The sequence below is a fragment of the Thermosynechococcus sp. PKX95 genome, from assembly GCF_031583295.1.
GTDB lineage: Bacteria > Cyanobacteriota > Cyanobacteriia > Thermosynechococcales > Thermosynechococcaceae > Thermosynechococcus.
On sequence record NZ_CP134171.1, the window covers coordinates 919,879 to 1,035,221 of the forward strand.

Sequence of the window (115,343 nt, forward strand, 5' to 3'; positions counted from 1 at the left end):
ATTTGCCCTTGGGGCACAAAGTCATGGGCATGGGCTTTGAGGAAATCGTTTGGCTCTGTGCCGTAGAAATAAGTGTCTCCTTGAAAGCGAGTGTCCCACATCAATTATGAGTTCTTTCCCAAAACGCCAGCAATTAAGTAAAGGGAGCCACAGACCACACAGCGATCGCCTGCCCTATCGAGTGCCTCAGTCACCTCCTTAAAAAGACGGCATTCCCCTAACTCAGGGCAACAGGTGTAGGCAAGTGCCTTCAAGTCCTCTAAGTCAGCGCTAGCGTGATCCGGTACGGGTACCAACCACAGGCGATCGCCCCCTCGCAGGAGATGTTTGAGAATCCCCTCATGATCCTTATTGGCGAGCATCCCCACCACCCATGTCACCTCTGTCCAGCCCAGTTGATCCACGTATTGCCGTAGGTAGGCGGCGGCAGGAGCATTGTGGGCACCATCAATGAGCAGTTTGCGCCCTTGCCACTGTAACCATTGCAGTCGTCCCGGCCAGCGGGTTTGTGCCATTCCCTGTTGAATCGCTTCTCGGGAAATCTGCCAGCCTTGAGATTGTAACTGTTGTAGCGTGGCGATCGCGATCGCTGAATTGACCAACTGCATTTCTCCAGCCAAGGGCAAGGGGTACTCCATCCCCCTCCAAATCGCCCATCCCGGCCGCTTTGCACACCACTGGGCTGGTTCTGGCCAGATCGCTGGGCACCCCAAAGCTTCCAAACGCTGCGCAATCACCGCCTCTGCCTCGGGGGGAACAGGGCCAATGACGGCTGGCACGCCCGGCTTGAGAATACCTGCTTTTTCGCCAGCGATCGCCCCCAAGGTATTGCCCAACCGCTGCCAATGATCCCAACCGATGGAGGTAATCACACTCACCAAAGGGGGCTGACATACATTGGTGGCGTCCAAGCGCCCCCCCAAGCCCACCTCTATCACCGCCACATCCACCCGCTGCTGGGCAAAATACAACCATGCCGCCGCCGTGATCACTTCAAACTGACTGGGGGGATAAGCCACCTGTGGCAGTACCGCTTCAATGTGTTGAATCAAGGTCAAAAAGACCTCAGGGGCAATGGGTTCACCATCGACACAAATGCGCTCACACCAACTCAACAGATGGGGTGAAGTATAACGCCCCGTGCGATAGCCCGCCGCCCGCAAAACACTATCCAAATAGGCACACACCGACCCTTTGCCATTTGTCCCCGCAACGTGGATCAAGGGCACCTGTAACTGGGGAGACCCCAAAGCACTCAGCAGCGCTTGGATGGGTTCAAGGCCAAGGCGCACCCCAAAGCGGGCGTAGGGACTTAGCGCCGCCGTCAGCGGATCACTCACAGCCTGATTGAAGCAGATTAGCGGGGTTCGCGGCGACCATTGCGCCATGTGGCCACAATGCGGGAGCCATCCGGTAGCGTAAAGACCCCCTGTCCTTCAAATAAGCCATTGCGAAACTGTCCGGCATAGCTTGTGCCATCTCCGAAGGAGAGCGTTCCAGTTCCATGATACTTGCCCGCTAGAAACTGCCCCTCATAGCGGGTACCGTCGGGAAAGGTGAGCACCCCCTCCCCATGGTATTGACCATTGAGAAACGTGCCCTCGTAGCGTTGACCATTGGCCAGTTGGAGAGTGCCCTTGCCATTGAAGATGCCATCCACAAACCCCCCTTCGTAGCGTCCCCCATCGGCATAGGTGAGCACCCCCTGACCGTGGTAGCGGCCATTGCGAAATTCCCCTTCATAGCGGTTGCCATTGGCCATTGTAAGGATACCTTGGCCATTAAAACGACCATTGAGCAATTCCCCTTTGTAGGTGCTGCCGTCGGGAAGTGTCATGGTAACATCCCCGGTGACACGCCGCCCTTCATAGACGGCAATTTGGGCAGTTACAGGAGCTAAGTGCAGGGTTGCACATCCTAAACCAACAAGGCAAGAACTCATCACCCAGCGGTAAATAACAGCAGGATTTGGGTTGTACAGATGAGTCATTACTGGACACTCCACAAGGGTGGACAATTGCAACTTCTCTAACTGGCACAGCTTGTCTCCTATGCAAACTTGGGGAGGAAACTCAAAGCTTTGTCTTGGAATCGGTCTCTGTGCCTGCAGCACTTTGAATAAGCAAGTCCTCAGGAGGGTGGTCAAACACTCTCTTGCGAGACGCAAAGGGTGGTATAGTGCTCCCTTGATAGCGTCTTGAGCAAAATCTTGATTGCAAGGATGTCCTCAAGCGCCCTCCCAACCCCCTGAGTGGGGCAGATCAATCTCTATGAAAGGGGGAAGGAGAATGTACCTCACTGGCAGTTAAAGCAGGGATGAGGGAGAATTGGACATGCAGCTCTCGCCAAGAGGCTGGCTTTCCGAAGGGCGCAGGGTTTTGTTTGGGGAGCGGAAGGTTGTGGATGGGCTGAAACGGCTCTTGGGCAGGGGTCACTCCTTGGGGTTGACCCTAGTATTGACACTGGGGGCGTTGCTGGTTCTCAGCCCCCTACTGGTGGTGCTCTGTACGTCGGGCTGGCCACCGGGAACCCTACCTACCCAATTGTTGCCACCCCAAGGCTGGACATGGCAGAGCTATCAGGCAGCATGGCAGCAGGGACACTTTATCTTGGCCTTTGCCAACTCAACGTTTGTGGCTTTGGCGGTAACGGCGCTCCAGTTGGTGACCTCAGCCCTAGCGGGTTACGCCCTTGCGCGACTTTCGTTTCCGGGGCAACAGACGATTTTGCTGCTGATGCTGGCAACCCTAGTGATCCCATTTCAACTTTTGGTGATCCCAATTTTCCTCATCCTCAAGGCGGGTCATCTGATCAATACCTATGGCGCCTTGATCTTGCCGACGGCGGCCAATGGCTTTGGCGTCTTTTTGATGCGGCAGTTTTTTCTCACATTGCCCGTTGCCCTTGAGGAGGCAGCCCTCTTGGATGGGGCAAATCGCTGGCAAGTCCTCTGGCATATTCTCTTGCCCCTGAGCCGACCGGCCTTGGTCACACTCTTTATCTTTACCTTTATTGGGGAGTGGAATGACCTCTTTAAGCCCTTGGTCTTTACCACTAAGCCAGAACTGATCACAGTGCAGCTTTCCTTGGCCAGTTTTCAGGAGCAGTTCACCAATGATTGGCCGTTGATGATGGCGGCGGCGGTGATTGCCACTGTGCCGGTGATGATTTTGTTTATTTTGGGTCAGCGGCAACTGATTCGCGGCATTGCCACGACGGGACTAAAGAGCTAAAGTTCCGTTCGGAAAACCGTACTGCAACAGGAGTTGCGATCGCCAACCGTCTCTCGCTACATTAGCACTCGAAGGGTGAGAGTGCTAAACAACTGTAAGTGATGCTCTTGCCCCCCAAAAACTGCGCGATGAGCCGTGCAGTGAGTGCTATCAATCCATACTCTTACAATTGGGAGAACAGTACGCTATGGCAGCCGTATCTCTAAGCGTTTCAACTGTGAAGCCGTTGGGCGATCGCATTTTTGTCAAAGTCAGCGAAAGTGAAGAACGTACCGCAGGGGGCATCCTCCTGCCCGACAACGCCCGTGAAAAACCCCAAGTGGGCGAAGTGACCGCCGTCGGTCCTGGCAAACTCACTGAAGACGGCAAGCGTCAGCCCATGGATGTGAAAGTGGGGGACAAAGTGCTGTACTCCAAATATGCCGGTACTGAAGTGAAACTGGCGGGCGAAGACTACGTTCTCCTCTCGGAAAAAGACATCTTGGCCATTGTTGGCTAAGTCGCTGACACTCCTTACATTTCTGTGCGATTTTTCATCACTGTTGAACGATTGAGGTAGGAAACACCTATGGCGAAGCGCATTATCTACAACGAAAATGCTCGTCGTGCCCTCGAAAAAGGGATGGACATCTTGGCTGAATCCGTGGCCGTGACCCTTGGTCCTAAAGGACGGAACGTAGTTCTGGAGAAAAAATTTGGCGCCCCCCAAATTGTCAACGACGGGGTGACGATCGCCAAAGAAATTGAACTGGAAGATCACATTGAAAATACCGGTGTGGCGCTGATCCGCCAAGCCGCCTCGAAAACCAATGATGCTGCCGGTGACGGTACGACTACGGCAACGGTTCTTGCCCATGCCATGGTGAAAGAGGGGCTGCGCAACGTGGCTGCCGGTGCTAACCCCATTGCCCTGAAACGCGGGATTGACAAAGCCACCCACTTCCTTGTGGAAAAAATTGCTGAACATGCCCGTCCGGTGGAAGATTCCAAAGCCATTGCCCAAGTGGCAGCGATCTCTGCCGGTAACGATGAAGAAGTGGGTCGGATGATTGCCGATGCCATGGACAAGGTGGGCAAAGAAGGCGTGATCTCCCTCGAAGAAGGCAAATCCATGACCACCGAACTCGAGGTCACTGAGGGGATGCGCTTTGACAAGGGCTACATCTCCCCCTACTTTGCCACCGACACCGAGCGCATGGAAGCGGTGCTTGATGAACCCTTCGTGCTGATCACCGACAAGAAAATTACCTTAGTGCAAGATCTGGTGCCGATCCTCGAACAAGTGGCTCGCGCCGGTAAACCGCTGGTGATCATTGCTGAAGACATCGAGAAAGAAGCCTTGGCGACCCTCGTGGTCAACCGTCTGCGCGGTGTCTTGAATGTGGCTGCGGTGAAAGCTCCCGGCTTTGGCGATCGCCGTAAAGCAATGCTCGAAGATATTGCCGTCCTCACAGCGGGTCAAGTGATCACCGAAGATGCCGGTCTGAAGCTGGAAAATACCAAGCTGGATATGCTCGGTAAAGCTCGCCGCATCACCATCACCAAAGATCACACCACGATTGTGGCCGAAGGCAATGAAAAAGCCGTCAAAGCTCGCTGCGAGCAAATCCGTCGCCAAATCGAAGAAACCGACTCCAGCTATGACAAAGAAAAACTGCAGGAGCGGTTGGCCAAACTGGCCGGTGGTGTGGCAGTGATTAAAGTCGGTGCTGCCACTGAAACCGAAATGAAAGATCGCAAACTCCGTCTGGAAGATGCGATTAACGCCACCAAAGCCGCTGTTGAAGAGGGGATCGTTCCCGGTGGCGGTACCACCTTGGTGCACTTGGCGCCTGAGTTGAGCAACTGGGCGGCTGAGCACCTGACGGGTGAAGAACTGATTGGTGCCAACATTGTTGAGCGTGCCCTTAGCGCTCCCCTGCGTCGCATCGCTGAAAACGCGGGTCAAAACGGTGCCATCATTGTCGAACGGGTCAAAGAAAAACCCTTCGATGTGGGTTATGATGCCGCCAAAGATGAATATGTCAACATGTTCGATGCTGGTATCGTTGACCCTGCCAAAGTCACCCGCTCGGCTCTGCAAAATGCGGCCTCTATTGCCGGTATGGTGCTGACCACCGAGTGCATCATCGTTGACAAACCCGAACCCAAGGACAACAATCCTGCGGGTGCCAGTGCCGGCATGGGCGGTGACTTCGACTACTAAGCCCAACCCGTCGGTGAATCCCTCAAACTCACTGGGTTCAGCGCAAGTAACCTAAGTCACACTCACAGCGGGGAAACCACACCCCGCTTTTTTATTGGATGGTGCCAAACGGGTCTGGCCGCGTTGCTATAATAACCCTCAATGTAACGTTTTTTAACATTCGCAGTTTGCAGCATGGGCGATCCAGTGCCTACGGGTGAAATTCGGGTTCGGGGTGCACGGCAGCATAATCTGAAAAACATTGACCTCGATCTGCCCCGCGATCGCCTGATTGTGATGACAGGGGTTTCTGGTTCCGGTAAGTCCTCTCTGGCCTTTGACACGATTTTTGCTGAAGGGCAACGCCGCTATGTGGAGTCGCTGAGTGCCTATGCACGGCAATTCCTCGGTCAGTTGGATAAGCCGGATGTGGATGCCATTGAGGGGCTGAGTCCAGCGATTTCCATTGATCAAAAGTCCACTTCCCACAATCCTCGCTCGACGGTGGGCACGGTGACGGAAATCTATGATTACCTGCGGCTGCTCTATGGCCGTGCGGGTGAACCCCATTGCCCCCATTGCGATCGCTCGATTCGCCCCCAAACCATTGATGAAATGGTGGATCAGGTGATGCAGTTGCCCCCTCAGACGCGCTTTCAAGTTCTAGCTCCTATTGTCAAGGGGAAAAAGGGCACGCATAAAAAACTGCTGTCGAGTCTTGCTAGTGAAGGCTTTGTGCGGGTTCGCATTAATGGCGAGGTGCGCGACCTCAGTGATGCCATTGAACTGGATAAAAACCATGCCCACACGATTGAAATTGTTGTCGATCGCCTTGTGCTGAAGCCGGGGATTGAGGAACGCTTAGCGGACTCGCTGCGAACGGCGTTGCACCATGCCAACGGCACAGCAATGGTCAGTGTGGTACCCCGCGAGGGTGAGACTGAGGGTCAAACGCTCCTATTTTCCGAAAATTTTGCCTGTCCGGAGCATGGGGCAGTGATGGATGAGCTATCGCCGCGGCTCTTTTCCTTTAACTCCCCCTACGGTGCCTGTCCAGAGTGCCATGGCTTGGGCTATTTGCGCAAATTTAGCCCGGAGTTGATTGTCCCCAATCCTGAACTACCGGTCTATCTGGCGATCGCCCCCTGGGCCGAGAAAGAACACGACTACTACCTTGCTCTCCTCTGTGGTATTGCTGAGGCCTTTGGCTTTGACATCAATACACCGTGGTACCGCCTCACGGAGTTGCAACGGGAAATTATCCTCTACGGCACCGATACCCCAATTCTCGTTCCTGCCGATTCCCGCTATCGCAAACGGGACTATTACCGCCAATTCCAAGGGGTGATCCCAATTCTAGAGCGGCAGTACCGCGAGACCACCTCCGAGGCCTACAAGCAAAAATTGGAAGAGTACCAAGTCAATCAAACCTGCCCCGCCTGTGGTGGTCAACGCCTAAAACCCGCCGCCCTAGCAGTGCGCTTGGGGCAATATCGCCTCACGGATCTCACCAGTGTCTCGATTCGTGAGTGTTTAGCACGGCTGCGATCGCTCCAACTGAGTGCCCGCCAACAGCAGATTGCGGAGCTGGCTCTGCGGGAAGTGACCGCGCGATTACAGTTTCTCGTGGATGTGGGGCTAGATTACCTGACGCTGGATCGCAGTGCGGCCACCCTCTCTGGTGGTGAAGCCCAACGCATTCGCTTGGCCACTCAAATTGGCTCTGGCCTGACGGGAGTGCTCTATGTCCTCGATGAACCCAGTATTGGCTTGCATCAGCGGGATAATGATCGCCTCCTGCAAACACTGTTTCGCCTGCGGGACTTGGGGAATACGCTGATTGTGGTTGAACACGATGAGGACACGATCCGCGCTGCCGATCACATTGTTGATATTGGCCCAGGGGCGGGGATCTACGGCGGCCAGATTGTGGCTCAAGGCAGCCTAGAGGCGATTCTCAATCATCCCGACTCCCTGACGGGGGCTTATCTGTCGGGGCGCAAGCGCATTGAAACCCCCAGCGATCGCCGGCCGGGGAATGGTCAATCCCTGATTCTCAAACAGGTATCTCGCAATAATCTCAAGAACATCACCGTAGAAATTCCCCTCGGTAAGCTGGTGTGTCTGACGGGGGTATCGGGGTCGGGAAAATCCACCCTCATGCACGAAGTCCTCTATCCTGCCCTGCAGCACCATCTTGGTCACAGTGTGCCGCTCCCCAAGGGACTTGGCGAGATTGAAGGCTTAAATGCCATTGACAAGGTGATTGTCATTGACCAGTCTCCCATTGGTCGTACCCCCCGCTCGAACCCTGCCACCTACATTGGGGTGTTTGATGTTATCCGTGAGGTCTTTAGCCAAACCGTGGAGGCCAAGGCACGGGGCTATAAACCAGGGCAATTTTCCTTCAATATCAAGGGCGGACGCTGTGAAGCCTGCGCTGGCCAAGGGGTCAATGTGATTGAGATGAACTTTTTGCCCGATGTCTATGTGCAGTGTGAAGTGTGCAAGGGGGCACGCTACAATCGCGATACCCTGCAAGTGAAGTACAAAGGCTGCTCGATCGCTGACGTTTTGGATATGACCGCCGAGACGGCACTGGCCTTTTTTGAAAATATCCCCAAGGCAGTGAGCAAGCTGCAAACCCTCGTGGATGTGGGCTTGGGCTATCTCAAACTAGGGCAAACGGCACCGACCCTCTCTGGGGGCGAAGCCCAACGCCTCAAATTGGCGGCTGAACTGTCGCGGCGTGCCACGGGCAAAACGCTCTACTTGATTGATGAACCCACCACGGGGCTGTCTTTTTACGATGTGCATAAACTCCTCGATGTATTGCAGCGTCTCGTGGACAAGGGCAACTCGATTTTGGTGATTGAGCACAATCTGGATGTGATTCGCTGTGCCGATTGGATTATTGACCTTGGACCAGAGGGGGGCGATCGCGGCGGAGAGGTGGTTGCCGTCGGCACCCCTGAAGCGGTGGCACTGGTGCCCCAATCCTACACAGGGCAGTACCTCGCCAAGGTGTTAAATCGCGCCGCCAGTCCTCAGCAGTAGTAGAATACAGGTTGCTCTGCCTTGCTTTATTCCCTTTATTCCTATGTCCATGCCCACCATGACCCTCTGCATTTCCTGTCCTGATCAGCGGGGGTTAGTGGCCAAGTTGGCGCAGTTTGTCTATCGCTACAACGGTAACATTGTTCATGCTGATCACCACACGGATGCTGTCGCGGGCATTTTTCTCTCCCGCCTCGAGTGGGAACTAGAGGGCTTTGAAATCCCCCGCGATCAGATTGCTGCCACATTTATCAACTATGCACAGCGGGAAAAAGTCTTTGCCAGTTGGCAAGGGGTGCGCTGGCAGTTGCGGGCGTCGGATATTCCCTATCGCTTGGCCATTTGGGTGAGCCGCCAAGATCATTGCCTGTGGGATTTGCTGCTGCGGCAGCGAGCGGGGGATCTCTTTGCGGAAATTCCCCTGATTATCAGTAACCATGAGCATTTACGTCCCATTGCCGAACAGTTTGGCATTGACTTTCACTATATCCCCGTGACACCAGAGACCAAGCCCCTTGCCGAAGCCAAGCAGCTGCAACTGCTCAAGGACTACAACATCGATCTGGTGGTGCTGGCCAAGTATATGCAGGTACTCAGTCCAGAATTTATTGAGGCCTTTCCCCAAGTGATCAACATTCACCATTCATTTTTGCCTGCCTTTGCGGGGGCGAATCCCTACCACCGTGCCTATGAGCGGGGGGTAAAAATCATTGGTGCCACGGCCCACTATGCTACAGCGGATTTGGATGAAGGACCGATTATTGAGCAGGCAGTTGTGCACATTAGCCATCGCGATACGGTGGCAGATCTGATTCGCAAGGGCAAGGATTTAGAACGGGTGGTCTTGGCACGGGCAGTACGGCTGCATTTGCAGAACCGCATTCTCGTGTATGGCAATCGCACGGCAGTCTTTGCCTAGGCGCTAATCAGGGGGCAGTTGCCTTTTTGCTGAGGAGCTTGAACTTTGGAAGCTGTTGGACAATCTGGAGCGTTTCGACGCTCACTCGCACCACGCGCTTCAGTAAGTCAATAATGTAGCGGGGATCTGCTGACCAGTCGTTGGGGTCATTGCGAATTTGGCTGTCTTTATCCACAGTGACTTGATAGCGATCCATCACCCACTCGATGGCAGGCTTGCCATTCACCACATATAGCTATTCCAATAAAAAATGAGATATCATCCAGCACAATACTTGCGAATCACTTCATCAATCGAACTGTTTGACCCTGCATACATCCGCGCTCGCTTCAGCGCACTGAAGTCGTGCTCAATCACATTCAAATCAGGAGAGTATTTCGGTAAAAATAACACCTCGTGACCCGCCGCTTTCACCACTGCCTGAATCGCCCCTTTTGGATGAATCGGTGCATTATCCATCATCAACAACGACGGTCTCTTTAACGCCGGCAAACAGTACTGACTCAGCCAGCTCACAAACCCTAACGCATTCAAGTATCCGCAAAACAGCATTGGGGCGATGAAGTCTTTCTGGTGTCTATACCGTCCTGCGACTCAACTCTCTCTTTTCTGACGCTTCCCCGCTCGCTCTCCATCAATCGGGATGGGCAGCAACATCGGCTGCTAAGGCCGCCCAATCCAGTTTCCAAGGACGACGGGGGACAACCGTGGGGGCTGAGTCCTCTCGCTTCAGCCAGCGATGGATAGTGGCGCGGCTCACCTGGAAGATTTGAGTTGCTTCACTGATTTTGCCACCTTGCTGGATGTAGGAGACAACCCGCTCTCGTCAGTCCAAGCCATAGCTCATATTCTTGAGTAACATTCATGACGCTTTGAGTATAGCCTATCCCTCTTGAAAATATCTCACTCCTTTTCGAAATAGCTATAAATCTTCAATTGACAAGGCAGGGATGTATATCTTTGATCGCAAGGTGAATTTTTATGCACGTCACCCCCAACGCCAAATTGACCGTAAAATCGTGATTTCGCCAATGGTAGAGGATCGGGCACGACCAGTTGCCGCAGCATTGGGAATAGAAATTTATCGCTATGCCGATGCCGTAGAGGGTCGATAGGCTCTCCCGGACACTAACAAGGGGAAGAGGGGGGCACAGAGTCATCGTGGGGATCGGGTACAGGGTCATAGCCGCCGGCGGCAAAGGGGTGGCAGCGCAAAATACGACGAATAGCTAAATAGGTTCCCTTGACTGCTCCAAATCGGGCGATCGCCTCAATCGCATAGACAGAACAAGTGGGCGTATAGCGACAGGTGGGCAAAAATAACGGCGAAACCCAATGCTGATAAGCGCGAATCAAAAAGATCAGTGCTTTGCTTAGCCAGTTGTCCACAGCCTTTGCCTACAAGGTATCCCAATTATACGCAGGTTAATGGGGGCGAAATAGATGGTGATGTTCTGGACTATAGAGGCAGGAGCGCAATGAACCATGGCCTTGATGTTGTACTGCCAGTGCTGGACTGATCAGGTAAAGGGTGGTGCGCGTCAAGCGCTGCTGCTGACTAAACGCCGCCATTTCAGCCAAGGGAACGAGCCACAACTGCTCATCGGGCCATCCCAAGCGGTAGCCCACAGCAACTGGGGTTTCGGGTGGATAGTGCTGAAGCAAATCTCGCTGGGCACGGTGGACACAATTCGCACTCAGGTAGAGGCAAAGGCTGGCTTTGTGGGCGGCTAGACTGGCCAATTCTTCTGTTGGTGGGACGCGTGTACGGCCACTGACACGGGTGAGGATAATTGTCTGTACCAATTCGGGTAGGGTGAGTTCGGCATTGAGGCGGGCGGCGGCCAATTGATAGGCACTGATGCCGGGGACAACTTCAACGGTAATGCCTGCTTCGGTGAGGCGGGCAATCTGCTCGTGAATGGCACTGTAGAGGCTCGGATCTCCCGATTGCAACCGTACCACTTTTTTACCCGCTTGGACTGCCTCAACCATCAGCGGAATCATTTCTTCAAGAGTCATTGCGGCTGTGGGAATACAGGTGGCACTCGGCGGTGCAAACTGCAAAATCCCCGTCGGCACAAGAGAATCGGCATAGAAAATCACATCGGCCTCTTGGATCAGCCGTTGTCCCTTGAGGGTGAGTAATTCTGGATCACCGGGGCCAGCACCCACAAAGTAAACCCCAGCCGAGGTCTGTCTTTTTAGCACTACACTGCACCTGATTATTCCCCTTACTAAGATTAACTTTTGCCGGTAACACAAGTTATGTCAGGATCAAGACAGGTCAGTTTAAGAGGCAGCGAATCATGAGCGGCAAACGGATTCTCATGCTTGTGGGTGACTATGTAGAAGATTACGAAGTGATGGTGCCGTTCCAAGCCCTCCAAATGGTGGGTCATACCGTGCATGCTGTCTGCCCTGATAAAGTCGCTGGGGACATTGTTCGCACGGCAGTTCACGATTTTGAGGGGGATCAAACCTATAGTGAAAAGCGGGGACATAACTTTACCCTCAATGCCACTTTTGCAGAGATTGACCCCGTTACCTACGATGCACTAGTGGTGCCGGGGGGTCGTGCCCCAGAGTATTTGCGCCTCAATCCACGGGTCTTGGAAATCACCAAGCACTTCGGCGAGACCCAAAAACCGATTGCAGCTATTTGTCACGGCCTCCAACTGTTGGCGGCAGCAGGCGTTCTTGCGGGCAAAACCTGTACGGCCTATCCGGCCTGTGGCCCTGAGGTCGTGAGTGCTGGGGGTAACTTTACCAGTGTGGCAGTGGATGCAGTCGTAGTGGATGGCAATCTGGTCACGGCGCCCGCTTGGCCTGCCCATCCCCAGTGGTTGGCGGCATTTTTAGAGATTTTGGGAACAACGATTAGCCACCGACCCTTGGCAGCAGTGTAGGATCACCGTGGCATGGCGATCGCCCTCAGCCAAATTGCCCAATATCTCCAACGGCACCAACTGAACTATCGGTTGAATGCGGCCAACCACCAAATTATTACGGGCGTCAACGGTGATCACCTTGAGCGATTTATCGTCGTCATTGAGCTAGATGAGGGAGGCGAGTTTTTTAAGCTTTATGCCCCCAATCTTTTGCCGGGGATTAAAACCCACCAGTTTCGTGATGCCATTTTGCAAACGCTACTGTGCATTTCGTGGCAGACAAAAATGTTGCAGTGGGAGTACGACCCCAATGAGGGTGAAGTGCGTGCCATGATTGAATTCCCCATTGAGGACAGCACCCTCACCGAACGGCAATTTTTTCGCTGCTTGGGGGCACTCGTGGAAATCGTTGACAATACAGTGCCGCGACTGCGAGAGTTGGTTGAACAGGAGCCTCCGCCGCTCGACGCGGATCTGGCCATGGGCGAACGCCTATTGCTGACGATTCAGGAAGAAGCACCGGGGCTATTGGATCTCATTGCCCAAGCTCTTGAAGCCCGTCGCCAACGGGGTCGGGTTAGTTTGAATTTAGAGAATTTAGACACCTAAGTCAGACATCTAGAGTTCTGTTTAGATTCAGATTCAAGACGAGGGGGGTGCAGGGGGCGTTTGCCGCGCGTAGAAGCGGCCATTCTTCATTTCAATCAACCCTTGACACTTTTCACAACTAAAGCGCCACAGCTTACCGACCGGAACTTTCAGCGGGTGATGACAATGGGGACACTCGCCACTCCATACCTCCTCATCCCCAAGCATCCACATACTGCCCACGACCATCGGCAGACCGATGATGGTTCCTAATCCCGTGGCACAAAAGCCCAGACCCATGACTATGCCGGCAAGACCTGCCACCTTTGATTGATGATCGCGGGGGACTTTTTCAATGGTGGGAATGGTGTAAATCTCGGATTCAGAGGGGGGCTGGGGGGGTTCTGTGGCGGTTTCAGGGGGTGGTGGGGGTTCTTGTGTCTTATCTGCCTGAACCTGTGGCCCAGGCTCGGCCTCTAACCAAGGATCCCGTAGGGGAGGATAGTTGGCGGCTTCTTGGTGTTGGGGAAGGGCAGAAGATTCTGAAGGAACTGGGGGTGCAGTGGGCAACATGTCTGAGACTGCCCAAGGATCCTCAACAACAGAGGCAGCGTCTGGGGCGATCGCCCCCTCAGGCGAGGATTCAGCTTCAGCCGTCATCTCAGCAGTCATGGCGGGCTGGGGGTCGATCTCCGCCTCTAAGGCTTCTAGGGCGGCAATGTCCTCAGTCGTCGGTTCAGGGAAGTCGTATGCTTCAAGGGTCGGTTGCTCTAGGGTAGCTTCAGAGAGTTCGGGTGCTGGTTCAGGGATCTCAGCAATACTGTCTTGGGCTTCTGGTGTTGCAATGCTCTCTTCTATGGACTCAGAAGCTTCTGGAGGTGGTTCAGCAGCGACCTCGAAGACTGGCAATTCTCCTGAGAACCCATCAAGGGTGTCGGATTCAATACGCTCTTCTTGAAGGGGGGGCGACTCAGATGGAGATTCTTCACGATCAGTATTGGGTTCTGGTGAGGGTGGGTTGGGGTCAAAGGCGGCAGCTAAATCTGCCAAACTAATGTCCTCATCAGGATCGATTTCTGGAATCTCATCTAGGAAACGCTCTTGCGGCTCACTGATGGGTTCTGCCCCTGTTCCATTCTCAGTGACTTGCTCTAGGGGAGGAGCTACATCCCCATATTCAGGTATGCTCTCTACTGGAATTGGCTGTTCTTTCTCTTCGGGCGATCGCGCCACAGCATCCTGACTTTCAGATGTGGCAGGTACCTCGGAGGTCATAAAAGCAGACATTAAATCCAGCAGCGTGGGTTCAGGGGAGGGTGGCTCAGTCGCTGCCGTTTCGGTGCCCCATGGATCCTCGACCACGTCTCGATGGGGTTGGGTGGGTGGCAGGACTTGGAGCTGAAAATGACTTTCCCAGAGAGGGACGCCCAACACCCGTGACTCAATGAAAACCCGTTGAATCTCTGGCAAGTGCAATTTTTCTAAGGCAGTGCGGATCAAGGTTACGGCTGCCCCCTGATTGAGTATTTTTTCTGAATGCAGCGTGATCATTAACTCCTCGGCCTGACGTACCACAGTGGCCTTTACCCGCTTTGGCAGGAGGACAGCATTCAGCAGCGTACCAATGGCACGGGGGTCGCCCTGCCGCGCAATATCCAGCAAACGGGAATCACTCATAAACCGATCAATAGAATGGAACGGGGTGCCGCTAGTTCTAGCCTACTGCGATTTCAAAAGAGTGATAGGAAGCGGGTGGCGATCGCTTGACTATCCTACGTATCAACGACCAAGCTAACCTACACCCTAAGTTTAGAGCGGTTGAGAAGCTTGGAAAAAATCCCTTCGGCATCAAGGACGTCCATACCATTTTCTGAAGCGGCGGCTACAGGATCCTTGATTTGTGCGTTACCCTTTCGGCGTAACTTACCTTTTCGGGGATTTCAGTGGGGCTATGCGGGGGATTAATAGCCCGAACTACCTTTAGTGTAGCTAAGGGATGGCCAGATGACAACTCCCTAAAGCGTGTAAATTGTTACAAACAATTACAAGCACCCACTAGACTGGGAAAAAGGATGTTCACAAATTTCAGCAGGGCATGACAGCGGCAACACGCTCCACGGATTGGCAACTTTTGCAACGACTGATTCCTTACCTCAAGCCCTATCGCTGGGGACTGGTGGGAAGTGGCTTGCTCTTGATTCCCTTGGCGGCAGCAGCAGCATTACAACCGATCATCATTGGTCAGGCGATCGCCTTCCTCAAAGGCGAAGAGAGTACCTATAGCTTTTTGAAACCTTTGACCCTGACCCAAGGGATTGATCTACTGAGCATTGCACTGCTGATGACTGTGGTGCTGCGCTTTGGGGTGCAGGCGGTGCAGGGGTACTGGATTCAAAAAATTGGCCAAAACATTACTGCCGATATTCGCCATGACTTATTTGACCACGTGCTCCGGTTATCGTCGCGCTTTTTTGACCGCACCCCCGTCGGTAAGCTCATTACCCGCTTGACCAGTGATGTGGATGCTCTGGGGGATGTGTTTGCCACTGGCGCCGTGGGGGTTCTCAGCGATGTCTTCTCAATGCTGGTGGTCATCCTGACAATGTTTTTCATTGACCGCCTCTTGGCAACGCTGCTGCTGGCCTTGGTACTGCCGATCACTGCCCTGATTATCTATTTTCAACATCGCTACCGCGTGGCCAACTACAAATCCCGCGAGGAGCTGTCGCTACTGAATGCCGATCTTCAGGAAAACATTGTTGGCATTACCGTGGTGCAACTGTTTCGCCGTGAGGCCTTTAATAGCCAACTGTTTCGGCGGCGCAATCAACGCTACATCAAAGAGGTGGATCGGACGATTTTCTACGATTCGGCAGTATCAGCAACGTTGGAGTGGATTGCCTTTGTGGCGATCGCGGGGGTTCTCTGGCTGGGCGGTGCCTTGGTGGAGCAGCGCACGATTGACTTTGGCACTTTGGCCACGTTTATTCTCTTTTCCCAGCGCGTTTTTGATCCGCTGCGGCAGTTGGCGGAGAAATTTACCACGGTGCAAGCGGGCTTAACCGCCATTGAGCGCATCCATGATCTGCTCTCAGAACCGATTGAAATTCAGGATCCCGATCGCACCTTTTTGCGTTTGCCCAAGCCAGAAAATACAGCCGCTGCCGTTGAGTTTCGCGATGTCTGGCTGGCCTACAAAGACGATGACTACGTCCTCAAGCAACTTTCCTTTCAGATCCATGCTGGCGAAAAGGTGGCGATTGTTGGTCCTACGGGTGCAGGTAAAAGTTCAATTATTCGCTTGCTTTGTCGCCTCTATGATCCAACGCGCGGTGAAGTCCTTGTTAGTGGTCGCAATGTCCGCGACTTTACCCAAGCAGAACTGCGGCAGCACATTGGCGTGATTTTGCAGGATAGCTTTCTCTTTTCAGGGGATGTGAAAAGCAACATTGCCCTCGGTGACAACTACACCCTTGCCGAAATTCAGCGGGTGGCCGCCGAAATGAACATTGCCGACTTCATTGAGCAGTTGCCCCAAGGCTATGACACTCCCCTGCGGCAGCGGGGCACGAATCTATCAGCGGGGCAGCGACAACTTTTAGCCTTTGCGCGGGTAGCGATTCGCAATCCAGAAATCCTTGTCCTTGATGAGGCAACCGCCAATTTGGATGTGGGTACAGAGGTAATGATTCAGGAGGCCTTGAACCGCCTGTTGGTGAATCGAACCGCCATTATGATTGCCCACCGCCTAGCCACGATTCGCCATGTGGATCGCATTTTTGTGCTCAAACGGGGACAACTGGTGGAGCAGGGCACCCACAGTGAACTCTTGGCCCGCAATGGGGTGTATGCCCATCTCTACCGGTTGCAAGCACTCGCTGAAGAAGCAGCCCCTAAGCAGGATGCCTCGCCCCTTGCCTAATCCACAATAACAGTGGCAGCCCTAGCAGTTGTAGCCCTACCGACACCAATACTAACAGCCCCAAGGAGCGATCGTAGAGCACTCCCATGAGGAAACTGCCGAGAAACCACGCTAAGCCATAGCCAGTGCTAAAGATGCCATAGGCTGACCCCCGCCGCTCTGGGGGGACGAGGTTGGCGACGATCGCCCGCACAATGGATTCTTGGGCACCCATGCCAATACCCCACAGCACCATGCCCCAAATCACCGCAGAACTGAGGAAGACCAAGGGAGCAAAGCCTACCGACAGCACAACCGCAAGGATCAAGGCCATGATGCCAATGCGATCCAGTAAGTACCCAAAGAGCAGCGCAGCCACGGCATCAACCCCCATCGCCAAGGCGTAGAGCAGCGGGATTTGGCTCGTTTGCAGACTGTCTCCCTGCTGTAAATGAAAAGCAATCAAGGGGAAATCCACATAACCGGCGCCCAGAAAGGCCACGGCCAATAGATAAATCCAAAACAGTGTTGGTAGTCTTTTGGTATTCAGATCCTGCACCACCGTTTCAAAGTCCCGTGGCTCTGGGTACCGCCGCTGCGTCACCAATAAAACGACCAGCCCCATCAGGGCAGGGATGGCGAGGACGGCAAAACTCCATTGATAGTGCTGGGTGAGGGCAAAGACGCCGGCCACCATCAGCGGCCCAACAACGGCACCAATTTGATCCATCGCCTCATGGAGACCAAAGCCAAAGCCGCGACCCACTTGGCGAGCACCGTAGGAGAGCAACACATCGCGGGGGGGTGTACGAATCGCTTTACCGGTGCGCTCAGCAATCATGAATCCCGCTAGGACTTCCCAACGATGGGTCAAGGCCATGAGGGGCACAGCTAAGGTATTGATGGCATAACCAAGGGTGGTAATGCGCCAATAGGCACGGGTACGATCGCTGAGATAGCCAATCCCAAGGCGTAGACCATAGCCGATGAATTCCCCCAAACCCGCTACGAGGCCGACAACGGTACCACTGGCACCCAATACTCCTAAATAGACCCCCGTAAGACTGCGGGCGCCTTCATAGGTGGCGTCGGCACAGAGGGAAACCACCCCTAGGAGCACGACAAACCTGAGGGCGGAGCCTTTTTGGCAAACCATGACTCAACTCCTGTATTTAGGAATTTAGGAATGTCCACAGTATATTGAGTGGAGAATCGTTAAGGGCGATCGCGATGGTGGGTGCACTCAGCGCAGCTAGTCCCTTAGTCATTTGGACAAGTCTGGGGTTCATCTGTGGCCGTTGGTTGCCAGCAGTGATTCCCCAATGGTTGGGGCGCAGCCTCTATTGGGTCGGGGTACCCATTCAAATTTTTGCTTTGGTGCGGCAAACCAACTTCGCGGGGTTAATTTGGTTGGCACCGCTGCTGGCCTTTGTGGCGCTCATTGTCGGCTATACCCTTGCCCAAGGCCTTTACTATTGGCAGCAACGCTACTTTCAGCCCCAATGGCTCCACTATACTCCTCCCTTCCTGACAAGTACAGTTCCCGAAGGAGAAAGTCGCCGCTTTCAGGGGAGCTATCTGATTGCCAGCATTCTCGGCAATACGGGCTTTGTCGGTTTGGGGGTCACGATTCCTCTCCTGAGTGCCACGGCATTGCCCTGGGCGGCCTTCTATGCCATTACCCAAAATGCCCTCGGCACCTATGGATTGGGTTCATTTCTCGGTCAGTACTACGGTAAGGGCAATGATCAACCTTGGTGGCGCGCCTTGGCGGTGATTCCAACCGTGCCGACCCTTTGGGCCTCCATGGCCGGCTTTGCGACCCATGATCTTTCCTTTCCCGAGGCGATTGAAAAGTTGTGTGAGATGGATATTCACTTGGTGATTCCCTTTGCCTTTGTCCTCACTGGAATTCGTTTGAGTCGGCTCCCCGGCTGGCAAAGTTTTCGTATGGGGTTGCTGCCTATGTTAGTGAAGACGTTGTTGCTGCCATTGACGATGATGGCGATCGCCTATGGTTTGGGCTTGCGGGGCGATACGTTGCTGGCGATCGCGATTATGACTGGTACGCCCACCGCCTTTGCCGCGCTAATTTTGGCAGAGGAATACGAACTCAATACCGAACTGCCACCGGCGGTGATTGCTCTGAGTACCCTGAGCTTTGTGGCGGTGTTACCGCTGTGGGTGTTCCTGTGCCGCCAAGTTTTAACATAACGCTAACGACTGCTCTCCTTTTCCAAGAACAGTGGCACACTGAAAATACCTGATCCATTGCTAGCCCTCTCACGAGTTTCCCTATGACGAATCCCCAAAGTCCTCCTCCTCCACCGCCACGTGTTCCCAATTCACCCCCGATGCCACCGCCCCGGCCGCCAATGGGGGCGGGTGTTCCGCCGCTGCCTCCCCAACCGGGAATGGCGCCTCCCCGTCCTGCTGCCCCCCCACCGCCTCCCCAAGGGATGCCCCCACAGCCCGGCATGCCGCCTCGACCCATGCCACCACAACCGGGGATGCCGCCACGACCAATGCCGCCGCAGCCGGGAATGCCCCAACAGGCAGTACCGACCCAACCGATGCCCACACCAGCCGCGCGGATCTCTGGCCCGACAATGGAACAACTGGTGCGGGAGGCTTTTGAGCACGGCTATTCCGATATTCATGTTGGGGTTGGCGAAGCGCCGCGCTTTCGCGATCGCGGACGTTTAGAAATTACCAACTATCCCGTTACTGATGAGGAAACCTTTAACTACTGGCTGAATGAACTGCTGACCCCCCAACAAATTGAGCAGTTTCGCACCCACCTTGAATACGATGGTGCCTATCAGTACGAAGGGCTATGCCGTGTGCGGATCAACATCTTTGTCGCCCTCAAAGGCCCCGCCATGGTGCTGCGCTTGATTCCGGTGAAGATTCTGACCCTAGAGCAATTGAATTTGCCGCCGGTCTTCAAGGATCTCTGCCACTACCACAAGGGTCTGATTCTGGTGACAGGGCCAACGGGTTCTGGGAAATCCACCACCCTTGCGGCAATGGTGGACTATATCAATACCGAAATGCCAAAGCACATTATCTCCATTGAAGACCCGATTGAGTTTGTGCACCAAAGTCGCCGTGCCCTGATCCGCCAGCGGGAGGTGGGTATCCATACACTGAAGTTTGACAATGCTCTGAAGGCGTCGTTGCGGGAAGACCCCGATATTATTCTGATTGGGGAGATGCGCGATCGCGAGACAGTGAATACAGCCCTAAAAGCAGCGCAAACGGGTCACTTGGTCTTTGGTACGTTGCACACCAACAGTGCCGTGAAAACGATTGAGCGGATCCTCAACCTCTACAACCCCGATGAACAAGGACCGATGCGGATGCAGGTGGCGGAGTCGCTGGTGGCAGTCATTGCCCAAGCCCTTGTGCGTACGACGGATGGTAAGCGGGCAGCGATTCACGAGATCATGATCAACACCGATGCCATCAAGGACTACATTTTGCGGGGTGAAGTGGAGGAAATTGAGGCGATTATTCCGCAGTGTCGGTATGACGGCATGTGCACGATGAACCAATGCCTCTACGAACTCTATGAGGCGGGGCGCATTGATGAGGAAACCGCCATCGAAAACTCCCCCAAACCCAACGAAATGGCGCAAATTCTACGGGGTCGTGTCTAGGGCAATGGTTGGCCTCAAGCCTGTCTTATACAAGGGGTTGGCCCTCTTTACACCGGGGGAGGATGTGGTCTTTTGCCGTGACCCATCAAAACAGGGGCATTGGCATCAGTCGCTTTGTCAAGCCCTGCAACAACTGTTGGATTTGGAGGAGCCGCCCCTTTTTCTATCCCCCTGCTACACAGCGGCGGTAGATTACTGGTTTGATGAGGAGCAGCAATGCCTGCGAGTGGCGGCGGAGGTCTATCCCTTGGCATGGCCCCATCGTCCCCTATTGAATGCCCTCTTTGCCCCTGCTCATCAGCCCACATTGCCGTGGCAGTTGGTACAGGATCCGCAGCATCCCTGCGATGTCCAAGCCCTAGAGGCCTACCGCAGCAGCTTTCCCCAACTGTGGGAGCAGCACCAACTGATCTATGATTTGCAGGAAGCCACCCCCCTGAGCAGTTTTGCACCGCGTCCTTCGGAACCCGATCGCTATGTCTTTCGCCTCTATGTGCGTGGAGAAACCCATGCCACGGAAGTTGCCCTGAAGAATCTCCATGACTTGCTGAGTCGCTTCCTCAAGGTGCCCTATACGCTCAAAGTGGTGGATGTCACCAAGCAACCCGATCTGGCGGAGGAGGATCAAGTGCAGGCCACGCCAACCTTAGTGCGGGTCTATCCCCAGCCGGTGCGCCGCCTTGTGGGACACTTGGATAATCGCGATCGCCTGCAACGTTTATTAAGCCCTTAGACCGATGACAAATTCTGCTAAAGACCTGCTCGCGGCGGCTGCTGTGGAGCGAATGGCGGGAACTCGTGATGCCTATGTGCCCTATCTGCGCCAAGTCTTTGCCGATGTGGTGGGGGAGGATGACGCGGTCAGTGAAACCCGTGGTGGCTTAGCAGCAGCCCAAGAGCGTTTGGCCAAGATACAGCCTCTACGGTATGGCAAGAGTCGCAACTTTTTGGCGGGGGCAGTAACGGGGCTTTCGGCCTATTTGCGCCACGGGGTGATCAGTTTGGCGGCGGTGCGCGATCGCCTGCGGGAAGTGGTGTCTCACCCCTATCAAGCGGAAGCCTTACTGCAACAACTGGCGTGGCGAGACTATTGGCAGCGCCTCTATATCCGTTGGGGCGATCGCCTGTGGCAGGACATCGAACCCTATAAAACGGGTTGGCAAGCAACCGATTATCAAACCGACTTACCTCCTGCACTCATCGCAGCGGAAACGGGACTGGCCTGTATGGATGCCTTTAGTGCCGACCTACAACGAATGGGCTACTTGCATAACCATGCGCGGTTATGGTTGGCAGCCTATGTGGTGCATTGGTGTCGGGTGCGCTGGCAGGCGGGAGCCGCTTGGTTTTTGCAGCATCTCCTCGATGGCGATCCGGCCAGTAATAACCTCTCGTGGCAGTGGGTGGCCAGTACCTTTAGCCACAAGCCCTACTTTTTTAACCGTCAAAACCTCGAGCGCTATAGCGATGGCAAATACTGTCGCCAGTGTGCGATGGGCGATCGCTGTCCCTTTGATGCCACCTACGAGGAATTGGCAGCCCGCCTTTTCCCCCACAAGGAATAGGGTTATTGGGGAGTCGGCTTCACGGTTTTGCGCAGAATCAAACAGTTACCCGTATTGCCCACGCGCTGATAGTCCAATTCATCCATGATGGTTGCCAAGAGGCGTAGGCCGCGTCCCCCTTCGGCATCGAGGGCAATTTGGCTGGGGAGTGTTGCCAGTTTGGCCATCAAATCAAAGGGATCCCCTTGATCCCAAATGCGCAATTCAATCACAGTATCTGCAAGGGAGAGATCAATGCGAATGGGGGTATCGCTGGCGCGATCGCGATGGGCATGGCGCACAGCATTGGTAAACCCCTCGGCAAGGGCGAGTTCCAATTTCAACCACTCTTCGATGGGCAGCGTCGTGGGGCGATATTGATTGAACCATGCCAAGAGAGCCTCCAGTTGGGTCAGGTCACTGGTCAGGGTTAGGGAAACCGTGGTGAAGGGAGGCGTCATAGGCTGAGTTGTCCTTGCTGGGGTGGAATCAGTTGCAGAGCTTTAGGATCGGATACCAAGAGGTCAAAAACAGCTCCGCAGCTCGCCCTGCCCACTGAATGTAAAGGATGCAAATGGAGCCATGACGAATAGACGTTTCGCCGCTGGAGGGCTGCTGAGATGGGCTGCAGGAGAAAGAGGGTTCAATGGGGCAACGCAGATGGGACATGAAGCAGCCAAATGCAGGAGGACTGATTACATTTTCCTCGTTTTGTTGCCCAATAGGGTGCACCAGAGCGATCGCCAGTTGGGAGGCTGGCACAACCCCTGGGGAAAGAACCGTGTGCCGAGGATAATCAGCAACCCATAGAGCATCAGACGGCCATCGCGGAAAAAAGTGGCCACTGCCACTGGCAAATAGGGTTGATCGGCGAGTCCCCGCAGGAGTTCAGGCAGAGCTGTAAAGAGCATACCGCCAGCGATCGCCCCCACAAACGTGCGATTGCCCCCCACCAGCACTGCTGTCAGTGCCAACACCCCCATATCAAACGTGCCCTGACGCGGATTCCAAGTATTCAAAAGATGGGCCGCCAAAACTCCCGCCACCCCCGCTAGAATTGCCCCCAAGACAAAACCCAAAACCTTGTAGCGAGTGGTATCAATGCCAAGGGTCTGCGCCACCAATTCATCGGCACGAATGGCCTGCATCGCCTTGCCCGCACGGGTCTGTTCCAAGCGACCGATGGCGATCGCCACCATGACCAGCAAGGGCAGCGTCAGCCACAAATAGCCCAAGGGTGTACTAAAGGGTTGGGGAATGCCAAAGATGCCGATCGCCCCCCCGGTCACCTCCAGATTGAGTGCCAACACCCGCAGCACCTCAGAGAAAGCAATCGTGGCAATGGCAAAATAAATGCCCCGTAACCGCAGCACCGGCACCCCCAAGCCCCAGCCCACCACACCACAGACCACAGCCGCCAACACCATTTCCCCCAGCACCAAGGGCACGGGATAGGGGTTCAGGTCAGGAAAAAGACGGGTTGAGACCAAGGCAGCAATATAGCCACCCATGGCATAAAACGCTGGACTCGCAAGGGAGAGTTGGCCACTCATCAGGGGCAAATAGAGTGACAAGGCCAGCATCGCCCCCAAGGTCATTGAAACCAGTAGGAAGTCGTACGTGCCGAGCCAACCCGCCATAATTACTGCTAAGCATCCATTGCACAGGCCGGCACGCTGGCCGCAGCAAGCTGCTGCAACTCCGCAATAATGGCTGCTTCGAGGGCGTTATCCCCAAGGCGAATCGTCAGACGCGACAGCCGCAGGGAGGCCGTAATCCGACCGCTAGGGAAATCGAGCCACACCAACTGTTGAAATTGGCGACAGCGACCACCATGGCGCTGGGCAAGGGTAGTGAGTTCCTCGTTGGTGGGCGATCGCCCCAGATCCACATCAACCACCCATGTACCGCCACATTCCCGCCGTTTAGAGAGTTGAATTGGCATTCTCAGAACTTAACTTATAGGCGTTGAGCATAAAATTCACACCAGGGATCACCCTTTTCCCGCGCCTTCACCTCTGCCCCTTGAAACACACCGCCCCGTTGAAAGAGACGATTGTAAAACGCCTCATCTAAGACAGGCTTCTGTTGAATGCGCCCGTTATAGACAATGTTCATCATTGCCGGTACCGCCCCTTGGGCAAAATAACAGGCCGGTTGCAGGGTATGGGGATAGGAAGCCAAGAAGTAGTTGGTTTCGTAGTTGCCATCAATGGCCACCCGACAGGATTCATTCCCGACCACCTCTAGGGCTTGCCAACGCCCCCATCCCAAACTACTGGCAACAGCATACCCCCCGTGAATCCAATCGGTATCGGTTTTTAACATCGGGCCAACGACTGTTTCCCACTCCAAAGACTCCATGATATTGCCAAAGGTGTAAAAGACACAAACATGGCCTGATTCACGGATCAAGGCCTGCCCCACCTCTAAAAGCTGCGGATCTACCTTTTGCAGCTCATCCAAGAAACGGTACTGAATGCGGTTGTAGTAGTTGGCGGGCATCCGCGTCAGCAGCACATTAAAGGCACGAATTTGACCATTCACATCCCCTTCTAGGGGCAGTCCCCAGAGGGCTTCGTTCACCGCATCGTAGTCCACACTGGTTTCTGGCTGCGGCAGGGGCGCCGGTTGATCAATGAGCTTGCCCATTTGCGGACTCGGTGTTAGGGAGCGGCGCACCGGTGCTTTGGTCACATGGATCATGCAGTGATCCTGCCGCGTCACCACCATACAACTGGTTTCTTCAGCCACATAGGTACCCAACGCCGCAAAGGTGGCATCTAGGGCTGCGGCCACATAACCCACTGCCAAGTGATCAATGGGTTTCGTGCGGCTCACCTGCTCACCGTATTTTCCAAGCCAGCCCTCTGCATAGTGGGAGTGGGTTAATTCCACCTCACCCCCTTCTTCTGTCACCTCAAAGTTGAGGCGGCCAAAGCCCAAAAAGCTAAAAATCTGGGCGGCGGTGGCAAGGCGTTCCGCTGGCGTTTGCACTCCCAACGTATTAAAGGCATTGGCGAGCAAGCTATAGAAAATCTCTTGGGCTGAGGTCTGTAGGATACTGACGCCATCAATCCAGTCGGGGTCTTCAATGGTTTGCTGGAGAAATAGGTTGTAGTGGTGGCAGTGGAAAATCACTGGTTCGTCAAAAAAAGCCACCAGCTTGCGGGGGCGATCGATACGGAGATGCTCAAACATAGGGCCAATCTTTTGTTAAATGGTGAAGGGTGAGTCAAATCAACCTAGGGAAGGGCAACCGGCAGGCGTTCCACACCCAAGATATCGGCCACGCCCTTGTAGAGAATGCGCACTTCCCGTTCATCCAACTGGCCTTTTTCCAATCGCTCGCGGTGCAAGCCCGTTTTCAACGACAGCCGCAGCGCCACAAAGTTGGGATCCGGCGCATAGCGACGGGCATAGCTAAGCAGCAGTTGAGCGACGGAGGTGGTGTTGTCTTGGACAGGCGGCAACAGGGGCTTGCCATCCGCCAAGATCGCCTTGATCCGCTCAAAGACCAGCTTCAGGTTCGTGCTACCCTTGGTGAGAAAGAGGACAAAGTAGGGAGTTTTGCTAAAGGCTTTGATGACCAATCGCACCTCTGCCGAACCCGCTAGCAGATAGTCTGCCTCTGAGGCCGGATCCACCACTTGGCACACGCGATTGTTGGCTCGCAGCAGATCGCTGGCATAGGCACCCAAAGAACTCAAGGACTCATTTTCAAGGCTATTGCCACTGTAGTTAATTTCGGCAATGGTTGCTCCATCCGTCGTGCGGCCAATTAACACAGCTAACACGCCCGGGACTCCGGCAATATGTTGCTCTAAAACACTCTTGAGTGTACGCACCAGCATTGCGAATTTCCCAATCAAGATTAAGCTTTGACTAACTCTACTTTATAGAGGTAATCAATTGTTGCGCATCCGTAGAATTTCTGATATTCTAGACTTTTATTAAAAATTAACAATTGTATCCACAAATACTTTTTACACTATTTTGCAGCGGGTCTGCAGCGGATCCCTTGCCTATGGCGCCGATCAAAGAACTGCCTATCCCCGATTTTTTTGATGCCACTAAGGTTGCTCAAGTGTGGCGCGTTCCCTACCAAGAGCGAGCAGTGCAGGCGCGGCAATGGGCACAGCAGTATCAAATTCCCCCTGCCGCTGAGGATCGGCAGCGTACGATCCTTTTGCTCATTGATGTGCAAAACACCTTTTGCCTACCCGACTTTGAGCTATTTGTCCAAGGGGCGGTTGCGGATAATCAACGCCTCTGCCGCTTTATCTACACCCACCTTGCCCACATTAGCGAGATTATTGTTACCCTCGATACCCATACCGCCAGTCAAATTTTTCATCCCCTCTTTTGGCGAGATGCTACCGGGGAACCGCCGCCACCTCTAACCACGATTACCGTTGACGATGTTGAGCGGGGGCGATGGCAACCCAATCCCCATCTGCTAACCTCCCTCGGCATGACTGATCAAGAGAGTTTGCAGGCCTATGCCCGGCACTACGTTGCCCAGTTAGCCGCCAAAGGCAAATTTCCGTTGACGATTTGGCCTTACCACTCGATGCTGGGGGGGATTGGCCATGCCCTTGTGTCTGCTGTGGAGGAGGCCTGTTTCTTTCATACTGTGGCGCGACAGCAGCAAACCCGCATCGAACTCAAGGGGAGCCACCCCCTGACGGAGAATTATTCGGTGTTGCGTCCAGAGGTGAGCCATGACCTCCAAGGGCGTCCTTTAGTGGCGGTGAATAGCGCTTTGATTGAGCATCTGCTGGCGGGCGATCGCCTGATCATTGCCGGTCAAGCCAAAAGTCACTGTGTTGCTTGGACGGTCGCCGACCTGCTCAGTGAAATTCAGCAGCGCGATCCCCAACTCGCCCAGCGGGTCTATCTCCTTGAGGATTGTATGTCCCCTGTGGTGGTGCCGGGGGTCGTGGACTTTAGCGAAACTGCCAATGCAACCTTTGCCGAGTTTGCTGCTGCCGGCATGCACCGGATCACCACTAGCAGTGCTCCTTGGAATCTTTAGTTGATCTAAAGACTTACCACTTCTGAAAAGAGACAGTTTAGGATCGGGGCTAGATGCATCCTCACTAGGGAGGGGCTATGACTGATTTTGCAGCCCACGAACAAGCCCTCGATCGCGATTGTTTGACCCTATCTCGGCACGTTCTCCAGCAACTCCAAAGCTTTGACGCCGCTGCCCAAGACCTGAGTGCCCTAATGAATCGCATTGCCCTTGCTGGCAAGCTCATTGCCCGCCGTTTGAGTCGAGCGGGTCTCATGGAGGGGGTGTTGGGCTTTACAGGGGCAGTGAACATCCAAGGGGAAGACGTCAAAAAAATGGATGTCTATGCCAATGAAGTCTTTATTGCGGCCTTCAAGCAAAGTGGCTTGGTGTGTCGCCTTGCTTCTGAGGAAATGGAAAAGCCCTACTACATTCCCGAAAACTGCCCCATTGGCCGCTACACGCTGCTTTACGATCCCCTCGATGGTTCCTCCAATGTGGACATTAACCTGAACGTAGGCTCCATTTTTGCGATTCGCCAGCAGGAGGGCACTGATCTAGACGGCACCGCTGCTGATCTTCTACAAGATGGCCACAAGCAAATTGCCGCGGGCTATATTCTCTATGGCCCTAGTACGATGCTGGTCTATTCCCTGGGCAGGGGCACCCATGTTTTTGTCCTTGACCCTAGCCTCGGCGAGTTTATTCTGGCGATCGAGAACCTGCAAATTCCCGCTAGTGGCTCCATCTACAGTGTCAACGAAGGCAACTTCTGGGCATGGGAAGAATCCATTCGTAACTATGTCCGCCATGTCCATCGCCAGCCCGGCTACAGTGCCCGCTACAGTGGTGCCCTTGTCGGCGATATTCACCGCATCCTCATGCAGGGGGGGGTCTTTCTCTATCCGGGCACCCAGAAAAATCCCGCGGGGAAGTTGCGTCTACTCTACGAAGCGGCACCGATCGCCTTCCTCGTGGAACAGGCCGGTGGCAAAGCCAGTACCGGCACCCAACCCCTCCTCGATGTCGTGCCTGATCATCTGCACATGCGCACACCACTCATTATTGGCAGCCCTGAGAATGTTGCTCTCGTTGAATCCTTCATCCGGCAAGCCCCTGCCAATCCAACCGTGACTTAGGTGTAAACCCATGGTGACCTTATTTGAAAATCCCCTACGGGTCGGATTACGCCAAGAGCGGACGCCAGAGCCGCTCATTTTAGTTATTTTTGGTGCGAGTGGCGACCTTACCCAGCGCAAGCTCATTCCCTCGATTTATCAACTGAAACTGGAACGCCGTCTGCCCCCAGAACTCACGATTGTTGGTGTGGCGCGTCGCGACTGGAGTGATGACTATTTTCGCGAGCATCTGCGCCAAGGGGTCGAGGAATTTGGCGGTGGCATTCAGGCGGAACCCCTGTGGCAGGAATTTGCCCAAGGCCTGTTTTACTGCTCTGGCAATATGGATGATCCCGCCGCCTACACCAAACTGAAAACCCTCTTGGCCGAGCTGGATGAAAAACGCCAAACTCGCGGCAATCGCGTCTTTTACCTTGCGGTCTCACCGAACTTTTTCGTTGAAGCGATTCAACAACTAGGGGCAGCCGGTCTATTGAGTGATCCCCAAAAGCATCGCCTCGTCATTGAAAAGCCCTTTGGCCGCGATCTCACCTCTGCCCAAGCCCTCAATGAAGTGGTGCAGTCGGTGTGCAAAGAGGAGCAGGTTTACCGTATTGACCACTACCTCGGCAAAGAAACCGTTCAAAACCTGATGGTGTTTCGCTTTGCTAATGCTATTTTTGAACCCCTCTGGAACCGCCAGTACATAGATCATGTGCAGATTACCGTTGCCGAAACCGTGGGGGTTGAAGACCGCGCGGGCTACTATGAAACTTCGGGTGCTCTGCGGGACATGGTGCAAAACCACATCCTTCAGTTATTGGCCTTGACCGCCATGGAACCCCCCAATGCCCTCGATGCCGATAGTCTGCGCAACGAAAAGGTGAAGGTGCTCCAAGCCACCCGTTTAGCAGATTTGGATAATCTCGATGCCTGTGCTGTCCGCGGCCAATACCGAGCCGGCTGGATGAAGGGCAAACCTGTGGTGGGTTACCGCGAAGAGCCGGGGGTGAGTCCCACCTCCACCACGCCCACCTATGTGGCACTCAAACTGGTGATTGATAACTGGCGCTGGCAGGGGGTGCCCTTTTATTTGCGCACGGGTAAACGCTTGGCAAAAAAAGTGACGGAAATCTCGATTCAGTTTCGCGATGTGCCCCTGCTGATTTTCCAGTCGGCCGCCCGCCAAACCAACCCCAATATTCTAACAATGCGTATCCAGCCGAATGAGGGGATTGCCCTGCGCTTTGAGGCAAAGATGCCCGGTGCAGATCTGCGCACGCGCACGGTGGAAATGGACTTTAGCTACGGCTCCTCCTTTGGAATGGCAACGGCGGATGCCTATGCGCGGCTCTTGCTGGACTGCATGCTCGGGGATCAAACCCTGTTTACCCGGGCGGATGAGGTGGAAGCAGCTTGGCGGGTGGTGATGCCGGTGCTCAGTGCTTGGGATGCCCCTACGGATCCAGACACGATTCCCACCTATGAAGCGGGGACATGGGATCCCGATGCCGCAGAAGCGATGATTAATGCCGATGGTCGGCGGTGGCGGCGACTGTGATCTTTATCCATCATGGGAAGAGATGGGAATCAAGGCCGAACTTCATTCACAGATAGGTACCTAGGTATGGCAATTGAATCAACTCCCCTCGTAGCGCTCCAAGATCCCGTGGATGTCTCGTTAGATGATATTGAGCAAAGTTTGCGGCAAATTTGGCTCAGCCATGGCGGGGATGGTACGGCGCCAGCAGCAGTGCGGGCAACCACCTTTACCCTAGTTGTCTATGAGGCGGATGATACCCAACAATTGCTAGCGGCCTTGGGCTACTACACAGGCCCCATTGATGGTATCCTTGGCCCCCGCATGCAGTCGGCGATTCGTGCTGCTGAAAAGAATCACAACTTGCCCTTGACGGGTCGAGTCACGCCCCAACTGCGGCAGGCCTTGCAGGCAGAATATGCTCAGGGAACCCCTTGGAGCGATCGCTATGCCGTGGATATGCGCGGTAGTGGCATTGCTGACGCGATCGCCAGCCAAAATCCCTGTCGGGTGATTGCCCTGTGTCCTACCCTTGGCGAAGATACGGGAATTACTGCTCAGGTGGCGGCCTACTGCCCGATCAACAAAAAGATGCGCAGTTCCCTCGTTTGCTGTGAATACATTACCCTCAAGGGCACCCATAGCGCCTTCCAGCGGGTGGAACCCCTGTTGCAGTCTTTAATCATTCGCGAACTCCCCCGCTTTTTGTGGTGGAAGGGGGACTTGTTCAATAACTTTGAGCTGTTTCAAACCCTTGCGCCCCAATTTAGCCGCGTGATTGTGGATTCCAGTGAATTTCTCGATCCGCTGCGGGGCTTGCGGGCAATTGCCCCCCTCCTTGAACAACCGCTTCCCCTAACAGATCTAAACTGGCGCCGTCTGGGGGCATGGCAAGAACTGGCGGCTGAAGCCTTTGATCCCCCCGAACGCCGTTTGGCCATTCAGGAAATTGATCAGGTGGTCATTGACTACGAAAAGGGCAATCCCGCCCAAGCTTTAATGTACCTTGGCTGGTTAGCTTCCCGGCTTCAGTGGCAGCCGCGCCAGATCCGCCACGAGTGCGGTGACTATGATGTCTATCACGTGGAACTGGTGGCCTCCGATCAACGGTTGATTAAGGCAGAATTAGCAGGCATTCCCACGGGTGATGCTGGCCTCGTGCTGGGGGATTTAATTGACCTCAAACTCACCTCCTCCAATCTCCAAGCCGATTGCTGTACAATCATTTGCTCAGAAACCCGTGGCTGTATGCGCATGGAGGCCGGGGGCAGTGCTCAAATGTGCCGTACTTATCATGTGTCTCCCCTGAGTGATCTCACGGCTGAGGTGCTCTTGAGTCAGGAACTTCAGCGCTGGGGACAAGACTTCCTCTACAGTGAGAGTTTTGCCGTTGTGGCTCAGATGCTAGCCTTGATGCCCTAGCATGAGATCCCATGACCGAAGATTTTCGCCTTGTCATTGACCTCAGTGTGGTACTGGGGGCAGCGGCAGTAGGAGGTGTGTTGGCGGCTTTGCTGCGACAACCGATCCTGCTGGGCTACCTTTTGGCCGGTATGTTGGTCGGGCCAACGGGCTTGGGACTCCTCAAGGAAGTACCTCAAGTGGAAGGTTTGGCACAACTGGGGGTGGCCTTTTTGCTCTTTGCCCTAGGGGTGAGCTTCTCCCTCGGTGAAATTCGCAAAGTTCAAGGGGTTAGCTTGGGGGGCAGTGCCCTGCAAATTTTCCTGACCATTGCAGTTACAACGCTCATTTCCGTTGGGGTTGGCTGGGTAAGTTCCCCCAATCAGGGGATTTTCCTCGGTGCTGTCCTCTCCCTCTCTTCAACAGCAGTGGTGCTGCGCAGCCTCATGGATCGCAATGAGCTGGAGTCGATCCAAGGGCAAATTATGCTGGGCATCTTGGTGGTGCAGGATCTGGCGGTGGGCTTGATGATTGCCGTCTTACCCGCCCTGAACAAACCCCCAGAGGAGTTGGGACTTGCCCTCGGCCAAGCAGTCTTGACCATTGCTTTGATTGCCGTGGGGGCGATCGCCGCTGGGATGTGGTTGCTGCCCCCCTTGCTACGGCTACTGGCCAAAACAGAAAGTCGTGAGCTTTTCCTTTTAGGCGTCGTTGCCCTCTGTTTGGGAATTGCCCTGCTGACCCAGTATTTGGGGCTTTCGATTGAGATTGGTGCCTTTATTGCCGGTCTGATGATCTCCGAGGTGGAGTATGCCGATCAAACTCTCGATTACGTGGAATCGATCCGCAATGTCTTTACCACGCTCTTCTTCGCTTCCATTGGTATGCTCATTGATCCAGTGTTTCTCTGGCAGCACTTGGATCGCATTATTGAACTGGTCAGCCTAGTGATTCTGGGTAAATTCCTGATCACCACCCCCATAGTCAAGCTCTTTGGCTATTCGTGGAAAACGTCATTACTGGCGGGGATTGGGCTGGCTCAGATTGGGGAATTTTCCTTTGTGCTGCTGACGGCAGGGCGGGGCTTGGGATTGGTGTCCCAACAAGTTTATCTGCTCACCCTCGGCACGACAGCAGTGACGTTGCTGGTGACGCCCTTTTTGTTAAAGCTGGTGCCTGTGCTGTTGGAACTGCCCCTACTGCGCCGCATCCTCAAGGAAGATGAAATCCTCGACATGGATTTAACGGGGTTGCCGCAGCGGAACCATGTGATTGTCTGTGGCTATGGTCGCGTCGGCAAGAGTGTGGTGAAACTCCTCCAAAAACAAAATTATCCCGTGTTGGTCATTGAGCAAAGTGAAACGGTGATTAACGAAGTGCGCGATGCCCAACTGCCCTACATTTACGGCAATGCCGCTAGTACCACCATTCTGGCCAAAGCAGGCGTCGATCAAGCCCTTGGTATGGCGATCGCCCTCTCGGATAGTATGAGTACCCGCCTCTGTCTCAAGCGTGCCCTAGAGTTTGCCCCGGAACTGGATGTCATTGTGCGCGCCAATAGCGATCGCGACATTGAGTTGCTTTATCAACTGGGGGCACGGGAGGTGGTGCAGCCCGAGTTTGAAGCCAGTCTGGAGTTGGCCGCTCATCTATTCTTTACGCTAGGCATGGGTGAACGCCACATTCAGCAGCAGGTACAACAGGTGCGCGACAGCCACTACGCCAATTTGCGCGGCGATACTCCCCCTGAGGGAACCGCCCGTCTCCTGCGGCAAGCAGCTCAGGATATGAATAGTCGCTGGCTGACCGTCCCTGAGGATTCCCCCATTCGAGGCATGAGTCTTGCGGAAATTGAACTGCGCCAGTTGACGGGGGTGACTCTGTTGGCCATTGTCCGTGCCGATGGTACTGAGGTGGATTATCCCAGTGGTGAAACCTGTCTTGAGGGGGGCGATCGCCTCCTGATTGTTGGTCAGCCAGCAGAGTTTGCAGCTTGTGAAGCCCTGATCAATGGCCGTGTCAGTGTGCCCCAAGGGGAAACCTTGTTTCTTTGGATCATGTTGCCCAAAGAGATTGGCGAACAACATCGCACCATTGCCGATCTGCATCTGCCTGAGACCATCACCATCCGTGCCCTGCGGCGAGAGGGAACGCTGCTCTTGGAACCCAAGGAGGACTGTCCCCTAATGGCGGGCGATCGCCTCCTCCTCACTGGCTCTATGGCTGCCCTACAGCGCATTGGCGATCAACTGCAAGCACGATCCACTCCGCTGCCACCGTGAGCACGCAGTAGCCAGCACTGTAGAGATACTCATGATCCTTGACTATAGACTATAGCTAGAAAACTCACCCCGACGTGCCCCAAATGATCTTCTGTTCAGCCACAATCTCACTGCTAGGAGCATAGATCCAACTCTTGGATCATTTTCAGACCCAACAGTACCGCCAATGTCATTTGCCCAAACTTAATAAACTCTATTACTAACCAAATTAGCTTTAGCTTCTGTTAATAAGAATCAGCGCCTAGTATAATCTTAGACGAAGAATTATTCCTCCTCTAAAAACGGATATACAAGAAGTCATGCTACTAAATCGATCTTTGTCAAGAGGGATTGAGAAAACGATCAGGGCTATTAGACTGTTTCTGATTGCACCTGCAAGAAACCCAATTACAAAACTTGAGTCTTACCTATATTTGCCCTACATAGAAAAGAATGCAAACATACTTCAGTTTGACCGGGATATTAATAACGTAGATATCCCTATGAGAATTTGCTATCACTTAGTTCCGGAAGAATTTTCACAAAACTCACTCTATGGTATATCCAAAACAATCAAGCATTATGCTGGCATTCAGCCTAAAAAAAAGCTTCTGGCGCCTATCGAACATGGTTGCTATCTAGATGATTCCGGAGCACCTGACGATGATCCCTTTGCAAGGGCAATTATTACATTCAGTGAGTTTAGAAAAGAAGTTATTTCAAAACATACAGAGAGGAAAGTATTACCTATAGGGCCATATATACATTACGCAGAGTTAATCGATATTGAAACACTAAAGGATTACAAGAAAAAACTTGGAAAAACGCTACTATTTTTCCCTGCACACTCAACCCATCTAATTAAAACTTCATTCAATCATTTACAGGCTATCGAATGGCTTAGAAGAGTATCAAAGGATCATCAGTTTGAATCAGTACTTATTTGTTTTTACTGGAAAGATTGCCGTCCTGAAATTGTAGAACTCTACCTGAATGCAGGGTTTCACTGCACAACAGCAGGTCACATTTATGATTGGAATTTTCTGAATCGTCTTAAATCAATCATCTGGCTGTCAGATGTCACTGCTTCTAACGCTATTGGTACTCACATTGGGTACTGTATTTACATGAATAAACCCCATTGGCTATTTGAACAACAGATAATCTGTACAGCAGATGTTCTGATCAACATTCCCTTGAAAATCAGGGTAGAGAATGGTATAAAATTTTATCAAGAAAGAAAAACATATCAATCAATTTCATCACATTTAACGAATTTATTTCGCGATATCTCACTGAGTGTTACACATGATCAGTATGAAGCCTGTAACTATTTTTGGGGATTTAACTGTATCAAGACAGCAGAAGAAATGAAAAGAGAATTGACTCCATTAATTGAATAAAATTGAGTAACCCCGATAGTGACAAACGACTGTTTCTTTTCTTGAGGTAGCCATTCCAAAACAGCGTCATCGGCAAGATAGTAGTGGATTGTTTCTTCCACAGAGATTTTGGCACGACCATGGACTTTGGCGGCGGTAGCCGCTGTCAACCATCCACTCCGCTGCCACCGTGAGCACGCAGTAGCCAATGCAACTGATAAACATATCGCGCGGTCGTTGCCACTTCTCGGGCAAATTGTTCGCTTTCCAGAACCCCCAAAGCAGTGCCAATCACGGGGATCAACTCGCCACCCAATTCTTCCCTCAACATCACTAATGCGCGACTCAACACCGCCTCCACTGTGTTGTCGGTAAAAACTTCAAAGGCACTGTCTTCCAAGAGGCCGGCGATCGCCCCCCGTTCACTGTCCTCAGAAGGATGCAGCAAACTCAACAATAGATGCTGACGTTCCTTGGCAGTGCCGGCAAAACTGATCCCCAATGTGCCCCAGATGATGTGCTGTTCAACTGTGGTCTCACTGCCAAAGCCATAGCACAAGCCCACCGCTTGAATGGTTTTGAGACCCAATAGCAGAGTCAACCCCACATCCACCAGTTCGCCCAGAAAGTCAAAGGGAGCAGTGATCAGGGCTTCCAAGGCAGCGTTGGTCAAGGCCGCACCGGCAACCCTAGCTTGCAGGCGATCGCACACCTCTAGGGGTTGATCCTTGAGATCCTGCCAATGATCGACTGGCACCCGAGTGTTCCCCAATCGCTGTTTCAGGTGTTGCCAAGCCTGATCACTATTGGCCAGTAGGCGATCGCCCGCCTTACGCAGAATCGCTAGATGTTCAGGGGACAACATCCGACTGACATGACGCTCGACTGTGGCATTGACCGATTGCACCGCCTGTTGCAGAGGGTTCGTTTCTTCCCGCAGCCAAGCACTGATTTTTTGAATTTGTTGCCGCTCATAATCCGTAAGAGCAAGATTGCGGGTCATCGTGGCCACACCCGGGAATAACAAACCGTAAGATGAGAACCTTGCTCCTGCCGCAGCAATTGCCAAGCCGCCACAAACCAGCGCCATAATTCCCCCATAGAGTAACCGCGATAGCGACAAACCACTCCACGAATCAGGGCACTGACCTAGGGCGCGCCAAGCCTCGACACTCATGCTGGGGAAGGGCAGTACGAACGGCAGAGCCGTCCTATAATAGAGAATCCCTAATCCCAAATCAAGGTGAAATCCATTACAAAGTTAGGCAACAGGGGCTCTCCTGAAAGACAAGGGGGATGTTCCAAAACCTGCACAGCTTGCCCAGATCGATAACAGTAAACCTGTCGCATTTCGGGATCAACTAACCAACCCAGTTGGGCACCATTGTCCACATACTCCTGCATCTTGACTTGGAGAGCAGCCAAATCATCGGTTGGCGACTTGAGTTCCAACACAAAATCAGGACAGATGGGGGCAAAGCGGCGCCGTTGCTCAGGGGTGAGGCGTTGCCAGCGACTTTTTTCAATCCAAGCAGCATCAGGGGAGCGAATGGCGCCATTGGGTAAACGAAAACCAGCGGAGGAGTCAAAGGCTACACCCAGCTTTGTTTGTTGGTTCCAGTGCCATAACTGGGCACTGAGACTGAGGTTTTGACGGCTACTTTCACTGCCGGCAGGCGCCATGGCAATCAATTCTCCCTGAGCGCTACGCTCTAGCCGTAGCTCAGGGTTACTACGGCAAAGTTGCTCGAAGGCTTCATCAGTTAATTCAATCGTGGGACGCAGGTTCAGAGCAATCATGGGTTTGTTTTGCAAAAAAGGGAGCTTTTGGCCAAGGGAGATGCTTGCTCGCTTCCCCAACTGGGTTGCCAGAAGTATACAGGGGAGCTTGATGTCTGACATAGGACAACTCTAGTTCAGCCGGCCACACGGTTCTAGCTCCCCACCGCCGTTAGGGATTGCCGCTGCTGTTGCACTTGGAGATAGACCAAAAGGGCATTAATATCTGCCGGGTTGACCCCACCAATACGGCTGGCTTGACCAATGGTGAGGGGGCGGATGGTACTGAGTTTTTCCCGTGCTTCCATTGAAAGGGTGGGGATGGCAAAGTAATCCAAATCCGCAGGGAGCGGACGCTGGTCTTGACGGGCAATCTGCTCAATTTCCCGTTGCTGCCGTTCAATGTAGCCGGCGTATTTAATGGCAATTTCAACCGCCTCTTTCTCTTGGGGAGTCAGATCGGGATTGCCAAGGCCATGGCGATCCAGTAGGTCGTAATGTACCCCCGATCGCCGCAGCAACTCATCAAGGGCAATGGCACTCTTAATCGCTTGACCCGTCGCGACCACAATCGCTTCGCCCACGGGTTCATGGGCTTTAATGCGGGTGCTTTGCAGGCGTTGGGTCTCCGCCGCAAGGCGCTGTTGCTTTGCTTGAAACACTTGCCACTGGGCTTCACTCACCAAGCCAATCTCGTACCCCAAGGGGGTGAGCCGCTGGTCAGCATTGTCCGATCGCAACACCAAGCGGTATTCCGAGCGGCTGGTGAGCATGCGGTAGGGTTCCCGCAGTTCCTTCGTGCACAGATCATCAATCAGGGTGCCGATGTAGCTCTCTTGGCGTGGGAAGGTGATCATCGGTTTCCCCTGAACAAAGCGAGCCGCATTGATCCCGGCCACAATCCCTTGGGCGGCGGCCTCCTCATAGCCGGTGGTACCGTTGATTTGTCCGGCACAAAACAGCCCCTGAATCTTTTTCGTCATCAGGGTGGGAAAGCACTGGGTTGCCGGCAAATAGTCGTATTCCACTGCATAGGCTGGCCGCAGCATGATGCAGTTTTCTAGCCCCGGCAGGGTGCGCAACAGTTGCAATTGCAGCGGTTCCGGTAGCCCCGTGGAAAAGCCTTGGATATAGAGTTCTGGTGTATCGCGGCCTTCGGGTTCAATGAAAATTTGATGGCTTTCTTTGTCAGCAAAGCGGACAATTTTATCCTCAATGCTGGGGCAGTAGCGGGGGCCTTTGGCATCCACCCAACCGCCATAGACGGGCGTCAGGTGCAAATTCTCGCGAATGAGTTGGTGGGTAGCAGCGGTGGTGCGCGTCAAGTAGCAGTTCATTTGGGGTCTTTCCACCCATGCGGTGGGGTCAAAGCTAAACCAGCGTACCTGCTCATCTGGGGGTTGCGGTTCCATCTTGCTGTAGTCCACCGATCGCCGATCCACCCGTGCGGGTGTTCCTGTTTTCAGGCGATCCACCTCAAAACCGAGCTGTGCTAAGGTTTGGGAGAGTCCCTCAGCGGCAAATTCGCCAGCCCGACCAGCGGCCATGGATTTATTTCCCACCCAAATGCGGCCACCGAGGAAGGTTCCCGTTGTCAGGATCACTGCTTGACAGCGAAAGGCGACGCCAAAGTAGGTTTCAACCCCAATCACCGTGTCATTGGCATCAAGGACTAAATCCGTGACCATGCCTTCGCGCACGAGCAAGTTGGGCTGATTTTCCACCACCTGCTTCATGACGGCGCTGTATTCGCGCTTATCGGTTTGCGCCCGCAATGCCCAGACCGCTGGCCCCCGTGAGGCATTCAGGAGCCGCTTTTGCAGATAAGTGCGATCGGTCACACGCCCAATTTCGCCCCCAAGGGCATCCACTTCATGCACCAGTTGCGATTTTGCGGGGCCACCCACGGCAGGATTACAGGGCTGCCAAGCAATTTTATCGAGGTTGAGGGTCAGCAAGAGGGTACGACAACCCAACCGTGCCGTTGCCAAGGCCGCTTCACAGCCGGCGTGACCGGCACCAACAACAATGACATCAAATTCATCCTGAAACGCAGGCAGCGTTGACATGGCGATTGCACCCTAGGCTAGCGATGGTTTAGAAGAACGTGGCGCTACTGGAGAACCCCGATAAGAGTTGGACAATAAATTGCAAGAGGAAGAAGGCAATAATCGGCGAAAAGTCAAGGCCACCGATGGGGGGAATCAGGCCACGAAAGATATTCAGGTAGGGATCCGTTAACTGACTGAGAATCGAAAAGGGCGGATTGTACCAGTTGATATTGGGAAACCACGACAGCAGAACCCGAATCAGCAGCACAATTAAGTAGATCTGCAAAAAGTTCGCAATCCCCATCAATAGAATGGGCAATACAGGTGCCTCGGTCATTGGTCTTCCCCTTGCAAATTCAAGTGCATCCCTTATTGTACCAATGCTGGCAAGAAGCTAGCCCCAGCGGTCATTCTCCCTCGCTAGACTAGGAAATAGAAGTTTCTGCATGCATTCCCATAAAGTTATCGCTGTGCCCCTGCATAGGGGAGCGATCGCCAAAGGATAAAGAGATAGAGGCCTGTCCGACAGCGGCTTTGACTGTTTTGGGCGGGTTCCATCCTTGGGAAAAGGGCTGTATTCTGGATGGCGGCGTTTTCATTGACATTCAACTGAAGTTCAGGGGTTCAATATGTTACAGATGTCGGCCACGGGTCATATATTGGTGGGCACCTATGCCCTGATTGGATTTACCATCTCTGGCCTATCGTTTTTGCGGGCTTGGGTACAGCGGCAGTACAAGGGTTCTGTGCAACGTTTGAAGGAAGAGTGCGATCGCCTGCACCGGATTGTCAGCGAACAAGCCCAGCGCATCGAAGGGCTAAAGGAACTAGTCAGCCGTAGCGAGCAGGAGCGCGATCGCCAGCGCCAAGAAATTGAGCAATTGCGCTCAGAGGTGGAACGGTTGCAAAACCGCTGTCAAGAGCTAGAAGACCAACAACAGCAACTACACACTCAAGTTAGTGACTATCGCCAACAGGTGGTGGAATTGACGCATGCCCTCAACACTAGCCAAGCGGAAAACGAAGCCCTACGGGACAATTGCGATCGCTATCGCCAAGAGCTAGAAGACCAACAACAGCAACTACACACTCAAGTTAGTGACTATCGCCAACAGGTGGCGGAATTGACGCATGCCCTCAACACTAGCCAAGCGGAAAACAAAGCCCTACGGGACAATTGCGATCGCTATCGCCAAGAGCTAGAAACCGCCTACCAGCGCAGTAGCAGCCTCGAAGAAGAATACGCCAGTCAAACGGCGACATTGACCGCTTCTCTGACCACGATTGAAGCCACCTGTCGCGAAAAAGAGGCAGAACTAGCGGCTTGTCATGCCACAGTCAGCGAGCGCGATCGTGAAATTGACGGGCTACGCCATGAGATTACAGATCTTAACCAAGAAGTCGAGCAGCTTCAGCAAACTGTTGAACACCTGCAAACACAGAAGCAAGGAGCAAATATCTACGCCCAATGGCTGACATGGCTCAGCAGCACCGTGGCGATCGCAACTCTAGTACTCAACCTTGGGCCTTGGAGTCCGCTGTGGACAGCCATCTATCCTCACCTGCCGATGTTTTCCTAGAGATTCAAATTGTTCGCTATAGTTTGCTAATACTAGGGGGCATAAAACTGCCCCTTTTTTATTTGCGGGTTAAAACAAACTAAGCTGAACATAGGGATTTGACAGCTTTTCTATAGCAAATGGAATTAAGTTAGAAAGAGGATAAATAAACGCATCTTCTGTAAAATCTATTTCCTTAGCGATAAAAGACCGATCAAAGAATTTCAATATTCCGCGTTGCTGAGGGTTATTAATTTCGTTATAAAAGTTTGTTGTTGCAAAGCAAATAATCGGAACTACTGACGATCGATAGGAGATATTATATTTTTCGCATAATTCAGGGCTATGTAGAGCAACTTCCATTAGGAGTTTCCACTTATAAGTTTGAGCCGCCCTTTCCCTTAAGGATGTTTTAAGAGACAAAATGATATAGCTTTCAGGTGTATGTTTTTGCTTAATATTATTATTTGCATAAATCACAATATCCATATCTGGTTTTTGCACTTCATTTTGGATATTGATATTAATTGACTGCCTGAAATTTGGAACACTTGATAGCTGAGATGTTATGAACATCCATTCAGGTATGTTTTTGCAACATTTGTTAACAAGAAAGATGTAAATTAAGGCGTTTGAAAAAGCATTGCCAGCAATGCTCTTTATTGCTTGATTTTTATTCTCTATTTTCCCCTGTTTAACCTTTTGATCTAAAAGTATTTCCACATCAATCTGAGAAGCTCGTATGATGTCGTGCAACTGGTTAAGCACTAATAGCCATGCTTCCTTAATGTTTTTCTGACTAGCAACCCATTGATTAACTCTCTTAACAATAGGCTTCATGTAATACTTATTGCCTGAACATATCTTTCTTAAAACTTTCTTTTCCTGCTTGCTTAAAACCTTGAATGACATATCTGAACTAAAAGAGCGTAAGCTGCCTAGTTTGTTTTAATAATTTTCCCTGCTTTAGGGATTTTAATATCTCATCAGCAATAACTTTCACCAGCGGCACCACGACTGAATTGCCAAACTGCTGGTATGCCCTTGTATCACTCACCACAATTTTGAAAGAGTCGGGAAACCCCATTAAGCGGGCACATTCCCTTGGCGTCAGGCGGCGGGGATTCTTGTTTTCTTGGGGAATGAGGATTTCCGAGCCATCTTTGTAATACCTTGCGCTTAATGTTCGGGTTACTCCCTCTAAATCAACTAGCCCATAGCCAAATCCATTACCACGGGCACGATGCTTTTCAGCATAGTTTTGCAAATACTGCCACAGATGATTGCTCAACGTATATTTAGCATCTACTGACGGTTCCAGAATATCCCTAACTCTATGTTGCTGAATTGGTACCTGAGGAAATGTAAATTCAAGGGGTTCTCTAAAACCCACAATAAAAATTCTTTCTCGATGCTGGGGCACAAAATGAACAGCATTGATGACTTGGTAATAGATGTAGTATCCCAAATCATTTAGAATTTCTTGAATCCTTTGAAAGGTTCTACCGCGATCGTGGCTTTGAAGATTTTTAACATTTTCTAGCAAAAAAGCCCTAGGACGTTTATCGTTGATGATCCTCGCAATTTCAAAAAATAGATTGCCTTGAGTCGGGTGCTGAAAACCATGATCAATTCCTAGGGCATTGTGCTTGCTGACACCCGCAATGCTAAAGGGCTGACAGGGAAAACCCGCTAATAATATGTCATGGTCAGGAATCCTCTCCGAGGGGATTTGAGTAATGTCTCCTGCTGGCACTTCGCCAAAGTTTGCTTCGTAGGTTATTTGGGCAAACTTATTCCACTCTGAGCTAAAAACACAGCAACCACCTGCTTGGCTAAAACCGAGCCGCATGCCACCAATGCCAGCAAATAGATCAATGAAGGTTGGCTGCCCCATAGCAGTCTAGAGTTAAGTGTCGTCTCTATTTATCCTAAAGCCTAGGTATTGGCACTTAGCCATGTGATGGCTTCCCGTAGCCATGCCTCTGGATCGCTATTCTTGGCGAGGGTGCTCGTTTGGCCGATGGCAGTAAGGGCAGCTTCAATCTCGCGATCGCTATAACCCAAGGCTAAAAGAGTCAACTCCAGTTCTTCACGCATCGCTTCCGTGGGCAGGCCAGCGGGAGCCGTTGTTAACCCCGTTTCCTGTCGCCAAGCACTCAGGGCGGCTTTCAGTTCCAAGGCAATGCGCTCAGCGGTTTTATTGCCGACTCCGGGCGCGCGGCTGAGACGACGGGTATTGCCACTGACGATCGCTTGGACTAGCTCTGGCAAAGGTAGGGTATCCAGCAACGATAGCGCCATCTGTGGCCCAACCCCATTGACACGGATCAAACGCAAAAAGAGATCCCGCTCCGCTGCCGAGGCAAAGCCATAGAGGAGCATCTGATCCTCACGGACACTGAGATGGGTAAAAATCTGCACCACCTCAGCACTCGGTGGGTACTGCCGCAACAGATGGGACGGGACCAGTAAGCGATAGCCGACCCCATTCACCTCTAGGATGAGGGCAGAGCGATGGCCCCCCTCCGATTGATGGGCAACAACGGTTCCTCTGAGGTAGGCAAACACAGTCTGTTCCTGCTTGCAGACGATTGGAAATGGGTGAGCCAAGCCGATGATGAGATTCGAACTCACGACCGCTCGATTACGAATCGAGTGCTCTACCACTGAGCTACATCGGCATTCAAAGCATTATTTATGCTAGCACGATCGCCCCTAGGACGGGCAGGGCAATGGCAAAATTTTTGCGATCGCGCGCTTGTGTGCATTTGCCCCAAGGGTTACAATAAACGATTGTGTTAATTAACGAGTTAAGAAAATCACTTGGCAAACGTCGTCGTTGTTGGTGCCCAGTGGGGCGATGAAGGCAAGGGTAAAATCACCGATCTCCTGAGCAAGTCTGCCGATGTGGTAGTCCGCTATCAGGGCGGTGTCAATGCAGGTCACACGATTGTCGTCAAAGACCAGACCCTAAAATTGCACCTGATTCCGTCAGGGATTCTCTACCCCGATACCCAGTGCATCATTGGGGCGGGAACGGTGGTGGATCCTAAGGTGCTCCTTGAGGAACTCGAACAACTGGAACAGTTGGGGGTGAGCACTGAGAATCTGCTGATTGCAGAAACAGCCCATGTGACGATGCCCTACCATCGCCAGTTGGATATTGCTGCTGAGGAACGGCGTGGCTCACGGCGCATTGGTACCACAGGACGCGGCATTGGCCCCACCTATGCCGATAAATCCGAGCGCACGGGGATTCGCATGCTGGATCTGCTGGATGCTGATCAGTTGGCCGCCAAGCTGGAGTGGGCGATCGCCCAAAAGAATTTGATCCTCGAAAAGCTCTACGGACTGGCGCCCCTCGAACCGCAGCCGATCATTGAAGAGTACTGTGCCTACGGTGAGCGCCTGCGATCGCACATTGTCGATGGTTCCCTCGTGCTGGATGATGCCATCCGCCGGCGGCGCAACATTCTCTTTGAAGGTGCCCAAGGTACTCTTTTAGACCTTGACCATGGCACCTATCCCTACGTCACCTCCTCAAACCCTGTGGCCGGGGGTGCTTGTGTCGGGGCGGGGATTGGTCCAACGATGATTGACCGCGTCATTGGTGTGGCCAAAGCCTATACCACGCGGGTCGGCGAAGGGCCTTTTCCAACGGAATTACTGGATGAGGTGGGAGAACTCTTGGGCGATCGCGGTGCTGAATTTGGTACCACAACTGGACGGCGCCGCCGCTGTGGCTGGTTTGATGCCGTGATTGGCCGTTATGCGGTGCGCATCAATGGTCTCGATTGCTTAGCAATTACGAAGCTCGATGTCCTCGATGAGCTGCCAGAGATCAAAGTCTGTGTTGCCTACGATATTGACGGTGAGCGCTGCGAACACTTCCCCAGCAATGCCCTCAAATTTGCCCGCTGTCGTCCCATCTATGAAACCCTGCCGGGGTGGCAGCAATCCACCCGTCATTGCCGCTCCCTTGATGATCTGCCCAAGGCGGCATTGAACTATCTCAAGTTTTTGGCTGAAATTATGTCTGTGCCCATCGCCATTGTCTCGTTGGGGGCAGAGCGCAGCCAAACCATCATTGTTGAGGATCCGATCCATGGTCCGAAACGGGCACTCCTCAAGGATGATGGCACCCAAGTCCATCCCGTTTTATCTTAATTGGAGTTGCAGCAATGTCTCGTTCCTTAGCTATTGAGGGGCAACTACGCCCTGCCGATGCTAAACCCAATGCCCTACGCCGTGAGGGCAAAACCCCCGCCGTCCTCTACGGCCCGACGATTGAGTCTTCGATTTCCTTGGTGGTGGATACCCATGCCGCCGAATTTTTGGTGCGGGATGCCCGTCTCCAGAAAACCCCGATCCAGCTTTCGATCCCCGATTTGCCGTGGCAGGGAACGGTGGTGCTCCAAGAGGTGCAAGCCCACCCCGCCAAGGATACCCTTTACCACCTCTCCTTTTTAGCCAAAGCTGAAAACTAGGCTGCGAGGGGGAATTTGCTATAGTGGGGATATGTTAAGTGATTGTTAACAATGCCAGCCACGCTACTTCGTTCTGCGGATCTTGCCCACCTTAGCTATTCCCCCGAAGGCGATCGCTTTGATGGCTCTTGGGAATCTCCCCTCGCTACGCTCCTTGGCCTTGGGCGGGCGGCTGGCGCTGATTTTGTCGAGATTTTCCTTGAGCGCAACCATTACCTTAGTACTCTTGTCGAGGACGATCGCCTGACGAGTGTCTCCCCTCGCTTGAGTTTAGGGGCGGGTATTCGCGTTTTTCGCGGTACCAGTGATTGCTATGTCAGCACCAATGATCTCAGCTTCAACGGCTTGCGCGCCGCCCTTGAAAAAGCCCTTGGCTTAATGGGGCTGCTTTTGCCCAGTCCGCAAGCTTACGTGCCTGAAATCCACCTTGAATTGCTGCGGGACTATGCCCAAGGCCGCAAGGAAGGCTGGCTAGCCGCCTGTAGTTCTATTGCTGAAGTGGCCGATATTCTGCTGGCGGGCAGCGATCGCCTACGCCAGAAAACCCAGCATCTGCAATCCCGCCGCCTCAGTTATTTTCGCGATTGGCAAGAGGTCATGGTGGCCGCCAGTGATGGCACCTTTGGTCGCGATATTCGCCTCACCCAATCAGCAGTGGCCTCTGTTCTCTGTGCGGATGGCGAGCACCGCGCCTCCATTGGTGAGCGCAATGGCGATACCAGTAATCCAGACTTTTTGCGCCAGTGGGACTACACCACCTTGGCCGATACCGTTGCCGAAGCGGCGGGCAAAATGCTCTATGCTGACTATGTGGAATCGGGCACTTACCCGGTGATCATGGCCAACCAATTTGGCGGGGTGATCTTCCATGAAGCCTGTGGTCACCTCTTGGAAACCACTCAAATTGAACGCGGTACGACCCCCTTTGCCGATAAAAAAGGCGAAAAAATTGCCCATGAAAACTTGACCGCTTGGGATGAGGGAATTACCAGCGGTGCCTTTGGCAGTATTGATATGGACGATGAGGGGATGCCGACGCAGCGCACGTTGCTGATTGAAAATGGCATCCTTAAGAATTTCCTGAGCGATCGCGCGGGTTCGATGCGCACAGGGCACCCTCGCACGGGCAGTGGCCGCCGCCAAAGTTATACCTATGCTGCCGCTTCGCGGATGCGCAATACCTACATTGCCCCCGGTGAATACCGTGTTGAGGACTTAATTGCCTCCATTGATCGCGGCATTTACTGCAAACGCATGGGGGGTGGCAGTGTCGGTGCCACGGGGCAATTTAACTTTGCTGTTGAGGAAGCCTACTGGATTGAACATGGCCAAATCAAACAGCCCCTCAAGGGAGCCACACTGATTGGCGAAGCCAAGGAAATCATGCAGCGAATTTCAATGTCTGCCAACGATCTCGCCCTTGCCCCCGGTTTTTGTGGCTCGATTAGCGGTAGTATCTACGTCACCGTTGGTCAACCCCACATTAAAGTCGATGCCATTACCGTCGGTGGCCGCTAAACTGATTACCTGCGGTTATGGGTTTGAGTAGAAATGCCTAAAGATTTTATATGTGAATTTTTGTGACTCTCGCTACATTATCATGGAAGAAGAAGGGGAGCTAAGGCAGTGCAGCTTTTTGATCGCCCTCACCGCTTTGTGTGCGCCTTGACTTCTCTTCTGAGACAAAAACATTGGACTGAATGACCAGTAATCCGCTGGTCTTTTTTTTTGGCGGTTTTGCAGCTCCCTTGGTTAGGCAGCGGTTGGGGTTTTTACTTGGCTCAGTAGTTCGTGGAGTTCTTCGCCCTCAATCACTTCTTTTTCCAAGAGTTTTTGGGCGATCGCTTCGAGAAGGTCACGGTTCTCCTTAAGAATACTGAGCGCCTGCTGGTGAGCTGACTCGACAATTTCTTTGACTTCGCGATCGATGGCTTGAGCGGTTTCCTCACTGACTGCCCGTAGCATCATGCCATTGTTCGTCAAAAAGCTCGCCTGTTGTTGCTCAAAGGCAAGAGGACCAAGGACTTTGCTCATGCCGTAGCTGCGCACCATCCGCTCTGCCAAATCTGTGGCCCGTTGTAGATCGTTCGCGGCTCCAGTTGTGATCGTGCCAAAGACAATTTCCTCTGCCGATCGCCCCCCTAGCAACGTGGCAATTTGGGCGCGCAATTCTTGCTCATCAAGGAGGAAGCGATCCTCCGTCGGCAACTGCAATGTGTAACCAAGAGCCGCCATGCCACGGGGCACAATCGAGATTTTCTCTACCCGACCACTGCCTGGCAGCGCACAGCCGACAAGGGCATGACCGACTTCGTGGTAGGCAACAATTTTCTTCTCCTTGTCGTTGAGGACACGGCTTTTTTTCTCAAGGCCAGCCACGATGCGTTCAATGGCTTCAGCAAAGTCCTGCTGCGTCACCACTTCCCGTTGATTGCGCGCCGCCAGTAGGGCTGCTTCATTGACTAGGTTGGCCAAGTCTGCGCCAGCAAACCCCGGTGTACGGGCAGCGATTGCGTGTAGATCCACTTCAGGGGCCAGTTTCACCTTTTTGGCATGAATTTTCAAAATTGCCTCCCGACCACTCAAATCGGGGCGATCGACCAAGACTTGGCGGTCAAAGCGTCCAGGGCGCAGCAATGCCGGATCAAGGGTTTCGGGGCGGTTGGTTGCCGCAAGGACAATGACCGTTGCCCCCGTGGCATCAAAGCCATCCATTTCCGTGAGCAGTTGGTTGAGGGTTTGCTCCCGCTCATCGTTACCGCCATAAAAACCGGCACTGGAACGGGACTTACCAATGGCATCTAACTCATCAATAAAGACAATACAGGGGGCTTGCTTTTTCGCCTGCTCAAAGAGATCCCGTACGCGGGCCGACCCGACACCCACAAATAGCTCGACAAACTCCGAACCCGAAATGGAGAAGAAGGGGACATTGGCTTCGCCAGCAACAGCTTTGGCCAGCAGGGTTTTCCCTGTTCCCGGTGGCCCCACCAGCAGCACCCCCTTGGGAATGCGGGCACCAATTTGAATATAGCGTTGGGGATTTTTCAGAAAATCAACAATTTCGACCAGCTCCGCCTTAGCTTCCTCAACCCCAGCCACATCATCAAAGCGAATCCCCGTGTTGGCACCCTCGACATAGACCTTAGCGCGGCTTTTGCTGATGGAGAGAACCCCCTGAGGACCACCGCCCGCTTGGCGACTGGCAAAGAATTGAAAGATGAGCACAAACACAATCGGCGGAATGACCCAACCAAGGACATTCAACAACCAACTGTTGCGCGGTGGGGGGGCAGCGGCAAACTCAACACCTTTTTCCTGTAGGAGTTTCGGTAGCTCCAGATCAAAGATTGGCGTTGTCGCTAGTACTTGGGGCGGTTTATCTCCCTCTGGCTTTAATTGGTAGAGAATTTCATTTTGGCTGACATAGGCACGCGCCACTTTCCCCTCTTGCACCTGATGGATAAACATACTGTAGGGAACCTGAGGTGGACGGGGGGCAAAAAGTTGGGGGAAAAGTAGGTTCAATAGGAGAAATCCCAACCCCACGAAAAGAAGCAGATTACCAATCCAGCGATTACGGGGTACTTCGGGCGGGTTCTTGATGGCCATAGGTTAGATTCCCCAGAGTTCACCTACCGATCATGGTGACACTTGGAAGGGACTCAGGGCAAGGGCAAGAAGCTTAACATTCGGTCACTCAACCCCGCAGCTAGCCTAGAAATGCCCGACGCTACAGTGAGGAAGCGGGCAAGCCTTTGATAAAATATCAACAGAATTCCTCTCTTTTGCATCGTAGAATGATTGATTTAAGTACCCTCAAACGCGATTTTTCTTTGTTGCGCGATCGCCTGGGTCATACCCAGGACTATCTTTGACCCAGCAGCATTAAACGCCAAGATTCACGACCTTGAGCACACCGCCGCTCAGCCAGACTTCTGGAATGATCAAGCGATCGCCCAAGTCACACTCCAACAGTTGACCGAAGCCAAAGACGCCCTCAACCAACTTCAGCAATGGCAAAAAACGATTGAACACGTGGAAACGGCACTGGAACTGCTGGAGCTAGAGCCGGATGAAGGGCTGGTGACAGAGGCGACTACGCTGCTCAAGGATTTAGACGCCCAATTGAGTCGCTGGGAACTGGAACAACTCCTCAGTGGCCCCTACGACAAAAACAACGCCATTCTCACGATCAATGCTGGTGCTGGCGGGACTGATGCTCAGGATTGGGCAGAAATGTTGCTGCGAATGTACACCCGCTGGGCGGAGCGCCATGGTTACCAAACCCATCTGGCCGAGTTATCGGAGGGGGAGGAGGCGGGCATTAAGTCAGCCACCCTAGAAATTCGGGGGCGCTATGCCTACGGTTATCTGCGCTCTGAAAAGGGCACCCATCGGCTGGTGCGCATTTCTCCCTTTAATGCCAATGGTAAACGGCAAACCAGCTTTGCCGGCGTGGATGTGATGCCCGAACTGGATCAATCCGTTACGGTAGAGATTCCCGAAAGCGACTTAGAAATTACCACCTCTCGCAGTGGCGGCAAGGGAGGACAAAACGTCAACAAGGTGGAAACAGCCGTGCGCATTGTCCATAAGCCAACGGGCTTGGCCGTCCGCTGTACGCAGGAGCGATCGCAACTACAAAACAAGGAAAAAGCCCTTGCCATTCTCAAGGCCAAGCTATTAGTCATTGCCCAAGAACAAAAGGCCAAGGAAATTGCTGATATTCGCGGTGATGCTGTTGAAGCGGCTTGGGGCAACCAAATTCGCAACTATGTCTTCCATCCCTATCAACTGGTCAAAGACCTGCGCACGGAGGTGGAAACGACAGCCATTCAAGAGGTCATGGATGGTGACCTCGATCCCTTTATCCAAGCCTACCTGCGGCAGCAAACGGAGGAAGCCAGTTAAACAAAAAACTCCCCCTAGGGGGAGCAATTGCAGTTCAGCAAATCAGGGAAAGAACCTAAATCTCGACCACGCCCCCTGCGGCCTGCAAGCGAGCACGGGCACGACGAAAGGCTTGGGTGGCTTGAATTTTGGCCTGTTTAGATTCCCCCTGTTCGGCTTTAGCGAGGGCGGCCTGTGCTTCAGCAAATTCGGACTTGGCTTTTTCGAGGTCAATTGTGTCCCCGCGCTCAGCACCGTTGACAAGAATGGTCACTTCGTTGTTTTCAACTTCGGCAAAGCCCCCCATGAGGGCGATCGCCACCCATTCGCGGTCTTGGCGCACCCGCATCACGCCCGTTTCCAAGGCGGTTAAGAGAGGGGCATGATTTGAGAGAATACCCAATTGCCCCGTTGTGCTGGGCAAAATCACTTCCTCAGCGGGGGCATCCCAAACGGTTTTATCGGGTGCAATTACCCGGACGGTCATCACCATAACGCTTCCCTTGCCACTCAATGATCAAAGGGCGGGTTGCCCCACCCTGTATGGACACCTGTGAAACCTAGGCTTTGAGTTTTTCAGCCTTAGCTTTGGCTTCTTCGATATTGCCCACCATGTAGAAGGCTTGTTCGGGCAGATCATCCAGCTCACCGCTGAGGATCATCTGGAAGCCTTTGATGGTTTCTTCGAGGGTGACGTATTTACCGGGGGCACCGGTGAACACTTCCGCCACAAAGAAGGGCTGAGACAGGAAGCGCTCAATTTTGCGTGCCCGCGCCACGGTTAGGCGGTCTTCCTCAGAGAGTTCATCGAGACCCAAAATGGCAATAATGTCCTGCAGCTCTTTGTAGCGCTGAAGGGTCGCTTGCACCGCCCGTGCTGTTTGATAGTGCTCCTGACCCACAATGTCCGGCTGTAACATGTTGGAGGTGGAGCCAAGGGGATCCACAGCGGGGTAAATCCCTTTTGCAGCTAGACCACGGGAGAGCACCGTTGTCCCATCCAAGTGGGCAAAGGTCGTGGCCGGAGCAGGGTCAGTCAGGTCGTCCGCAGGCACATAGACCGCTTGAATCGAAGTAATCGAACCTTCCGTGGTCGAGGTAATCCGCTCTTGTAGGGCACCCACATCGGTACCGAGGGTGGGCTGGTATCCCACCGCAGAGGGCATCCGACCGAGTAGCGCCGACACCTCAGAACCGGCTTGCACAAAGCGGAAGATGTTATCAATAAACAGCAGCACATCCTGCTTGTTGACATCGCGGAAGTATTCGGCCATCGTCAGCCCCGACAGACCCACACGCATCCGTGCGCCGGGGGGTTCGTTCATTTGACCGTACACAAGGGCGATTTTAGATTTGCTGGGATCGTTTTTGTCGATCACGCCCGATTCAATCATTTCGTTGTAGAGGTCATTGCCTTCGCGGGTACGTTCGCCCACGCCAGCAAACACCGACACTCCACCGTGTTGGGTGGCAATGTTGTTGATCAGTTCCATCATGATCACGGTCTTGCCGACGCCCGCACCGCCAAAGAGGCCAATTTTACCGCCACGGCGATAGGGGGTGAGCAGGTCAATCACCTTGATGCCTGTTTCAAACACCGAGGGCTTGGTTTCCAGTTGCGTAAAGCTGGGAGCAGGACGGTGAATGGGCAGGGTTTCAGCGGCACTGACAGCGCCTTTTTCGTCCACGGGTTCACCCAGCACGTTGAAGATGCGACCCAAGGTGGCTGTCCCTACGGGCACGCTGATGGGGGCACCGGTATCTACGGCTTCCATTCCCCGCACTAAGCCATCGGTGCTGCTCATGGCAACGGCACGGACGCGGTTATCGCCAAGGAGTTGTTGCACTTCACAGGTTACAGCCACGTCTAAGCCGGCCTCGTTTTTGCCTTGAATCCGCAGGGCGTTGTAAATGGCGGGCATTTTGCCGCTGGGAAATTCAATGTCAACGACAGGGCCAATGACCTGAGTAATAAAGCCTACATTGGTTCGTTCTGCTGATATGACCATGGACGTTTGCCTACTGTCTAGGTAAATTCATTTGCGTTTTTTCAGAGGGCGATCGCTCCCCAAGGGGCACAACGATCGAGACTGAAAGTGGAATGCAGCGTTTGGTGCAAGCGCACCACAATACAACGTACCACTAATGCAGCCTTTTTCTATCGGATTCAGTGGGATCCAAATCTGAGGTCTTATTGACCCCGCTCAGTTGCTGTGAAAAAGGCGGCAGGGCAGGAATTAGCCGACGACTTCAATTTCGTCCTCAAAAAACCAAGTGCTGGAGCGATCGTCAAAGGTGACAATGACGCCAACCCCACTGCCATCGGTCATCTTAAAACCAGTAATTTGACCCACTTGGCCGAGTTTTTGAATGATGTCTTGGGCGACGCGATCGCGAATTCGACAGACGCGCACTTTTTGCCCCACGTCCATAGCAACTCCCAAACTTTGTATAATCCTTGAAAATCGTACCAAGAAACCGTCACATTCACACGGGTTTGTCCTATGGGTCGTCTGCGGGTCGGGCTATTGTTTGGCGGTCGCTCACGGGAGCATGAAGTTTCGGTGGTCTCGGCGGCAGCGATCGCCCAAGCCTTTACCGAGGGCGACAATCGCGATCGCTATGAAGTGATTCCGATCTACATCCAAAAAGATGGCCGCTGGCGCTCCACAGACCATGTTGGCATCCCCGAGGGCGCAGCACCAGAGGACTCCCTGTGGCAGTTTCCTGCGGTTGCCGAAACCATTGATGTTTGGTTCCCGATTCTCCACGGCCCCAATGGTGAAGATGGTACGATGCAAGGCCTGCTGCAATTGATGCAACGCCCCTACGTGGGTTCGGGGGTGGCTGCCTCGGCCATTGGTATGGACAAAATCTTGATGAAAACGGTCTTTGGGGCTGTGGGCTTACCCCAAGTGCGCTACGTAGCCCTTCAGCGCAGTGACCTGTGGTCGGATCCCTGTCGTTACAACCATTTGTGCGATCGCATTGAAACCGAATTGGGCTATCCCTGCTTTGTCAAACCTGCTAACCTTGGCTCCTCCGTGGGCATCTCCAAGGCCAAAAATCGCCAACAACTGACAACTGCCCTTGAGGCTGCTGCCGAACTGGATCGCCGCATCATTGTGGAAGCGGGTGTGGTTGCCCGTGAGCTAGAGTGCGCGGTGCTCGGCAATGATAAACCCCAAGCTTCGGTGGTGGGGGAGATTACCTACAGCAGCGAGTTCTATGACTACGAAACCAAATACACCGATGGCCGCGCTCAACTCCATATTCCTGCGGAGATTCCCCCAGCGGTGAGTGAGCAGATCCGCACGATGTCCCTACAGGCCTTTCAAGCCCTTGATGCCGCTGGCCTTGCCCGCTTTGATTTTTTCTATGTACCCAGCACTGGCGAAATCCTGATTAATGAAGTAAATACCCTACCGGGGTTTACCGCCCTGAGTATGTACCCCCAACTGTGGGCGGCGAGTGGTGTGCCCTTTCCAGAATTAGTCCATCGCTTGGTGCAATTGGCCCTAGAGCGGCACGGCTAGCTATTCCCCTGAGCAACGTAAAGAGTCATAAAGACACTGCATCTAGGCCTTGATTTTTTCTATTAAATAACTTTATAGTCATATAAGACTATACGACTAGGCAGGTTATGAAGCGATCGTTGAGGGGCAAGCCCAGTCAGTGGGCAATGATTTGGCTATTTTTTCTAATTGCGATCGGTGGCCTCTGGTATCCTTGGTTGGGGTACCTCATGCTGGCCATGATGCTGGGTATTCCTGTGCTGGCCTATTTTCGCAGCCGCTATTGGTGTGGCAACCTCTGCCCGCGTGGCGCGTTCCTAGACATTGTGCTTTATCACTTTAGTCCCCACCGTCCCTATCCCAAACTCTTCAAAAAACAAAGTTTTCGCTGGGCGGTGTTTAGCTTCATCATGACGGTTTTTGCCCTTCGCATGACATTGGCATGGGGCAACTGGGTGGCGGTGGGTGGCCTCTTTGTCAATATGTGCGTCGTCACCTCCATTGTTGCGATTCTCTTGGGGGTGATCTTTAATCAGCGGGCATGGTGCGCGATTTGCCCGATGGGCACACTCCAAGAATCCTTGGGTAAACTGGGAAGTGGCCAGACGAAGGCGAAAAAGGCCAGTGCGAAAGCCACAAAATTGTTGCCCCCTGTGGAATGAGCGCGCGATCGCTAGAATTGAAGATATCCACCAACAGCGGCAACCAAGGTGAATAAACTGCAAGAGTGGGGCTTCAGCAAAGACTGGTGGCGCAATCAACGGGGAGAATTTTGGGTCATTGGCCAAACGGTACTCAGTATCGGCTTTATTCTCTTGCCAGTGGTTCGAGTGGTTAGCCTGCCCTTGGTGGTGCGCCTAGGATTGACCCTTGGCTTGGGTCTGATTGGCCTTGGTCTAGGCATGGCTGGCTTGTTTCACCTAGGGAACAACTTGACGCCCCTACCCCATCCCAAGGAGGACAGTCAGTTAGTGACCACGGGGGTTTATGGTTGGGTGCGCCATCCGATCTATAGCAGTGTGATCTTTTTGGCCTTGGCCTATGGTGTATGGCAAATGAGTCTTTCCCACGGGCTGGGGGCGATCGCCCTCTTTATCTTCTTTGACCACAAGGCCGCTCAAGAAGAACAGTGGCTGTTGGCCAAGTTTAAGGACTATGCCACGTATCGGCAAAGGGTGAAGAAACTGATTCCCTTCCTGTACTAAAATACTTAACACTAATTTTTGTACTCATTTATTGCCTAGGCCATTAAGCTACGCTATGATTGCAATCCCCTTGCGGAATCTTTGATGGATGTTGTCCTTTGTCATCAAATTGCTGATTTTGACACCCTTGGGGCAGCCGTCGGTGTCACACGCCTTTATCCGGGAACCAAAATTGTCTTGACTGGGGGAACCCATCCCAAGGTGGGGGAGTTTTTGGCCTACCATCGCGATGAATATCTCCTCATTGAAGCAAGAGCCGTTGACCCCAGTCAATTGCGCCAGATTTGGGTGGTGGATACGCAGTGGCGTCGCCAGTTGGGGCAAGCCGCAGGATGGCTGGATCAACCCCAAGTCCAAATTGGCCTGTACGATCACCATTTGGAGATGACGGGGGATATTGTCTCCCAGCAGCAATGGTTAGAACCCGTTGGAGCCACCAGTACTATCATTTGCGAGCAGTTGCAGACCGCAGAGATTCGCCTCACACCCACAGAAGCAACGGTTCTCGCCCTAGGGATTCATGCGGATACGGGTTCCTTGACCTTTGAGCAAACCACGGTGCGGGATGTGCAGGCCTTGGCGTGGCTGTTGAGCCAAGGCGCCAATCAGCGGGCGATCGCCACCTATTCCGAGGCTGGCTTGAGTGCAGACCTGCAACCTTATCTACGCCAAGCATGGGCAAATCTCCAGCAAGTAGTTTATCAGGGCTATCGGCTGGGCTGGGTGCTGCTGCACACGGCGGAGTATCTCCCCGGCCTCTCGCGGTTAATCACCCAATTGGCGGATCTCAGTGAATGCGATGCCATTCTCCTTGGGCACTACTATCGCCAACATCATCTCGCCATTATTGCCCGCAGCCAAATTCCCAATGTCAATGTTGCCCATTTGCTGGCTCCCCTTGGCGGGGGTGGCCATGCCCAAGCCGCCGCAGTGACGATGACCACAGACCAGCCAGAGGCGGTGCTCAAAGAGATATTTACAGCGCTTCAAGCACAGATTCCCCATCCGCCAACAGCGGCAGAACTCATGTCCTCACCCGTACGAACAGTACGTCCAGAAACCCCCATTGCCGATGCCCACCGCGTCTTGCTGCGCTATGGCCACTCTGGTCTGTCGGTGGTGAGTGCCGCAGGGGAATTGCTGGGGATTATTTCACGGCGAGATTTGGATGTAGCGCTGCACCACGGCTTTGCCCATGCCCCGGTCAAAGGATACATGAAAGCACCGGTGCGCACGGTTTCCCCGACAACGCCACTGCCAGAGATTCAAGCCCTAATGGTGCAGTACGATATTGGGCGGCTACCGGTGGTGAATGAGCAAGGTGATCTTGTGGGAATTGTCACCCGTACCGATGTGCTGCGCCACCTCTATGCCCTCAGCCGCGAAACGGAAACGGTCTGCCCCTTGCCAACCCTAAATCTTTACGAGGCACTGCAACAACGGCTGCCGGAGCAACTGTGGACACTACTACAACGGGCGGCAGCGATCGCCAAGGAACGCGGCTGGCAACTATACCTTGTGGGTGGCGCAGTGCGGGATCTGCTGCTGGCGATCGCCCAAGGGAATCACCATTTACCGACACGGGAGTTTGATTTGGTGGTGGATGGGGTGCAACAGGAGGAAGCTGCTGGCGTGCATTTGGCACAAGCGCTCCATGACCTCTACCCAGAGACCGATTTACAGATCTACGGTCAGTTTCAAACCGCTGCACTTCACTGGCCGAAGGCCTTGCCCTTAGCCGGGTTTGCTGTGGATATTGCCACCGCCCGCAGTGAGTTTTATCCCTATCCAGCCGCGCATCCGGAAGTGGCTGCCAGTTCGATTCGCCAAGATCTCTACCGCCGCGATTTTACCATCAATGCCCTAGCCATGCGCCTAACACCACCGCGCCATGGGGAAGTCCTTGATTTTTTTGGCGGACGGGAGGATTTGCAGCGGCGACTGATTCGGGTGCTCCACCCCAATAGCTTTATTGAAGACCCGACGCGGATTTTTCGAGCCGTGCGCTTTGCTGTGCGCCTTGGCTTTGACCTAGAGCCGCAAACCCGCCAGTACATTGAATATGCCCTCACCAGTGGTGTCTTTGCCACCCGCGATCGCCCCACCTCAAAACGGCCTTCCCTCCAAAGTCGGCTGCGCAATGAACTGCGCCACATCCTTGAACTGCCCCTTGCGCCAACGGAACACTTTGGCGGTGAGCGTGCCTTGACCCTGCTGGCGGAATTGGGTGCCCTTGAGTGTTTAGATCGCCAAGTGAGGTTTGATCAGGCGGCCAAGGTGCGCTTGAAATTGGTTTGGGAGTGGTGGCCAGAAGTGCCTGAGCGGCAAGAGTGGCAAACCTTTCCCCTGTGGGAGCTAGAACTCTTGGCCTTGATTGTGACTGTCCCCACGGCGGGGGCGATCGCCCGTCAACTGCAACTGGGGGAGCACATCTGTGAGTGGCTGGACACTTTTCCTCAATGCCAACAGGAGTGGCAGAGATTGCGGCAGAGCCAGCAACAGCGCAGTCGCTACTGTGAATTTTTAGAGCGTCACCCCTTACCCGTCATTGTGCTTTTGGCCGCAGTACAGCAGGCAAAAGGTAGCGCAGCCGATTTAGGGGATGTCGCCCTATTGCGGGAGTATCTCTGGCATTGGCGATTGCAAAAGCCGCCCCTAAATGGCCATGATCTGCAACAGTTGGGCTATCCTCGCGGACCGCAGTTACGGCAAATTCTCCTTGCCCTGCGATCGGCAATGCTTGATGGCCTTGTCAGCGATCGCCCCAGTGCCATTGCCTATGTTGCAGCCCATTTCCCCAAACCATGAATTGGTTTCGCTCTGTCATTGGTCAGCCAACCGCTGTGCAACTCCTGACCCATGCCCTCGATCGCCAGCGACTCGCCCCCGCCTATCTCTTTATTGGACCTGAAGGGGTAGGCCGTGCCCTCACTGCCCGCTGTTTTCTGCAAGCAATTCTCAACGAGGCCAGTGATCTCAGCAACCACCCGGATGTCCTCTGGATTGAACCCACCTACAGTGTCCAAGGGACGCTCTACACCCGTCGCCAACTCCTCGCCGCTGAGAAGGAGATTCCCCGCAGTGCCCCCCAGATTCGTCTAGAGCAAATTCGCCAACTCAGCCGTCACCTCAGCCAACCGCCGATGCGTGCGTCGCGATCGCTAGTGGTCTTGACCCAAGCTGAAACCATGAACGAAGCCGCCGCCAATGCCCTGCTAAAAACCCTCGAAGAACCGGGGCGTGCCACGTTGATTCTCATTGCTCCCAGTCCGTCAGCACTCTTGAATACGATAGTTTCCCGTTGTCAGAAAATTCCCTTCTATCCCCTCAACCGTTCCGATCTCGAACAGGTCCTGCGACAGGTCGCCCCCCCTGAATTTTGGCAGGAGGTTAGCCCCGCCCTCTTTGACCTAGGAGCTGGCTCCCCAGGAGCAGTTCTGCAAGCGTGGCAAACATGGCGAGAGATTCCTGAGCCGTTCCGCCACCTCGGCAAACAACTGACCACACCCCTCCCTTTACAAACTGCTTTGGAATTGGCACGAGATATTAGCCAATCCCTTGATGTGGAACGACAGCTCTGGCTCCTCGGTCTAATGCAGCAGCAAATTTGGCAAGGGGGATCGTTCCCGCAGAAGGTGTCTATGCTTCAGCAATTGGAGCGTGCCCGTCAGTATTTGCAGCAGTACGTTCAGCCTCGCCTTGTCTGGGAGGTGTTACTGATGCAGTTGGGGACGGTGTGATAGGCTATCGGCAGCAGTTGGGAAGATAAATAGACAGATGATGGCGAAACAACAATGGCTGGGGGCGATCGCGATCGCGGTGCTCTTGGGGGGATGCCAGTCGGCAATAAATCGCTTAGAATCACCGGCAGTCGCGCGTCCGGAGAGTGAAGGGGTTACTGCTGATGTGGCGGTGGCACGCTTGGAACGGCTGGAAACAGGCTCAACCCTGACAGGTACCACTCGCCCCTACCGTGAAGTGATGGTGCGATCGCAGGTGGAGGGACAAGTTCTTCACCTGAGTGTAGATGTGGGCGATCGCGTGCAAGCGGGGCAACTGTTGGCGGAGGTGGATCCCGTTGTCCTCAAAAATGCCGTCTTTGCAGCAGAGGCAGAACTGGCTGCCCGTCGCAACGAGGTGATCCAAGCCCAAGCCGCCGTCAATCGCGCCCGTACAGCCGTCGAAGAAGCCCGTCTTACCCTCCAACAGGCGGAAAGTGACGCCCGCCGCCTTGAAACCCTGCTGCGGGATGGTGCCGTCTCAGCACAAGCAGCGGAACAGGCACGCACAACGGCGCAAACAGCACGGCAGGTACTGCGGTCTCGTGAAGCAGAGGTGGTGACCGCCCAACAGGGGGTGGCCGTTGCCCAAGGTCGGGTGCAAGCCCAAATCGCCTTTGTCCAACAGGCACGGGCACGGTTGAATCAAGCCCTCCTGCGATCGCCCCTCAATGGCGTGGTGCTAGAGCGACTGACAGAAGTGGGCAACCTACTGCAACCGGGGGGAGAAGTTCTTCGCCTTGGCGATATTCGTCAACTCAAAGTTGTTGTGGAAGTCTCGGAACGGGAATTAGCGAGATTAGCTCCCGGCCAAGGGGCAACAGTGACGTTTGATGCCGTGCCCAACCGCACTTATGAAGGACGGATTACGCGAATTTCACCTGCCGCTGCCGCTGCCCGTCTGATTCCTGTGGAAGTCGTGATTGACAATGCCGATGAACGCCTGGGCAGTGGTTTACTGGCACGGGTGGCCTTCCAAGGAGCGAATGCGCCGCGCTTGATGATTCCGCAATCCGCCCTCAGTGGTTTTGAGGAGGGGCAACTATCCTCACGGCAAGGCAGCGTTTTTGTGGTGGTTGGCGATCGCGTGCAGGAGCGGCAGGTCACCCTGGGCCAACGGCGGGAGGACAAAGTGGAAATCCTCAGTGGTTTGAATGCTGGCGATCGCTATGTCGTCCGTTCGGGTCGGCCCCTGCGGGACGGGGATAAAATTCGCCCCAGCATCCTCTCTGAAGGCTAACTAGAGGTTTATTGGCGCACAATTGTCTCGTAGGGGTGCCACGAGTGCAGTGCCCGCAGTTGCGGTGTTTTCTTCTGCTGGTGGGCTTCCATGCGGGCAAGGACATCATCGAGGATATCTACTGCCAGTCCCACATAGGGGCCTTTGTTGAGCATGACACACTCCGCTCGCTCCGCCATCGCCGCATCCGTGATTTCTGCACGGGAGGGCACGCCTTTTTTCACCAAGTTTTCAAGGACTTGGGTGGCCCAAACCACGGGCACATGGGCGGCTTCACAGAGCCAGAGGATTTCCTCCTGCATTTCTGCCAAGCGTTGGTAGCCAATTTCAACCGCGAGATCACCTCGGGCAATCATGACGCCAAAGGGTTGCCGACCCGCCGCTTGGATGATCAGTTCTGGCAGTGCTCGAATTGCTTTCGGGGTCTCAATTTTGGCAATGATGCCCATCTGGTCGGCGCGATCGCCACAACAATGCTCCAGTTCCCGTTGCAGTAGGGCAATATCCTCGGCGGACTGGACGTAGGAGTAGCCAATGATGTCGGCATGGCGGCAAGCAAAGGCCAGATGCTCGCGATCGCTTTCGGTCAGAGGACACAGGCGCAAATCACTGTCGGGGAAGTTCAAGCCTTTGGCCACTTTCAACCGCTGTCCTTCTTTGCAGTGGGTGATAGTCAGTTCCACCCCTTGCTCATCTTTGCTGACAATGCGACCGCCAATGTGGCCATCATCAATCCAAACCCGCTGCCCCACCGCCAATTGCGGCAAAATTTCTGGCAAGGAGCAGGTGAATTGCGGTATTTCTCCACCATCAGGGCAAATTTCCGTTGTCAGCCGCAGGCGATCGCCGCCGTGGACGCGCACCGTTTCCGGAAAAATGTCGGCAATGCGGGGTTTTGGCCCCCCCAAGTCCATGAGAATTTTGCAGGGTTGACCCGTAATGTGGCTTGCCGCTTGCAGGTGCTCAATCATCGCTTCCCAAGTGGCAGGGTCATCGTGGGCACAGTTGATGCGGGCACAGTTCATGCCCTTGCGCAGCAGGGTAATGCTCCATTGGGGGTCAGTCACCGCCTCAGGGGGCAGGGTCACCATGATGCGCCCATGGCGTTTGCCGCGAATGGGTCCAAAGAGTTCTTCCGTCTGGCGGCGCAGTTGGCGATCGCCCGCAAAAAAGGCATCTAAGGGTGGGCGGGGGGGCAGTGACTCATGGGTACGACACAGAGCGCCCAAGGTATTGATCACCGCATCCAAATTGGGGAGCACCCGCGACTCGATCCGTCCTAAGGACGATAACCCCCAAGGCATCAAGGCCATTTGAATTGCCCGTAGATCCCGCCAGCGCAAGGCCAAATAGTAGGCAAGATTGCGGGCACTAGGTATAAATTCGGATCGCTTAATTTTTGATTGCCACTGTTGAAAACGGGCTTCCCCCTCTTTAGTAATTTCCTGCCGCAGTTCTAACAAGCTATGGAGCAAGGCAACCGGTGAAACCGGTACAGTCGGTGCCTCCAGCAACATAACCGCCTCCTAGATGGTTTTAAGGGAATTCATGATTCGGTTGGACTCATGGCAAAGCCAGATTTCATGGGGATTTGCGGGAAATTTAGTGATTCTTGAAAACCATGAATTGATGGCTTAACAATACCCCTCACTGCAAAACATAAATAAACACTTCTTTACATCACTCGGCTGCAACGAACGGTGGTGTAGGAACCGTTGTGCTTTCTGACACAACTCTATCTATCTTTCAGTATATCTGCTGACCTCTTTCGGGAATCTTAATTTTCTCCCAAGCAAAAGGATTAAGAGTTACTACAAGGGTTCCAAACCGATTTCCCAGTTCTGTTATGTTCTCAATAGAGATGTTCATTGTCTTGCCCTGACCAGTGCCCCTATGGATCGTCATCCTTCGTTGCAATTACTCAAATACTCCTATCAGTCCGCAGTGGCCTGGTGCCAAGAACATGGCTGGACAGATCTCTTTATTGAGCAGTACCAGTATTGGGCGTTTCCCCCTGGCGGCGTGATGCCCTTACCTTTGCCCACCGATGGCTTGCAATTCATTGACCTGCCGGCTGCCCCATCCCCGCAGCAACGCCGCCTACAGATGTTGGCACTGGCGATCGCCCTAGTCACCACGGGCTTGAGTGGCTGGCTGCAGTCTTTGCTCCCCCTCGTCATTGGCTTTAGCTGCTGTGCCCTTTTGATTGCCGCCCAAGAACCCTAGGGGGGATTCCTGATACACTCAGAAGCTGGCCTGCACGTTAGCGCATCCCCTTGATTGGCTTAGATTCAACCATAGAACAGCCACCTGTCTTGGTGAGTGGGACTCAATTCTACAGTCCCGGCTATTCATTCAGCTATGAGGTCATGGGTGCCTGTTGTCGCCTTTTTGACCGCGAGCAGTTACCGTGGCCCTGTTGCCGCATTGCTTGGCGCAGCAAAGAACCCAGTTGGCGGCGCATTGGGCGGCGGCTTGTTCTCGACAGTGCCACAAAACGGCATCCCAGCTATTGGGTGCGCCACCTCGAAACGGGCGCCATGATGGTGATTACGCTCTATTGGGTGGAGTTATCCCCTAGCGATCGCCAGTGGTGGTACAGCAAAGACTTAACTTATTGCAACTAAATTGCAAAAACAAAGCCATCGTCCTAGAATATTTCTCAGATTGCATTTAGGAGAAATTCTCAACTATGCAGAAAGTCGGTCGCCGTGTACTCTTGGGCATGGGCGCTGGGGCAACGGCCTATGTCGCCCACCACCTCTGGAACCAAAAAGCAGAATCGAGCAATGCTCAACAGCGGCAGGCAGGGGGTGTGATCAATGTCTATTCAGCACGGCACTACGATACCGACAAAGCCCTCTACAACGGTTTCACCGAGCAAACTGGCATTCGGGTCAATCTCATTGAAGCTGAGGCTGATGCCCTAATTGAACGGATTCGCAGTGAGGGCAGTCGGAGTCCTGCCGATGTGTTGATTACGGTGGATGCTGGTCGCTTGTGGCGAGCCCAGCAGGCCGGTCTTTTGCAGCCGATTCAGTCAAGGGTACTCAACAGCGTGGTGCCAGCCAACCTGCGGGAACCCCAAGGTCACTGGTTTGGCCTCTCGCGGCGCGTACGCGTTCTAATCTACAACAAATCCAGCGTCAATCCCAATCAACTGTCCACCTACGAAGACTTAGCTAATCCTAGGTGGCGGCGGCAGATTCTCACACGCAGCTCCAGCCATGTCTATAACCAATCCTTGGTAGGCTCACTGCTGGCGATTCATGGTTCTCAAAGAACAGAAGAGTGGGTGCGGGGATTGGTTGCCAACTTTGCCCGACCCCCAGAGGGAAATGACACCGCACAAATTCGCGCTTGTGCAGCGGGTGTTGGAGGTATTGCAATTACAAATCATTACTACCTCGCTCGATTAATGGCCTCAGATAAAGCAGAAGACCGCGCAGTTGCTGAGAAGGTTGGTTTGTTCTTCCCGAATCAGCGCGATCGCGGTGCCCACGTGAATATCTGCGGTGGTGGCGTGGTGGCGGGTGCCCCCAATCGGCAAGGGGCCATTCGTTTTCTCGAATACTTAGTGAGTCCCAAGGCGCAGGAGATGTTTGCCATGGCCAACTTTGAATATCCCGTGCGCTCCGGGGTACCCTTGCATCCGGTTGTGCGGCGCTTTGGCAACTTCCGTGGCCAAAATGTCAATGCTGCAGTGTTTGGCCGCAACAATGCCGACGCTCTGCGGATTATGGACCGGGTGGGGTGGCGCTAAGGTTCTAAAATGAGCGATCGCCCCCGTTGATCGTTCCTGTGTCTTGCGCCTTCATTGCCTACACGATTCTTCTGGCTGCTGCCCTCCTTGACTTTGGCCTTGGGGATCCGTGGGGCTGGCCGCATCCCGTGCGCTGGATGGGAGCCTATATTCAATCCCTTAGCAACGGGTTCAACTATGGCCAAGGCTGGCCAGTTTGGGGACAGCGGTTGGGGGGGGCGCTGCTGACACTGAGCTTAATCCTAGGTTCTGCCCTCATCAGTTGGGGGGTGGTGGCACTGGGAATGACGATTTCGCCCCTCCTCGGTTGGGGGATTGCAGTCGTGGGCACCGCCAGTGGCTTTGCGGGTCGTAGTCTGCGGGATGCAGCGGCAGAGGTATTGGCACCTTTGGCGGCTAGCAATCTTGAGGGGGCACGCCAGTCCTTGGCTAAGTATGTGGGTCGCGAGACTGCCCACTTAGAGGCGCCTGAGATTCTGCGGGCGGTTCTGGAAACGGTGAGTGAGAATACGACTGATGGCATGATGGCACCGCTGTTTTATGGGGCGATCGCCACCCTTATCGTTCCGCAACTAACCCCCTTGCCCCTCGTCATGGCCTACAAAGCTGCCAGTACCTTGGACTCAATGATTGGCTATCGCGAGCCACCCTACACCCACTGGGGATGGTTTGCTGCCAAAACCGATGATGTGCTCACGTGGTTGCCCTGTCGGTGGCTCGTCTTTCTAGTTGCCCTTTGCTCTAGGCAGTGGCAGCGGGTATGGCAGTGGTGTTGCCAGGATGCGCCCAAGGATCCCAGTCCCAATTCCGGTTGGAGTGAGTGTGCCTATGCAGCCGCTTTTGGCGTACGGCTGGGGGGTACGAATATCTATCGCGGCACGGTGAAAGTGAAACCCTTTTTAGGAGAACCGCTGCACCCCATTGATCAAGGCACGATTATTGCAGCTCTGCGGCTCAGCCGTTCCCTCTACCTGATCACCCTTACAGCCACAGGCGGCATCGTTTTGGTGTGGCATTTGGTGTGGCATAAAGTGTTTTCCATTTAGCAGTTCATCTTGGCCAGAATCGTTTAGAGTAGATGGATTAAGAAATAAAATTTAGAAACATTGGCCGTGGTTCAGCCCTCTCCTCTGCAAGGCCAGACACTGGCCGCTTCCTCCCTCTCCATGGCCGATCGCCTGTTAGAGATTTTTTTAACTACAGTGCCCAAGGGCTACTACTGATTGGTGTTTCTGCCACCCGCCCACCCCAATATCAAGTCATTAGCGCCAACAGCATTGGCCAGCAGCTTTTGGGGAATCACCTCTCCGTAGCTTCACTGCTTCAGGATGGAGCACTGCTAACCTTTTTCGACCCCCTGACGGAGATTCCCCAGGCCATCCACAAGGTGCTGGGTCTTTTGGGGGAAATGACGGAGGCCGATCGCGCTTACCTCTTTGAACGTGACCCCGGTACCCAAGGGAGCTTTTCCAATACCTACGAATGGTGCGCCCCCGGCATTGAACCTCAGCAGGAACAGCTTCAGGGGATTGTGACTCAAGACTATCCCCGTTTTTTCGAAGAAATTCAGAGCCAGGATCATGTCATCTGGCCTTGCATCCAAAACCTGCCCAAGGATTCCCCTGATCGCCAAGGTCTAGACGTCCAGCAAATTCAGTCCCTCCTTGTGGTTGCCCTCAATCGCGGTGAGGAGTTGATCGGCTTTTTGGGATTAGACTTTGTACGTCAGGCTCATTCCCACCTAGAGACCCTCCTACCACTGCTGCAAGTGATGGGTCAAGTATTTACCAATGTGCTAGAGCGCCAAGAGATCGAGCGATCGCTCCGCCTTGCCGAGAGCCAGTACCGCAGTATTTTTGAAAATGCCACAGAGGGGATCTTGCAATCTAGTCCCAATGGTCATTACCTCAAGGTCAACCCCGCCTTGGCTCGCATCTACGCTTATGACTCCCCAGCGGATCTACAGGCTCACATCACTGACATTGCTGGTCAGCTCTATGTCAATCCGCGTCGCCGCGAAGAGTTTATCCAAGCCCTCACCGCCACTGGTACTGTTACCGACTTTGAATCGCAGGTCTATCGTATAGGTGTGAGAGCAGCATCCCTTGTGGAGTTTTCCACATAAGGTTAGGATGATGAATCGATTGGCCACTCCGCTTCCCTACATTGCCGCGCCTTAACCCCCACCTGCGATGCGAGGATTAGGGAGTGCAGGCTAAACATGTTCAAGGTCTGCTTATGCGTTTCTATTGGCTGAGTGCGGCAAGTTGTCTGAGTTTGATGTTTTTGGCAGTGGGCTGTCAAGCGGCAACGGTTCCCTCAGCACCAGTAGAAGCATCTGCAACGGTTACAACGTCCCCTGTGGCTGTATCTCCCCTGTACACCGTGCTGGATGAGTTTGGCCAGCCCCAGTTTCAAGTGGATGGGCGGAACCTGTTTCGCGATCGCCCCCTGCCCGCCCACCGCATTAGCACCGCCCCGATGAAGCTGCTGCAAGTGTTGCGTAGCACTCGCCAGTATTTTCAAGACTTTAGGGAAACAGACCCCATTACCCAGCGGGAGGGCATTCTGGCGATTCAGGGGGTGACGCTGCCCCAAGTCCTCGACACCCTAGACTTTATGATTGCGACGCTCACGGAGGATATTAGTCGCAAGCGCCCAATTCGTTTGCAAGACCCCGCATTTATTAATCGGCACTTTCGCGTCATTCAATGGCTGCCCCACAACCCCCGCAATCCGCATCAAACTAAGGAATTGCGCCTCACCAACTATGCGGTATTTACCCATCGCGGATCACGCACCCGCACAGAGACGTACAATACGGCGCTTTATGCTCTGCCGCCCCGTGTTCCCGATCAACCCGAGGACTTATTTTATAAGCAACTGACAAAGCAACAGGTACTGGAAGGGATTTTTGAACCGGGTGGCTCCCTCTATGGACGGGTGAAGCCTTTGGCCTACTTGACGAGGAGAGGGCTTGAGGATGCCCTGATGCAGGGGACGATTCTGGTGCAATTTACCGATGGCACTGAAGCCTTTTTCAATGTGGATCGCAATAATGATATTCCCTTCGTCAAGGGGGTTGATCCCTACGAGCAGCGACGCTACTGGTATTTTCGTGAAGTCCCTTTCCTTAAGGGCTATGGCAGCACCATTGAAAACAAAATCAATACCCAACCTGAGGTGACCTTTGCGGGGGATGTCTGGAATATCGGTCTTGGGCGAGTCATTGTGGTTGAAGATACCCAAGGCGGTCAGCCTAAACTGCGCCTCGGCGTGATTGCCGATACGGGGGGAGCCTTTATGCCCAATCTCTATCAGTTGGACTTTCTAGCGGGAATTTTTCCAGACCGTGCTACCTACCAAGCGGCTGCCCGTCGCATCCCCAATTATGTCCGTGCGTACATTTTGATTAAAAAGTAATTAAAAAATACCCCTAGCGCTGGCCGAGATATTTATGGGTTTGGGGGACGACGCGCACTTGGGTCAGCTGTGCCTTCAATTGCGCTTGCCACCTGAGGAGTTGTTCCGGGGTGGGTGGGGGGGTACAGCGACCGGTACCTACGGGCGTTACAGGTTGGAGAAAGACCGGGATATGGGGATTGACGCTGGCCACAAGGGTAGCGAGGCGGTCTAAATCAGCAGGATCCGTTGTTTGGGAAATAATCACTTTGCAAAAGACCTCGACAGGGGCGCGATCGCACAGGCGCAAAAAGGCTTCATGGGCTGACCAATGGCACTCACCACTGACGCTGGGGAGCTTAATGTCCATGCCGACACTATCGAGATAGGGAAGAATTTGCTCCAGTGCTTCTGGATGGTGTCCGCCAGTTTCAAGGTAGAGGGGCAGGGAGCTATGGGCTTTGAGGAGGGGCAAAAATAGTGCCAGTGTTGCAGCATGGAGCAGCGGTTCGCCGCCGGTGAGACTAATACTGTCGTGGATGGGGGGAGTATTGAGCTGCTGTACGGCTTCGAGAATATGGGCGGCAGTGACGGGATTGGGTACGGTTTGAAAGTAGCGATCGCCCGCTTGTGCTTCAATTAGGGCATGGGGGGGAACAAACCATGTGTGGGCACTGTCACAATAGGTGCAGCGGAGATCACAACCCGCCAAGCGAATAAAAATTTGCCGACACCCCACATTAGCGCCTTCCCCTTGAATCGCTGAGAACATCTCCACCAAGGGAAGCGTGATCGGCGCAAGGGAGGAATGATTGCTCGTTTGCTGCTCTTTTACGGAAATCACAGGGGATGTGCAAGCCTGATCACAATCGGGTTTTCTTCCCGATAGTACCTTAAAGATAGTTAGCATGTTCAGTAGGTAAGTGCTATGTCTACCCACCGTTTTGGCCTTTCGTGGCTGCTTGTCGGTACCTTGGCAATGGGGATGGGTGCCCTGCCAGTTATTTTGCCATCGTTACCTGCTGTTGGCCAAACTTCCCCTAGCGAAGCCAGTGAGTTCGATCGCTACATGCAGCGGGGGTATCAACTCACCGCCAAACGCGACTATCCATCCGCCTTGGTGAATTTCCGCCGTGCCCTCAGTCTGCGCCCCGGTAACCGCTATGCCCTCACAGCGATTAGTAATGTCGAGGCCTATATTGCTCGCGATCGCTACGCTGCCCAATCGAGTAATCGTCTCACCTTTGTACCCTCAAATCGCGGCATGCCAGGGCAACGGATCGCAGGCGCCACCCGCTTTGGGGAATGTACCCAAGGCTCTCTGACAAAAATTGTTGCTCTTGTGCCCGATAACAACTTGGGGATGACCGCTGCGGCCAATCCCAGTCTCTTTTTCTTTGTTCCCCAAAGCACGGCCAAATCGGCGGAACTGATGCTGCTCTCAGAAGCTGGCGATCTGCTCCTCACCCAACAAGTGCCCCTGAATGGTAAAGCCGGCATTTTACCTGTGACAGTGGATGCCAGTAAGGCGAAGCTACAACCGGGGCAAAAATACCAGTGGATCTTCTCCCTCACCTGTAAGTCCAATGAACCCGATGCCAATCCCTTTGTGACGGGCTGGATTGAGCGGGCTGAGCTGGACAGCAACCTTGCCCAGGTAATTACCACCATGCCTCCGGCTGATCGCCTGCCCCTTTTGGCCACCAGTCAACTCTGGAACGATACCTTGGCAACCCTTGTGGAGTTGCAGCAAAGCAATCCCAATGACGCTGCCATCAAACAGCAGTGGCAAGATGTGCTCAAGAGTGCCGGTATTGATCCCCAAATTGTTAATATGCCGCTGTTGCGATAGCTGCCCCTGTGCCGATATTGAGGGCGGTTGGCTGACCCCAAACCCCACATCAAGTTGCAGTAGGATGGAGAGTAGGCTGCATTGACAGGAGCGTGCGCCATGCTAAAGATAACTCGATCGCCATTTCCCCTTTGGCTAACCAGTATTGTGCTTCTTGGAGCGATCGCCCCCCTCCCTGCCTTGGCACAGCGGGCTGCGGGCGACATTGTGATTATTGGTAACTCTCCCTATGAGTGGGGACGCAATCAACGCTACTGGAATCATTTGCTCAACCTTTCTGGCGCAACGGCAGCCGCTTCTACGCCAACACCATCAGAGACGCCCCAAGAAGTCGATCCCAAAGTGCTGGAACAACAGCTCCTACGCAATATCCGTGTGGGGCAGCCGCAGCTTCAACCTGTACTGAAGTTACCAGGCTCTTCAGTGGTGACCGGTACCGTGACGAACAATAACCGCCAACCGGTAACGATTCAATCCGTTAACTATGAGGTCGTGGGGCCTAATGGCCAAATTCTACAAACGGGTGCAGCGACGCCAGAACCGGCAACTGTCGGTCCCGGTCAGACAGTGACCTATCAACAAATGCTCCCCACTGTGCCAGCGGATATTGGGGCACGGGTGCGCTTAATGCAGCCAGCGGTGCGGCTCCAAGGGGGTGTCTAGACCGCTTCGCCTCGGTATCACGGGGGGAATTGCCTGCGGTAAATCGGTGGTGGCTGCCTATTTGCAGCAGCAGTATGGTGTGCCTATTGTCGATGCCGACCAGTTAGCGCGGCAGGCGGTTGCCGTCGGAACGCCCATTTATCAAGCGATTCTCGATCGCTATGGTGTTGAGATTTGCCGTGATGATGGCAGCCTCGATCGCTCCCGTTTAGGGGAAATTGTCTTTGCCCAACCCCAAGAGCGCCACTGGCTAGAAGCGCAAATTCACCCTTGGGTTATTGCCCAGATGCAGCAAGCCATTCAAGCATGTGATCAGCCCCTGCTGACCCTCGTGATTCCCCTATTGTTCGAAGCCCACCTCGAAGGGTTAGTGGATCAGATTTGGGTCGTTGCCACCACAGCTGCACAGCAGTTAGCTCGCCTTCAGCAGCGGGATGGTCTCTCTGAAAGTGCCGCCGCCCTGCGCCTAGCCAGTCAACTTCCCCTAGAAGAGAAAATTCGACGAGCAGACACCGTTCTTTGGAATACAAGTGGTCTTCAAGAACTCTACCGTCAAGTGGATCAAGCCTTTTCCCTACTGGGCAGGGATCGCAAGGGAAGTTAGCCCCATCGTTACCTGTTGCAGAAAACTTTCTGGATGAATGGGCAGAGAAATGTGGCGATCGGCCCCCCGATAAGGGCGCTCTGATCCCAAAATAAAAATCTTCAGTTGCTCAGGGGTACAGCGTTGTCGCAATTGATCTACAAGCTCCTGCAAATCCCCAGAGCTAAAGGGTTCTGCCAAAAGAACGGCAATGGGCGTCAGGGCTAGCAACCGTTCCACTTCACCATCGACGAGCCAAATCACTTGGTAACCCGCTGTGGTTAAAATCGAGCAGATGAGGGTGGCTGTGGCTTCCTCTTCACTGACAAGCACAATTCGCCCCTCCGGTTCGACCAGTACATCCGTTGTGGCGAGGGGCGGCACATCCAATTTGACTTTGGTCGGCTCCAAGAGGGTGTCCGTAGAGGTTGCAGGTAAGCCAACGGTGAAGGTGCTGCCTTTGCCTTCAGTGGACTCAACTTCAATCCAGCCATTGTGCAGATCCACCCATTGCTTGGTGAGGGCTAAGCCGAGACCAGCGCCGGTATAGGCACGGCCAAAGGAGCTATCCAACTGCTGAAACTTCTGAAAGAGCAAGGGTTGCAGGTGCGCAGGGATGCCGATGCCATTGTCCTGCACTTGGAAAATCAGTTCATCCTCTTTCCACCATGCCCGCAGAATCACTTCCCCCATCGCAGGCGTGAACTTAATGGCATTACTGAGCAGGTTAATGAGAATTTGCTGGATGCGGCGGTAGTCTCCCCAAAAGCGATCGCGACTTGGCGGGATCATCAGTTGATGCTGCAAGTGAATTTGATGGCGCTGGGCTTGGGATTTGACCACTTCGAGGCAGTCGGTACAGAGTTGCCGAATCGAAAAGGCACTGTAATGCAGCCGCGATCGCCCCAATTCCGCTTGGGAGAGATCAAGAATGCTGTTAATTAACTCCAGCAGGTGCGTGCCACTCTCATGGATAATTTCCAAATACTCCCGCTGTTTTTCCGTTAGCGGACCGAGGGGCCAGCGCAAGAGGGTGGCCGAAACCCCAATCACACAGGTGAGGGGCGTGCGCAACTCATGACTCATGGTGGCCAAAAAGTCATTCTTAATCCGATGAGCGGCTTCCATGGCACTCAGGGCTTCCCGCAGGGCTTGGGTGCGTTCATTCACGCGCTGTTCAAGGGTAGCCTTTTGCTGTTGCAGCTCGCTGTAGAGTTGCGCTTGGTAAATGGCAATACTCAGGTGTTGACTCAAATGGGTCAAAAACTCAACTTCTTGGGGTTGCCATTGGCGGGGGCGATCGCACTGGTGGGCAATGAGCACTCCCCAAAGTTTTTCTTGAACAATGATTGGCACAATTAGCCAGGCCTTGATCTGCCAGCGGACGGCAAAGGCCTGTAGGCAGGGAACCTCTTGATAAAATTCGTCAATGTCACTGACTGTGATGGTTTGGCCACGACTGAGACGCTGATAGCTACTGCTGGGTAGGGCAGACCACTGCCAGCAGTCATCCCAGAGCCCAAGAACCGACGGAATTCCGCCATGGCGGCAAGATTCGTAGGCAATTTGCCCCTGCAATTGACCAGTAGAATTGTAAAACTGTCCCACCAGTAGCCGATCGGCACCTAAAAATTCGCGAATCCGATCCACTGCCATCTTCAACAGTTCTGGTAGCTCCAGACTTTGGCGAATTTGGGTGGTGACCTGATGCAGCAGGCGCTCTTTGGCCTGTCGTTCGCTCAAGGCAGCAGTGACAAGGGGGGCACAATTTTGACACTGCTGAGCCATGTCTTCGCTGAGCACATTCATCAGCGAAAGGGCCAAGTCGGCGGGCAACGCTTGGTCTTTGGCGGTCAAGGGAATCAACTGCTGCAAAACTGAGCGGATCAGGGAACGCTGGCCTAGGGGTGTCTGGCTGCGAATTTTGCGCAGAAAGCGAGCGATCGCCACCGGCTCAGTGAGGATTTTTACCCGATAGGCACTCATCTGCGGTACGGTTTCTGCCTGCAACAGCAGCGCAAAGGTCTCTGCTACGACGACGAGAAAAGGGGCATCGGCAGACGCTATCACCTCTTCACGGGTAAGGACAGTTGCGCCGCGATGGCTAGCTTCTGCGAGCAGGACTGTGGCGATTCGCTCGTAGAAAAATGCTGGTAAAATTCGATCAAAGACGGGCTGGCGCATAGTTTTTGAAGTTCAATCCTTGATCGGTTCATCACAGAAAGTGGCATTGCCATGCGGGTTGCGATCGCTAGAGGCTTTTCCCATTAATTTCTGTTGTAGCGGCTCAAGGGGGACAGGGGGGAAAACCCACCAGTTTCTTTAATGATTGTTGTCAACGCATGCATCGAATTCTTACATTAAATGATCTGACTGTTGCCACAGATAACAGCGATGTTGCATTTCTACAGCAAAGCAGTGCTCCCGTTATTATTTTAACGGCAGCGGATACGGATATTGCCCTGCTGGCTCAAGCCTACAAGCAGCTACCCGAGAACTTTCCCCCTCTACGCTTGGCGAATTTACTGCATTTACAAGCAGCAGCAGCCATTGATGACTATGGCGATCGCGTCCTAGCCAAGGCCGACGTGGTCGTGATTCGCCTCTTGGGGGGACGGGGCTATTGGAGCTATGGCCTAGAGGTGGCGCAGCAAATGGTCAGCGATCGCGGTGGGCAGTTGATCTTATTGCCGGGGGACGATCGCCCCGACTTAGAACTCATGAGCCTCTCCAGTTGGCCGCTGGCCCAAGTTGATCGCCTCTGGCAATACTTCCGCGAGGGCGGACAGGAAAATATTCAGCGTGCCCTAGAGTTCATTGGCCACTACGGTTGCGGTTGGGGTCAGCCCCCCCCACCCCCCCAAAGGATTCCCCGCTGGGGCAGCTATCCGATTGCGGGGCAGATAGCCAGCGACTGGCCGCAGGTGGGGATTCTCTTTTACCGTGCCCATTACTTAGCGGGCAATACGGCGGTGATGGATGCCCTCGCTCAGGCCTTGCTGCAGCGGCAATTGGCACCTGTCCCCCTGTTTGTCTCCTCGCTGCAAGATCTAGACATTCAACGGGAACTGCTGGCGGCATGGCGGGGCAAGGTGGAATTGATTCTCAATACGACGGGGTTCGCGATCGCCAAGCCCAAGGAGGTCAACTTTTGGCAGCAATTGGATGTCCCCGTGCTACAGGTCATTCTCAGCAGCAGCACCCACGAGACTTGGCAACACCATCCCCAAGGACTGACGCCCCGCGACCTTGCCATGCACGTCGTCCTGCCGGAGGTGGATGGCCGCATCATTACCCGTGCGGTGTCCTTTAAGGCGGTGTCGCAAATTCAAACAGATGTGGAAACCACCGTGACCACCTATGCCCCGGTGGGCGATCGCCTGCACTGGGTCAGTGATCTGGCAGCCAACTGGCTGAAACTGCGCCACAAAGCCCCCCATGAGCGCCGCATTGCCCTGATTTTAGCCAACTATCCCTGCCGCGATGGTCGTCTTGCCAATGGCGTCGGTCTCGACACCCCCAACAGTACGGTAGCACTCCTGAAGGCATTGCAGCAGGCTGGCTATGATCTGGGTACTGACCCGTTGCCCAAGGATGGCGATGCCCTGATCCACCACCTCAGCCGCTACCGCACCAACGACCCCGAAGGCAATCACTGGCGGCAGCCCCGCTACACCCTTCCCCTTGAGGCCTACCAGCACTATTTTCAGAACCTACCAAGGGCAGTACAGGCGGCCATTAACGAACGCTGGCCGTCGCCCACCACAGACCTCCCCATTGCTGGTGACTGTTGGGGCAACATTTTTGTCGGTGTCCAACCCAGTCGGGGCTACGATCGCGACCCCAGTTTGAATTACCATGCCCCCGATTTGGAACCCACCCCAGCGTATCTCGCCTTTTACTTTTGGCTGCGCCATGTTTTTGGGGTGGATGCGATTGTCCATGTCGGCAAGCACGGCAATCTAGAATGGCTCCCTGGCAAAGGCATTGCCCTCAGTGACACCTGTTTTCCCGAAATTGCCCTTGGCCCTGTCCCCCACTTTTACCCCTTCATTGTCAACGATCCCGGTGAAGGTGCCCAAGCCAAACGCCGTGCTCAAGCAGTGATTTTGGATCATCTGACCCCCCCCCTCACCCGTGCTGAGCTGTACGGCGGTCTAGAGACCCTCAGCCACTACATTGAGGAATACTACGCCGCTGAGCAGTTCGATCGCTCCCGTTTGAGTGTGCTGCGGCAGCAGATTGAAGCCCTCGTCAAAGAACTCGATCTCGATCAAGAAATTGGTGCCCCTAATCCTGAAGAAACTTGGACGGCGTGGCTAGCGCGCACCGATGGCTACCTCTGTGATCTGCGGGATGCCCAGATTCGCGATGGCCTGCATATTCTTGGCCAATGCCCCCAGGGACGGCAGTTGCGAGATCTGATGGTGGCGATCGCCCGCAGTCCCAGTGGCCAGCACATGGGTCTCACTCGTGCCTTAGCAAAGGATCAAGGGGTTGATTTAGATCCCCTGACCGCTAACCCAACCGATCCAAGTCCTGTACCTGGATACCGTTCCGTTGGTGAGTGGCAGCATGCCCTCGAGGAAACCGCGGCAAAACTGGTGGAGGACTTACTGAAGGGCACCCCTGATCTCCCCTGTGGCCGTGCAACTCAGCAGGTACTGGATTGGATTCGTACGGTGCTCTACCCTGCCCTGCAACAGACCCGCCAAGAAATTGACCACTTTCTCCATGGCCTCAATGGCGGCTATGTTCCCAGTGGCGCTGCCGGTGCCCCCAGTCGTGGTCGTCCGGATGTCCTACCCACCGGACGGAATTTCTATGCAGTGGATTTGCGAGCGGTACCGACGGAAGCTGCTTGGGCATTGGCGGAGCGATCGGCGGCAGCCCTCATCGAACGCTATTGTCAAGAGCAGGGAGAATTTCCCCGTACCCTAGGTCTTTCGGTATGGGGCACCGCAACCATGCGCACCGGGGGCGACGATATTGCCCAAGCCCTTGCCCTGTTGGGGGTTCGTCCTGTCTGGGAGGGCGCCTCGCGGCGGGTGGTGGATTTGGAGGTGATTCCCCTGTCGCTGTTGGGACGACCGCGTGTGGATGTCATGCTGCGGATTTCTGGCTTTTTCCGCGATGCCTTTCCCAACCTGATTGCTCTTTTTGATGAAGCGGTGCAGCGGGTGAGCCAGTTGGATGAACCCGCGGATCAAAATCCCTTGGCAGCCCAAGTGGCCAAAGAAACGGCCTATTGGCAACAGCAGGGTCTCTCCCTGAATCAAGCTCAGGAACGGGCACGCTTTCGCATCTTTGGTTCCAAGCCCGGTGCCTATGGGGCGGGACTCCAAGGACTGATCGAAGCCCAAAACTGGCAGGGGGATGACGATCTTGCCCGCGCCTATATTCACTGGAGTAGCTATGCCTACACCGGCGAAGCCCACAGCCACAATGCAGCGGAAGCCCTAGAGCAGCGGCTGAGTCAATTGCAAGTGGTGCTGCAAAACCAAGACAACCGCGAGCATGATCTATTGGACTCCGATGATTATTACCAGTTTCAGGGGGGCTTGACCGTTGCCGTGCGATCGCGATCGGGGCAGCAGCCCACGGTTTACTTTGGCGATCACTCACGGCCAGAGCAGCCGAAAATTCGCACCCTCCAAGAGGAACTGCTGCGAGTCTATCGCTCCCGCGTCATTAATCCCAAATGGCTAGCCGGCATCAAGCGCCATGGCTACAAAGGTGCCTTTGAAATGGCCGCCACAGTGGATTATCTCTTTGGCTATGCCGCTACGGCTCGCTGTGTGCCCGATTATGTGTTTACAGGCATTGCTCAGACCTATTTGCTTGATAGCGAAATGCAAGCCTTTGTGGCGCAGCATAATCCTTGGGCACTGCGGGACATGGCCGAGCGACTCCTCGAAGCTGCCCAGCGTCAACTGTGGCAAGCACCGGATCCGCAGATCCTAGACCGCCTGCGAGCGATCGCCCTAGAGGCCGAAGGTTTAATTGAAGGCAAATTTTAATGGTTTAGCTTTAATACAGCAAAATCAAGCGCAATACCCGCGCGATCGCTGCCACCAAGCAGACAATCACCAACTGCCCTGGCAAGGCAAAAAGCGAATACTGCTCTAGTAGCTCCACCAAGGGTTGACTCAACTGCCCTGCAAGAGCCAGACCACTGAGGTAGAGGGCACCGCAGACATGAATGAGCACCAGTCCCGCTAGGCCACTCAAAGCAAGCCATTCTAAACTCACTCGCTTTTGGGGGCGAAAAGCCAGCCAACCACAGACCCAAGCCCCCGGCACAAAACCCAAGAGGTAACCGAATGTCGGTTCACGCCAGTAGTCCAGACCGCCCCCTTGGGAAAACACCTGAAACCCGCTGAGACCCAGAATCAGATAAGCCACCTGAGAGAGGGCGGCGGCTTGCCGTCCCCCCATGCAGCCCACTAGAAGAACCGCCGCAACTTGATAGGAGACGGGTAACCCATACACGGGAACGGCGGCCCATGAACTGGGCAAAACAAATTGCCCTTCCTCATTGAGGAGGTTGGGGAGGGCGATCGCCGCCTCCATGAAGGTTCCAGCCACTGTCAGCAGGAGGCCTAAAATGGCCCACAAAAATTCATCGAGGGGTGACAGGTTGGTTCTCAAGAGCACTGCAACACATTAGGCGGGACAGACGGGGTCGGACTTGTATAGTGAAACGCGAGATCCGTATCCCCCATCATAATAAGGTCTCCATGGTATAAGACTCGCTCCTCCGACAGGGGTGTACCGTTAATTAATGTGCCATTGCGACTATTGTTGTCACGGATCAGGTACACTAGGGCATTGCCCCGAGGGCGTAGTTCAATAGTTGCCTGATGTCGGGAAATATAGGGGTCGTGAATAATAATGTCACAGTCGCTGGCGCGGCCAATTTTCCAGAACGCCTTTCCTGCGAGGTGATACTTGCCGACCACCGTACCTTGGGAGCGCACAATTAGCCATGCTTGTTTGTCAACGTCTGGAAGGTGGGTCATAGGGGTCTGCCACGGATACTTTTATCATACGTACTCTATCCATACTTTTGGGGCGGGCTAAGGCTCTGAAAACCTGTGGTAATCCAAGATTGGATGTCTTTAATTAGGTAATTTTCGGATGTCAGCTTCAGTAGTTGTACGGATAACAAAAGGTTAGTGAGTATGTTTAGATGAAGCTAGTAAAAAAATATTCAAGACTCTTTAAGGTTCAATTGTGAGGGAAACATGAGGCGTTTTTAGCACAAAGCTTTTACCTGTCAATTATGCAAAGTAGCTGGGCGATTTTATTCACTTTAATTGACTTGTTGTGAGTTTTCTATGAAAAAGCCAGCTTCAGATTCTGCATCTAGTTTAAGCCAAGTCTCGCCTTTGACGGAGATTAAAAATCAGGTTGTACCGACTCAGCAACTGAAGCTACGGCGATCGCTCCTTGCCAATTTGTTAGTGTTCGCAGCCGGGTGTGGCATCCTTGCCTTTGCAGGGGTGTTTCTCTACCAACATTTGACAACGGTTCGCAGTCGTGATGCGGTCATTAATGGCGTCATTGTGAATGTGCGGGCTCCGGAGGAAGGAACCCTCCAGCAACTGAGGGCAAAGGTGGGGCAATTTATCAAGCCAGCGGAGGAGACGCCCCTAGCCGTGCTAGAAAATGACTACCTTAGCCAAGGCGACCTCAAGGAAGTTGAAAAATGGCTCGAACGGCGGCAGGGTGAACTAGAAGCCGCTCAGGCAAAACTGGCTCAGTTGCAGGGACTCCTCGCCTCTGCCCAAGGGGATGAACGCCATCAACAGCTGCTTGAGGTGAAACAAACCAATCGCCAAGTGGCGGCTGCCCAAGCGGAACTAGGGGCTGCTAGAGCGAATCTGGCTGATGCCAAGGCACGCTATCGATTGGCAAAAATTAACTACCAGCGCTTTAGCCAGTTGGCGCAGCAGGGAGCGGTACCCCAAGCCCAAGCAGATGCGGCTCTAACGGAATTGCAGCAAAGCCAAGCGCAAGTGGCTGCTCGCCAACGGGAAGTGGAGGCTGCCGCTGATAGGGTAGAGGCGCTCAAGGCCGATGCCCGTGCCGCTGAATTGGGACTGACCCTGCGCAACACTCGCAGCAACTATGACCCCCGCCTGCGGCTTCAGGAGCTAAAAATTCAGATTAGCGAACAGCAGGCGATCGTCCAAGGGCTGAAACGGGAAATTGCGGCTCAACAGCGACAGGTTGCCCAAGCCCGGCAGGAGGTTGCTCAGCGCAAGGTGGTGAAGGTAACGGCTCCCATTGCCGGCTATGTCTGGCGGGTGGATGCCCGTCCGGGGATGTTTCTCGGCAAAGGGGATCAAATTTTGCAGTTATTGGATTGTCAACGGCGCTGGATTGATGTGTTTGTAGAGGAACAGTCCCTGCGGCTAATCCACCCCGGTACCAAGGCCAAAATTGAACTCTATGGCAGCAAAGGCAAGGTGGTTTGGGGCACAGTCACCAACATTCGCTCTGGCTTGGGTCGCCTCAACCCCGGCGACGATCAGGTCATTCCCATTCCCGAAAACTATCCACGTCAAAGCCAAGTGCGCGTTGAATTAGACGCTGATCAAGACTGGGGCGAAGGCAATTTCTGTTATGTGGGCTACACCGCACGAGTGACCTTTCAAATTTCCCCCTAAGCTTTTATAGCTATCCTAAACAATGCTCAATCCTTCATAGTTGCCTTTTATCTGGGCGATAAGAGATATTGATGCAACTTTGCACTTAGCCCTGGAAGGTCTGGTGCCATTCATAGATAAGATTAAATCTAATTAGTCTTGTCCATAGGCATAAGCGGGGTTTATGTTGCAATCATTTGCGGACACAGTATGGCTCATTCCCTTTTACTCGCTGGCGGGAATGGTGCTGTCCTTGATTTGGTCACCGGGGATCACCCGGAAAACGGGACCTCGTCCAGCGGGCTATTTGAATCTCTTGCTCACGTTGTTCTCCTTTGTTCATGCACTGTTGGCCACGGTGGCGATCGCCAACCAACCGCCGCAGTCTTTGCACTGGACGTGGCTGGATGTGGCGGGTCTGCACTTTGACATTCCCGTTGAAATTTCGATTTTGACGACCACTGCCCTGATGCTGATTACGGGTTTGAACCTCATGGCTCAGATCTTTGCCATCGGCTACATGGAGATGGATTGGGGCTGGGCGCGCTTTTTTGCCCTATTGGCTCTGTTTGAGGGGGGGATGGGGGCGCTGGTGCTGCTGGATTCTCTGTTTTTTAACTATGTCATGCTCGAAATTCTGACCCTAGCGACCTATTTGCTCATTGGCTTCTGGTTTAACCAACCGCTGGTGGTGACCGGTGCCCGCGATGCCTTCCTCACCAAGCGGGTGGGAGACTTGGTGCTGCTGATGGGGGTGTTGGCGATTTATCCCCTTGCTGGCTCTTGGAACTACGACGATTTAGCGGCTTGGGCAGCTACGGCTCAGGTGGATCCCACCCTCATTACCCTAATTTGTTTGGCGCTGATTGCTGGGCCAATGGGGAAATGTGCCCAATTCCCATTGCATCTGTGGTTGGATGAGGCCATGGAAGGCCCTGTGCCTGCCTCTATTCTGCGGAATGCCATTGTTGTGGGCACGGGGGCATGGGTGCTGGTGAAGCTGACGCCGGTGCTGAGCCTTTCCTCTGTCGCTCTAACAGGTTTGCTGGTCATTGGTAGCGTCACTGCCTTGGGAGGAACCCTGATTGCCATTGCCCAAGTGGACATTAAACGCGCCCTCTCCTATTTGGTGAGTGCCTACATGGGCTGGGTGTTTATTGCCGTTGGTCTCAAGGAGCCGGGCTTAGCCTTTGTCTTTATCCTCACCTACGGCGTGGCCATGGCACTGCTGATGATGAGCATTGGCAGCATTATTTGGAATAGCATTACCCAAGATCTGCGCCTATTGGGCGGGCTGTGGTCGCGGCGCCCCATTTCCGGTATTTCGTTTCTCGTTGGTTCTGCAGGGTTGCTGGCGGTTCCCCCCTTGGCCAGCTTTTTCCCACAGGCAGAATTGCTGGATACGGCCTTTGCCCAACTGCCTTGGGTGGGGGTGGTGCTTCTATTGATGAATGCGTTTGCTGCCTTTAGTCTTGGTCGCACGTTCTGCCTGATTTGGGGCGGTGAGGTCAAACCAATGACGGCGCGATCGCCCGAGGTCTTTTGGCCGATGATTTTGCCGATGACCGTTGATCTGGGTCTGGTGCTGCACTTGCCCATTCTCATGGGGCGCTTTGATTGGGTGATTTGGACAGATCCTTCCTTAACCACAGCAGCTGCCCTGACGGTAACCGCTATCTTGGGCTGGGGTGCAGCCGCATGGGTCTATCTCGGCCAAGCCATTCCCAAGCCGGTGCAGTTTCCGCTACCGTCGGTACAGGATCTGCTGGCCTACGATTTCTATACGCCCAAGCTCTACAAAGCCACCGTGGTGGGAGCAGTGGATATGATTTCCCGCATGACTGCTTGGTTTGATCGCACGTTGGTGGATGGCACTGGCAATGCCTTTGGCGGAGCAACCCTCCTAGGGGGCGATCGCCTGAAGTACAGTACAACGGGTCAATCCCAAGCCTATATCCTCACCATTTTGATGGGGGTCGCCCTTCTGGTGATTGCCATTTGTTGGCCACTGCTGGCTTAGTGCTCCATTCCTTGAGGTTCTTGCCCTATGCTGACGCTGTTAATTGTTTTGCCTGTCATCGGTGCGCTGCTGATGCCGCTGCTGCCAGAACGAGCCTTGCGTTCGGTTGCTTTGGTGAGCGCTGGTGTCACCTTTGCCCTGTCCCTCTGGATGCTGACGCAGTTTGATGTCCAGCAGACCGCACTACAATTTACGGAATTTGTGCCGTGGCTGTCGCCCTTGGGATTGAACTACTCCCTTGGTGTGGATGGGTTGTCCCTCCCGCTGATTGTCTTGGGGACGTTCTTAACCCTTGTGGTCGTGTTCACGGGTGAAAAAAGTGGCCATCGGCTCTTCTATGCCCTTGTTCTTTTGGCCAATGCGGGAATTACCGGGGCGTTAGCAGCACAAAATCTGCTGCTGTTTATTCTCTTTTACGAAGTTGAGTTGGTGCCCTTTTACCTGTTGATTTTGATCTGGGGCGGGCAGCGTCGCGAGCAGGCAGCGATCAAGTTTCTGATCTATACGGCAGTCTCAGGAATTCTCGTGCTAGCTGCCTTTTTGGGGATGGGCTGGCTCACCCACGCTCCTAGCTTTGACTATCAAGATATTCAGGTTGCTGGCTTGGCACCGACGACCCAAGGGATTCTGCTGCTGCTGTTGATCCTAGGTTTTGGCATCAAAATGCCCTTGGTGCCCCTTCACAGTTGGTTGCCCGATGCCTATGTGGAAGCCTCAATGCCAACCGCCATTCTCCTTGGGGGGATCCTAGCTAAGCTGGGTGCCTATGGCCTAGTGCGGTTTGCCTTAGGCTGTTTTCCAGAGGCTTGGGGGCAGTTTTCTGGCCTGCTGGCCCTTGTGGCGGCTCTTGGCATTAGCTATGGAGCACTGGCTGCGATCGCCCAAAAGGACATTAAACGCATGGTGGCCTATAGCTCCATTGGTCACATGAGCTACGTATTGTTGGCGGCAGCAGCCCATACCCACCTCAGCATCGTCGGCGCCATTGCCCAAATGATTAGCCATGGCCTGATTTTGGCATTGCTGTTCTATTTGGTTGGCGTCATTGAAACGAAAGTTGGCACCCGCGAACTCAATGTGCTCAATGGCTTGCTCAATCCTCTGCGGGGGTTACCGACCACCAGTGCTCTCCTCATTTTGGGGGGGATGGCCAGTGCCGGTATTCCAGGATTAGTGGGGTTTGTGGCGGAATTTTTAATCTTCCAAGGCAGCTATGGTACCTTCCCGATGCCAACTCTAATTGCGGTGGTGGGCACCGGCCTCACGGCTGTTTATTTTGTGATTTTGATTAACCGCACCTGCTTTGGCCGTCTTGACAATGCCACTGCCTACTACCCACGGGTGGTTTGGTCAGAGAAGTTCCCCGCTATGGTACTGACACTGCTGATTCTGGTTCTGGGCATCCAACCAACATGGCTGGTGCGTTGGAGTGAAACCACCAGTGCGCAGCTGGTTGCCGCTATCCCTACTGCCACCGAAACCGTTGCCAGTTTACCCCTATAGCTCAGCGAGGAAACCATGGTTGAAACAATTGAGCGTCCCAGTTCTGCCAAACTGCCCCCCTTGGATCACCCCCTAGCCGACATTATTTACCGCCTTGAGGCGGGGGGTGCCCTCATTCCCGACACGCCAGTGAACCTGATGAAGATCATCGGTATGTACAAGGCCTACGCCATTCCGATGGACTTTTACTGGCGGAATTTGCTGTACCTCGGCGAGCGGGTATTTATCCATCCTTTTCCCTTCTTCAAGTATTTTCCAACCAAGGACTACTTTGAGTTGGCCAATCACTATGCTGGGGATACAGCGGATCTGCGGATTTGGCGTGGCCCTGCCCATGCCCACCCCGAACTGATGGAATTTATTGCAAAGGGGGAAACAGGGAAAATGCCGCGTCTGCTCCACCACCTTTGGCACGACCGCATCAACATGGAGTTTTCCGAAAGCTTGGCGCGCTCAATGATGTGGCATCGCATGGGGGGGCAGCTGGATATCTACCTTGACTCTGAAGAGTACAAAGCCGCCGCCGATAGGGCAATCCGCGCCTACTTCAAAGGCAACCCGCTGATGCTCGGGCTGTACAAGCTCTTTCCCGACCTCTTCTTGGAGCAGGCTCGCCAAGCCACCTACATGAACGTGCTGGGGCTATTTTGGGAAGTGATGGCACCCGTCTTCTTCGAGATGAGCGATCGCTATGACGAGGGCAGCATTACCAGCGTCAAGGATGCCATGAACTTCTTGGTCAATGGAATTTTTGCCATTGCCGGTCGCCCGATTTACCACCACGTCTATATTGATGGCGAGGTGCATGTCCTTGTGCCCAAGGAAAAGGGCTTTATGTGGCTCTATGAAGCGGCCTTCCCCTATGTGGAAGCGGTCTTTTACCGCACGGCGCCCTTCCGGGGAACGAAGTCCTACAATGCCCAAGCCAATCAGGTGCCCACTGATCAGGTGGACTTCCACTATGGCATTCTCTTTGCCGATAAATTCCCGGTGGGGACGGCGGGGATTCCCCCCACACTGCTGCATCAGGACATGTATCACTTCCTACCCCAGTACCTGAAGGATTACTTCCACCAGCACTGTCGCGGCGAGGATGATATTTTGGTGCAGTTGGGAATTGCCTTCCAGCATGCGATGTACACGGTGACCTCCGCTGTTTTGCAAGCAACCCGTGCCGCCTTCTACTACCCCTTAGATGATCCCAATCCGGAGCATCTCATGGCCAACCGGCGTTTCTTTGTGGCTCAGATGGATCGCTTCTTGCGACCGCAGTACGGCATTGCTGAAGCCTGCAAAATTCGCAATGTCCAAGATCCCAATTATTTGTAGGGAGTTGTAGGACAGGACATTAGGGAGAGGGGGTGTGTCTCTTCTCCCTTTTTGCTAGGCTGGAATCAAAGTGAATTTTTGTAACGAGGTAAAGTTGTGGCCAACGTCGAAATCTATACGTGGTCTCGTTGTCCTTTTTGTATTCGAGCAAAGCAATTGCTGACGCGCAAAGGAGTAAAATTTACCGAGTACGTCATTGATGGCGATGAAGCGGCTCGTGCTGCAATGGCTCAACGTGCCCATGGCCGGCGATCGCTCCCGCAAATTTTTATTAACAACGAACACATTGGCGGCTGCGATGATCTCTATGCCCTAGAGGCACAAGGCATCTTGGATACGCTCCTGCAAGCGGCAGCCTAGCGGAATGGCCGTGGATATTGCCTTTATTATTGACCCGATCGCCCGCCTTGACCCCGGCCACGATACCAGTGTGGCCTTGATGGAAGCAGCGCAAGCGGCAGGCGCACAGGTGTGGGTAACGGAAATTTCCCAACTGCTGATCCGCGAAGGTCAGGTATGGGCAGCGCTCACCCCGATCCAGTTATCGCCCGTGCAACTAGTGGCCAGCCAGTGGCAGATTCCCCAACCTTGGTTTCAGACGGGGGCAGTGGAATGGCGACCCCTCAACACCTTTCGAGCCGTGTGGATGCGCAAGGATCCCCCAGTCAATACCGCCTACCTCTATGCCACGTACTGTCTTGATTTAATCGATCCCCAGACCACCCTTGTCCTCAACTCGCCCGCAGGGTTGCGCCATGCCAATGAAAAGATGTATGCCCTGCAATTTACGAGTGTGACTCCCAAGACGATTGTCACAGGAGATAAGCAGCGCATTCGGGAATTTGTGCAGCAGCAGGGCATGGCGGTGCTCAAGCCCTTGGGGGGCAAAGCCGGAGAAGGCATTCTCTTTTTGCAGGCGGGCGATCGCAACCTCAATTCCATGATTGAAATCAGTACCCAACGCGGACAACTGCCCGTGATGGTGCAAGAGTATCTACCCGCGGCCAAGGAAGGCGATAAACGAATCATTCTCCTCAATGGGGAACCCATTGGTGCTGTGAATCGGATTCCCACAGGGGATGAATTTCGGGGCAATATGGCCACAGGGGGACGGGTGGCAGCAGTGGAAATTACCGAGCGTGATCGCCAGATTTGTCAAACTTTAGCCCCTGCCCTACGGCGCGATGGCCTGTACTTTGTGGGGATTGATGTCATTGGTGGCTATTTGACAGAAGTGAATGTCACTAGCCCCACGGGCGTTCGTGAGATCGATCGCCTCAATGGGACTTGCCTTGGTCAACAGGTGATGGCTTGGCTATTAGGTTAACATTGAGTCATGCTTAGCCACTCAGGGGATGTGATTCAAACCAGTAATCAAGTTTTGATAAAGCGATATGGTTCACAGCAAAGAACGCGCCCCCAGAAATAGAACAATTACGTTGACCGAGCAAGAACAAGCGAAGTATCGACAGCGACTCCTACGGTTGAGTCATCCTGTGAGCCTATCAGAAATCATTAACCGCACCATCCATCAAGATATCTTTGAGGTCATCAAGTTTCTCCCAAGTCAATTTGTTGATTTGCTGTTTATTGATCCACCTTACAACCTGAACAAAGTATTTAACTCAATTAGCTTCAAGAAAAAAAGTTTAGAGGATTACATCAACTGGCTAGAGTCTTGCTTGTCGAGTCTTGAAAAAATTCTAAAACCAACTGCATCTATTTACATTTGCTCTGATTGGGAATCCTCAATTGCTGTATTTGAAGTCATTAAAGACCGTTTTCAAATCCGCAACCGAATTACATGGGAGCGCGAGAAAGGACGAGGAGCAAGCAAGAATTGGAAAAATGCCTCCGAGGATATATGGTTCTGCACTGTTTCTAATGAGTACACCTTTAATGTTGAGGCTGTTAAGCTCAAGCGTAAAGTCATCGCTCCCTATAGAGTCAATGGACATCCCAAAGATTGGGAAGCCACGGAAGAAGGAAATTACCGCCTAACGCATCCTTCTAACCTGTGGACAGACTTAACTGTGCCCTTTTGGTCAATGCCAGAAAATACAGATCATCCCACCCAAAAGCCCGAGAAACTACTGGCTAAGGTCATTTTAGCTAGCTCCAATCCAGATGACATTATTTTTGATCCGTTCCTCGGCTCCGGAACAACCTCTGTCGTTGCCAAGAAGCTCGGTAGGCGTTTTTTGGGGGTTGAACTGGATGAGACTTATGCTTGCCTAGCGGAGAAGCGCCTTGAAATGGCTGAAGTAGATGCTTCGATTCAGGGCTATGCTGATGGCGTGTTTTGGGAAAGAAACACATTAAGTGAGCAAGGACGTTTTACGCAAAAGCAGTATCAGTGCGAAAAACTATTTCACCAACCAGAGCTTTTTCCCTAGAGGAAACATAAGAATCAATGGAAAAAAGACATATTTTCTATGGTGATCAGATTGGTCAAATCGAAGAAAACATCAAAGAACTCTTAAACTCACAGGAAGATTTCTTGTCTGCTGTGACAATCAATAGCCCAAGAGCTGTTGGCGATGCTGTTCAGCAAATTCTTGCCAATCATCTACAGGCGGTTCTTGGTGAAGAGATTTGTAAAAACTATTCAGCACATTTTGCCCGTAGAGCCATGGCTGATCTCGCTTTCAAGGATGATCAAGGATTTTACTATGTCATTGACGTGAAAACCCACAGATTGAGTACACAGTTTAATATGCCCAATTTAATTTCTGTAGAACGCCTCACTCGTTTCTATCAATCAGATGAAAATGTTTTTGCAATTTTGCTGATTGCCTATGAGGCTCAAAGAACTCGTATCGGTATTGAAAATGTTCAATTTCTGCCAATCGAGTTTTTGGGGTGGGACTGCTTAACAATTGGCCCTTTGGGTTGGGGGCAAATTCAGATTGCGAACTCTAATGTTTTAACGATTAACCGTGGCTACTCCCGTAAGCAGTGGATGCTTGAGTTGTGTGATGCATTAGCTGAATTCTATCCCCGTGAAATTAGCAAAATTGAAGGGCGGTTGAAATACTTTACAAAGGTTCGCGAGTTTTGGCTTAATCATAGCGATTAAAGCTTTTTTCATAAAGTTAAACATCATAAACCAAGCTGCAACATGGCCGTGATGCGACTGAAAACGGATAGTTGCCTTGTATAATCACTGTACTGAATCTCTTCCTTTTGCCTATAATTGATAGGCTGGATTTTTTCACGAGTCTATGAGTCGCGGCACACTCTTTGATAAGGTTTGGGAACAGCACACGGTGGCGACACTGCCCTCAGGGCAAACGCAGCTCTTTATTGGCCTGCACCTGATTCACGAAGTGACGAGTCCCCAAGCCTTTGCCATGCTGCGGGAGCGGGGATTGGCGGTGCTGTATCCGCAGCGAACCGTGGCGACGGTGGATCATATTGTGCCGACAGATACGCTGGCGCGTCCTCTCCAAGATGCCCTTGCCGAAGAGATGCTGCAAGCCCTTGAGGCGAATTGCCGTGCTCACCATATTCCTTTCTTTGGGATTGGCTCCGGTCGTCAGGGCATTGTCCATGTGATTGCTCCCGAGCAGGGGTTAACGCAACCGGGGATGACGATCGCCTGCGGGGATAGCCACACCTCTACCCACGGTGCCTTTGGGGCGATCGCCTTTGGGATTGGCACCAGTCAAGTGCGGGATGTGTTGGCGACTCAGACCCTCGCCCTCAATAAGCTCAAGGTTCGCAAAGTAGAAGTGAATGGCTCCCTTGGCTCTGGGGTCTATGCCAAGGATCTCATCCTCCACATTATTCGCCACCTTGGTGTTAAAGGCGGTGTTGGCTATGCCTATGAGTTTGCTGGCAGTACCTTTGCCCAGCTCTCAATGGAAGAGCGGATGACCGTCTGCAATATGGCCATTGAAGGGGGAGCCCGCTGCGGTTATGTCAACCCCGATGAAACCACCTTTGCCTATTTACGAGGCCGCCCCTTTGCTCCCCAAGGCAAGGCTTGGGATGAGGCGCTGGTGTGGTGGCGATCGCTCGTCAGTGATGCCGATGCTGAATACGATGATGTTGTCACATTTGCGGCTGCAGATATTGCACCGACGGTCACTTGGGGCATTACCCCCGGCCAAAGCATTGCGGTGGATGAGACCTTGCCCACCCTAGAGAGTTTGCCCGAGGCAGAACGGGCGATCGCCGCTGAAGCCTATGCCTACATGGATCTGCAACCGGGGCAACCCATTCAAGGCACCAAGATTGATGTCTGCTTTATTGGCAGTTGCACCAATGGTCGCATTAGTGATCTGCGGCAGGCTGCCAAAGTTGTCGAAGGGCGCAAAGTCAAACCCGGTGTCAAAGCCTTTGTGGTTCCCGGTTCAGAACGGGTAAAAGCGCAAGCCGAAGCGGAGGGTCTCGATGTCATTTTCCAAGCCGCAGGGTTTGAATGGCGCAATCCTGGTTGCTCGATGTGCCTCGCCATGAATCCCGACAAGCTGCAAGGGCGTCAGATCAGTGCCTCATCTTCCAATCGCAACTTCAAAGGACGCCAAGGATCAGCAGCGGGACGGACACTCCTCATGAGTCCAGCGATGGTGGCCGCCGCAGCTATTACGGGTGAAGTTACAGATGTGCGGGCATTTCTTTGATGTCCTGCTTAATAGATATCAAGTTCTTTATCAGCCCTGTCACATTCCCTAAAGTATGAAATTATCCTCCTAGACAATGACAATAGAGACAAGGGGAGGAGCGGTTTATGTTTCCAATCTTTCCAAAAGGAGGCTGTCTATGAAAATGTTACAGGGCTTGCTAGGCGCAGTGGTTCTGGGTATGGCCTCTATTTTGCCTGCTGCTGCTGAGACGCTAGTTTCTGATAGCGGGCTGACTGAAATTTACGGCTACCAGCTTAGCCCCTTGCCGGGAGATATCTTGCCCTACACCACCAAAGTCAATGGACGAGTTTATGAGGGCACCATTAACGTCACGGCAAGCGGCAATGGCTTCGTGCGCGGCTTTTTTAGCGATCGCGATCTTGGCGGTAATTTTGGCTGTAGTGGCGAAGTAACCATTCAATGGGTACGGGATAATCGCTATATTTCCGTGTGGCGAGTTGGCGGTACTTATACGCCGCGTCTGCAATGTCCGCAAGCGGGCACCACGGCTCGTCTGAATATGCGCCTCTATCCCTAGAGAAATCAACCATACTCCTGCTCTGTAATGCGCCAGCGCGCCGAAAGAACACTGGGTTCTAAACTCAAGCGGCTCACTAGCCCTTCTACAAAGTCATCATTGCGCTCTTGACTGAGGAGTTCTGCTTCAATATGGACGCGATCGGGGGTGTCTTCAATATCCTCGCTGAGGAGCGATCGCAACTTCAGCCGACTGCCCGCTAATGACTGCAACAGCAGTGCCCGCAAATGAGCCTCTGCCTCAGCACGGCAGACAATATCACAGCGATAGCACAACTCCACTTCGGTGCCCTTGAGGGGCTGCTGATTGATGCGATAGCCGAGGGGACGCAAGAGCAGATTGGCCATGAGCACTGCCACTGCTCCTAAGGTTGCCTGATAGAGTAATCCCGAACCACACAGTGCCCCCACCGCCGCTGCACACCAGAGAGTAGCGGCCGTATTCAAACCCCGTACTGAGAGGCCTTCCCGCAGGATCACGCCCCCGCCGAGAAACCCAATACCAGAGACAATTTGGGCGGCAATCCGCGTTGGACTCGCTTCCCCCGGCGTCAAAGCCGAGAGCATGACAAATAGTGCTGCCCCCGTTGCCACGAGGGTATTTGTGCGCAGACCGGCCATGCGCTGCCGCCATTGTCGCTCCAAGCCGAGGGCTGCCCCAAGACAAAAGGCCGCTACCAAACGGACAATAAAATCACTTGTTGACATCGGTTAAAACGACAGCCCTAGGAAGGCACTCACCAGATAGAAGTAGAGCAACAGCCCTGTAAAGTCCTTGATGGTTGTGATAAAGGGATCCGCCGATGGTCCGTGGTCAAAACCCAACTTCAGCAACACCCAAGGAATTAATGCCCCTAAGACCGCCGCGAAGGTAATCACAATAAAAAGGGAAAGTCCCACGGCCAAGCCCAGTTGGGGAATGTCGTTGGGTAACCCTTGCCAGAGGAAGGCAATCAAGCCGCCAGCAGTTCCCAAGATAAGACCCATGATCGCACCAATGCGAAACTCGCGAAAGAGATAACCGCCATAGCGACGAATATCAATGTGCTGCCAAGCAAGACCACGGGCAAAGACAGTGGTGGATTGGGTACCGACATTGCCTCCCATGTCCATGACCACAGGAATAAAAATGGCCACAGCAACGACGGCTTCCAGAACTTCCTCAAAGTACTGAATCACGCCGCCAACAATCATACCGCCAATGAGGGTAATGATCAGGCAGATAATCCGCAGTTGCACTGCATAGCGAATGGGACCGCGCACCAGTCGTTCACTCCAAGCTTGATCGCGGTTGAGCAGGTTACCCACACCTGCTTGCGCCAAAATGGTGCTCGTTGCCTCCTCCTCAATCAGGTCAATCACATCATCAAAGGTGATATCGCCCACCAGTCGCCCCTCTTGATCCACCACAGGAATAGCAGGGACATCGTATTCCTTGAGGAGTTTGGCTGCGGATAGTTCCGGCGCGGTCACAGCGATCGCCAGTTCCTGTCCTTGCACCAAATCCTGAAGCGGCTGGTGGGGATTTGCTTTCATCAACTGGATCGGCTGCACAAAGCCACGATAAAAGCGCTGTTCATCAATGACAAAAATAATGCTCAGGTCATTAATATCCAAGGAACTCTCACGGATAGCGGCGATCGCCTGCTCCACGGTCAAGTCTTGCCGCAGCGCCAAGTAGCGCAGATTCATGCGCCGACCAATTGTGCCCTCAGGATAGCCCAACAGCAGGTTCACGGCGTCGCGGGATTCTGAGCTTAACTGGCTGAGCAACCGTTTGGTGACCTTGGCAGGTAATTCCTCAAAGAGACGCACCCGTTGATCGGCCTCAAGGGCTTCTAGAAAATGCAGAATCTCAGGATCCGTCATCCCTTCAATGAGGGTTGCCTGCTCATCGGGAGTCAGGGCTTCAAAGACTGCGATCGCCTTGTCTTTTTCGAGGAGGCGAAAGGCCAATACCCGCTTATGGGGGTCAATTTGGCGCAGGGCACGCACTAGCTCAGGAATCGTCAGTTGGTTGGCTGTCCGCTTGGCAGCACCGAGACCCTGCGGATAGGTCAGCAGATCATCGAGGGGATTGATTACCATCGCATTGCTCCTTCTATGGTTGACAATTTAGGGTGGGTGAGACAGGGGCATAGGCTTCGCTCAATTGATGCCAGAGATCAGCCAACTGGTTGTAGGCTTCGGATGTAGAAAGTTTCCCACTCGTATGGAGAGCAGCAATAAACCCTGCCCGTTGAGCAAATTTCTGCAGGTAGGCATCAAAGGTCAGCGCGTCTAGGGTGACGTGCCCACGGTAAAGGGTATAGGGGCACAGAAATGCCTGCTTTGCATCGTGGGTCATCATGGTTCTAAGCTCCATTGAGAAACGACAATAGGATGTTTTAGGGTTTAACGAGACAACTCAAAGGGTGAGAACTCTCCCAAGTGGGCGATCGCTTGGCTCATGACCGTAATCATCAGGTGGCCAAGGGCAACACCCAGCACTTCCGAAAGGGTAATTCCCAGCATTTCGGCCATCATGCTGAACAAACAAACTTCAAACATAGAAACTCTCCGTTGCTAATGGTTTTGCCACGCAACAACTTGAGCGATGAAAAGTAGTCGTTCAATAAAAACGCTTGACTACGGGCGATCGCTCTCAACAAAAAACAGATTTGAGCCAGCCAACCTTAGGCAGACTCAGGTAGATACGAGACTAAGACCTATTGACCAATTTGCTTCGTGATCCATCTCCATTTGCAGATCGACTGCCTTGGAACGCGCGGAGATGAACCAGAAGTTCAAGCCATTAGGCAGCAGACAAGTCTGAATTCACCTCGGCGATCCTTAGGGGAGAGAGGCTCCACCTATGGCAGGGATCTTCATTAGCGGAGATGGGGTCACCAGAAGCAGCATTACAGTGACTCCTACTAGACTCCATTAAGAAAATCTCCAAAAATAGACAAATGCCAGCAGCCTAGGAAATCTTCCAACTGCCAATAGGCATTTTAGGGGGTGAGCAAGTCTTTGTCAAGGATCATATGAACAGCTAGGGCATTGCAGTAGGGCATTTCTGGTCGTATCGCCCTTTTCACAGCGATCGAACACCCTCACCCCGGTAAAAGCCCCGATGGCAGAGCACCGCACTCCCGTTATGTCGCTGATATTTCAGGAAAGGGCTGTCATTCGCTAAAATTGTTAATCATTACTTAAAGTTTTATAGTGTAAAACGTCCAGAAGTATCTTAATGCGTGATAAAAATTGTGGATTCTAGCGAATGATTATAGATGAATTTGAGCACTTTACTGAATTATTGGTCAACTACACCGATGATCTCATTTGCCTGCACGAACCGGATGGCAACTATCTATATGTGACTCCCTCCAGCAAAACCCTTTTAGGCTATTCTCCTGGAGAACTGATTGGTAAGAGTCCCTACACATTATTTCATCCTGAGGATGCAGAGCGCATTCGCAGTGGTGCCCATGCCCTCGCCCTGCAAGGCAGTGTGAATGTGATAGAAACCTATCGCATCCGCAAAAAGCATGGCGGATATGTTTGGTTGGAAACCCTCACGCACCCCATTTGTGATGCAGGGGGAAATGTTTTATTTTTAGTCTCCACATCGCGGGATATTACCCGTCGCCGTCAACTCGAGCTAGAGCTACAAGCCAAGCAAGAACTACTGGAAGCCTTTTTTCAACAATCCCTTGAGGCCTGCTTCTTCATGATGTTGGATCAGCCCATCCGCTGGGATGACACAGTCAACAAAGAGGAAATCTTGGAGTATGTCCTTGATCATCAGCGGATTACGCGTGTCAACAGTGCCTTTGCCCAGCAGTATCAATTACCGCCGCAGGAGCTGATTGGCCTGACGCCGCGCATTTGCTTTAAGGATGATCTGGAACTCGCCAAACGGCTGTGGCGAGCACTCTTTGATCTGGGCTATTTTCACATTGAAATTGAACTCCACCGCCGCGATGGTAGCTCCTTTTGGGTTGAGGGGAATTATGTGTGTCTCTACAACCAAAATAAGGAAATCATTGGCCACTTTGGTGTGCAGCGGGACATTAGCGATCGCATGCGTCTGCAAGCAGAAATTGCCCAAAAAACAGCTGAATTAGAGTATTTCTTTGGCTCCTCCCTAGAGCTATTTATGATTGCCGATAGTGAGGGACGGCTGCGGCGGGTGAATCAACACTGGCATACCTGCTTGGGCTATGACCTGAATCGGTTGGCAGGGGCAAAGTTTGAGGAATTTCTCCACCCCGGCGATCGCCCCCGCCATCGGGAGATGCAGCAACGTCTCCTTGCTGGGGAGCAAATCAGTAACCACACAATTCGCCTGCGCACCCAAGGGGGAGACTATCGCTGGTATGAATGGCAAGGCCTGCTCAGTCAAGGGCGCATCTATGGTGCTGCACGGGATGTCACGGAACAGCGCCAATTTAGCGATCGCCTGCAAGCGGCCTACAACCAAGTGACTGATATTTTGGAGAGCATGTCGGATCACTTTTTTGAAGTGGATCGCGACTTCACAGTTATCTATGTCAACGGAAATTTTTGCCGTCTAGTGGGGAAATCTGCCTCAGAGATGCTGGGGAAAAACCTCTGGGATCTCTTTCCCGATGAGCGCAACTCAATTTTTGAAAGCCAAAGTCGGCGGGCAATGGCAGAGCAAACTCCCGTCCAATTTGAAGCCTTCTATGAGGGGCTGAACCAATGGTTTGCGGTACGGGCTTTTCCCACTGGCCGAGGCCTTGCGGTTTTCTTCCAGAATATTACGCTTCAGGTGGACTCCACTACTTCGTTACAGCGACGGCAAACCCAAGCGGAACTCCTGCATCGGCTAACCTTGAAAATTCGCCGTTCCCTTGATCTGGAAACGGTTCTTAAAACCGCCCTTGAGGAAGTGCGTCAACTGCTGGGGGTCGATCGCACCCTCATTTTCCAGTTCTATGCCGATGGCCGGGGTGAGGTGGTGGCTGAATCGGTGGCGGCACCGCAGTTTTCTCTCATGCACCGCACCTTCTATGACCCCTGTTTCCACCGTGAGTCTGCCGAAGCCTATCTTCAGGGGCGGGTACTGGCGGTTGCTGATATTAACACCGCTGAAATAACCCAGTGTCATCGCGACTTTCTCAACCAATTGCAGGTGCGTGCCCTCTTAGTGGTACCGATTATTGAGGAGGAACGTCTCTGGGGATTACTCCTGTGCCACCACTGCTCTTCTCCTCGACCTTGGGCGATTGACGAGGTGGAGCTGATCCGCCAACTGGCCGAACAACTGGGCTTTGGCATCAACCGTGCCGAATTGGTCAGTGCCCTCCATCAGGAAAAGGAACGCTATCGGCGTGTGCTGGAGGCACAGACAGAATTGCTCTATCGCTGTACCCCTGAGGGACATCTCACCTTTGGCAATCCCGCTTTCTTTCGCTATCTTGCTGCTGCGGGCATCAATTGTGATCTGGGGGATGTGCTCCAGCATCCCTTTGATGCGGTGACCCAGCAACGCTTCCAACAGCATCTGCAAGCCCTCACACCAGCGCAGCCCCTCAGCACAATTGAGTGTGGGGTGACATTGCCCCAAGACCAGATTCTTTGGTTTGAATGGACAACCCGCGCTTTTTTTGATCACCAGGGTCGCTGTGTGGAGTATCAATGTGTGGGACGCGACATTACCCGCCGCAAGCAAATGGAGGAGCAGCTGATTCACGATGCCCTCCACGATGCCCTAACGGGACTGCCGAACCGTACGCTGCTCCAAGACCGATTGCAGCATTGCTGGCGGCAGTATCAACGCCATCGCGATCGCCCCTTTGCGGTTGTTTTTATTGATATTGATCGCTTTAAGCGGGTTAACGATAGCTTGGGACACCAAGCAGGAGATCAGGTGCTGATTACCCTTGCCCAGCGGATGCAAAGTGTGGTGCCGGAGGGGGATACCTTGGCTCACCTGAGTGGCGATGAGTTTGTGGTGCTGTGTGAAGATCTGGATCCTGAGCAAATGGTGGCTCAGGTAGAAGCACGGGTTGCCGATCTAGAGCGGGTGATTCAGGAGCCCTTGGTCATTGATGGCCATCTGTTAAGTCTCAGTGCCAGCATTGGCGTCACCTTTAGCGATCGCGCCGACACCTCGGCCACTACCCTGTTGCGGGATGCCGATATTGCCATGTACCAAGCGAAAAAACAGGGGCTGGGGCAGTATCGGATTTTTGACCCGCAAATGCACACCCAAGCCCAGAGTTGCTTTACGCTGGAGAGTCAACTGCATCAGGCGATCGCCAACAGTGAGCTACAGGTCTATTTTCAGCCCATTGTTCAACTGGAGACGGGGGCGATCGTGGGTCTTGAGGCCCTGAGCCGTTGGTTTGATCCTGAAAAGGGTGAAATTCCTGCCGCCGAATTTATTGGCCTTGCGGAGCAAGCCGGTCTCATTGTTAGCCTTGGCCGACAGGTCTTTGAACGGGCGATGCAGGAATTCAGCCAGTGGCGGCAACAGGACAGCCGTCGCCAGACCATGACCTTGGGCATTAATATCTCGCCTCAACAACTGGTGGATGCCAACTTTGTCAGTGATATTTTGGCAGCGCTGCGCCGTGCCCAATTGCCCCCCCATCTCCTTCATCTGGAGATTACGGAAACGACCATGATCCGCAACCTTGAAGCCACATTGCAGGTGGCCGAGGAACTGCAACAACTGGGGGTTGCCCTCAACATTGATGACTTTGGCACGGGCTATTCCTCCCTGAGTCGGTTGCATCAGTTGCCGATCCACGCCCTGAAAATTGATCGCTCCTTTGTCCAGAACTTAGAGAAAAGCCAAGCGGCACGGGAAATTATTGGTGCCGTGATTGCCCTCGGTAAAAGCCTGCGCTTAGATGTGGTGGCAGAGGGGGTGGAGACAGCAACCCAAGCCGCCCAATTAATCGACCTCGGTTGTCGCTATGGCCAAGGCTACCTCTTCTATCCACCATTGCCGATTAATCGCTTGTCCTAGGACTTGCTGCTGGTATCCTCATGGGGAAGAAAGGGCAGGCTTTCCCACCAACTTTGATAGTTTTTCGTCATTTCCTGCCACCAGTCGGCGGGCTGTTGCAGTGCCTGTTGCAGGCGATCGCGCTCCTGTTCGAGACGTTGAAGGTTCATCTCCAGTTGGTGATAGGTGGTTTCTAGGGTGGTGAGTTGAGCATTGAGGGCTTGGTGTTGCTGTTGCCAGTAATCGCTGCCTGCTCGCAATTGTTGATTTTCGGCGGCTATTGCCTGAAGTTGGTGCTGGAGTTGATTGCAGTGATCTTGCAGTCGCACGACTTCGGCTTCGAGGGCGGCTTTTTGCGAGGGGTGTTGTAGCGATCGCAGAATTGTCCACAGCAGAATCAGGGTGGCAACCACGCCATAGCTGGCCAGTGCCCAAGTCCCCTGTGCAGATAATGCCGCCCACACCATGGATACACCCTAGGAAAGAGATACCGCTAAGGGGGGGGCGATCGCCTCTGCAAGATATTGCCGCAGCACCATGGCCAGCCAATCGACATCGGCAGCGGTGGTCTCTCGCCCCAAGGTAATGCGTATTCCCGCTTTGGCGGTTTCAGGATCGTAGCCCATGGCCAAGAGGGTGGGACTGGGTTGGGTTTGACCACTTTGACAGGCGGATCCCGCACTAATGCCAATGCCCGCAAGGTTGAGTTGCCGTACAAAGGTTTTGCCATTCAAGGGCTGGCCGTGGCGATCGCGCACGATCAAACTCAAATGATGGGGCAACCGCTGCCATGGATGCCCTGTTCGTTCCACTTGCGGATGATCCTGCAACTGCTGCCACAGGCGATCGCGCAGTTGAGCAAGGCGCATCGGTTCTGTCGCTAGTTCAGTGGCGGCCCATTCCGCTGCCACCCCAAAACCCACCAAGGTCGGCACTGCTTGGGTTCCCGCCCTGAGGCCCAGTTCTTGTCCCCCGCCACGCAAGAGCGGTTCTAGGGGTACCCCCGATCGCACATAGAGCGCCCCCGCTCCCTGAGGGCCATAAATTTTATGACTGGACAGCGAGAGTAAATCCACGCCTAGCCGTTGCACATCCAAGGGAACTCGTCCCGCCACTTGAACCGCATCCGTATGGAAAAGCACCCCCGCCTCTTGGCAAATGGCTGCGAGTTCAGCAATGGGTTGCAGCGTGCCCACCTCACTTTGGCCGTAGATGATCGAGACCAAGACCGTGTTCGGTTGCAGGGCCTGCCGTAGTTGGGCGGGTTCCACCTCTCCCCAGTGATTCACCGCTAAGCGGGTCACTTGCCAGCCTTGAGCTTCAAGGGCAGCCGCCGGTTTGGCCACCGCCGAATGCTCGACCGCCGAAATAATCAGATGCTGAGGTTGGCGATAGCGTTGGCAAATTCCCCACAGGGCAAGATTATCCGCTTCTGTGCCCCCAGAGGTAAAAATGATTTCATCCGCTTGGGCATGAATCAGTGCTGCCACCTGCATCCGTGCCTGCTCAAGGGCGATCGCTGCACGTTGCCCCCACTCGTGAATACTCGATGGATTACCCCACTGCTGTTCATAGGCCGCCACCATCGCTGCAATAGCCTCTGCTCGACAGGGGGTTGTTGCACCATAGTCGAAATACAGTTGCATGGGCAGGAGCAGCTCCCAAAAACCAATGGCGGAACTGTCATAAAACCCAGTCCCTTAAGCCAATTGTAACCGATTATTCCCTAGCTCCTTTTTGCTGCCAAACCGCTGAATCTGAGAGATGACTTGAATTTCCCCCGCAATAATCCCCGTAACCAGCTCCTGCATTGCTTGATATTCCGTGGCGCTCAGGGAACGCTGCCACAACAATTCATTGATCTGCCGCTCTTGAGCAGGGGTTACGATCCGAGTCGCCTGAATACGGCGGATTAGCTCCAGCAGCGTCATACACCAATCCCCTTGCAATTTGCGTGTATGGTCTCAACTATGCCAGTGCTTCACAAAGCTTAACTGTGATCAACAGCACACAAAGACGTTGATCTCAATCACAAGTTCCTATTTGAGACTGAAAATAATTGCTCTTTAGAACTCCACGTTGAGGGTGTCCCATGCCACCTGCGGATACAGGCGTTCGAGTTCCTCTAGGCAGGTAAACTTTTGCTGCCGCCGCCGCTCCAAAATCGCATTGGCTGTAGCAGCGTCAATTCCCAGTTTCTGCTGCATCTGCTGGCGCGTGGCACGGTTGATGGCGATCGCTGGCGCAATTTTCTGAGCAACAGCAACCGTTTTCTCCTCACCCCGATTGATCAGGATATCCCCTTTCTCTGGGGCAGTAGCCACGGCTGGATTGGCTTGAGGCGCGTCCCGGGGAATTTCGTAATGGAGAAAATCCTGCGCTAAGCGAGTATTGGGGAAAATGGCTTGTGCTTCCGCAAGCAGATCCTCCACCTGCACGGGATTGCCGGGGGCGTAGCGGGCACTAAAGTGGGTGAGGAAGAGCAATTTCACTTGGGCAAAGGTCGCCACCTGAGCCGCCATCGTGGATGTAGAATGCAGCCGTGCAAAAGCCAGATCCGCCTCCTGATGGGAAAATGTCGCCTCGTGGATGAGGACATCCGCCTGCTGGGCTAACTCAACCGCGCTTTCACAAAAGACTGTATCGGTGCAATAAACCATACTGCGCCCCCGCTGCGGTGGATCACAGAAGTCGCGGCCATCAAAGGTGCGGCCATCTGCGAGGGTGATCGTTTTGCCCTGCTTGAGTTGACCATACAGTGGCCCAAAGGGAATTCCCAAGGCTTGGGCTTTTTCCACATAAAAGCGACCGGGGCGATCGCTCTCAGTGACGCGGTAGCCAAAGGCAGGTACTCGATGATGCAGCAGCCGACAGGTCACCGTAAACTCGCCATCACTAAAGACTTCCCCCGGCTCGACGGTATGCACCTGCAACTTGTAGGGAAGCCGCATCACAGACCAGCGCAAACAACTGGCAATGTAGCGATCCAATGTCGGCGGGCCATAGACATCAATTTGACTCACGGTTCCCGCAAGGCCACAACTGGCAAGCAAGCCCATCAGGCCAAAGATGTGATCGCCGTGCATGTGGGTAATGAAAATGCGGCGGATCTGACTGGTTCGCAGGTCACTGCGCAGCAATTGGTGCTGGGTGGCCTCACCGCAGTCAAAGAGCCAAATTTCCTTGCGTTGGGGCAGCCGCAGAGCCACACTGGAAACATTGCGGGTGCGGGTGGGTACCCCAGAACTGGTGCCTAGAAATGTAATTTCCACGCTTAGTCGTCTAGGAGTTGCAGGTCATCAAAACGAATTTCCACGGTGCTGGTTTGGCCATTTTCATGGGTGCGCACCACCTGCCGGCTCATCAGGTAGTAATTGCCGACGGGCACATAGGTATCCTCAAACTCCATTTGCCGCAGCACTTCGTTGGTTTGCGGATTGCGGAAGACAGCCACATAGTTGGTGGAAATGTAGCCTGCACCGGTATCAAGGGCTTCACGGTGGGTAATGGCAAAGGCAACTCGCCCCATGACACGGCTGACATAGACAATTTGATTGTCCCGCACCTTGTAGTTCGACCCCATGGCGTCACCGCTAACGAGGATTTCCACTGCCCCACTGGCGTCGGTTTCCCCAGTTTGGAAGGTGTTTTTGCCGTGGGCCTCTTCAAAACGGTTGCGCTTGCGGTGGACAATCACATCCCGCAATTGGTTGTAGAGGGATTCGCGAACTTGTTCGTCTTCTATGCCACTCACTTCAACGGCGTAGTCGCGGCTCACTTTTACCTGCCCGTGGTACGTGCGATCGCCCTCAATGAGCGTGACCTTGGCCGTAAAGCCGGGAAAATTCTCATCCCATGTGTAACGATTTTCGTAGGCAACGCGAAAGAGCGCCTCAGCATCAAGAGCCTGTGTCGCTGGCATGGGGGCATCCTCAGTAACAGTCACATTGTTTTAAGATAACTCAATTTTCTGACCCCTTGACGACCACGTATATCTAGTGTTCACTAGGGTTAAATCATTGCGCACTACACTAGATGTATAACCCCTAGGGGGTCGTTCTCCTTTTTAACTGGACAGGAACACGATGGTGGCACAACTCGCGGTTTCCGTTTCTGAGGCAGGCTTGCCCCTAACCTATGGTATTGAGGGAGTGGTGCAGGTGTTTACCTGTCGGCAGCGGCACTTTTTCACCACGGTCATGGCGCAGGCGTTGCGGGTAGCTGCTCAAGGCAGCAGCGTCATCATTGTTCAATTGCTCAAGGGGGGAATTCAAACGGGGATTGAACACCCGATTCAGTTGGGACAGCATCTCACGTGGTGGCGACCGGCGCTGCAACGCTGTTTAGGAGAAACGGACACCCTGACTCCTCAAGAAAAGGCGGCAGTACGTGAGCTATGGCAGCATCTGCAAACGACGGTGCAAAGGGGGGAGTATCGTCTGGTGGTCTTAGATGAGGTGAGTGTGGCCATTCAACTGGGGGTGCTGAGTGAAGCGGAGGTATTGAACTTTTTAGAGAATCGTCCGCGGACGCTGGATGTGATCTTGACGGGACCTGAAATGCCGGAATCGCTGCTGGCGATCGCTGACCAAATTACACAGTTGCGGCGTTTAATTTAGGTTGGTTTAGGTCTAATTTAGGGCAGCAGAAACGGTCTCTAGCCACTCTAGCAAATACTCATTGACCAAATCGGGTTGCTCCTGCTGCACAAAGTGGCCACAGTAGTCCAAGTATTGAATTTTCAGTTCCTTGACGTAGGCTTCCGTGCCGTAGGTGAGTTCCATACCCAAGGTGGGGTCTTGGCGCCCCCAGAGCATCAAGGTTGGTACATCTAGGACGCCCCACTCCCGACTCCAGAGACTTTGCAACCCGGCACGGTAGTAGTTGAGCATTCCCGATAGGGCACCCCGTTGGGCGGCCGCATCCTGATAGCGGGCAATGTCCGCCGCCCGAATTGCCTGTTGGTTCACCGCTGCCCAGCGAAAGATTTGGGCAACTGCTCCATAGCCCCCCCACTCCAAGAGCAGCTCCGGCAGCCAAGGCAGTTGAAACAGCAGCATATAGCTACTGCGCAACCATTGCTCCAAACTCAACTGGTGGAACATTGCTGGATGCGGACAGGCTAGGACACTCAAGGTTTGAATCCGCTGCGGCACCGCATAGGCCACGCCCCAAGCCACCATCCCTCCCCAATCATGCCCCACCAAATGACAGCGCCGATAGCCAAGGCCGTCAATGACACCAACAATGTCGAGAATTAACTCGTCAAGAACATAGCTAGCGGTATCTTGGGGTTTATCGCTGAGATTATAGCCGCGCAAATCTAGGGCAACGACTTTGTGCTTTTCCGCCAAGACAGGAATTTGATGTCGCCAAGAGTACCAAAACTCGGGAAAGCCATGGAGCAGCAGCACTAACTCCCCTTCTCCTTGGGTGACATAGTGGAGGCGAATCCCATTGGAGACAATAAACTTATGGATCCACGGGCCTTCAATCATATGCACCTTGGGGGCTGGCACTTTACCACTATAACCAAGGGAACGCCAAAGGATAGGGTTGCCCCAACCTCGAATATCAACCCCCCCAAGGAATGCGCCGTGAGGGTAATCTGTGACCTCAGGAGTCAGAATGCTGCTCGTAGAAGGGCAAGGCTTACAATTCTTACCAATTTTTAATAGGCAAGGGTTTCGAGAGCCTGACGCAGGTAAGCGGTAACGCAAGCATCGAGATCCGTGGGCTGCTCAACGACAACACTGGCCTGCTTTTCACTGAGCCAACGCTGAAAACCCGAACTGTGGGCGATCGCCCGCTTCAGGGAGTTCCAAACCTCGGCGGAGGCTTGCGGGTTGGGAACCGTAACGCTATCCATAGATACTCTCCTAGTGGGTTTGGAGTGAGGGCAAGGATTCACCTATGGTTCTACGATAGCGTAGGAAACTTCCCCCGGCTGTATGCCATGTTACGATTTATTGCAGAATTTGCCCAAAACCTAGAAAAAGACGCGATGTTGCAGGCAGGGCATTTGCTGGCGCACCTGTTCGAGGCGGCTGGGTTCAATGGCCGCAATGGCGAGGCCGGGGCGATCGCCGGCATCCGCCAAAATGGTTCCCCAAGGATCCACAATCATGGCATGGCCATGGGTTTGCCGCCGCGCATAGTGAATTCCCGTCTGAGCCGGTGCAATCACGTAGCAGGTATTTTCAATCGCCCGCGCTTGCAGGAGAACTTGCCAGTGATCCTTACCCGTGAAGGCGGTAAAGGCCGCCGGCACAAACAGCACCGTTGCCCCCGCTTGGGAGAGCGCGCGGTAAAGTTCTGGAAAGCGAACGTCGTAGCACACCGACAAGCCGATATTCCCCAGTTCCTTACTGGGATAGACAGAGGGCAACTGCCGTCCCGCTAGCACTGTGCCCGATTCGTGGTAGATATTGCCATCGGGCAAATCGACATCAAATAAATGCACCTTTTGGTAACGGCTCAATTCTTCTCCGTTAGGACCAATGAGGACTGCTGTGTTATAGACTTTGCCTGCAGTTGCTGGTACTGGGTAGCCACCCCCCACTAAGGTAATCTGAAATCGCTGCGCCATGCGTTTCAAAAAAGCCTCAGTCCGCTCAGCGATTGTTGCCGCTTGGGCGACCTTCTCGCGATCGTCACCGAGAAAAGAAAAGTTTTCTGGCAACCCTACAAGTTCTGCACCCCGTCTCACCGCCAGTTCAATCAATTCCTCTGCCTGTGCTAAATTTGCCTCAAGATTCGGCTGGCTCGTCATTTGTACTGCGGCAGCGAGATAGGATTTCATGCCCATTGAAAAAAAGACAGCAATCCCTCATTCTATCGTCACAATCTGCCTAGGGCAAGTCTAGCGAGAACGCAGGTTCCGGAAGATCGGATTGCGTTGGGTCGGAAGCTGATGCTCATGGGCAGTGCGGTAGGCCCAAAAGACATAGCCGGCAATAAAGAGGTTCAACAGCACGACTAGCAGTAGCTTGGGACCACTAATGGGATGCAAGCGCGGCGTTTTTTGCCGTGTTTTTTGGGGTAGGAATTGAACGGCCATGGCTGCTCTCAGAACGCAACAGTTCCAGAGTCCACCATCATTAGTCGTTGTCCACTCTCAATTTGTCTTCTCTGGCCAATAATGGCGATGTTCCGGTTGCCCCTACTATAGATCGCTACCCCATTCGCCACCCAGCATCTGAAATGTTTTTTAATGCCTAGTCACAAAACTACACTATCGCTCAGACGCCCCCAACATGCCCCTAAAAAGCCATCCGCCCCCAAGGAAGGCCTTAGGAGCGGTCTGGTGGTTATCGTGGGTATCAACTGCTAGGAGAAGTGGCCTCCTAGGTGTGATTTCAAATCAACAGATGGAGAACAACTCTTCCCTAGAGCTGAGCTACTCCAAAACGACGACCCAAGCGTTTACTACTATCTGCCATGGGCATCACCTCCATCTCCCTGAACGGTAGTTTGCAAAACAACTGGCTTTAAGATAGCACACTCAAACGGTATTGTGGCAAGCGCTGGGCAAAATGAGCATGGCATCGCCAAAGGAATAGAAGCGGTACTGGCGATCGATGGCCTGTTGGTACAACTGAAGCAACCGTTCGCGGCCAATAAAGGCACTGACGAGCATCATCAAACTAGAGCGGGGCAGATGAAAGTTGGTAATGAAGCCCTCGACTATCTTGGGCTGATACCCCGGATAGATATAGAGATCACTCTTGCCACAAAAGGGCTGAAGGGTGCCGGATTGGGCTGCCGTTTCTAGGGAGCGAATAACAGTGGTACCGACGGCAATAATCCGTCCTCCGTCAGCTTTGGCGGCCTGAATCCGCTCGACGGTAGCAGCTGGTACCTCAATCCATTCTTCGTGGAGATGGTGATGGCGAATATCGCTGGCCTCCACAGGACGAAAGGTGCCAATGCCCACGTGGAGCGTCAAAAAACAATGATCAATGCCGTGATAGGCCAACTTACTCAAGAGTTCGGGGGTAAAGTGCAAGCCAGCGGTTGGCGCAGCCACAGCACCGGGACGGCGAGCATAGACGGTTTGGTATTGTTCAGTATCTTCAATGGGGTTGTCAATGTAGGGAGGTAAGGGCACTTCCCCTAGGTGATCAAGATAGGACCACAGGCGATCGCCCGGCGGCAGGTCAAATTCAATCACCCGGCCTCGGGTCTCCTCATCAATGGCCTGTACCGTTGCTTGCAGTGTGCCGATTTGAATCACGGCTCCAGGGCGCAATTTTCGTCCCGGTTTGACAAGGGCTAGCCACTGGCGATCGCTCAATTCTTCGAGAAGAAACACCTCAACGGTACGGCCAGAGCCGCCCACTTTTTGACCCCTCAGCCGTGCCGGAATCACCCGTGTATCATTGAGTATTAGCAAATCCCCCGGTTGCAACAGTTGCGGTAGCTCATAGAAGTGGTGATCGGTAGCAGTCTCCTGTGCCACCACCATCAGGCGGGAATGATCGCGGGGAGAAACGGGCTGTTGGGCAATCCGTTCCGGAGGCAGGTGATAGTCGTAGGCGTCGAGGGAAAAATCGTCAGAACTCGGCATTATTGGGGTGGGGTCAACGGTGAGGGGGATGGCTCTACCACAGAGCGATTCATAGAAGTCATCACAGCCAGAAAGCCAAGGGCAGCGGTGGCAACGCCCACAGCCACCAGCAGTAGCAGCCACGCTTGGAAACGAGACCTTTGGGCTGGCGGCGGCTTGGGTTGGGGTTGAGGGGGTTCCACAATCTGGGAAACCGTCAGGTCGAGATCCGCTGGATCGGGTGGGGGGACGTAGCCCATTGTAATGTCTGTCACCTCTGGCAACTCCCCTTGACAAACAATATCGCTGTAGTCCAAGTCAATGACACCCGCTGCATTCTTCACCCGACAGTGAATGAGCACCACCGTCACATTGTCATGGCCATTGAGGCGATTGGCAAGATCAATGAGTTGTTCGGCCGCAGCAGTGAGGGCAAGCTGACCTTGGAGCACAGGCAGGAGGTACTGTGGCCAGTAGGTTTCGACACGATTAAAATCACTGAGGCCGTCGGAACACAGCAAAAGAATTCCCTCTTCATCCAGTAAAAAGCGTTCTACTGTGGGGTGCAGATGCTGGGAGGGTGCCATCCCCAACGCTTGCACCAAGGAACCACCATAGGGCAGCTCAAGGGCTTGATGGTAGGTACTCATCCCCAAGCGCACATCACGGCTGGCCACATCGTCATCGAGGGTGAGCTGGTAGCAGCCCCAGCGGTTGATCCAGTAGGCGCGGCTATCGCCAATGTGGGCAAGGTAAAGATGGGCGTGTTCAATCAGGGCACCGACAACTGTGGTTCCCATGCGCTGGCGTTCGTGGCGCTGCTCCGTATCATTGCGTTGATTGATTGCATCATTGGTGCGGCGAATAGCGGTTTGAATCGCCTGTTCAACTGTAGCAGGGGACATCTCCAGCAGCTTGAGGGGGGTTAGCGTCTCCTCAAGAATGTCAATGGCCAAACCGGAAGCGACATCGCCCCCTTCATGCCCCCCGACGCCATCACACACGAGGGCGAACACCTGTGATTGGCTCGTGAGATCGCGCTCTGGAAAGCATTTGTCCTCATTGCGAGTCCGACTAGGCCCTTGGTCGGAGCGGCTAGCAATATCGTAGTGGTACTCATAACCGAGGTGATCGAGAGCCTGTTGAAAGAGGGTCTCTAGGGTGTCACGAATAAATTCAGGGGTGGTTTCCTGAGGATCCTGCATGTGTTGACACAGGATCGTGAAGGCCTGCTGAAAGTTTTCCCCTTGGTCGCTAAAACTGAAATGGGTTTGCCAGAATTTGCCAAGGTCAGTCAAGGTGGGATTATGGCCTGCTTGCAGTTGCAGCAGCCGCACAAGGGATCCCTCGGCTCGCAAAAGCTGGGGATTGAGCAGTGTGAGAGCCACATTTTCTGCCACCAAGGCTGGCCAAAGGGAGATGATTTGCCATAACCAGTTGAGGCGGCGTACTAAATTGGCTTTCTCCCAGATGGTGGTGAGGGGAGCGGCATGGGTGAGACCGGGGGCAATTTTGGCATCGGCAATGTCAATGCAACTGACGGGGGCATGCTCAAGGAGCAACAGTTCACCTTCAGGGAGGGAAAGGGCGCCAAATAATTCCGGGACATGGGGACGCTTGGGAAAGAGGCGCAGATAGGGACGGTAGAGCTGGGAGGTGTTGTCCACACTGGGCGCTGGCTCCCCCGGCAATAGGTCTAAGAGCAAGTGTTTGCCTTGCACTAGATAGCGATCGCCCAACAGTTCACCCACCCTGTAGGGATCCAAACCAGAACCGATCGCCCACAAGTAGCGTTTCAGGAGTGGCACCTGACAGTGGCAACACTCAACTTGGTGAATGGAATTTGCAGTGCCACACTCTGGGCAAATGAGATTAGGTGCAGGTGGATTCATCGCTTCAATCCTGAGGGGGCTGCCGCAGTCACAATCACCCGCAGCAGGTACGCACAACGTCTCTGATCCAGTAATTCGCTAGTCCATAGCAGCAGCGAATAGAATACATTCAATTCCCTATCCTAGCTTTTCTCCGGCAACAGCGGAATATCCCAGTGACAGCTCTTTGGCGATGGATCGAACATACTCAAAACGGTGAAAGCCCCTACAGAAGAGACTCACATCCCATATTTTAGACAAGGGCTTATTCAGCCCTGTCAACATCCCTGATGTTGCCACGAACTATCAAGATAGAATTAGAATAATTAATCCGGGGTAAAAAGGATCACAATTAGTGATACAAACTTTTGTAAGTCTTGTTTTTATTTGCCAGAACGATTAAAAACGATAGACACAACTTTAGACATTATTTTAACAGTATATCTTGGCGAAAGAGGGGCACTATGGAGCAATTGAATTCAGGCTTAAATTTGCAAGCCTTGGTACAGGCTCAGTTAGTGACGATCGCTCCAAGGGGTTCCTTCAATGAGATTCTCCAAGGATTACAAAGCAACCAAGGATTGGGTTTAGTCGTCGAAGAGCAGGGACAGTTTCGGGGCTTGATCACCCAACGGGAAGTGATCCGTGCCCTTGGTAAGGGTTACTCGCCACAGGCGATCACGGCTGCCCAGATCATGCTGCCATCGGATTATTGCCTGCGCCTCAGTGATCTCGATGATCCACTGGCGATTTTAGGGCGTTTTCGCTACTTGGGCGTGGATGCCCTTGCCGTGGTCAATGAATCGGGACGGGTTGAAGGACTGCTGACCCGCCAAGCCTTTCGGGAGAGCCTGCGCCCTGTGGATCTCCTGCGAATTAAACGGGTGGCGGAGGTGATGGTACCCGATGTGGCCACCATTGCAGCGGAAGCTTCGCTACAGGAGGCCGCTGTCCTGATGACCGAACGGGGGGTCACCAGTTTAGTGGTTCCTGAGGCATCCGCCTCGGGTGTGCTGCCGCGCGGCATTATTACGGAAAAGGATATTTTTGAGGCACTACAGGGCCAAGGGGGAGTGCTCACAGGAGCCGTTGGCAGTATTATGTCTCAGCCCGTGCTGACCGTGAAGCCCAATCAAAGTTTGTGGCAGGTGAATCATTTCCTCAAGGAGCACCAAGTGCGGCGGGTGGTGGTCGTGGACGATGATGGTCAAATGGTGGGGATTGTGACCCAAAGTAATCTTTTGGCGGCCATTGACATTACGGAAGCTCAAGGGGTGATTCAGGTGCTAACCCAAGAGCTCAATAAGGCCACGGCGGAACTGCGCTGGCAACTGTCACGGCAACAGGCGATTACGGTGGCGATTACGGAGAGCGAACAGCGCTATAACACTCTGATTAGTCATTTGCCCGTTGCGATCTATCGGCGCGATCGCGATCGCCTGTGGCGGTTTAGCTATGTTAGCGATCAGATTTATCACCTCACGGGTTACTTTCCCCAAGATTTACCGGATCTGCGCCAGATTATCCCAGCGCCGGATTTGGCCTTGGCGGAACGGGATATTGAACAGGCGATTCGGCAGCAGCGTGCCTACAGTACCACCTATCGCATTCAACACCGCGATGGTTGTTTCCGCTGGTTGAGCGATCGCGGGCAGCTAGATCCCCAGAGTCACATGCTCCATGGGGTGCTGTTAGATGTGTCGGAGCAACAGCGCACAGAAGAGCGGCTAAAAACTGCCCTAGAGCGGGAAATGATTGTCAGCACAATCATTCAGGACATTCGCCAGTCCATTCGCTTAGAGGACATTTTGCAGCGGGCAGTCACCAGTATTCAACAACTGCTTCTGAGCGATCGCGTGCTGATTTACCGCTTTTTAGCCGATGGCAGTGGCGTTGTGGAAGTGGAAGCCACCACCTCGCCGCAGTATTCAATCCTAGGTCAAGTGATTCACGATCCCTGTTTTAGTAAAGAGACAGCGCAGCGGTTTCTAGAAGGACGCACTGTGACCATTAGCGATGTCAATCAAGCGCAATTACAGGATTGCTACCGCGAGCTACTACTCAGCCTGCAAGTTCAGGCCAATCTCGTGGTGCCACTACTTCAGGGGCAAGACCTCTGGGGACTGCTGATTGCCCACCAGTGTCGTGGCCCTCGCCTCTGGCAGCGGGAGGAGCTGTTCCTACTGCAACGGATTGCTGAACCCCTAACAGTAGCACTGCAGCAGGCGGAGATGTATGCCGCGTTGGAAGCCGCCAATGCCAATCTGCAGCAGATGGTGTACATTGACAGTCTGACGGATATTGGCAATCGCCGCTGCTTTGATGAACTGTTTGCAAAGGAATGGCGACGCTGTCAGCGGGAGCAGCAGCCCCTGAGCTTGGTGATGCTGGATATTGACTGTTTTAAGGCCTATAACGATCACTATGGCCACTTGCAGGGGGATCAAATCCTCAAACAGGTGGCGCAAATTTTAGAGAGTCATCTACAGCGGGCGGGGGATTTGGCCACGCGCTTTGGTGGGGAAGAGTTTGCCCTGCTGCTGCCCAGTACGGATCAAGCAGGGGCTATCCATATTGTCGAAAAGCTCCAGCAGGCACTAGCGGAGGCAAATATCACCCACGCAAAAAGTACAGTCGGCCCGCAATTGACGGCCAGCTTTGGGATTGCAACGACGCTGCCCACTCCAGAGCATGAGCCAGCCATGTTGTTGCATCTGGCGGATCAGTGTCTCTACGAGGCGAAGACCCTTGGGCGCGATCGTTGGGTCGCCAAGGAACTATAGCGAAGTCAGAGGCAGATAAATACGCAACCATGCGCCGCCATAGTCGGGATGATTCGCCGCCTGCATATAGCCGCCATGGCATTCAACAATTTGGCGAGCAATGGCTAATCCTAGGCCACTACCACTACCGACGGGGGGCATCCGCCCTTCACTATCCGTAGGAATCACAAAGCGATGCCGCCGTGCCTGTGCCCGATAAAAGCGTTCAAACACATAGGGTAAGTCCTTGGGGGGAAAGCCACTGCCCGTATCAATGACTTCGAGACACAGATAGCCCCCCTCGCGATCGCTCAGCAGCCGCGTCAGCACTTGACCACCCACAGGGCCGTATTTAATGGCGTTGTCATAAAGATTGACCAGGAGCCGAAACAGTTGCGATTCATTGCCGCAGTAGGAAAATTGCTCTGGGCCTGTGTACTCGTGGTGAATGTTTTTAGCCGCAGCGAGGGGGGCGAGGGATTGCCACGCAGTATCAATGAGTTGGACAAGGTCAAGGGGATGCCGCTCAAGGCTATCGGCGGGAGTGTGACTCAGGCGGTTTAACTCTAGGAGTTCTTGAACAAGGAGGCTGAGGCGAATAATTTCCTCAAGGAGGCGATCGACCCAATCCCGTAAGGACTCCGGCACCCGTTGTTGTAGGGTTTCAGTCACCAAGCGCAGGGAGGTCAAGGGGGTTTTCAGTTCATGGGCGACATCCGCTGCCCAGCGATCGCGCTCATCCCGCAGCCGCACCACCTCTTCGCAGTCCTCAATAAATACACCCACATGCCCCTCGCCAAGGCAGAGTCCCCGTGCCCGCAGGGGTTTGCGCTTGGTTTGCCCCGTCGGTGTGAGGTAGGCATAGAGCCATTCCTGCTCCCGCATCGTTTCCTCTTGGCGCACCTCTTGGATGAGACAGTCCAATTCATAGGAGCGCACCAGTTCCAAAACAAGGCGGCCTTCGGGATGCACCAAACCAAGGAGCGATCGCGCCGCTTCGTTACAGCAGACCACGCAATTGGCCTCATCCACCTCCAAATAGGCAATGGGGGCATATTCAAGGAGCGTTTGACAGCGCAGCATTTTCTGACGGCAGCGTTCCTGTTCCTGAAGCTGTTGGCTGAGTAGGGTTCGCAAGCGTTGCCACGGTGAGGATTTGAAGGGGCGAGCCGCGTACTGCTCAAGGAGCGTCTCCAAAGCGTGTCGCACTTGCTGCCACTGCCAGAACCAGACCATTAGCCCCAACAGCAGGCCAACCCCAAAAAAGATCAACTCCATGCCTAAGTGTCAGAATCGCCTCTATTCTAGGATTATTCCGAGTTGGTTTGCCCTGTGATGTCATCACCCCTTTTGCGTGTGGAAGCACTTACCGTTGACTTTCGCCAAGCCGATCAAACCCTACGGGCAGTGGATGGCATTTCCTTTCGCTTGGAGCGGGGTCAGACCCTTGGCATTGTCGGTGAGTCGGGGTCAGGGAAGTCGGTGACCTGTTTGGCACTTTTGCAGTTACTCCTGCCGCCGGGACAGATCAGCCACGGCGAAGCGTGGTTTCAGCCAGAGCCAGAGGGGGAGGCCATTGACTTGCTGCGCTGCCCCCCCCGCCAAATGCAACAGATTCGGGGTCGCCAAATCAGTATGGTCTTCCAAGAACCGATGAGTTCTCTCAATCCGGTCTATTCCATTGGCTTTCAACTGGCAGAGGCCATTGATCCGCAGCAACGACTGCCCCAAGGGCAATGTCAACAGCGGGCGATCGCTCTCCTTGAGCAGGTGCATCTTCTCAAAGCGGCAGCCCCCCTAGAGGAGAAAAAGCGGTTTCTCCGTCGCTATCCGCACCAACTCTCTGGGGGACAGATTCAGCGGGTCATGATTGCCATGGCCATGGCCGCTTCGCCAGCGCTTTTAATTGCCGATGAACCCACCACTGCCCTCGATGTCACTGTCCAAGCGGCGATCCTACGGCTGTTGCGGGAGTTGCAGCAGCAGTACCCTCTCTCATTGATTTTTGTCAGCCATGATTTGAATCTGATTGCGGAATTGGCGGATCAGGTCGTTGTCATGTACCAAGGGCAAATTGTTGAATCGGGGACAGTTCAGCAGGTCTTTCGTCACCCCCAACATCCGTATACCAAGGGGCTACTGGCTTGTCGTCCCCGCTTGGATCAGCGTCTGGCGATTCTGCCAACAGTGGCGGATTTTCTAGCGGCCACGCCCCCGCGATTAGAAGTGATTTCCGCAGCGCAGCAGCAGGAACGCTTGGCGCATTTGGCGAGCCAACCCCCCTTGGTGCGGGTTGAACATCTCTGGGTCAAGTATCCCGTGGCGGGCAAGCAGCGCTTTGTCACTGCCGTCAGGGATGTCTCGTTTACGATTCGCGCCGGGGAGACCCTTGGCTTGGTGGGGGAATCGGGCTGTGGCAAAACAACACTGGGACGGACCCTCTTGCGCCTCCTAGAACCCGCACAGGGAAAAATTATCTTTGGCGATCGCGACATCAGCCATTTATCGCCTCGCCAATTGCGTCCCCTGCGGCAACGGATGCAACTCATTTTCCAAGACCCCTATAGTTCCCTAGATCCCCGCATGACCATTGGCGAGTTGGTGGCAGAACCCCTGCGGATTCACCGCCGTCATCAGTCGCGACGGCAACACCAAGAGCGGGTGGCCTATCTCCTTGAACGGGTGGGCATTGACCCCCAAGCCCAGAATCGCTATCCCCATGAATTTTCCGGGGGGCAGCGGCAGCGAATTTGTATTGCCCGTGCCTTGGCCTTGAATCCTGAGTTTGTCGTTTGTGATGAGTCAGTGTCGGCCTTGGATGTGTCGGTGCAGGCGCAAGTCCTGAATTTGCTCAAAGAACTCCAGCGGGAGTTTCAACTGACCTACCTCTTCATTTCCCACGATCTCAGTGTGGTGAAATTCATGAGCGATCGCCTCATGGTTATGTACAATGGCGAAATTGTGGAAATGGGTGACGCGGAAACCGTTTACCAACAGCCACAGCACGACTATACTCGCACGCTAATTGCCGCGATTCCCCGTGGTCTTTCCCTTGAGGCAGCCTAGATGTCCCCCGCCCTTGATCTTGAGAATACCCTTGCCACCCTGCGCCCGCTTCTTTGGCAAGCCCTTGAGCAACTGCGCCAGTTTTACCGTCAGGTGCAGGATCTAGCGGTGCAGGACAAAGGCGGTGATCCTGTCACCCTTGCCGATGAAACGGTTGATTGCTTTTTGCGCCACGCCCTCCAAGCTCATTTTCCGCCGACGCAGTTTGGTTATTTAACCGAAGAGACCTACACCCCAGGGCAGCCCTTGCCCCAGCCCTACCAGTGGATCATTGACCCCCTCGATGGCACCTACGACTTTTTGCAGCAAAGGGGGGAGTATGCGATTCACGTTGCCCTTGTCCATGAACATCGCCCTTGTTTAGCCGCTGTCGTCTGGCCAGAGCAGGAGGTGATCTACACTGCCATTGCCGGTGCAGGTGCCTATCGAGAGACGCGCCAAGGTGCGACGCGACTGCGGGTACAACCCCCCACTGAGGGGCAGTCGTTGCGGGTGGTGATGAGTCGGAGCCACGGCGGAGAGCGCCTACAGGCCTTTTTAAGAACCCTAGGATGCGTACAGCAAATTCCGATGGGGAGTATGGGCTGTAAAACGGCGAGTATTTGCCAAGGGGATGCAGATCTGTACGTCAACCTCACAGGGCGCAGTGCCCCGAAGGACTGGGATTTAGCGGCACCGGATTTGATCATGCAGGAGGCGGGGGGAGCCTTTACCTATGCCAATGGTGAGTTGCCCCGCTACAATCGCGCCGATGTGCAGCATTGGCCGCCCCTAGTGGTGTGTCATCCAGCTTTGAGTCGCACGGTGGGCGATCGCCTGCAAGCCTTTTTACACGAAAATCAAGGCTATTCTGGAAAATAGGCAAGTTCAGTCGCACAGAGGATAGGCCATGGTTTTTAATTGGTTTCGACGCAAGTTTGGTGGCAGTGGTGAGGAGCCATCGCCCCCTGCAGAAACCCCAACGGCAGCGCCATCCGCAGAATCCCCGCAATCTACAACTGAATCCACTGCTTCCCCCGGCATCCTCAACTGGGCAAAAACGGCACTCCAGTCGATTCAAGCGCGACAGCAATCGGAGAGTGCCGCGACGATTGAAACCATTGAAACCGCTGAAGAAACTCAAGAAACACCGCCTGCTGATGATGCCCCCGTTCCCGTCTCTATCGAGTCTGAAGAGACCGCTGTTGCTGAACCTGCCCCTGTCCAGCCCGTTGTGGAAGCTGAGTCGGTAGAACTAGACTCCTCCCTTGTCCTTGATGAGGGCTTTTTGTGGTCGGCGGAGGTGCTTGCCGCCCAAGGCCGGCGCCCAGAGGAGGTGGATATTGAGGAAATTACTTGGTTGCAACGTCTGCGCCAAGGTCTGGGCAAAACCCGTCGTGGCCTAGTACATCAACTGCGGGCGATCGTCGGCCAAGGCCCCTTAAGTCGGGATGCCGTCGAAGAAATTGAGATGCTGCTGTTGCAGTCGGATGTGGGGGTCAAGGCCACGGATCAGATTATTGCGGCGCTGCAAACAAAAATTCGCCAAGAAACACTCCCTGCCGATCAGGCGATCGCCTACCTGAAGGAAATTCTGCGGGACATTCTCGATCGCCCCTTTGAAGCCGGCTACCGCCGCGACTTTGCTCCGAAAAAAGGCACGCTGAATATCTGGTTGATTGCCGGTGTCAACGGCGTTGGCAAAACCACCACCATTGGTAAACTGGCCCACATTGCCACCCAGTCAGGCTATCGCTGTCTGATTGCAGCGGCAGATACCTTTCGGGCAGCTGCCACGGAGCAGGTGAAAATTTGGGGACAGCGCTCCGATGTCGAGGTGATTGCCAACCCCGGCAAAAATACCGATCCTGCTGCTGTGGTCTTTGATGCCATTGGCGCTGCCCAAGCCCGAGGCACAGAATTGCTGCTAGTGGATACCGCTGGCCGCTTGCAAAACAAGGCCAACCTGATGGAGGAACTCAAGAAAATCCGTCGCATCATTGATAAAAAAGCGGGTGATGCTCAAATTGAATCGCTACTGGTTCTCGATGCCACCCTCGGCCAAAATGGCTTGCGCCAAGCACAGGTGTTTGCAGAAGCGGCGCAACTCACTGGCGTGATCTTAACCAAGCTGGACGGGACGGCCAAAGGGGGAGTGGCCTTGGCGGTAGTGCAGGAATTGGGACTACCGATTCGCTTCATTGGTGCGGGCGAGGGCATTAAGGATCTGCGCCCCTTTTCCAGTTTTGAATTTGTCGAGGCCTTGCTCTCCAGTGAGGTGGAGGTGGCAGCATGAAGCTGGCCGATCGCCTGCGGTATTTCCAAGGCAATGTCTTTGACGCCATGGATCGGGCTAAGGCGGCGGTGGCGGCCACGGGACAGCCAATTGTTGATCTCTCCTTGGGGTCTGCAGATCTACCGGTAGCGGATCATATTCTTGCAGCCATTGAAGCCTCGGTGCGTGATGCCAGTACCTACGGCTATCAACTCTTTGCCAGTACAGCGGCCTTTCGACAGGCAGTGGCCACTTGGTTTGAACGCCGCTTTGGCCTCAGGGTAGATCCCGAGCGGGAAGTGCTGACGCTGATTGGTTCACAGGAGGGGACGGCGCACTTGCCCCTTGCAGTGATGAATCCCCAAGAGTATGCGCTAGTGCTTGATCCGGGGTATCCCTCCCATGCGGGGGGGGTGTATCTTGCGGGGGGACAACTGTATCCCTTGCGCTTGCGGGCAGAAAATCACTTTTTGCCGGATTTAGAGGCCATTCCGTTGCCGGTGCGAGAGCAGGCCAAACTTCTCATTCTCAGCTATCCCCACAATCCCACCACGGCGGTTGCGCCCTTGGACTTTTTCAAGACAGCAGTTGAGTTTTGCGATCGCCACGGGATTTTACTGGTGCATGATTTTCCCTACATTGATCTCGTCTTTGATGCGGAGCGGGCACCCTCGATCTTTGAAGTGGATCGCGATCGCCAAGTGGGCATTGAATTCTATAGCCTGTCTAAGTCCTACAACATGGGTGGGTTTCGCATTGGCTTTGCCATTGGCCGTGCCGACATTATTGCTGCCCTGCGCCAAATTAAATCGGTGATTGATTTTAACCAATACGCTGGCATCCTGCGGGGTGCGATTGCCGCCCTCACGGGAGATCAAACCTGTGTCCAGCAAACGCGGCAGATCTTTCGCCAGCGGCGTGATACCTTTGTCCAAGCGCTTTGCGACCATGGCTGGCCGGTGCCCCTCCCGCCAGCGACAATGTACGTGTGGGCAAAACTCCCTGACCCTTGGCAGCGGGATTCCCTGGGATTTTGCCAAGCCCTTGTTAAGGCAACAGGGATTGCCGCCGCTCCAGGCTCTGGCTTTGGTCAAGGGGGAGAGGGGTATGTGCGCTTTGCCCTCGTGCGCGATCGCCCCTGTTTAGAAGTGGCGGCTGCCCAAATTGCCGAATTTAGCCAAACGGTCGTTCAGGTGTCGGGCGCTAATCGCCCATGATCCATGCCAAGAGTAGGATCAGGCCGCCCCAAAGGACAATTGCAGGAATATGAATGGAGCGCAACACCTCTAGGGGAGTTAAAACTAGCACCTCCGTAAAGAGATGGGTGACCGTACAAAGAAGAATGAGCAAAATGATAAAGAACATGGCAACTCGCTCTAGGCATTGCCATAGATGGGAATCACGGCACCACTGATCGCAGCCGCTCCCTCGGAAATGAGATAGGCAATCAGGTCACCGATCGCCCGAGGACTCACCCAATTGACCGCTTGCGCTTCGCCCATCGCTGCCCGATTGGCAGGGGTATCGATAATGCTGGGAAGGATGACATTGGCGGTAATGTTTTTGCCTTTGGTTTCGGCAGCGATCGCCCGCGTGAAGGCCACGACTGCGGCTTTAGCAGCACAATAGGCAGCCAGTTCAGCCGCTGGTTCAACTGCACCCCGTGAGCCAATGGTGACAATGCGCCCATATTGCTGAGTCTGCATACGTTTGAGGGCGTGCTTACAAACC

At 53.7% G+C, this 115,343-nt stretch carries 103 protein-coding genes, 1 tRNA gene and 2 pseudogenes (2 of these 106 only partly in view); 57 read left to right on the forward strand and 49 right to left on the reverse strand.

The window, feature by feature from the left end; genetic code table 11:
• The 3 genes in view from RHH81_RS04290 to RHH81_RS04300 are tightly spaced (at most 3 nt apart) and all read right to left on the reverse strand, a layout consistent with a single transcriptional unit that may run on beyond the window.
• A protein-coding gene (locus tag RHH81_RS04290; protein ID WP_302676693.1) for a hypothetical protein crosses the window boundary here: on the reverse strand, positions 1–101 show its 5' portion. It extends 82 nt beyond the left edge of the window; the window shows 101 of its 183 coding nt (coding positions 1–101); it begins with the start codon at positions 99–101; the stop codon falls past the left edge of the window.
• Between the two features lie 3 nt (positions 102–104).
• On the reverse strand, positions 105–1,388 hold the full coding sequence (locus RHH81_RS04295; RefSeq protein WP_310744313.1) for a folylpolyglutamate synthase/dihydrofolate synthase family protein: 1,284 nt from the start codon (positions 1,386–1,388) through the stop codon (positions 105–107).
• Positions 1,358–1,990, reverse strand: coding sequence for an MORN repeat-containing protein (locus tag RHH81_RS04300; protein ID WP_206201218.1), 633 nt, complete (start codon positions 1,988–1,990; stop codon positions 1,358–1,360). The genes RHH81_RS04295 and RHH81_RS04300 overlap by 31 nt, the downstream gene beginning before the upstream one ends.
• A 418-nt stretch (positions 1,991–2,408) precedes the next feature.
• Between RHH81_RS04300 and RHH81_RS04305 the strand changes: the two genes are divergently transcribed.
• The 5 genes from RHH81_RS04305 (at position 2,409) to purU (ending at position 9,394) form a co-directional block, all read left to right on the forward strand.
• On the forward strand, positions 2,409–3,233 hold the full coding sequence (locus RHH81_RS04305; protein ID WP_225901698.1) for a carbohydrate ABC transporter permease: 825 nt from the start codon (positions 2,409–2,411) through the stop codon (positions 3,231–3,233).
• A 187-nt stretch (positions 3,234–3,420) separates the two neighbouring features.
• Positions 3,421–3,732, forward strand: coding sequence for a co-chaperone GroES (groES, locus tag RHH81_RS04310; protein WP_149820030.1), 312 nt, complete (start codon positions 3,421–3,423; stop codon positions 3,730–3,732).
• 69 nt (positions 3,733–3,801) lie between these two features.
• A complete protein-coding gene (gene groL, locus RHH81_RS04315) occupies positions 3,802–5,439 on the forward strand; it encodes a chaperonin GroEL (RefSeq protein WP_206201221.1) in 1,638 nt (545 codons plus the stop codon).
• A gap of 174 nt (positions 5,440–5,613) precedes the next feature.
• The gene (gene uvrA / locus RHH81_RS04320) at positions 5,614–8,475 is read left to right on the forward strand and encodes an excinuclease ABC subunit UvrA (RefSeq protein WP_310743434.1); all 2,862 of its coding nucleotides are present in this window, start codon (positions 5,614–5,616) and stop codon (positions 8,473–8,475) included.
• A 43-nt stretch (positions 8,476–8,518) separates the two neighbouring features.
• Positions 8,519–9,394: a formyltetrahydrofolate deformylase gene (purU, locus tag RHH81_RS04325; protein ID WP_206201223.1), complete on the forward strand. Its 876-nt coding sequence runs from the start codon at positions 8,519–8,521 to the stop codon at positions 9,392–9,394.
• Between the two features lie 7 nt (positions 9,395–9,401).
• On the opposite strand, the gene RHH81_RS04330 is transcribed toward purU, so the two are convergent.
• Both RHH81_RS04330 and RHH81_RS04335 read right to left on the reverse strand, forming a co-directional pair.
• Entirely contained in the window at positions 9,402–9,620 is a 219-nt protein-coding gene (locus tag RHH81_RS04330) for a type ISP restriction/modification enzyme (RefSeq protein ID WP_206201224.1), read from the reverse strand.
• 32 nt (positions 9,621–9,652) lie between these two features.
• Positions 9,653–10,199 (reverse strand): annotated as a pseudogene (locus tag RHH81_RS04335) (transposase).
• 121 nt (positions 10,200–10,320) lie between these two features.
• Between RHH81_RS04335 and RHH81_RS04340 the strand changes: the two are divergent.
• Positions 10,321–10,509: pseudogene (locus RHH81_RS04340) on the forward strand (hypothetical protein); the annotation flags it as partial.
• 13 nt (positions 10,510–10,522) lie between these two features.
• Here the strand turns inward: RHH81_RS04340 and yidD are convergent.
• Both yidD and cobM read right to left on the reverse strand, forming a co-directional pair.
• Positions 10,523–10,783: a membrane protein insertion efficiency factor YidD gene (yidD, locus tag RHH81_RS04345; protein ID WP_310743435.1), complete on the reverse strand. Its 261-nt coding sequence runs from the start codon at positions 10,781–10,783 to the stop codon at positions 10,523–10,525.
• Between the two features lie 36 nt (positions 10,784–10,819).
• A complete protein-coding gene (gene cobM / locus RHH81_RS04350; protein ID WP_310743436.1) occupies positions 10,820–11,605 on the reverse strand; it encodes a precorrin-4 C(11)-methyltransferase in 786 nt (261 codons plus the stop codon).
• 98 nt (positions 11,606–11,703) lie between these two features.
• On the opposite strand from cobM, the gene RHH81_RS04355 reads away from it, so the two are divergent.
• Both RHH81_RS04355 and RHH81_RS04360 read left to right on the forward strand, forming a co-directional pair.
• Positions 11,704–12,303 (forward strand): DJ-1/PfpI family protein, encoded by a 600-nt coding sequence (locus RHH81_RS04355; RefSeq protein WP_206201228.1) that lies wholly within the window; start codon positions 11,704–11,706, stop codon positions 12,301–12,303.
• A gap of 12 nt (positions 12,304–12,315) precedes the next feature.
• Positions 12,316–12,894, forward strand: a complete 579-nt coding sequence (locus tag RHH81_RS04360; RefSeq protein ID WP_206201229.1) for a hypothetical protein — start codon at positions 12,316–12,318, stop codon at positions 12,892–12,894.
• A 33-nt stretch (positions 12,895–12,927) separates the two neighbouring features.
• Here RHH81_RS04360 and RHH81_RS04365 read toward each other — a convergent pair whose 3' ends face one another.
• Positions 12,928–14,550 carry a hypothetical protein gene (locus RHH81_RS04365; RefSeq protein WP_310743437.1) on the reverse strand — a complete coding sequence of 541 codons (1,623 nt, stop codon included), beginning with the start codon at positions 14,548–14,550 and terminating at the stop codon, positions 12,928–12,930.
• A 418-nt stretch (positions 14,551–14,968) separates the two neighbouring features.
• Here RHH81_RS04365 and RHH81_RS04370 point away from each other — a divergent pair, with 418 nt between their 5' ends.
• Positions 14,969–16,795: an ABC transporter ATP-binding protein gene (locus RHH81_RS04370; protein ID WP_206201231.1), complete on the forward strand. Its 1,827-nt coding sequence runs from the start codon at positions 14,969–14,971 to the stop codon at positions 16,793–16,795.
• On the opposite strand, the gene RHH81_RS04375 is transcribed toward RHH81_RS04370, so the two are convergent.
• Complete coding sequence (locus RHH81_RS04375) at positions 16,767–17,930, reverse strand: MFS transporter (protein WP_310743438.1); 1,164 nt, start codon at positions 17,928–17,930, stop codon at positions 16,767–16,769. The genes RHH81_RS04370 and RHH81_RS04375 overlap by 29 nt on opposite strands.
• A gap of 74 nt (positions 17,931–18,004) precedes the next feature.
• Here RHH81_RS04375 and RHH81_RS04380 point away from each other — a divergent pair, with 74 nt between their 5' ends.
• From RHH81_RS04380 to RHH81_RS04395, 4 genes are all read left to right on the forward strand, one after another.
• A complete protein-coding gene (locus RHH81_RS04380; RefSeq protein ID WP_302678958.1) occupies positions 18,005–18,988 on the forward strand; it encodes an AEC family transporter in 984 nt (327 codons plus the stop codon).
• 83 nt (positions 18,989–19,071) lie between these two features.
• On the forward strand, positions 19,072–20,436 hold the full coding sequence (locus RHH81_RS04385) for a type IV pilus twitching motility protein PilT (protein WP_302678959.1): 1,365 nt from the start codon (positions 19,072–19,074) through the stop codon (positions 20,434–20,436).
• A gap of 4 nt (positions 20,437–20,440) precedes the next feature.
• Complete coding sequence (locus RHH81_RS04390; RefSeq protein WP_302678960.1) at positions 20,441–21,169, forward strand: circadian clock KaiB family protein; 729 nt, start codon at positions 20,441–20,443, stop codon at positions 21,167–21,169.
• A 4-nt stretch (positions 21,170–21,173) separates the two neighbouring features.
• Entirely contained in the window at positions 21,174–22,001 is an 828-nt protein-coding gene (locus RHH81_RS04395; protein WP_206201236.1) for an FAD-binding domain-containing protein, read from the forward strand.
• Positions 22,002–22,003: 2 nt separating this feature from the next.
• Here RHH81_RS04395 and RHH81_RS04400 read toward each other — a convergent pair whose 3' ends face one another.
• From RHH81_RS04400 to RHH81_RS04420, 5 genes are all read right to left on the reverse strand, one after another.
• Positions 22,004–22,441 (reverse strand): ATP-binding protein, encoded by a 438-nt coding sequence (locus RHH81_RS04400; protein ID WP_149817272.1) that lies wholly within the window; start codon positions 22,439–22,441, stop codon positions 22,004–22,006.
• 234 nt (positions 22,442–22,675) lie between these two features.
• Positions 22,676–23,620 (reverse strand): branched-chain amino acid ABC transporter permease, encoded by a 945-nt coding sequence (locus tag RHH81_RS04405; protein WP_206201237.1) that lies wholly within the window; start codon positions 23,618–23,620, stop codon positions 22,676–22,678.
• A gap of 8 nt (positions 23,621–23,628) precedes the next feature.
• A complete protein-coding gene (locus RHH81_RS04410; RefSeq protein ID WP_206201238.1) occupies positions 23,629–23,925 on the reverse strand; it encodes a hypothetical protein in 297 nt (98 codons plus the stop codon).
• Between the two features lie 14 nt (positions 23,926–23,939).
• Positions 23,940–25,181 (reverse strand): hypothetical protein, encoded by a 1,242-nt coding sequence (locus tag RHH81_RS04415; protein ID WP_206201239.1) that lies wholly within the window; start codon positions 25,179–25,181, stop codon positions 23,940–23,942.
• Between the two features lie 44 nt (positions 25,182–25,225).
• A complete protein-coding gene (locus RHH81_RS04420) occupies positions 25,226–25,834 on the reverse strand; it encodes a hypothetical protein (RefSeq protein ID WP_206201240.1) in 609 nt (202 codons plus the stop codon).
• A 173-nt stretch (positions 25,835–26,007) separates the two neighbouring features.
• Here RHH81_RS04420 and RHH81_RS04425 point away from each other — a divergent pair, with 173 nt between their 5' ends.
• From RHH81_RS04425 to RHH81_RS04450, 6 genes are all read left to right on the forward strand, one after another.
• Positions 26,008–27,018, forward strand: coding sequence for an isochorismatase (locus RHH81_RS04425; RefSeq protein ID WP_206201241.1), 1,011 nt, complete (start codon positions 26,008–26,010; stop codon positions 27,016–27,018).
• A 77-nt stretch (positions 27,019–27,095) separates the two neighbouring features.
• Entirely contained in the window at positions 27,096–28,136 is a 1,041-nt protein-coding gene (fbp, locus tag RHH81_RS04430) for a class 1 fructose-bisphosphatase (protein WP_310743439.1), read from the forward strand.
• Between the two features lie 10 nt (positions 28,137–28,146).
• The gene (gene zwf / locus RHH81_RS04435; RefSeq protein ID WP_310743440.1) at positions 28,147–29,676 is read left to right on the forward strand and encodes a glucose-6-phosphate dehydrogenase; all 1,530 of its coding nucleotides are present in this window, start codon (positions 28,147–28,149) and stop codon (positions 29,674–29,676) included.
• A gap of 66 nt (positions 29,677–29,742) precedes the next feature.
• Positions 29,743–31,077 (forward strand): glucose-6-phosphate dehydrogenase assembly protein OpcA, encoded by a 1,335-nt coding sequence (opcA, locus tag RHH81_RS04440; protein WP_310743441.1) that lies wholly within the window; start codon positions 29,743–29,745, stop codon positions 31,075–31,077.
• 11 nt (positions 31,078–31,088) lie between these two features.
• Positions 31,089–33,338, forward strand: a complete 2,250-nt coding sequence (locus RHH81_RS04445; RefSeq protein ID WP_206201245.1) for a cation:proton antiporter — start codon at positions 31,089–31,091, stop codon at positions 33,336–33,338.
• A gap of 299 nt (positions 33,339–33,637) precedes the next feature.
• Positions 33,638–34,720, forward strand: coding sequence for a hypothetical protein (locus RHH81_RS04450; protein ID WP_310743442.1), 1,083 nt, complete (start codon positions 33,638–33,640; stop codon positions 34,718–34,720).
• 145 nt (positions 34,721–34,865) lie between these two features.
• Here RHH81_RS04450 and RHH81_RS04455 read toward each other — a convergent pair whose 3' ends face one another.
• The 4 genes from RHH81_RS04455 to RHH81_RS04470 form a co-directional block, all read right to left on the reverse strand.
• A complete protein-coding gene (locus tag RHH81_RS04455) occupies positions 34,866–35,702 on the reverse strand; it encodes an EcsC family protein (protein ID WP_310743443.1) in 837 nt (278 codons plus the stop codon).
• Positions 35,703–35,926: 224 nt separating this feature from the next.
• The gene (locus tag RHH81_RS04460) at positions 35,927–36,499 is read right to left on the reverse strand and encodes a Uma2 family endonuclease (protein WP_206201247.1); all 573 of its coding nucleotides are present in this window, start codon (positions 36,497–36,499) and stop codon (positions 35,927–35,929) included.
• 134 nt (positions 36,500–36,633) lie between these two features.
• Entirely contained in the window at positions 36,634–38,547 is a 1,914-nt protein-coding gene (gene mnmG / locus RHH81_RS04465; protein WP_310743444.1) for a tRNA uridine-5-carboxymethylaminomethyl(34) synthesis enzyme MnmG, read from the reverse strand.
• Between the two features lie 28 nt (positions 38,548–38,575).
• Positions 38,576–38,866: a YggT family protein gene (locus tag RHH81_RS04470; protein WP_149817300.1), complete on the reverse strand. Its 291-nt coding sequence runs from the start codon at positions 38,864–38,866 to the stop codon at positions 38,576–38,578.
• A 292-nt stretch (positions 38,867–39,158) separates the two neighbouring features.
• Here RHH81_RS04470 and RHH81_RS04475 point away from each other — a divergent pair, with 292 nt between their 5' ends.
• A complete protein-coding gene (locus RHH81_RS04475; protein ID WP_310743445.1) occupies positions 39,159–40,109 on the forward strand; it encodes a hypothetical protein in 951 nt (316 codons plus the stop codon).
• Positions 40,110–40,178: 69 nt separating this feature from the next.
• Here RHH81_RS04475 and RHH81_RS04480 read toward each other — a convergent pair whose 3' ends face one another.
• From RHH81_RS04480 to RHH81_RS04495, 4 genes are all read right to left on the reverse strand, one after another.
• Positions 40,179–40,928 carry a BsaWI family type II restriction enzyme gene (locus RHH81_RS04480; protein WP_310743446.1) on the reverse strand — a complete coding sequence of 250 codons (750 nt, stop codon included), beginning with the start codon at positions 40,926–40,928 and terminating at the stop codon, positions 40,179–40,181.
• Positions 40,929–41,007: 79 nt separating this feature from the next.
• Positions 41,008–41,985 carry a DNA (cytosine-5-)-methyltransferase gene (gene dcm / locus RHH81_RS04485; protein ID WP_310743447.1) on the reverse strand — a complete coding sequence of 326 codons (978 nt, stop codon included), beginning with the start codon at positions 41,983–41,985 and terminating at the stop codon, positions 41,008–41,010.
• Between the two features lie 41 nt (positions 41,986–42,026).
• Positions 42,027–42,659 (reverse strand): Holliday junction branch migration protein RuvA, encoded by a 633-nt coding sequence (gene ruvA / locus RHH81_RS04490; RefSeq protein ID WP_206201252.1) that lies wholly within the window; start codon positions 42,657–42,659, stop codon positions 42,027–42,029.
• Positions 42,660–42,700: 41 nt separating this feature from the next.
• Positions 42,701–42,772, reverse strand: a tRNA-Thr gene (locus RHH81_RS04495).
• A gap of 142 nt (positions 42,773–42,914) precedes the next feature.
• Here RHH81_RS04495 and RHH81_RS04500 point away from each other — a divergent pair.
• The 3 genes from RHH81_RS04500 to RHH81_RS04510 are packed head-to-tail and all read left to right on the forward strand — an operon-like array spanning position 42,915 to position 46,096.
• Entirely contained in the window at positions 42,915–44,258 is a 1,344-nt protein-coding gene (locus RHH81_RS04500) for an adenylosuccinate synthase (protein WP_149817309.1), read from the forward strand.
• A 14-nt stretch (positions 44,259–44,272) separates the two neighbouring features.
• Positions 44,273–44,578 (forward strand): 50S ribosomal protein L25, encoded by a 306-nt coding sequence (gene rplY, locus RHH81_RS04505; protein ID WP_310743449.1) that lies wholly within the window; start codon positions 44,273–44,275, stop codon positions 44,576–44,578.
• Between the two features lie 51 nt (positions 44,579–44,629).
• Positions 44,630–46,096 (forward strand): TldD/PmbA family protein, encoded by a 1,467-nt coding sequence (locus RHH81_RS04510; RefSeq protein ID WP_206201254.1) that lies wholly within the window; start codon positions 44,630–44,632, stop codon positions 46,094–46,096.
• 234 nt (positions 46,097–46,330) lie between these two features.
• On the opposite strand, the gene ftsH4 is transcribed toward RHH81_RS04510, so the two are convergent.
• On the reverse strand, positions 46,331–48,190 hold the full coding sequence (gene ftsH4 / locus RHH81_RS04515; protein WP_206201255.1) for an ATP-dependent zinc metalloprotease FtsH4: 1,860 nt from the start codon (positions 48,188–48,190) through the stop codon (positions 46,331–46,333).
• Between the two features lie 188 nt (positions 48,191–48,378).
• On the opposite strand from ftsH4, the gene prfB reads away from it, so the two are divergent.
• Positions 48,379–49,492 (forward strand): peptide chain release factor 2 gene (gene prfB / locus RHH81_RS04520; protein WP_206201256.1). Its coding sequence is split into 2 segments (ribosomal slippage): positions 48,379–48,453 and positions 48,455–49,492, totalling 1,113 coding nucleotides; the frame shifts between segments, so codons are not numbered across the junction.
• Positions 49,493–49,547: 55 nt separating this feature from the next.
• Here the strand turns inward: prfB and atpC are convergent.
• The 3 genes from atpC to RHH81_RS04535 all read right to left on the reverse strand — a co-directional run bounded on the left by atpC (position 49,548) and on the right by RHH81_RS04535 (position 51,903).
• Positions 49,548–49,964: an ATP synthase F1 subunit epsilon gene (atpC, locus tag RHH81_RS04525; protein ID WP_206201257.1), complete on the reverse strand. Its 417-nt coding sequence runs from the start codon at positions 49,962–49,964 to the stop codon at positions 49,548–49,550.
• Positions 49,965–50,031: 67 nt separating this feature from the next.
• Positions 50,032–51,480 carry a F0F1 ATP synthase subunit beta gene (gene atpD, locus RHH81_RS04530; RefSeq protein WP_302678975.1) on the reverse strand — a complete coding sequence of 483 codons (1,449 nt, stop codon included), beginning with the start codon at positions 51,478–51,480 and terminating at the stop codon, positions 50,032–50,034.
• 228 nt (positions 51,481–51,708) lie between these two features.
• Entirely contained in the window at positions 51,709–51,903 is a 195-nt protein-coding gene (locus RHH81_RS04535; protein WP_149817325.1) for a DUF2862 domain-containing protein, read from the reverse strand.
• 72 nt (positions 51,904–51,975) lie between these two features.
• Here RHH81_RS04535 and RHH81_RS04540 point away from each other — a divergent pair, with 72 nt between their 5' ends.
• The 6 genes from RHH81_RS04540 (at position 51,976) to RHH81_RS04565 (ending at position 59,210) form a co-directional block, all read left to right on the forward strand.
• Positions 51,976–53,007, forward strand: coding sequence for a D-alanine--D-alanine ligase family protein (locus tag RHH81_RS04540; RefSeq protein WP_310743450.1), 1,032 nt, complete (start codon positions 51,976–51,978; stop codon positions 53,005–53,007).
• 107 nt (positions 53,008–53,114) lie between these two features.
• Positions 53,115–53,648 carry a 4Fe-4S binding protein gene (locus RHH81_RS04545; protein ID WP_206201259.1) on the forward strand — a complete coding sequence of 178 codons (534 nt, stop codon included), beginning with the start codon at positions 53,115–53,117 and terminating at the stop codon, positions 53,646–53,648.
• A gap of 48 nt (positions 53,649–53,696) precedes the next feature.
• Complete coding sequence (locus tag RHH81_RS04550; protein ID WP_206201260.1) at positions 53,697–54,191, forward strand: isoprenylcysteine carboxylmethyltransferase family protein; 495 nt, start codon at positions 53,697–53,699, stop codon at positions 54,189–54,191.
• Positions 54,192–54,275: 84 nt separating this feature from the next.
• Positions 54,276–56,999, forward strand: a complete 2,724-nt coding sequence (locus RHH81_RS04555; RefSeq protein ID WP_310743451.1) for a CBS domain-containing protein — start codon at positions 54,276–54,278, stop codon at positions 56,997–56,999.
• Entirely contained in the window at positions 56,996–57,931 is a 936-nt protein-coding gene (locus tag RHH81_RS04560) for a DNA polymerase III subunit delta' (RefSeq protein ID WP_206201262.1), read from the forward strand. Before RHH81_RS04555 ends, RHH81_RS04560 begins: the two co-directional genes overlap by 4 nt.
• A 37-nt stretch (positions 57,932–57,968) precedes the next feature.
• Positions 57,969–59,210, forward strand: a complete 1,242-nt coding sequence (locus RHH81_RS04565; protein WP_310743452.1) for an efflux RND transporter periplasmic adaptor subunit — start codon at positions 57,969–57,971, stop codon at positions 59,208–59,210.
• Between the two features lie 8 nt (positions 59,211–59,218).
• On the opposite strand, the gene RHH81_RS04570 is transcribed toward RHH81_RS04565, so the two are convergent.
• Positions 59,219–60,727 (reverse strand): pyruvate kinase, encoded by a 1,509-nt coding sequence (locus tag RHH81_RS04570; RefSeq protein ID WP_310743453.1) that lies wholly within the window; start codon positions 60,725–60,727, stop codon positions 59,219–59,221.
• Positions 60,728–61,103: 376 nt separating this feature from the next.
• Between RHH81_RS04570 and RHH81_RS04575 the strand changes: the two genes are divergently transcribed.
• The 6 genes from RHH81_RS04575 (at position 61,104) to RHH81_RS04600 (ending at position 66,396) form a co-directional block, all read left to right on the forward strand.
• The gene (locus RHH81_RS04575) at positions 61,104–61,436 is read left to right on the forward strand and encodes a hypothetical protein (RefSeq protein WP_206201264.1); all 333 of its coding nucleotides are present in this window, start codon (positions 61,104–61,106) and stop codon (positions 61,434–61,436) included.
• A 92-nt stretch (positions 61,437–61,528) separates the two neighbouring features.
• Complete coding sequence (locus tag RHH81_RS04580; RefSeq protein WP_310743454.1) at positions 61,529–61,837, forward strand: hypothetical protein; 309 nt, start codon at positions 61,529–61,531, stop codon at positions 61,835–61,837.
• A 65-nt stretch (positions 61,838–61,902) separates the two neighbouring features.
• Positions 61,903–62,973 (forward strand): Fe(3+) ABC transporter substrate-binding protein, encoded by a 1,071-nt coding sequence (locus RHH81_RS04585; protein ID WP_206201265.1) that lies wholly within the window; start codon positions 61,903–61,905, stop codon positions 62,971–62,973.
• 38 nt (positions 62,974–63,011) lie between these two features.
• Positions 63,012–64,019, forward strand: a complete 1,008-nt coding sequence (gene cbiB / locus RHH81_RS04590; protein WP_206201266.1) for an adenosylcobinamide-phosphate synthase CbiB — start codon at positions 63,012–63,014, stop codon at positions 64,017–64,019.
• A gap of 245 nt (positions 64,020–64,264) precedes the next feature.
• Complete coding sequence (locus RHH81_RS04595; protein WP_310743455.1) at positions 64,265–65,098, forward strand: hypothetical protein; 834 nt, start codon at positions 64,265–64,267, stop codon at positions 65,096–65,098.
• Positions 65,099–65,211: 113 nt separating this feature from the next.
• Positions 65,212–66,396, forward strand: a complete 1,185-nt coding sequence (locus RHH81_RS04600; RefSeq protein WP_206201267.1) for a hypothetical protein — start codon at positions 65,212–65,214, stop codon at positions 66,394–66,396.
• A 13-nt stretch (positions 66,397–66,409) separates the two neighbouring features.
• Here RHH81_RS04600 and RHH81_RS04605 read toward each other — a convergent pair whose 3' ends face one another.
• Positions 66,410–67,147: a 7-carboxy-7-deazaguanine synthase QueE gene (locus tag RHH81_RS04605; RefSeq protein WP_225901699.1), complete on the reverse strand. Its 738-nt coding sequence runs from the start codon at positions 67,145–67,147 to the stop codon at positions 66,410–66,412.
• Between the two features lie 156 nt (positions 67,148–67,303).
• Here RHH81_RS04605 and RHH81_RS04610 point away from each other — a divergent pair, with 156 nt between their 5' ends.
• The 3 genes from RHH81_RS04610 to coaE all read left to right on the forward strand — a co-directional run bounded on the left by RHH81_RS04610 (position 67,304) and on the right by coaE (position 69,494).
• Positions 67,304–68,227 (forward strand): DUF928 domain-containing protein, encoded by a 924-nt coding sequence (locus RHH81_RS04610; protein ID WP_206201269.1) that lies wholly within the window; start codon positions 67,304–67,306, stop codon positions 68,225–68,227.
• A gap of 99 nt (positions 68,228–68,326) precedes the next feature.
• The gene (locus tag RHH81_RS04615; protein ID WP_206201270.1) at positions 68,327–68,890 is read left to right on the forward strand and encodes an FxLYD domain-containing protein; all 564 of its coding nucleotides are present in this window, start codon (positions 68,327–68,329) and stop codon (positions 68,888–68,890) included.
• The gene (gene coaE, locus RHH81_RS04620; RefSeq protein WP_310437874.1) at positions 68,883–69,494 is read left to right on the forward strand and encodes a dephospho-CoA kinase; all 612 of its coding nucleotides are present in this window, start codon (positions 68,883–68,885) and stop codon (positions 69,492–69,494) included. The genes RHH81_RS04615 and coaE overlap by 8 nt, the downstream gene beginning before the upstream one ends.
• Here the strand turns inward: coaE and RHH81_RS04625 are convergent.
• Complete coding sequence (locus RHH81_RS04625) at positions 69,465–71,657, reverse strand: ATP-binding protein (protein ID WP_310743456.1); 2,193 nt, start codon at positions 71,655–71,657, stop codon at positions 69,465–69,467. The two genes, coaE and RHH81_RS04625, sit on opposite strands and share 30 nt — an antisense overlap.
• A gap of 158 nt (positions 71,658–71,815) precedes the next feature.
• On the opposite strand from RHH81_RS04625, the gene cobN reads away from it, so the two are divergent.
• Positions 71,816–75,493, forward strand: a complete 3,678-nt coding sequence (cobN, locus tag RHH81_RS04630) for a cobaltochelatase subunit CobN (RefSeq protein ID WP_310743457.1) — start codon at positions 71,816–71,818, stop codon at positions 75,491–75,493.
• Positions 75,494–75,503: 10 nt separating this feature from the next.
• Here the strand turns inward: cobN and RHH81_RS04635 are convergent, their stop codons facing one another.
• Positions 75,504–76,046 (reverse strand): biotin transporter BioY, encoded by a 543-nt coding sequence (locus RHH81_RS04635; RefSeq protein WP_225901700.1) that lies wholly within the window; start codon positions 76,044–76,046, stop codon positions 75,504–75,506.
• A gap of 74 nt (positions 76,047–76,120) precedes the next feature.
• Positions 76,121–76,495, reverse strand: coding sequence for an FHA domain-containing protein (locus tag RHH81_RS04640; protein WP_206201274.1), 375 nt, complete (start codon positions 76,493–76,495; stop codon positions 76,121–76,123).
• 318 nt (positions 76,496–76,813) lie between these two features.
• On the opposite strand from RHH81_RS04640, the gene RHH81_RS04645 reads away from it, so the two are divergent.
• The 10 genes from RHH81_RS04645 (at position 76,814) to RHH81_RS04690 (ending at position 88,148) form a co-directional block, all read left to right on the forward strand.
• On the forward strand, positions 76,814–78,148 hold the full coding sequence (locus RHH81_RS04645) for an HlyD family efflux transporter periplasmic adaptor subunit (RefSeq protein ID WP_310743459.1): 1,335 nt from the start codon (positions 76,814–76,816) through the stop codon (positions 78,146–78,148).
• Positions 78,149–78,311: 163 nt separating this feature from the next.
• Positions 78,312–80,147 (forward strand): NAD(P)H-quinone oxidoreductase subunit F, encoded by a 1,836-nt coding sequence (locus RHH81_RS04650; RefSeq protein ID WP_206201276.1) that lies wholly within the window; start codon positions 78,312–78,314, stop codon positions 80,145–80,147.
• A 27-nt stretch (positions 80,148–80,174) separates the two neighbouring features.
• Positions 80,175–81,650 (forward strand): NADH-quinone oxidoreductase subunit M, encoded by a 1,476-nt coding sequence (locus RHH81_RS04655; RefSeq protein WP_310743460.1) that lies wholly within the window; start codon positions 80,175–80,177, stop codon positions 81,648–81,650.
• A gap of 15 nt (positions 81,651–81,665) precedes the next feature.
• Complete coding sequence (locus RHH81_RS04660; protein WP_310437868.1) at positions 81,666–82,979, forward strand: CO2 hydration protein; 1,314 nt, start codon at positions 81,666–81,668, stop codon at positions 82,977–82,979.
• Between the two features lie 96 nt (positions 82,980–83,075).
• Complete coding sequence (grxC, locus tag RHH81_RS04665) at positions 83,076–83,339, forward strand: glutaredoxin 3 (RefSeq protein ID WP_206201279.1); 264 nt, start codon at positions 83,076–83,078, stop codon at positions 83,337–83,339.
• A gap of 10 nt (positions 83,340–83,349) precedes the next feature.
• Positions 83,350–84,306 carry a glutathione synthase gene (gene gshB / locus RHH81_RS04670; protein ID WP_310743461.1) on the forward strand — a complete coding sequence of 319 codons (957 nt, stop codon included), beginning with the start codon at positions 83,350–83,352 and terminating at the stop codon, positions 84,304–84,306.
• Between the two features lie 67 nt (positions 84,307–84,373).
• The gene (locus RHH81_RS04675; protein WP_310800510.1) at positions 84,374–85,375 is read left to right on the forward strand and encodes a DNA methyltransferase; all 1,002 of its coding nucleotides are present in this window, start codon (positions 84,374–84,376) and stop codon (positions 85,373–85,375) included.
• 17 nt (positions 85,376–85,392) lie between these two features.
• Positions 85,393–86,058 carry a hypothetical protein gene (locus RHH81_RS04680; RefSeq protein ID WP_206201282.1) on the forward strand — a complete coding sequence of 222 codons (666 nt, stop codon included), beginning with the start codon at positions 85,393–85,395 and terminating at the stop codon, positions 86,056–86,058.
• A 145-nt stretch (positions 86,059–86,203) separates the two neighbouring features.
• The gene (gene leuC / locus RHH81_RS04685; RefSeq protein ID WP_206201283.1) at positions 86,204–87,607 is read left to right on the forward strand and encodes a 3-isopropylmalate dehydratase large subunit; all 1,404 of its coding nucleotides are present in this window, start codon (positions 86,204–86,206) and stop codon (positions 87,605–87,607) included.
• A 139-nt stretch (positions 87,608–87,746) separates the two neighbouring features.
• Positions 87,747–88,148: a hypothetical protein gene (locus RHH81_RS04690; protein WP_206201284.1), complete on the forward strand. Its 402-nt coding sequence runs from the start codon at positions 87,747–87,749 to the stop codon at positions 88,146–88,148.
• A 5-nt stretch (positions 88,149–88,153) separates the two neighbouring features.
• Here RHH81_RS04690 and RHH81_RS04695 read toward each other — a convergent pair whose 3' ends face one another.
• From RHH81_RS04695 to RHH81_RS04710, 4 genes are read right to left on the reverse strand one after another with little or no spacing between them, the layout of a single operon-like run.
• On the reverse strand, positions 88,154–88,855 hold the full coding sequence (locus RHH81_RS04695) for an MgtC/SapB family protein (protein WP_206201285.1): 702 nt from the start codon (positions 88,853–88,855) through the stop codon (positions 88,154–88,156).
• A 3-nt stretch (positions 88,856–88,858) separates the two neighbouring features.
• Positions 88,859–90,235, reverse strand: coding sequence for a magnesium transporter (gene mgtE / locus RHH81_RS04700; RefSeq protein ID WP_206201286.1), 1,377 nt, complete (start codon positions 90,233–90,235; stop codon positions 88,859–88,861).
• 13 nt (positions 90,236–90,248) lie between these two features.
• Entirely contained in the window at positions 90,249–90,497 is a 249-nt protein-coding gene (locus tag RHH81_RS04705) for a hypothetical protein (protein WP_225901658.1), read from the reverse strand.
• Between the two features lie 44 nt (positions 90,498–90,541).
• Positions 90,542–90,697 carry a hypothetical protein gene (locus tag RHH81_RS04710; protein WP_206201287.1) on the reverse strand — a complete coding sequence of 52 codons (156 nt, stop codon included), beginning with the start codon at positions 90,695–90,697 and terminating at the stop codon, positions 90,542–90,544.
• Between the two features lie 712 nt (positions 90,698–91,409).
• Here RHH81_RS04710 and RHH81_RS04715 point away from each other — a divergent pair.
• Positions 91,410–95,132 carry an EAL domain-containing protein gene (locus tag RHH81_RS04715; protein ID WP_310743462.1) on the forward strand — a complete coding sequence of 1,241 codons (3,723 nt, stop codon included), beginning with the start codon at positions 91,410–91,412 and terminating at the stop codon, positions 95,130–95,132.
• On the opposite strand, the gene RHH81_RS04720 is transcribed toward RHH81_RS04715, so the two are convergent.
• From RHH81_RS04720 to RHH81_RS04740, 5 genes are all read right to left on the reverse strand, one after another.
• Positions 95,129–95,578 carry a hypothetical protein gene (locus tag RHH81_RS04720; protein ID WP_206201289.1) on the reverse strand — a complete coding sequence of 150 codons (450 nt, stop codon included), beginning with the start codon at positions 95,576–95,578 and terminating at the stop codon, positions 95,129–95,131. The genes RHH81_RS04715 and RHH81_RS04720 overlap by 4 nt on opposite strands.
• A 9-nt stretch (positions 95,579–95,587) precedes the next feature.
• On the reverse strand, positions 95,588–96,757 hold the full coding sequence (locus tag RHH81_RS04725; protein WP_206201290.1) for a cysteine desulfurase family protein: 1,170 nt from the start codon (positions 96,755–96,757) through the stop codon (positions 95,588–95,590).
• A 54-nt stretch (positions 96,758–96,811) separates the two neighbouring features.
• Entirely contained in the window at positions 96,812–97,042 is a 231-nt protein-coding gene (locus tag RHH81_RS04730; RefSeq protein WP_149817400.1) for a hypothetical protein, read from the reverse strand.
• A 135-nt stretch (positions 97,043–97,177) separates the two neighbouring features.
• Complete coding sequence (locus RHH81_RS04735) at positions 97,178–98,383, reverse strand: ribonuclease Z (protein ID WP_206201291.1); 1,206 nt, start codon at positions 98,381–98,383, stop codon at positions 97,178–97,180.
• A 2-nt stretch (positions 98,384–98,385) separates the two neighbouring features.
• A complete protein-coding gene (locus RHH81_RS04740) occupies positions 98,386–99,033 on the reverse strand; it encodes a DUF3386 domain-containing protein (RefSeq protein ID WP_206201292.1) in 648 nt (215 codons plus the stop codon).
• Positions 99,034–99,196: 163 nt separating this feature from the next.
• Here RHH81_RS04740 and RHH81_RS04745 point away from each other — a divergent pair, with 163 nt between their 5' ends.
• Positions 99,197–99,730, forward strand: coding sequence for a P-loop NTPase family protein (locus tag RHH81_RS04745; RefSeq protein ID WP_206201293.1), 534 nt, complete (start codon positions 99,197–99,199; stop codon positions 99,728–99,730).
• A 12-nt stretch (positions 99,731–99,742) separates the two neighbouring features.
• Here RHH81_RS04745 and RHH81_RS04750 read toward each other — a convergent pair whose 3' ends face one another.
• The 6 genes from RHH81_RS04750 to RHH81_RS04775 form a co-directional block, all read right to left on the reverse strand.
• Positions 99,743–100,609 (reverse strand): alpha/beta hydrolase, encoded by an 867-nt coding sequence (locus RHH81_RS04750; protein WP_310743463.1) that lies wholly within the window; start codon positions 100,607–100,609, stop codon positions 99,743–99,745.
• Between the two features lie 173 nt (positions 100,610–100,782).
• On the reverse strand, positions 100,783–100,980 hold the full coding sequence (locus RHH81_RS04755) for a hypothetical protein (protein WP_206201295.1): 198 nt from the start codon (positions 100,978–100,980) through the stop codon (positions 100,783–100,785).
• Between the two features lie 120 nt (positions 100,981–101,100).
• Positions 101,101–101,913 (reverse strand): carbon-nitrogen hydrolase family protein, encoded by an 813-nt coding sequence (locus RHH81_RS04760; RefSeq protein ID WP_310743464.1) that lies wholly within the window; start codon positions 101,911–101,913, stop codon positions 101,101–101,103.
• Positions 101,914–101,973: 60 nt separating this feature from the next.
• Entirely contained in the window at positions 101,974–102,171 is a 198-nt protein-coding gene (locus RHH81_RS04765; RefSeq protein ID WP_206201297.1) for a hypothetical protein, read from the reverse strand.
• 444 nt (positions 102,172–102,615) lie between these two features.
• Positions 102,616–103,680, reverse strand: coding sequence for a tRNA preQ1(34) S-adenosylmethionine ribosyltransferase-isomerase QueA (gene queA, locus RHH81_RS04770; protein ID WP_206201298.1), 1,065 nt, complete (start codon positions 103,678–103,680; stop codon positions 102,616–102,618).
• Positions 103,680–105,551: a serine/threonine-protein phosphatase gene (locus RHH81_RS04775; protein ID WP_310743465.1), complete on the reverse strand. Its 1,872-nt coding sequence runs from the start codon at positions 105,549–105,551 to the stop codon at positions 103,680–103,682. The genes queA and RHH81_RS04775 overlap by 1 nt, the downstream gene beginning before the upstream one ends.
• Before the next feature lie 443 nt (positions 105,552–105,994).
• Between RHH81_RS04775 and RHH81_RS04780 the strand changes: the two genes are divergently transcribed.
• The gene (locus tag RHH81_RS04780) at positions 105,995–108,313 is read left to right on the forward strand and encodes a diguanylate cyclase domain-containing protein (protein ID WP_206201300.1); all 2,319 of its coding nucleotides are present in this window, start codon (positions 105,995–105,997) and stop codon (positions 108,311–108,313) included.
• On the opposite strand, the gene RHH81_RS04785 is transcribed toward RHH81_RS04780, so the two are convergent.
• A complete protein-coding gene (locus tag RHH81_RS04785; RefSeq protein ID WP_206201301.1) occupies positions 108,308–109,570 on the reverse strand; it encodes a PAS domain-containing sensor histidine kinase in 1,263 nt (420 codons plus the stop codon). The genes RHH81_RS04780 and RHH81_RS04785 overlap by 6 nt on opposite strands.
• Before the next feature lie 57 nt (positions 109,571–109,627).
• Here RHH81_RS04785 and RHH81_RS04790 point away from each other — a divergent pair, with 57 nt between their 5' ends.
• The 4 genes from RHH81_RS04790 to RHH81_RS04805 are packed head-to-tail and all read left to right on the forward strand — an operon-like array spanning position 109,628 to position 114,829.
• On the forward strand, positions 109,628–111,358 hold the full coding sequence (locus tag RHH81_RS04790) for an ABC transporter ATP-binding protein (protein ID WP_302678996.1): 1,731 nt from the start codon (positions 109,628–109,630) through the stop codon (positions 111,356–111,358).
• Complete coding sequence (locus RHH81_RS04795) at positions 111,359–112,219, forward strand: 3'(2'),5'-bisphosphate nucleotidase CysQ (protein WP_310743466.1); 861 nt, start codon at positions 111,359–111,361, stop codon at positions 112,217–112,219.
• A gap of 28 nt (positions 112,220–112,247) precedes the next feature.
• Positions 112,248–113,633: a signal recognition particle-docking protein FtsY gene (gene ftsY / locus RHH81_RS04800; protein ID WP_310743467.1), complete on the forward strand. Its 1,386-nt coding sequence runs from the start codon at positions 112,248–112,250 to the stop codon at positions 113,631–113,633.
• Complete coding sequence (locus RHH81_RS04805; protein ID WP_206201305.1) at positions 113,630–114,829, forward strand: LL-diaminopimelate aminotransferase; 1,200 nt, start codon at positions 113,630–113,632, stop codon at positions 114,827–114,829. Before ftsY ends, RHH81_RS04805 begins: the two co-directional genes overlap by 4 nt.
• Here the strand turns inward: RHH81_RS04805 and RHH81_RS04810 are convergent.
• On the reverse strand, positions 114,816–114,977 hold the full coding sequence (locus RHH81_RS04810) for a hypothetical protein (protein WP_190278145.1): 162 nt from the start codon (positions 114,975–114,977) through the stop codon (positions 114,816–114,818). The genes RHH81_RS04805 and RHH81_RS04810 overlap by 14 nt on opposite strands.
• A gap of 11 nt (positions 114,978–114,988) precedes the next feature.
• Positions 114,989–115,343 carry the 3' portion of a 3-oxoacyl-ACP reductase FabG gene (gene fabG / locus RHH81_RS04815; protein WP_206201306.1) on the reverse strand. It continues 350 nt past the right edge of the window, so 355 of the gene's 705 nt are visible here — the last part of the coding sequence; the start codon falls outside the window, past its right edge — the gene reads right to left on this strand; the stop codon is at positions 114,989–114,991.

Bases quoted from the DNA above. Each gene is read 5' to 3' on its own strand.
- RHH81_RS04295 (WP_310744313.1), bottom strand. From the start codon at position 1,388: ATGGCGCAATGGTCGCCGCGAACCCCGCTAATCTGCTTCAATCAGGCT.
- RHH81_RS04300 (WP_206201218.1), bottom strand. From the start codon at position 1,990: ATGACTCATCTGTACAACCCAAATCCTGCTGTTATTTACCGCTGGGTG.
- groES (WP_149820030.1), top strand. From the start codon at position 3,421: ATGGCAGCCGTATCTCTAAGCGTTTCAACTGTGAAGCCGTTGGGCGAT.
- groL (WP_206201221.1), top strand. From the start codon at position 3,802: ATGGCGAAGCGCATTATCTACAACGAAAATGCTCGTCGTGCCCTCGAA.
- uvrA (WP_310743434.1), top strand. From the start codon at position 5,614: ATGGGCGATCCAGTGCCTACGGGTGAAATTCGGGTTCGGGGTGCACGG.
- purU (WP_206201223.1), top strand. From the start codon at position 8,519: ATGTCCATGCCCACCATGACCCTCTGCATTTCCTGTCCTGATCAGCGG.
- RHH81_RS04355 (WP_206201228.1), top strand. From the start codon at position 11,704: ATGAGCGGCAAACGGATTCTCATGCTTGTGGGTGACTATGTAGAAGAT.
- RHH81_RS04360 (WP_206201229.1), top strand. From the start codon at position 12,316: ATGGCGATCGCCCTCAGCCAAATTGCCCAATATCTCCAACGGCACCAA.
- RHH81_RS04365 (WP_310743437.1), bottom strand. From the start codon at position 14,550: ATGAGTGATTCCCGTTTGCTGGATATTGCGCGGCAGGGCGACCCCCGT.
- RHH81_RS04370 (WP_206201231.1), top strand. From the start codon at position 14,969: ATGACAGCGGCAACACGCTCCACGGATTGGCAACTTTTGCAACGACTG.
- RHH81_RS04375 (WP_310743438.1), bottom strand. From the start codon at position 17,930: ATGGTTTGCCAAAAAGGCTCCGCCCTCAGGTTTGTCGTGCTCCTAGGG.
- RHH81_RS04380 (WP_302678958.1), top strand. From the start codon at position 18,005: ATGGTGGGTGCACTCAGCGCAGCTAGTCCCTTAGTCATTTGGACAAGT.
- RHH81_RS04385 (WP_302678959.1), top strand. From the start codon at position 19,072: ATGACGAATCCCCAAAGTCCTCCTCCTCCACCGCCACGTGTTCCCAAT.
- RHH81_RS04390 (WP_302678960.1), top strand. From the start codon at position 20,441: ATGGTTGGCCTCAAGCCTGTCTTATACAAGGGGTTGGCCCTCTTTACA.
- RHH81_RS04395 (WP_206201236.1), top strand. From the start codon at position 21,174: ATGACAAATTCTGCTAAAGACCTGCTCGCGGCGGCTGCTGTGGAGCGA.
- RHH81_RS04400 (WP_149817272.1), bottom strand. From the start codon at position 22,441: ATGACGCCTCCCTTCACCACGGTTTCCCTAACCCTGACCAGTGACCTG.
- RHH81_RS04405 (WP_206201237.1), bottom strand. From the start codon at position 23,620: ATGGCGGGTTGGCTCGGCACGTACGACTTCCTACTGGTTTCAATGACC.
- RHH81_RS04410 (WP_206201238.1), bottom strand. From the start codon at position 23,925: ATGCCAATTCAACTCTCTAAACGGCGGGAATGTGGCGGTACATGGGTG.
- RHH81_RS04415 (WP_206201239.1), bottom strand. From the start codon at position 25,181: ATGTTTGAGCATCTCCGTATCGATCGCCCCCGCAAGCTGGTGGCTTTT.
- RHH81_RS04420 (WP_206201240.1), bottom strand. From the start codon at position 25,834: ATGCTGGTGCGTACACTCAAGAGTGTTTTAGAGCAACATATTGCCGGA.
- RHH81_RS04425 (WP_206201241.1), top strand. From the start codon at position 26,008: ATGGCGCCGATCAAAGAACTGCCTATCCCCGATTTTTTTGATGCCACT.
- fbp (WP_310743439.1), top strand. From the start codon at position 27,096: ATGACTGATTTTGCAGCCCACGAACAAGCCCTCGATCGCGATTGTTTG.
- zwf (WP_310743440.1), top strand. From the start codon at position 28,147: ATGGTGACCTTATTTGAAAATCCCCTACGGGTCGGATTACGCCAAGAG.
- opcA (WP_310743441.1), top strand. From the start codon at position 29,743: ATGGCAATTGAATCAACTCCCCTCGTAGCGCTCCAAGATCCCGTGGAT.
- RHH81_RS04445 (WP_206201245.1), top strand. From the start codon at position 31,089: ATGACCGAAGATTTTCGCCTTGTCATTGACCTCAGTGTGGTACTGGGG.
- RHH81_RS04450 (WP_310743442.1), top strand. From the start codon at position 33,638: ATGCTACTAAATCGATCTTTGTCAAGAGGGATTGAGAAAACGATCAGG.
- RHH81_RS04455 (WP_310743443.1), bottom strand. From the start codon at position 35,702: ATGACCCGCAATCTTGCTCTTACGGATTATGAGCGGCAACAAATTCAA.
- RHH81_RS04460 (WP_206201247.1), bottom strand. From the start codon at position 36,499: ATGATTGCTCTGAACCTGCGTCCCACGATTGAATTAACTGATGAAGCC.
- mnmG (WP_310743444.1), bottom strand. From the start codon at position 38,547: ATGTCAACGCTGCCTGCGTTTCAGGATGAATTTGATGTCATTGTTGTT.
- RHH81_RS04470 (WP_149817300.1), bottom strand. From the start codon at position 38,866: ATGACCGAGGCACCTGTATTGCCCATTCTATTGATGGGGATTGCGAAC.
- RHH81_RS04475 (WP_310743445.1), top strand. From the start codon at position 39,159: ATGTTACAGATGTCGGCCACGGGTCATATATTGGTGGGCACCTATGCC.
- RHH81_RS04480 (WP_310743446.1), bottom strand. From the start codon at position 40,928: ATGAAGCCTATTGTTAAGAGAGTTAATCAATGGGTTGCTAGTCAGAAA.
- dcm (WP_310743447.1), bottom strand. From the start codon at position 41,985: ATGGGGCAGCCAACCTTCATTGATCTATTTGCTGGCATTGGTGGCATG.
- rplY (WP_310743449.1), top strand. From the start codon at position 44,273: ATGTCTCGTTCCTTAGCTATTGAGGGGCAACTACGCCCTGCCGATGCT.
- RHH81_RS04510 (WP_206201254.1), top strand. From the start codon at position 44,630: ATGCCAGCCACGCTACTTCGTTCTGCGGATCTTGCCCACCTTAGCTAT.
- ftsH4 (WP_206201255.1), bottom strand. From the start codon at position 48,190: ATGGCCATCAAGAACCCGCCCGAAGTACCCCGTAATCGCTGGATTGGT.
- atpC (WP_206201257.1), bottom strand. From the start codon at position 49,964: ATGGTGATGACCGTCCGGGTAATTGCACCCGATAAAACCGTTTGGGAT.
- atpD (WP_302678975.1), bottom strand. From the start codon at position 51,480: ATGGTCATATCAGCAGAACGAACCAATGTAGGCTTTATTACTCAGGTC.
- RHH81_RS04535 (WP_149817325.1), bottom strand. From the start codon at position 51,903: ATGGACGTGGGGCAAAAAGTGCGCGTCTGTCGAATTCGCGATCGCGTC.
- RHH81_RS04540 (WP_310743450.1), top strand. From the start codon at position 51,976: ATGGGTCGTCTGCGGGTCGGGCTATTGTTTGGCGGTCGCTCACGGGAG.
- RHH81_RS04545 (WP_206201259.1), top strand. From the start codon at position 53,115: ATGAAGCGATCGTTGAGGGGCAAGCCCAGTCAGTGGGCAATGATTTGG.
- RHH81_RS04555 (WP_310743451.1), top strand. From the start codon at position 54,276: ATGGATGTTGTCCTTTGTCATCAAATTGCTGATTTTGACACCCTTGGG.
- RHH81_RS04560 (WP_206201262.1), top strand. From the start codon at position 56,996: ATGAATTGGTTTCGCTCTGTCATTGGTCAGCCAACCGCTGTGCAACTC.
- RHH81_RS04565 (WP_310743452.1), top strand. From the start codon at position 57,969: ATGATGGCGAAACAACAATGGCTGGGGGCGATCGCGATCGCGGTGCTC.
- RHH81_RS04570 (WP_310743453.1), bottom strand. From the start codon at position 60,727: ATGTTGCTGGAGGCACCGACTGTACCGGTTTCACCGGTTGCCTTGCTC.
- RHH81_RS04575 (WP_206201264.1), top strand. From the start codon at position 61,104: ATGGATCGTCATCCTTCGTTGCAATTACTCAAATACTCCTATCAGTCC.
- RHH81_RS04585 (WP_206201265.1), top strand. From the start codon at position 61,903: ATGCAGAAAGTCGGTCGCCGTGTACTCTTGGGCATGGGCGCTGGGGCA.
- RHH81_RS04600 (WP_206201267.1), top strand. From the start codon at position 65,212: ATGCGTTTCTATTGGCTGAGTGCGGCAAGTTGTCTGAGTTTGATGTTT.
- RHH81_RS04605 (WP_225901699.1), bottom strand. From the start codon at position 67,147: ATGTTCTCAGCGATTCAAGGGGAAGGCGCTAATGTGGGGTGTCGGCAA.
- RHH81_RS04610 (WP_206201269.1), top strand. From the start codon at position 67,304: ATGTCTACCCACCGTTTTGGCCTTTCGTGGCTGCTTGTCGGTACCTTG.
- RHH81_RS04615 (WP_206201270.1), top strand. From the start codon at position 68,327: ATGCTAAAGATAACTCGATCGCCATTTCCCCTTTGGCTAACCAGTATT.
- RHH81_RS04625 (WP_310743456.1), bottom strand. From the start codon at position 71,657: ATGCGCCAGCCCGTCTTTGATCGAATTTTACCAGCATTTTTCTACGAG.
- cobN (WP_310743457.1), top strand. From the start codon at position 71,816: ATGCATCGAATTCTTACATTAAATGATCTGACTGTTGCCACAGATAAC.
- RHH81_RS04635 (WP_225901700.1), bottom strand. From the start codon at position 76,046: ATGGAGGCGGCGATCGCCCTCCCCAACCTCCTCAATGAGGAAGGGCAA.
- RHH81_RS04640 (WP_206201274.1), bottom strand. From the start codon at position 76,495: ATGACCCACCTTCCAGACGTTGACAAACAAGCATGGCTAATTGTGCGC.
- RHH81_RS04645 (WP_310743459.1), top strand. From the start codon at position 76,814: ATGAAAAAGCCAGCTTCAGATTCTGCATCTAGTTTAAGCCAAGTCTCG.
- RHH81_RS04650 (WP_206201276.1), top strand. From the start codon at position 78,312: ATGTTGCAATCATTTGCGGACACAGTATGGCTCATTCCCTTTTACTCG.
- RHH81_RS04655 (WP_310743460.1), top strand. From the start codon at position 80,175: ATGCTGACGCTGTTAATTGTTTTGCCTGTCATCGGTGCGCTGCTGATG.
- RHH81_RS04660 (WP_310437868.1), top strand. From the start codon at position 81,666: ATGGTTGAAACAATTGAGCGTCCCAGTTCTGCCAAACTGCCCCCCTTG.
- RHH81_RS04675 (WP_310800510.1), top strand. From the start codon at position 84,374: ATGGTTCACAGCAAAGAACGCGCCCCCAGAAATAGAACAATTACGTTG.
- RHH81_RS04680 (WP_206201282.1), top strand. From the start codon at position 85,393: ATGGAAAAAAGACATATTTTCTATGGTGATCAGATTGGTCAAATCGAA.
- leuC (WP_206201283.1), top strand. From the start codon at position 86,204: ATGAGTCGCGGCACACTCTTTGATAAGGTTTGGGAACAGCACACGGTG.
- RHH81_RS04690 (WP_206201284.1), top strand. From the start codon at position 87,747: ATGAAAATGTTACAGGGCTTGCTAGGCGCAGTGGTTCTGGGTATGGCC.
- RHH81_RS04695 (WP_206201285.1), bottom strand. From the start codon at position 88,855: ATGTCAACAAGTGATTTTATTGTCCGTTTGGTAGCGGCCTTTTGTCTT.
- mgtE (WP_206201286.1), bottom strand. From the start codon at position 90,235: ATGGTAATCAATCCCCTCGATGATCTGCTGACCTATCCGCAGGGTCTC.
- RHH81_RS04705 (WP_225901658.1), bottom strand. From the start codon at position 90,497: ATGATGACCCACGATGCAAAGCAGGCATTTCTGTGCCCCTATACCCTT.
- RHH81_RS04710 (WP_206201287.1), bottom strand. From the start codon at position 90,697: ATGTTTGAAGTTTGTTTGTTCAGCATGATGGCCGAAATGCTGGGAATT.
- RHH81_RS04715 (WP_310743462.1), top strand. From the start codon at position 91,410: ATGATTATAGATGAATTTGAGCACTTTACTGAATTATTGGTCAACTAC.
- RHH81_RS04720 (WP_206201289.1), bottom strand. From the start codon at position 95,578: ATGGTGTGGGCGGCATTATCTGCACAGGGGACTTGGGCACTGGCCAGC.
- RHH81_RS04725 (WP_206201290.1), bottom strand. From the start codon at position 96,757: ATGCAACTGTATTTCGACTATGGTGCAACAACCCCCTGTCGAGCAGAG.
- RHH81_RS04730 (WP_149817400.1), bottom strand. From the start codon at position 97,042: ATGACGCTGCTGGAGCTAATCCGCCGTATTCAGGCGACTCGGATCGTA.
- RHH81_RS04740 (WP_206201292.1), bottom strand. From the start codon at position 99,033: ATGCCAGCGACACAGGCTCTTGATGCTGAGGCGCTCTTTCGCGTTGCC.
- RHH81_RS04745 (WP_206201293.1), top strand. From the start codon at position 99,197: ATGGTGGCACAACTCGCGGTTTCCGTTTCTGAGGCAGGCTTGCCCCTA.
- RHH81_RS04750 (WP_310743463.1), bottom strand. From the start codon at position 100,609: ATGATTGAAGGCCCGTGGATCCATAAGTTTATTGTCTCCAATGGGATT.
- RHH81_RS04755 (WP_206201295.1), bottom strand. From the start codon at position 100,980: ATGGATAGCGTTACGGTTCCCAACCCGCAAGCCTCCGCCGAGGTTTGG.
- RHH81_RS04760 (WP_310743464.1), bottom strand. From the start codon at position 101,913: ATGAAATCCTATCTCGCTGCCGCAGTACAAATGACGAGCCAGCCGAAT.
- RHH81_RS04765 (WP_206201297.1), bottom strand. From the start codon at position 102,171: ATGGCCGTTCAATTCCTACCCCAAAAAACACGGCAAAAAACGCCGCGC.
- queA (WP_206201298.1), bottom strand. From the start codon at position 103,680: ATGCCGAGTTCTGACGATTTTTCCCTCGACGCCTACGACTATCACCTG.
- RHH81_RS04775 (WP_310743465.1), bottom strand. From the start codon at position 105,551: ATGAATCCACCTGCACCTAATCTCATTTGCCCAGAGTGTGGCACTGCA.
- RHH81_RS04780 (WP_206201300.1), top strand. From the start codon at position 105,995: ATGGAGCAATTGAATTCAGGCTTAAATTTGCAAGCCTTGGTACAGGCT.
- RHH81_RS04785 (WP_206201301.1), bottom strand. From the start codon at position 109,570: ATGGAGTTGATCTTTTTTGGGGTTGGCCTGCTGTTGGGGCTAATGGTC.
- RHH81_RS04790 (WP_302678996.1), top strand. From the start codon at position 109,628: ATGTCATCACCCCTTTTGCGTGTGGAAGCACTTACCGTTGACTTTCGC.
- RHH81_RS04795 (WP_310743466.1), top strand. From the start codon at position 111,359: ATGTCCCCCGCCCTTGATCTTGAGAATACCCTTGCCACCCTGCGCCCG.
- ftsY (WP_310743467.1), top strand. From the start codon at position 112,248: ATGGTTTTTAATTGGTTTCGACGCAAGTTTGGTGGCAGTGGTGAGGAG.
- RHH81_RS04805 (WP_206201305.1), top strand. From the start codon at position 113,630: ATGAAGCTGGCCGATCGCCTGCGGTATTTCCAAGGCAATGTCTTTGAC.
- RHH81_RS04810 (WP_190278145.1), bottom strand. From the start codon at position 114,977: ATGTTCTTTATCATTTTGCTCATTCTTCTTTGTACGGTCACCCATCTC.